This window comes from Flavobacterium sp. H122, from assembly GCF_004959765.1.
GTDB lineage: Bacteria > Bacteroidota > Bacteroidia > Flavobacteriales > Flavobacteriaceae > Flavobacterium.
In genome coordinates this window covers 112,565-213,767 of the sequence record NZ_SJZD01000007.1, presented here as the reverse complement: position 1 = coordinate 213,767, position 101,203 = coordinate 112,565, and the positions used below count along the sequence as shown (strand labels likewise).

The window sequence follows — 101,203 nt, the reverse complement described above, 5'->3', positions numbered from 1 at the left end:
GTAATCATAGCCATGTAAACCGGTTGCGGTTCTGTCCATAGAAACAGATCCTGAATTGGCAGGGCTTGGAGTATCATTCGTTTGAACTAAGTTAGCATTGTTTCTAATGTTGAATGTTGCACCGCTTTCTACATTTACCCAATCAGTTACAATTAAATTGTTGTTTGCTTGTAATTCAAGATTTCCGGTAGGTGCTTTTATTTTAACATTTTTAGCTACAGCATTAGGGGTGTTAATTATTTTTGAAGAGAATCCAGAAGGAATAATTACACACGTGTTTGTATTTGGTACTCCTGCAGGTAACCAATTTGATGCAGTATTCCAGTCATTTGAAGTTGTTCCTTTCCAGACTTTTGAATTGTTTGTAACGTTGATGGTAGCACTCGTTGTACAGTTGTTAGCTAGATTTGCATTAGCTGTAAATGAATAACTCCCAGTTTCTAATTGAGTTAATGTTGGTTTTATCCAAACAGTTGACCCTGATAAGGTGCTTCCAGCTGTATAAGGTATGGTGCATGCGGCATTAGTGTAGGCGTCTACTGGAGATCCTGTCCATGTGAAATTTGGGGTTAAAGGTTTAGGTCCATAAAGTCTTATATCGTCTAAAGCCCATCCATTACCACCAGTTGATTCATAACTAAATCTAATTTTTAAAGTAGTTATGTTTAAACTAGATACAGGTAGTGAGATAGATTCTGTTTTGAATTGTCCAGCTTCCCCTTGGTCTGATTGAAAGTGAAAAAGATTTATCCATGAAGTGCCATTGTCTATGGAGTATTGTACATATCCGTGATCACCAGGCGATGCATAATAAGAGAAATAATGTCTAAATGTTAAAGTAAGACTTGTAAAGCTTGTTGAGTTTAATGTATTTGATATTAATCTTGTTACAACATTTTCAGAAGGCATGTTGCAAGTAGTGTAAGCGAATTTATTGCCTGACTCTCTTGAGTTAATTGCTGGTCTCCATAATGCTGTACCTGTAGGGATAAATGTACTTGTCTGAGTAGTCCATTCATGGCCAGTTGAAGTAGTACTAGAAGTTGTTAATACTGCTGATCCTTCAAAATTTTCATTAACTAAATCCACTTCTTCATTACTTCCGGTTGCATCAAGAGCAATAATACTATCTTCTCCACATACAGTGGGAGAAGCAGTTGTAAAAGAAAGGTTTGCTACAGGTTTTATTGTTGCTACGACTTTTTTTCTGAAATAAGACTCACAACTTCCGTTCCAAGCCGCTACCCAATAAGTTGTTGTTGCGGATAGTGAAGATGTTGTCCAGGTTGATGAAGCAGAGGTGCCTTCAAGTGTGCCTCCAGTTTCTGCTGAATACCATCTCCATTCTGTTGTGCCAACTGTAGCTATTGCTGATAATGAAACTGTACCAGAACCACATCTTGAACCGTCTGTTACACTTGTTATTTTTGCTGAACAGTCAGACACAATTGTTATTTTATAATCTTCAGTTTCTCCGTTGCTTAAGTTTCCGCATGGGGTAATCGAACCCAAGCCAGAATAATAGCATCTTATTCTTATTCTGTAATCTCCAGCAGTAGTACCACTAGGGACAACAAAACCAAAACTTGTTGACGCGCCTAAATATGATCCAGTATCATAAACTCTTTCTGTTGTGTCGTCAAAGCTTCCATCTTTATTCCAATCTACCCATGCTTTTAAAGATGTAGAAGCAGATAAAGTATATTTAGCAGTAATACCACCTCCTGGTATTTGAGTTGTTGTAGCTAAACTAGTATAATCTGTGTAGCCTGAATTGGTATATCCAGTTCCAGTATTGGACATGTTAGTTATATTTCCAACGGTTTGAAATCCATTAATGTAATAGGTCGCAGCACTAGAAGTTGCTGTAGTGCAATAAAAAGGAGTGTTGCTTTCTTCAATTTTAATATCATCGAGATACATGGAAGTTGCGGCAGGATTACCTCCACACCCTGAACTTGACATTACAAATCCAATATATTTATTTTCTGTTGTAGTCGCTTGAAATGTCGCTGTAAATTGATTATATGTAGTTGAGGTTACATTGCTACCTGCGCTTAATAAAATGTCACTACCTGTTGCTCCATTTAATGCCGCATAAGTATTAGTTGTAGCTTTTGTAATTTTCAAAGTCCCGGTGCATCCAGCTACTTTTGCCCAAACTGTTATTCTGTAATATTTACCATTTGTAAAGTTTACTATTGGTGTTGCAGTTGAACCACTATAAGGTTTGTTATTTCCTGAAGCTGCCAAAATACCATTAGACCAACTGCCATTGTAGGCATTGTTGTTTTGTCTGCCATTTGAAACGCCTGAGTTTATTGAATAAATCCAAGTTGCATCAGCACTTTCAAAACCATAATTGAGTAATGTTGTCTGTCCAAACGATAAATTTGTCCATAATAATGCAATAACTATGGGTGTTGTTAATGCATAGATTTTCTTTAGATGCGAGTAAAATTCTTCCATAGGCTAATTTAATTAGTTGAGTTTTTGTTTTTTAAACGGGAGATAATTAGTAAATTTAAAAATCGTGACAAAAATATGCAAATAAAACGCCAACTAAATTTGCTTTCATCGATATTATTTTACTTTTAATCGATAAAATCGATAGTATGTTATTCTTCTAATCCCTATATCAGGTTAGGATTTTGTATGATTTTGATTTATAAATAGTTGTGATTTGTTGTAAATTTTATTAACAAATTAATTCTTACAAATTATTTGTAACTTATATTTTTTGAATTTTTTTTTTCACAATAAATTTTTGTTAAGCTTATTTTTGTGATGTGATAATTCCCAATCAAATAATTTTTGAATTTTTAAATAGAAATGTTTCTCTTTTTATAAAAAGGGAAGATTTGATACATCCGTATATTTCAGGAAACAAATACCGTAAATTAAAATACAATCTTCTTGATTTCGAAAGTGATGGTTATGATTCGCTGGTTACTTTTGGCGGTGCATTTTCAAACCATATTGCGGCAACGGCATTTGCCTGTAAAGAAAAAGGAATCAACGCGGTAGGTGTAATAAGAGGAGAGGAGCTTTGGAAAGAAATCACTAACAATCCTACACTTAAACTGGCTCAGGAATGCGGTATGAAATTTGAATTCGTTACCCGGGAACAATACCGCAATAAAGACTCAGATGAATTCAAAAACTATCTTCAGGAAAAATATGGTAATTGCTCTATTTTGCCTGAAGGAGGTACTAACGGTTTGGCGGTAAAAGGATGCGGAGAAATACTTACACCTGAAGATAGGGATTTTGATTATATATGCTGTGCTGTTGGGACAGGAGGAACGGTTTCCGGATTAATCAACAGCGCAAAGCCTCATCAAAAAGTGATTGGGTTTCCTGTATTAAAAGGTAATTTTTTGCAGGAAGAAATTCGTAAGTTTGCAAAAAATGATAATTGGAGCCTGGAATCGGATTATCATTTTGGCGGATATGCCAAAGTAACTGATGGGCTGATAGATTTTATCAATAACTTTTATCAGGAAACAAACATTCCGTTGGATCCGGTTTATACAGGAAAAATGGTCTATGGAGTGTTGGATCTGATTAATAAGAATTATTTTCCTGAAAATTCAAAAATACTGGTAATCCACACAGGTGGTTTGCAGGGAATAAGAGGAATGAATATGCTTTTGGAAAGCAAAGGCAAAAAAACGATTCAAATAGATGTATAGATTTTTTTACATAATTATAGTTGCTGCGGTATTGGCGTCCTGCAGTTCGGCAAAACCAAAAAAGCAGTCTGCAAAAAAGCCTGTTGCCGTAACTAAAAAGAAAATACACAAGCCGGAAGACAGGATTGTTATCGATGAAAACCTTAAAAAGCAGGAAGAGCTGGTTGCTACTTCAAAAGTAAAAGTAACTCCTGAAATTGTTAATGGCTACATCAGCCAATTCAAAGGAATAGCCATGAAAAACATGAAAGAGCACGGCGTTCCGGCAAGTATAACACTGGCACAGGGAATTCTGGAATCGGGCGCAGGAACAGGGGTGCTTTGTAAGGTAGCCAATAATCATTTTGGAATAAAATGCCATAAAGAATGGACAGGAGAGTACGTACGTCATGACGATGATGCCGCTCAGGAATGTTTCCGTAAATACGATGAGCCAGGTCAGTCCTATCGTGACCATTCACTGTTTTTAACAAGCCGTCCATGGTACGCACCACTTTTCAAGCTTCAACAAAACGATTATAAAGGCTGGGCCAGAGGTTTAAAAAAATCAGGATACGCAACCGATCCCAAATATCCTGAAAAACTCATTGGAATTATCGAGCGTTACCAGCTGCATCAATATGATGCACAGGTTCTGGGAACCGAATATAAAGCCATTGAGCCGGCCACAGCCACAAAAACAGAAACAAAAAACACGCCAGAACCTCCTAAACCTTTGGAAATGATTCATATCGTAGGACAAGGTGATACACTGTACTCCATATCAAAAAAGTACAATATATCTGTGGAGAATATAAAAGCAAAAAATAATATGGTAGATAATACCATTTCAATAGGACAAGTTTTAATAATTAATTAGTTTTTTTGAAGCCTTACATTCGGGCTTTTGTTTAAACGCAGTTTCCCGCTGTCCGCTTTATCTGTCATTGCGAGCCAATAAAATTGGTAAAGCAATCTTGAGATTGCCGCGCAAGGCTCGCAATGACAGGATACCGCTTCCATCGGGGCTAAATACAAACACCAGGAACAAAATGTTGTATCAAAGAAGTAGTCAGCTGTTTGCTGAAGCAGAACAAGTAATACCGGGAGGTGTTAACTCACCGGTTAGAGCATTCAAATATGTAGGGGGAACTCCTATTTTTGTAAAAGAAGCTAAAGGAGCTTATTTATACGATGAGGATGGAAACCGTTTAATAGATTACATCAATTCATGGGGGCCTATGATATTAGGTCATGCTTACGAGCCTGTGGTAAACGCTGTGATTGAAAAAGCAAAAAAAGGGACTTCTTTTGGGATGCCTACCGAGCTGGAAACGCATATTGCCCGTTTAGCAGTTTCTATGGTTCCCAATATCGATAAAATCCGTTTTGTAAATTCAGGGACAGAAGCTTGTATGAGTGCCATACGTTTAGCCCGCGGATTTACAGACAGGGATAAAATCATCAAATTTGCAGGTTGTTACCACGGGCATTCCGACTCCTTTTTAATTCAGGCAGGAAGCGGCGCTATTACTTTTGGTTCTCCTAATAGTCCGGGCGTTACTGAAGGAACTGCAAAAGATACTTTGTTGGCAAATTATAATGATATTGAAAATGTAAAAGCTTTATTGGAAGCTAATAAAAATGAAATCGCTGCCATTATTATTGAGCCTGTGGCTGGAAATATGGGTTGTATCCCGCCTAAAAAAGGTTTTTTAGAAGCATTACGCCAACTTTGTGATGAAAATGGTACATTATTGATATTTGATGAGGTAATGACCGGATTCAGACTGGCAAAAGGAGGAGCACAGGAATTGTTCAATATCAAAGCCGATATTGTTTGTTTTGGTAAAGTTATTGGCGGTGGATTACCTGTAGGCGCTTTTGCCGCTCGCAATGAAATCATGAATTATCTGGCACCTCTGGGACCGGTTTATCAGGCCGGAACTTTGTCAGGAAATCCTTTAGCAATGGCCGCTGGTTTGGCTATGCTTGAAGCACTAAATAATGATGCCGCTATTTTTACCCGGATTGATGAAAAAACAGCGTATCTGGAAAAAGGAATCCGCGAAGTTTTGATTAAAAACAATATCGAGTTTACAATCAACCGTGTGGGTTCAATGATATCGGTACATTTTGACAAGGACGAAGTGTATGATTTTAATACTTCTAAAAATGGAGATAATCAAAGATTCAAAGATTTCTTTCACGGATTAGTGAAAGAGGGGGTGTATATCGCACCGTCAGCTTACGAAACATGGTTCATAACCGATGCTTTGACTTACGAAGATTTGGATTTTACAATCAATGCAATAGATAAAGTCTCAAAAACAATATAAGTAATAAGTCCCGCTTGAAGCGGGACTTATTTATTTCTGCATTTTACCTTCAGTTTTATGTTGTCTGTGTTTTCTCATTTTATGCATTTTTTCCTGTCTTTTTTCCTGAAGTGCCTCCCATTTTTCAAACTGTTTTTCGTTTAAAATCTTTTTCATTCTGGCTTTGTGTTCTATTTGGGCTTCCAGCATTTGATTTCTCATTTTAAATTTTTCATCCGCTGATAATTCCTTTTTGGCTTCTTTATTGGATTTCATTTCAGCAGTTTTTGTTTCTCTTTTGGCATTTTGTTCAGCAATGAGTTTTGACATTTCTTTTTGCTGGTTTTCGTTTAAATCCAAATCCAGTGTCATTTTCTTCAATTGTAATTGGTTTCGTTGTTCCACCGTCATTTTTTCTCTTTGTATTTCTTTTTCTTGTGCTGTGCCTGAAAAAGTAATAGCTGTTGCTGCTATGGCAGTCAGAATTAAATTTCTCATGTTGTATTTATTAAAGGTTTACTAATTGGACTCTCTAAAATGAAAAAGGTTTAATGTGATTTTTTTTGTTTTTTATGATTCAAATCATACTTAATTGGTTAAAAATCAATGAAATTTGAATGTAACTTTTAAAAAATTATTGTTATGAAAAAAATATCATTGTTAATACTGGTTTCCGTATTGATTTTCTCTTGTGGTAAAAAAGAAAAAGCTGCTGATGATGCTTCCAAGCCAACAACTGAAGAAGGCTACGTTACAGAAGGAGCAGATGCAGAAGCAGTTTCTGCCTATGACCCTCACCGTGGTGAAGGAAAATTTGATAAAGTTGAATTAGGTGCATCTCTGGATCAGGCCATGGCATCACAGGGAGAAAAAGCGTCTGGGGTAAAATGTGCGTCTTGTCATAAGCTTACTGACGAGAAATTGGTTGGCCCTGGCTGGAAAGGAGTTACTGAAAGAAGAAAACCAGAATGGATTATGAATTTTATTACAAATCCTGACCCAATGATTGATAAAGATCCAGAAGTACAGGCACAGTTGGAAATATGTCTGGTACGTATGCCTAATCAAGGTTTGAATGATGACGAAGCAAGAAGTATTCTAGAGTACATGAGAAAAAATGATGGTGTTAAATAATACAGATACAGCATAGAAAAAAATAAATAAAACAAAGAAAAATGAAAAGTAGTTTTTTTAAAATTCTAGCCATTCTTGCAATGGGAAGTACTTTGTTTACTTCATGCAAACCAAAAGACTCCAGCAGTGCGGCAGGAGGTGATGCTGAAAAAGCATATGTGGCACCGGGGAAATATGATGAGTTCTATAACTTCGTATCAGGCGGATTCAGCGGTCAGCTGAGCGTTTATGGTTTGCCCAGCGGAAGATTGTTCAGGGTAATACCGGTTTTTTCTGTCGATCCGGAAAAAGGATGGGGATACAGTGAGGAAACCAAACCTATGTTGAACACATCACAGGGATTTGTGCCTTGGGATGATTTGCATCACACCGAAATGTCTCAAACTAACGGTGAAGTTGATGGACGTTGGGTTTTTGGAAATGCGAATAATACGCCACGTATTGCCCGTATCGATTTAAAAACCTTTAGAACGACTGAAATTATTGAGCTTCCTAATAGTGGAGGGAACCACTCATCCCCTTTTATCACTGAAAATACTGAATATGTTGTGGCGGGAACCCGTTTCAGTGTTCCGGCAGACTATTCAAACGGAGATGTTCCTATCAATTCCTATAAAGAAAATTTTAAAGGTCATATCAGTTTTGTAAAAGTCGGTAAAGAAGGACAAATGGATTTGGCATTCCAAATCGTAACTCCTGGGGTTAACTTTGACCTCTCGCATGCAGGAAAAGGCAAATCACACGGATGGTTTTTCTTCTCATGTTATAACACAGAACAGGCAAACACATTGTTGGAAGTTAATGCCTCTCAAAAGGATAAAGACTTTATCATGGCGGTTAACTGGAAAAAAGCCGAAGAGTACCTGAAAGCAGGTAAAGGTAAAAAACAGTCGGTTAAATATGCCCACAACACCTGGGATGAAAAAACACATTCGGCTACCTCTGTAATCAAAAATGAGGTGGTAGTGTTGGATGCGGCAGCTTTAAAAGATATCTGTTATATGATTCCGTGTCCTAAATCGCCGCACGGCTGTGATGTTGACCCGTCAGGAGAATATATTGTTGGTTCTGGAAAATTGGCGGCTTTAATCCCAGTCTTTAGTTTTGATAAAATGATCAGCGCTATCGATAAAAAACAATTTGAAGGAGAATACGGAGGAATCAATGTAATCAAATACGAAGCAGCACTGCACGGTGAAGTTCAAAAACCTGGATTGGGACCTCTGCATACTGAGTTTGACGGAAAAGGTAATGCTTATACTACTTTCTTCGTTTCGTCTGAAGTGGTAAAATGGGATATTAAATCCTTAAAAGTACTGGACAGAGTTCCTACTTACTATTCAGTTGGACACTTATGTATTCCAGGAGGAGACAGTAAAAAACCTTTCGGTAAATATTTGATTGCTTACAATAAAATTACCAAAGACAGGTATTTGCCTACAGGACCGGAATTGGCGCAATCTGCTCAAATATTTGACATCAGCGGTGATAAGATGAAAATGATTCTGGATTTTCCAACCATCGGGGAACCTCATTATGCTCAGGCGGCACCTGCCGATTTAATACGGAATAACGGACAGCTGAAATTCTTTAAGATTGAAGAAAACAAACATCCTTTTGCAGCAAAAGGTGAAAAAGAAGCTAAAGTGGTTCGTAAAGGAAATAGGGTAGATGTGTACATGACATCTGTTCGTTCGCATTTTGCACCGGATAATATTGAAGGAATTAAATTAGGTGATGAAGTATATTTCCATGTAACCAATTTAGAACAGGATTGGGACGTACCGCACGGATTTGCTATTAAAGGAGCTGATAATGGAGAATTGCTGATTATGCCCGGTGAGACTACCACTTTAAAATGGATTCCTAAAAAAATTGGAATGTATCCTATGTACTGTACTGATTTTTGTAGTGCCCTTCATCAGGAAATGCAAGGTTATGTGAGGGTATCTCCGGCAGGAAGCAATGTTCCTATTTCTTTTAGTGTTGGGACAAATCTCCCTAACCAAGCTACAGCCAAATAAAATTTTTCAAAGGGAACAATTTTAGTTGTTCCCTTTCTTTTCTGAGTTTACAATGAAAAGAAATACTATGTTGTTTTTTGGTTTGCAACACTAATTTATCAAAAAATAAATCCAATGAAAACAAAATCATTATCCTTACTGTCAAAAGGGTTGTTATTTGTCACGGCTATCCTTTTCGCAGCTTCTTTGCTGGTTCCTATGTGGCAGATAGAACTGGAAGCACCTCAATATCCTGAAGGATTGGTGCTAAAACTACATGCCAATAAAATTGGTGGTGATGTCGAAATTATAAACGGATTAAACCACTATATAGGAATGGCAACCTTGCATACAGAAAATTTTATTGAATTTAAAATACTGCCTTATGTCTTTATGGGATTTGCCCTGATATCCTTGGTTTTAATATTTGTTTCCAAGCCTAAAGCTGTTTTAGGATTTTTAGGAGTATATCTTTTGTTTATCGTATTAGCGGCCATTGATTTTTATAGATGGAATTATGAATACGGACATAATTTGGATCCTAATGCTGCAATAAAAGTGCCGGGTATGGCTTATCAGCCTCCATTAATAGGGTATAAGCAACTTCTTAATTTCGCAGCCTATTCCATTCCGGATATGGGAGGATGGATGTTGGCAGGAGCCTTTTTATTATTAGGTTTCATAGTGTTCAGAGAGTTTAAATCCGGAAATTCAAAAAACTGAACTAAGGTTTAAAATTGTTATAAATCATTTAATAGCAGGTATGAAAAAAGTTTTGCTTGTATTGGTAAGTGTTTTTTTATGGTCTTGCCATCCATCAGGTCCTAAGTCGTTAAAATTAAATACAGACAGCTGTGATTTTTGTAAAATGAGCATTTCCAGCGGAAAACACGGAGCTGAGGTTGTAACCCAAAAAGGAAGAGTTTACAAATTTGATGATATAGGTTGTATGATGCAGTATGTAAAAGAAAATAATGAAACCGAATTTAAAGAGTTCTACGTAGGTGATTTTTCAAAAACAAACGAGCTCATCCGGGCAGAGCAGTCTGTTTTCCTGCAGGGAGGCACTATTCAGAGTCCAATGAACAGTAAAATTATTGCTTTTTCAACCATGGAAGAAGCAAAAAAGCACAATAATTCTCTAAAAGCCAGAGTCGTTTCCTGGAATGATATAAAAAACTCTTATTAATGCGCCTGTTTTTAATACTATTTTTTTCTTTTTGTTTTCAAACTGTTTTTTGCAGGATAATCCATGTTGGAAAAAAGTATGAAGTAAAGTCTGTAAAAAAAGCGATTGCCCTTGCAAAAACAAATGATACGGTTTATGTACATCAGGGAATCTATAAAGAAGGAAATATCACAATTGATAAACCAATAGTTTTTTTAGGAATCGGTTATCCTGTTTTAGACGGACAAAAAAAATTTGAAGTTCTTTCTGTCAAAGCCGGCAATGTAATTGTTAAGGGATTTAAACTTATCAATTCGGGACATGCCGCACTTGAGGATCCTTGTGCCGTAAAAGTTTATAATCAGTCAAATGTGCAGATTATAAATAATAAAGTACTGGATAATTTTTTCGGAATTTATATTCAAAACGGAAATGACTGTATTGTGAAAGGAAATCTTATTGTTTCAAACGGAAAAGAGGAACAGCTCATAGGAAACGGAATTCACTGCTGGAAAAGTACGAACCTGAAAATTATAGGGAACAGGATTAAAGGTCATCGGGATGGAATTTATTTTGAGTTCGTGACCAATTCAGTTATCTGGAGAAATAGTTCCACATTTAATGTTCGTTATGGTTTGCATTTTATGTTTTCCAATGACGACTCCTATATCACTAATATTTTTGCCCACAACGGAGCGGGAGTAGCGGTTATGTTTACAAAAAATGTAAAAATGTTCAATAATTACTTTCAGGAAAATTGGGGCGATTCTGCTTACGGATTGCTGTTAAAAGAAATTTCAGACAGTTACATTTTTAATAATAAATTTTCAAAGAATACTTCTGGAATTTATATGGAAGGAACCACTAGGGTAAAGGTTGAAAAAAATGTTTTTGAAGCTAATGGCTGGGGAATGAAAATTCAGGCAAGCTGTATGGATAATGAAGTGACGGCCAATAATTTTGTCAAAAACACATTCGATATCAGTACCAACGGAAGCTTGGTTTTAAATACTTTTAATTCAAATTACTGGGATAAATACGAAGGTTATGACTTGAATAAAGACGGAATAGGTGATGTGCCGTACCATCCGTTGAGTCTTTTTGCGGTTTTAACCGAAAATACTCCATCAGCCATGCTTTTGTACCGAAGTTTTATGATAACACTTTTGGATAAATCAGAAAAAGTACTGCCTAGTATCACTCCTGATAATTTTGAAGACAAAACGCCCCGGATGAAGATAATGCCATTATGATAGAAATTAAACAGTTAAATAAAAAATTTGGAAAACAAGAGGTCTTAAAAGAAATCAACCTATCCTGTGATAAAGGCGAATGTATCGCATTAATTGGTCCAAACGGATGCGGTAAGACCACTTTGATAAAATCGGTTTTAGGAATGGTTATACCTGATAAAGGGGAGATTTTATTTGACGGTCAATCGGTTTCCGGGCAGTTTTTATATCGGGATAAAATTGGCTATATGCCTCAAATAGGTCGATATCCTGATTATATGACCATTGGACAGATCATCGAAATGATTAAAAAAGTAAGAAACCACAACGCTTCTCTGGATACCGATTTGATTGAACAATTTGGATTGGAGAAAATGTTTGACAAGCCTATGCGGACTTTGTCAGGAGGGACTACTCAAAAAGTAAGCGCGGTTTTGGCCTTCCTGTTCAATCCGGATGTGTTGATTTTGGATGAACCGACTGCAGGACTTGATCCTCTCGCATCGGAAATTTTAAAGCAAAAAATTATAAGAGAAAAACAAAAAGGCAAACTGATTTTAATTACCTCGCACTTATTAAGTGAATTGGATGATTTAATCACTGAAATAATTTTTATGCAGGAAGGAGAACTCATTTTTCATAAAAAAATTGAAGAGTTGAAACAGGAAACTAAGGAACATAAAATCTCTAAGGCAATAGCTAAAATTTTAAAAGCAAACAGTAATGAACAAACTAATTAAAATCATACTTTTTGATATTTTGAAGAATAAAATTGTAGTCAGCTACACTTTGATTTTAGCAGTTTTGTCGTGGAGTTCTTTTTTATTGGAGGACAACACCTCAAAAGGAATGTTAACGATACTGAATGTGATTTTATTCACTATTCCATTGGTAGCGGTTCTTTTTTCTACGATTTACATTTACAATAGTTTTGAGTTTATTGAACTCATGCTGAGTCAGCCCATTCAGCGGAAAAAAATATGGCAGAGTTTGTTTGCGGCCTTATCCATTTCGCTTGTGGTTGCATTTCTTATAGGAGCCGGTATTCCGTTGTTTGTCTATTCGTTTGACATGCTGGGACTCATGATGCTTGTGGTAGGATGTTTAGTGACGATTGTTTTTGTCGCTTTAGCCTTTCTGGCGTCTATTATGACCCGGGATAAGGCAAAAGGTATTGGAATTGCAATTATGATATGGCTGTATTTTGCACTGCTTTTTGATGGAATTGTACTCTTTTTATTATTCCAGTTGTCAGAATATCCTATTGAAAACATGATGGTTGGACTTTCTGCATTGAGTCCCATTGATTTGGCACGGATTCAAATTCTTCTGCACATGGATGCTTCGGCTATGATGGGGTATACAGGAGCTATTTTTAAGGATTTTTTCGGTACGACGGTAGGTTTGTGTGTTTCCTTTGCACTTTTGGCTTTATGGGGCATTTTGCCTTTTTTGATTTCTTTAAGAAAATTTAAAACAAAAGACTTGTGATGAAACGAAATACAGGTGTCCATTCTGTAAACAGAAAAGAAAAAAATAATTTGTGTTTGCTTTTTTAATTTAAAAATGAAAAACATGAAAACAGATATTAAAAACCGTAATGATATAATCAAACTGGTGGATGCTTTTTATAAAAAAGTAAAAACGGATGCGGTTATTGGATATTTTTTTACTGATGTAGCCCGTGTAAACTGGGAGGTTCATCTTGCCAAGATGTATGATTTCTGGGAAAATATAATGTTTTACAGTGGTGATTATAACGGAAATCCTATGGTGGCTCACAAAGAGCTTCATAAAAAAAGCCCTATGAATACCAAACATTTTCAACACTGGAACAAGCTTTTTACGGATACCGTTGATGAGTTGTTTGCCGGAGAAAAAGCTGATTTAATAAAAGAAAGGGCTTTCAATATCTCAGTTGCAATGATGCACAAATCATTAGAAGCATAAAAAAGCGTGATTAAAAAAAATAATCACGCTTTTTCCCTTTTATAGAAAAATGAAATTAACAACTATTATTTTGGTAATAAAACATCGTTTATAACATGTATTATACCGTTTGAAGTTTCTATCGATCCGTTTATTTCTGAGCCATTTACAAAAGTTTTATCCCCTTTTTTAGTAATTTTTACTTTACCGCCAAAAACCATGTCAAACTCTTGTCCGTCTTGCATGTATTCTGTTTTCAGCGAACCTACATAGGTGTGATAACCTAAAATGTTTTTTAGATCCTCTTTTTTATCGGGTTTCAGCAGACCTTCAACGGTACCGGCAGGTAATTTATCAAAGCCTGCGTTTGTTGGTGCAAAAACTGTAAATGGTCCCGCGTTGCTGAGGGCGTCAACTAAATCAGCTGCTTTTATAGCAGTTACCAACGTTGAATGGTCTTTGCTTCCAATCGCAGTCTGCACTATATTTGGAGATGAGGTTTCATCAATAACTCCAGACTGACCGGTAGATTCTGTAACCTTGTTTGAAGAGGAGTCGTTGGAAACATCTTCACTTTTTTTGCAGCTGGTTACTAATAGTAATCCAGATAATAAAGCAATAGGAAAAAATCGTTTCATAATAAACATTTTTAAAATATGATACTAATTTATTGCTTTGTAAATCAAAATTTTATGACTTAAATCACAAAAAAAAATTATTCTTCTTTGAATGAAAAAAAAGCGGTTATTCCTATTCCTGTTATCAGAATAATGGCCGCTCCAAAAAGCATTTTGTCAACATACGGAATTAATGTGTAGCTAAATGAAGCTATGCCCTGCACAGCAAGAATTAATTCGTTGACGATTACACCAACAGTAAAAAAAAGAATACCAAATTTAATCACTTTACTATTTCGGATTAATTGTGTAGAATAACCGTAGAACAAAATAGACAAACTAATTATTGCTAATAAAACCAAATGCAGATAAGCTATTACGATAGGTCTGAAACCAAAAGCAAGTTTACTGACAGTAGGGATAGTGGAACCTAACTGCAAAAGTAATTTTACGCTCATGGCGAAGCCTATAAAGAGTAAAATATATTTTAAGAAAAAAGGTATTTGAAGCAAATCGTTTCTTTTTTCCTGGGTGAAAAGAAAAACAAATTTAAACCAGGCATATGTTTGAATAACAGCCCCTGCAATAGTCAAACAATAGAGCCAGACAGGAAGTTCAAGCCACAAGGTTGATAAAAAATAGGTTGGAATACAGGCGAGGAAAAACATCTGGAATATTTTCATGTACTTCTGCTGATTTAACTTGAAATAATCATGAAAAAGACCTAGAATAATAAACGAAAACCAACCATTGTATTGAAAATGAAGGTAAAAATAGATAGAGGCCAGATATTCTTTTTCGTGTATGTTCTTTGAAGCCATCATATAGGCCAGATAAAAAGTTCCTAATGATGATAAAACATTAAAGACTAAACCTGCTTTAAACCAATTCTTGACTACGGTATTGAATTCTGAGATTTTCAGATTTTTCCAAAAAACATAGGCAAAAACATAAGCGATGAATATGGATAAAGTTGAAAGTAGTATTGAGATTGTGGAATATCCCTGTAAAGTAAAAAAAATCAACATGCCATAGGAACACAACAAATTTGAAATGATGATTCGCCGGTATGTTTTCTGGTACTTCAGTATATTGTTTTTATCTAAAAAATATAACATGAAACACATTAACGAGTGACTGATCCATCCGGCAAAAGCAAAATGTGAATGTGCGTGCTGCAGATTTTTTTGATTTAGATAAGGAAATTCAAATCCTATTTTATAGCGCATCAATAATCCAATTAATGCTACTATAAATAAATTTAAGAGTGAAAATTTAATCCAAAACTGTATAGATTTAGTCATCAATAATAAATTTTATGATCAATAATATCAATTATTTTTTCTTCCTTTAATTTGGTACAGGACCTGATAACCGTTTCTACCCGTAAACCTGTGAAATTGGCAATTTCCTGTCTGGTAAAAGGAATGATTAATTTTTCTCCGCATTTTTTTTTAGACTTTACAGAGTTTAAAAAAGACACAATACGATGTTCTGGTTTTTGATTGACAATGTCTTTTGTGGTATTCGATTTTGCTAAAATCCTCAGGCACATAAGTTTTAAAAACTCCTTTTGCAGATTAGGATATGCGTCAAGGATTTTTAAAAATTTATCTTTTGAAAGCTTAAGGATTGTACAATCCTGAATGCAGGATGCTGTTGAAGGATATTTACAGTCGGTAAATAACGGTGGTTCCCCAAAACTTTGTCCGGATGAAAAGTAACCTTGTGTGAATTCTTTGCCGTCCTCGTTGGCATTATACATCCTTACAGTGCCTTCGATTACCTGATGGTAAAAAAATGCACTTTCATTTTCAAAAAAAATCACTTCATTTTTTTTGTATTTCCTGGCCACAGCACCCCAAGTAAATAGTATGTCAATGTCTATCTGCATTTTTTAATTTTAGTTCTGTTAGTTTGTAGAACCTAATTTAATTAAAAAACAAATGTAGTTGAAGTGAAAAAATGCAGGTATGACTAAAATCATATTTTTTTGATATGAATAAGATATCTTTGTAATGTGAAAAAGATACTATTCATAATAGCATTACTGTTTTTTTTAAAACCACTGTTTCCTGTCTTGGAATATGCTTTGAATTATGAGTATATCACTAAAGTACTTTGTGAGAATAAGGATAAACCCCAAATGAAATGTAACGGTAAATGTCATTTGATGAAGGAAATGGCGAAAGCCTCTGAAAATGAAAAACCGTTGTCTCAGGAAAAAAAAAACAATGCATCAGGAGACAGAAATTCTGTTTATACAGCAATTGTCTTCTTTTGAAATAAAATTTCAGGAAGTATTTTTATTGAAAGATATTAATCTGAAATATTCAAATTTATATTACTACAACCAGATTGGTTCTGTCTTTCATCCTCCAACAGTTTAATTTTTGCTTCGACTTTTTTGATTCTGGTGCTGCCATCAGAAAAAATATCTTGTTGACATGAGTCAATAGGGTGGATGTACAATATTTAAACTTTATCGATGAAAAGAATATTCCTTGTCTTATTGACATTAGGACAAATGTCGTATGGACAAAATTCAATAAAAAGTGATTCACTGCCTGCCAGACATATAGAAGAAATAGTTGTGACCGCCAGTAGGATGGCTTCTTCAAAACACGAAGTTCCTGTAGCTGTTTCAAAACTTTCTCAAAAAACTATAGCAGAAACAAAAGCTGTTGCAGTATACGAAATAATTAATAAAGTACCGGGGGTGTTAATGGTAAACCTTGGTAACGAACAGCATTCAATGGCAATCCGTCAGCCTATGACAACAAATGCATATTACTTGTTTTTGGAAGATGGTCTGCCTATACGTCCAATGGGGGTTTTTAATCACAATGCGCTGCTGGAGATAAACCAGTTCAATTTACAGTCAATAGAAGTGGTAAAAGGTCCCGTTTCCTCTCTCTATGGTCCGGAAGCTGTGGGTGGAGCAGTGAACCTGCTTTCGTTAAAACCCAGTGCTGTTCCTCAGTTAAAATTGGGGACACAATTTGACCAGTTTGGTTATAGAAGATTTCAGACGGCCGGCAGTGCGGCAATAGGAAAGTTAGGTTTTCATGTTGCCGGGCTCTCAAGTCTGCAGAAGAATTCGTGGATGAATTTTTCTGATTATTCAAAAGACAACATCAATGGGCGGCTGGATTATGCGATTACTGCCAAAACCAGATTAATTGGAACTGTTTTTTACGGAAAATATTATTCTGATATGACCGGAACAGTAAATGAAAAGGATTTTTATGACAGGGCTTATAAAAGCAGTACCGATTTTACCTATAGAAAATCCGATGCTTTACGTGCTAAAATTACATTGGAAAAGGATTGGGGAGAAAAAAAGCAATCTTTCTTTACACTATTTACACGTGATAATAAATTGGGACAAAATCCATCCTATGCAATCAAGTGGGTTCAAGGTCAAACAACTGCAAAAGGAGAAATCAATTCAAATAATTTCAAAAGTTATGGTGCTTTACTGCAGCACAATCAATCCATATCTTTTTTGAATTCTTCTTTTGTAATAGGAAGTCTTTTGGATTATTCGCCGGTTGACTACAATGCTTATCAAATTGATTTGAAAGCAAATTTGAATCCTGACGGGCAAACAGTCAGCAGTTATGAAATTATCGCTGAAAGGCCGGATATAAAGCTTTCTGATTATGAGGCTGAAATTTTTAATAAAGCCGGTTTCTTTCAGCTGACGGTGAAACCAACAGAAAAAGTGGTGATAACCGCTGGAGGGCGTTATGATGCCATGAGTTTTGATTATGAGAATCATATTGACGGCGCCAGCGGAACTAAAAGGTTTGATCAGTTTACATTCAAATCAGGAATAAATTATAATTTTTTGTCGTGGGCAGGATATTATGGAAATTATTCCCAGGGATTTTCACCTCCCGGATTAACATCTGTTTTTAGGGCAAAATCTGGTACGGGAGGCACTACTGGTGTGCCTGCTGAATTTTATTATAATTTAAAAGCTGCCGAGTTCAACAATTATGAGATTGGTGGATGGTTTAGATTTTTTCAGAAGAAATTAAATATAGAATACTCTTTATACTATTTAGAAGGGAAAAACGAACTGTTAAGCATAAAACAACCTGACAATTCAACCGATTATCAATCGGCGGGAAAAACACGTCATAAAGGAGTTGAATTTGCCTTGTATTATTGTCCAAACGATCAATTGAGAATCAGAGTGGGAGGTACAACGGCGCAGCATACTTTTATTGATTTTAAAGTCTCTGACAAGCCTGCTGATCCTGTAAAAAATCTTAACGGATTTGAAATGCCGTCTGCTCCTAAATGGACAGCCAATTCCGAAATAAATTACTATCCTGTTTGGCTGTCTGATTTCAGGGCTTCTGTTGAATGGCAAATGGTTTCGAGCTGGTTTCAAAATCAGGTTAATACTGTGAAGTATAATGGATATAATGTATTTAATGCCCGTTTAGGTTACAAATGGAAAGATTTTGAATGGTTTGTAAACGCAATCAATTTGACAAATAAATTGTATGCGTATAATGTGACCAGAGGCAACGCAGCTAATGCGGTGCCAAGTTACACCGCGGCCGCTCCAAGAACTTTTGTATTTGGGATGCAGTATAATTTATCACTCAAATAATTTAGACTACTTAGTATGCAGAACAATAATAAAAAGAAAAATTTTCAGGGAAAACTAAAGAGAAAGCTAAAGCAGAAAGTATATAAATGGCATAAAATCTTCGCCATAATCATTGTAATTCCATTGCTGTTATGGTGCTTGTCCGGGATAATGCATCCGTTGATGGCGCATTTTTTTAAACCGAAAATTGCTAATGAAATTTTAACCCGGCAGCCTTTTGATTCCGGAAAAATAAAGATAGGAATTAAAGAAGCGTTACTGAAAAACAATATTGCTGAGATAAAGAATTTTAGGTTGGTTGCTTTTAACGGGAATCAGTTTTATCAAATTAAAACTTTAAACGACAGCATAATCTATCTGGATACCCGAAATGCAGACTTTTTGTCTAATGGTGATAAATTGTATGGGGAATGGCTGGCCAGATATTTTCTGGATGATAAGAAGAGTGCGGTTAAAAAGCAGGAATTAATTACCCGGTTTGATTCTCAGTATAAATATGTAAACAGGTATATCCCGGTGCATAAAGTAAGTTTTGAAAGAGAGGATGAGATACAGGTTTATGTGGAAACAACAACAGATAAACTGGCAACTTTTAATCCTAAATCAAGGCAATTGTATATTTGGTTTTTTAACACATTTCATAACTGGTCTTTTCTGGATGTAATAGCTAATGAAGGGATAAAGATTTATGTAATGCTGCTTTTGCTTTCTGTTATTGTATTTTCTGCTGTTTCGGGATTAATTATTTATGGCTTCTTTTGGAAACAGTTTAAAAAAGTTAAAACAGACGATTCACATTCAAAATGGAGAAAATACCATCGTCAGACAGGATTGGCGTTAGCTTTTTTTACGGTTATGTTTGCTTTCAGCGGTGCGTTCCATGCTTTTCAAAAGCTTGATAAAATTGCTTTTGAAAAAATGGTTTATGAGCCAAAATACACTTCTAAAAGTATAGGTTCAGAAAAAGTCGAACAATTAATTAAAAAAGATAGTTTTAAAAATGTAAGTCTGATAAAATATAGAGATACGGCTTTTTACCGGGTTCAATTGCTGAATGGTAAAAATGATTCCATTGTTTATATTAATGCTGTTTCTTCAAAACTGAATAATTCTCTTGATAATGAATACGCTAAATTTTTAGCGCAATATTTCAATGGTAAGATGCAAGAGGAAAAAAATTCATGCTGTGAAATGGAAGGTGCTTCTGAAGAATCAGTAGATGAAACAATAAAAGAAACTGCAATCATTACTGATTTTAAAAATCGGGAGTATGGTTTTGTAAATAAAAGATTGCCAGTTGTAAAAGTAGCTTTTGAATCAGATCAGAATAAAACACTTTTTATTGAAACTGCTACTTCACGACTTGCTGCTTTTGTAACAGACAGCCATAGGGTAGAAGGATATTCGTTTTCCGTTTTTCATAAATTTTTGTTTATGGAATGGGCTGGAAAAGATATCAGGGATTTAACTATGGTAATAGCAGCTCTTGGGGTTGTGTTGGTTGGAATATTAGGATTGGCATTGCTTTTTAAAAAGAAATAAGCCGACTCTGTTAAAATAAAAAAGGAACTCAATTGCGTTCCTTTTTTATTCTATTTTGTCTCGCTCGCTGAGCCTGTTCGCGTTCGCTGAACCTCTCGAAGCTTTAACTTAAAACAACTGTTTTATTATCTCCATCAACAACAACTTTAGTTAAGCCATGTTTAGATAAGCCTTTCATAGCAGCATCCCATTTCTTTCCACTTAAAGCAGATTTTTCTTTAAGTTGTGCCAAAGGTTGGTTGTCTTCTGCTTTTAACAATTCAATGATCAGTTTTTCTTCTTCAGTTAATTCAGGCCCTTTTTTCTCCGGACGCATTTGAGGGAAGAATAATACTTCTTGAATTGAAGGGTTGTTGGTTAAGAACATAATTAATCTGTCCATACCAATTCCCAAACCTGATGTAGGAGGCATTCCGTATTCTAAAGCACGTAAGAAATCTTCATCAATAATTCCATTTGCTTCGTCATCACCTTTAGCAGCTAATGCCATTTGTGCTTCAAAACGCTCTCTTTGGTCAATAGGGTCGTTTAATTCAGAATATGCATTGGCAATTTCTTTACCGCAGACCATTAATTCAAAACGTTCAGTTAAATCTGGATTGTCACGGTGTGATTTACATAACGGAGACATTTCTTTAGGATAATCAGTGATGAAAGTTGGCTGAATGAAGTTTCCTTCACATTTTTCTCCAAAAATTTCATCAATCAATTTCCCTTTACCCATGGTTTCGTTTACATCGATACCCATTCCTTTGGCTGCTTCGAACAATTCAGCTTCAGTTTTTCCAGTAATGTCAAAACCTGTAAATTGTTTGATAGCGTCAGTCATTGTAACACGAGCATACGGCGCTTTAAAGTTTACTTTGTGTTCTCCAAAAGTAGCTTCGGTAGTACCGTTTACTTGTGTAGCACAGTATTCTAATAAATTCTCTGTAAACTCCATCATCCAGTTGTAGTCTTTGTATGCTACATAAATTTCCATTGCGGTAAATTCAGGGTTGTGAGTTCTATCCATTCCTTCGTTACGGAAGTTTTTAGAAAATTCGTAAACTCCGTCAAAACCACCTACGATTAATCTTTTCAGATATAATTCGTTAGCAATTCTCATATATAAAGGAATGTCTAAACTGTTGTGGTGTGTGATGAACGGACGGGCTGCAGCTCCACCAGGAATTGATTGTAAAACCGGAGTTTCCACTTCCATGTAACCTGCTTCGTTAAAAAAAGTACGCATGGCAGTGAACAACTTTGTTCTTTTCATGAAAACGTCTTTAACCTGAGGATTAACCACTAAGTCTACGTAACGCATACGGTAACGTAACTCTGGATCCACAAAAGCATCAAATACTTTTCCTTCTTCATCGGTTTTTGGTAATGGTAACGGACGTAATGTTTTACTTAAAAAAGTAAAGTTTGATACACGCACACATTGTGCTCCTACCTTTGTGGTAAATAATTCGCCTTCAACACCAATAAAGTCTCCAAGGTCAGTTAGTTTTTTGAAAACTCTGTTGTATAAAGTTTTGTCCTCATCAGGGCAAATTACATCTCTGTTTAAATACAGCTGAATTCTTCCTTCACTATCCTGCAATTCGGCAAAACAAGCAGATCCTTGGTCTCTGTTACTCATTAAACGACCGGCTACAACCACCTTCTTACCTTCTTCAAAGTTCTCCTTCACCTGTTTCGATGTATGGTCAACAGGATATAAGTTGGCAGGATAAGGGTTGATCCCCAATTCACGTAGAGCATTCAGTTTGTCTCTTCTAATGATTTCTTGTTCCGAAAGTTGCATAGCAATTATTTTTTAAGCGTGCAAAGATAAGTATAAGTTGCAAAGTTTCAAAGCAGTGGGGTTTCAAAGTAAAATTCTTTGTTTAAAGCGAGTCGTTTAAGTATTTCTGTAAACCATTTTCCTGCCATTCACTGTATCTTTTTTTTCAAAAAAGGATGCCGTTTCTGTCAGGGCTAGTTAGTAAACTATTTGTATCTTTGGCAAAACTAAAAACATAATGAAAAAACTATTATCATTATTCGCTTTATTGACTGTTTTAACCAGTTGTACTTTTACTGAAGAGATAACAATTAATCCTGATGGAACCGGAAAATATAATCTGGACATGGATGGTTCAAGTATTATGGCTATGATGCCAAAGGATTCTTTGAAGAAAGAAAAGAATATTGATTCGGTTTTTTCGTTCAAGGGAATGTTTGATGCAAAAAAAGACAGTATTGCTAAATTGTCCAAAGAAGAGCAAGCCAAAATAAAGAATCTGGAAAAATTCAAGATGCGGATGAAGATGAATTTTGATACAAAAGAGTTTTTGTTTGCTATGAATACCGATTTCAAATCGGTTGCCGAGTTGCAGGAAGTTATGGCAAGTATGTCGGAATTTCAAAAAATGAATAAAGGACAGGTACAAAATAATCCTATGGGAGACATGGGAGGATTTGGTTCAAACACGGCTAAAATATATTATTCGTATGATGGGAAAAAGTTTGCCCGCAAGGCAATTGTTGATAAAGAAGCTTTGAAAAAATTGGAGAATGATTCAGCTGCGGCTTCTTATAAAATGATCTATGAATCGTCTAAATACATAATAAAGTATCATTTCCCTAAACCAGTTAAAAAAGTGTCAAATGCTTCGGCTATGTTTTCGGAAGATAGAAAGACGGTTACTATCGAATATCCTTTCAATGAATATATGAAAGAACCTGAAAAGTTGAATTTTGATGTTGTTTTTCAATAATAATTAAAAACCCGCAACCCGAATTGTCTCATTCGTTGTTATTTTTTAGTTGGTATTCGACTAATCTCATTCTTCGATTCGAGTGGAGCTCTTTTAAACTAGTGACTTCGAGAGCCTCAGTCAACTAATTTAAAAAGCGGGAACGGAAGGCGGAAAAGTTGCCCAAAATAAAATGAATAAAAAAGTTATACTTCAGGACTTAGGTCAAAAAGATTATAAAGAAACTTGGGATTATCAGGAAGAACTTTTTGCGGAAATAGTCTCTCAAAAAGTGCAGAAAAGAGAAAATCCTACTATCGAGACAGATAATTATTTTTTATTTGTTGAACATCCGCATGTTTACACTCTTGGAAAAAGTGGTGATATGTCTAATTTGCTTTTATCTGAAAAACAGTTGGAAGCAAAAGGAGCAACTTTCTATAAAATTAATAGAGGGGGAGATATTACGTATCACGGACCAGGTCAGATTGTTGGGTATCCAATTTTGGATTTGGAAAATTTCTTTACGGATATACATAAGTATCTGCGCTTGCTGGAAGAGGCTATTATTCTGACTTTGGCTGAATACGGAATCGAATCGGAAAGAAGTGAAGGTGAAACCGGTGTTTGGCTGGGAGTAGGTACGCCATTTGCCCGAAAGATATGTGCTATGGGAGTCCGCGCCTCACGCTGGGTAACCATGCATGGATTTGCCTTAAATGTAAATGCTGATTTGGGGTATTTTGATAATATTATTCCGTGTGGTATAAAAGGCAAAGCAGTAACATCACTTCATGTTGAACTTGGAAGATCTGTAGATGAAGCTGAGGTTAAATCGAAAATTTTGAAACACTTTGAAACGCTTTTTGAAGCGGAAATGAATTAGAATTCAAAATCAAGTTCTAATTGTTCCGGTAATAAACGGAAAGATTTTCTGTGGTATTTAGTAATGCCATATTTGGCAATTGCTTCGCGGTGTTCTTTAGTAGGGTATCCTTTATTTTTCTTCCAATTGTACATGGGGAATTCTTCGTGAATTTTGTCCATATATTCGTCACGGTATGTTTTTGCTAAAACGGAGGCTGCTGCTATACTGAGATATTTTCCGTCACCTTTAATGATACTTTGGTTGGGAATAGATTTTAGATGAATAATTTCTTCTTCTGAAAAATTGTAGCCAGATACAGTTTTTATGCCAAGTTTGCTGAATATTGGCCGGTTGCCATCAACAATAATGAATTCGGGTTTAGTGCTTAATTTAAGAATACTTTCCTGCATGGCTTTCATAGATGCATTGAGAATGTTGATTTCGTCAATTTCCTCATTAAATATATGAGTAAAGGCAAATGTTAATGCTTTTTCTTCAATAAGTGGTTTTAATTTTACTCTTGTTTTTTCGCTAAGTTGTTTAGAGTCATTCAAAGATTCTAGAATAAGGTCTTTCGGAAGGATTATTGCAGCGGCAGTAACGGGACCTGCAAGACACCCGCGACCGGCTTCGTCAGTGCCGCATTCTATTTTAAAACCGGAAAAATTTTCGTGTAGCATCCTGCAAATATAAATAATGATTTTATGAATTATAAAATTGATTTTAAGTTAGATCTTAAGTCTTTAACAATTAATACGTTTGCTTTTCTATGTTAATATTTGGTTAATTAATAAATAATTAAGAAGTTTGCGTTTAACTAACTCAAATAAGATTAAAATGAGATCAAAGTTCAAATGGATTTTTACGCTTTTACTGGCGTTAACAGTACAGTTTTCTTTTGCTCAGGAGAAAACTATTACTGGTGTGGTTTCGGATGCTAACGGTCCGTTGCCGGGTGTGAATGTTGTGGTGAAAGGTTCACAGCGTGGTGTTTCAACAGGATTTGACGGTTCTTACTCGATTAAAGCTAAAGAAGGAGAGACTTTAGTTTATTCATTTATGGGTATGAGAGATGTGTTGAAAGTTGTTGGAGCATCCAATGTAATTAATACGATTTTACAGGATGATGCAAAGCAAATCGGTGAAGTTGTAATTGTAGGTTATAGTGCAACAAAAAAGAAAGATTTTGTTGGATCTATTAAGGAAGTTAAGTCAGAACAACTTGCTAAAAAGAATGTTTCAAGCGTTACCCAGGCTTTAGCCGGTGAGGTTGCAGGTGTTAGAATTATAAATACTTCTGGACAACCAGGTACAGTAGGAACGGTTCGTATTAGAGGTTTTGGTTCTGTTAATGGTAATAGAGACCCTTTGTATGTTGTTGATGGTGTTCCATACAATGGTAGAATAGAATCTATCAACCCAAGTGATATAGCAACTACCTCAGTTTTAAAAGATGCTACAGCTACTGCTATTTATGGTGCTAGAGGTGCGAATGGTGTAATTTTGATTACTACTAAGAATGCTAAAAAAGGAGATTCTTTTATTGAAGTGGAATCAAGAACAGGGGTTAACTTTAGTTTGTTACCAAGATATGAGACTATCAAATCACCTGAAGAGTATATTGCTCTAGGTTGGGAAGGATTGTATAACCAAGGTGTTATTACAGGAAATGCTAATCCAACTAATTACGCTAATACAAATCTTTTTTCAGGTTCGGGAGTTTCTCCATCATATAATATGTGGAATGTTGCTTCAGGGGCTGATTTAATTGATCCTGTTACTCGTCAAGTTAGAGCAGGAGTAACTAGACGATATAATCCTGAAAATTGGGAAGATTATGCTTTCCAAAATTCAATAAGAACTGAGGCGAATGTTAGTTTAGGTGGAGCTTCAGAAAAAGCAAGATATTTTTCATCATTTGGATATTTGAATGATAAAGGATACTCTATTAATTCAGATTTTGAAAGAATTACAGGACGTTTAAGTTTATCACAAGATGTTAAAGAATGGTTGAGAGCTTCGACAAATATTGGTTATACAATGTCAACAACGAATCAAGGTGGACAATCAGCAGACTCAGGAAGTGTATTCTGGTTTGTGGATAATATACCTTCTATCTATCCTTTGTTTGAGAGAGATGCTAACGGTAATATTATCAACAATATTTATGGTAAACCAGCTTATGATTATGGTGAGACTGGTGGTAGAGGATTTGGAGCGTTAACAAATGCAATTGCTGATGCACATTATACATTAGAAAGAGCAAAACGTCAAGAAATTTCAACAAATTCTGCTTTTGATATAAAATTTTCAAATGATTTGACTTTTGAAGCTAAAATAGGTACGCAATATTACGAACGTAAGTTTGATAATTTACAAAACAAGTATTATGGACCAAGTGCGGGGACAAACGGGTCATTATACAAAACTGATATTCAAATGTTCTCTTATAATTTCTTGAAATTGTTGAGATACAAAAAGACTTTTGGAGTTAACGAATTGGAAGTTTTAGCAGCTCACGAAAATAACTCATGGGAGTATAAATATTTGGATGCTAGTAAAAATCAAATAGCATTGCCAATTCCAGAATTTGAACAGGCAGCTGTAAATATTGGAGCAAATTCTTATACAGATAATGTAAAATTGGAAAGTTTTTTCTCACAGGTAAATTATAACTTTGACAAGAGGTATTATTTAACTGGAACAATAAGAAGAGATGGATCTTCGAGATTTGTTAAAGATAAATGGGGTAATTTCTGGGCTTTAGGTGCTGCATGGAATGTTACCAATGAGGCTTTTATGAAGGATCAAAAGTTATTTGATAATTTAAAATTTAAAGTGAGTTACGGTCTTACTGGTGAGCAAGATGGTGTAGGGTTATACCCAGGTTATACAAGATTTAATACTGAAACTAGTGCTTTTGATACTCCAGCTTTCTTGTTTTCAACATTAGGTAATCCTAATTTAACGTGGGAAACATCAAAAATGTTGCAATCAGGTTTAGAGTTTGGAATTAAAAATAGAATTGAAGGTAGTATTGATGTGTATCGTAAATTAACTGATGATTTGTTATTCGAGAGAAGAACTCCAATTTCTGAAGGATATGCAACAGTTACTGTAAATGATGGTCAATTAGAAAACAAAGGTATAGAGTTTGATGTAACAGGTCATATTTTTAAAGGTAAAGATGGTTATTTGGATTTATCTATAAATGGTGAGATTTTTGATAATAAATTATTGAGAATGCCTATTGATCCTGCAACTGGTGAACAAAAAACTATTGATGTTCAAGGGAATTTTGGTAGAGCAGTAGGACACTCTATTTATGATTTTTATTTAAGAGAATGGGCTGGTGTAGATGCCGCTACTGGTAATCCTATGTGGGTACAACATTATGATGATTTAAATGATAATGGTGTTGTGGATGCTGGTGAGAACATTCTTTCATTGACAGATTATTTAGTTACTAATCCTGGTCGTAAAGGATTTATACAAGAAAGAAATGTTACAAGTTATGCTTTAGCAACCCAAAAATTTAATGGGAAATCGGCTATTCCAGACGTAAGAGGTGCGGTTAATTTATCAGGAGGATACAAAGGATTTGATTTAAGTATTCAATTATTGTATAGTTTTGGTGGTTATTCTTATGATGGTGCTTATGCAAACTTAATGAATAATGGGCAAGTTGGAGATAACAACTGGCATGTTGACATGAGAGACAGATGGCAGCAAGCTGGGGATGTTACTAACGTTCCTGCATTATCAAACAACCAAGTGGCAAATGTAGCTTCTGCTTCAACGAGATTCTTGACAAAATCAGATTATATTAATTTAAATAATGCTAGATTAGGATATACTGTTCCTAAAAAGATTACTGAACAATTAAAATTGGCTTCATTGAGTATTTTTATTTCTGGAGATAATTTATATCTGTCAACGAAAAGAAAAGGATTTAATCCAACTGTTTCTGAAACAGGAGCATCAAGTCAGTATACTTATTCTCCTTTGTCAACAATTTCAGGTGGTGTTAGATTGAAATTTTAAATTTTAAAATATTATGAAAAAGAAAATATTAATAGGTTTCCTTTCTAGTTTGGCTTTAGTAAGTTGTACTGAGGATTATTTAGATGTAAAGCCTACAGCTTTTGTAACTCCAGAGCAAGTAGATCAGGTTGCAGAATATGATCCTACTATACTTAATGGTTATATTAATGGTGTTTATTCAACAATGTACACCGATGGGATGGGAGGTACTACAGGACATGACGATTTTGGTCAAAAAGGTATAGATATTTATACAGATATGTTGTGTGGTGATATGGCTTTGTCAAGATCTGGTTACGGCTGGTATAGAAATTTAACTAGATTGACTGCTACGGTAGATTTTACGCGTAATGAAAATTATGTTCCATATCGTTTTTATTATAAAGTTATATACGGAGCTAATAATGTAATTAAATCTCAAGGAGGTAATGATGCTGTGCCTACTGAAGATGAAGCTAGATTTGTTTTAGGACAGGCTAAGGCGTTGAGAGCCTATGCTCATTTTTATTTACAGCAATTATATGCAACTGAATACATTGCGTCTGAAAAATCAGTTCCTATTAAAATAGATTTAACAAATTTTGCAACACCTAGGAGTACTTCGCAAGAGGTTATGAATCAGGTGGTTAAAGATTTAGAAGAAGCTATAGTATTGTTAGATGGTTATGTTAGACCTCAAGGAGATAAAACATCTGTGAATCAAAACGTTGCAAAAGTTCTAGCTGCTTACGCTTATGCTTATATAGGTGATGCTACAAGTTTAGCTAAGGCAAGGGATTATGCTAAAGATGTTGCGGATAATTCAGGAGCTTCATTGATGTCTTCAGGCGAAGTAGTTGGAGGTTTTAATTCAGTTACTTCTAATAGTTGGTTATGGGGAGTTGATATTAAAAAGGATATGGGCTTTGATTTGATCTCTTGGTGGGGTCAAATGGATTATTATACTTATAGTTACCAATGGGCTGGTGATCGTAAAGCTATGGACAGTGGATTGTTTGCTAAGATTTTGCCTAATGATATCAGGAGAACTCAATTTAGATCAAACGTAGCATCTACTGCTTCAACATATTTAATTCCATGGAATAAATTTTACCATCCTGCAAAAGAAATTGGTGGGCAAAGAAATATTGAAACGGATGTCGTATTGTCGAGAGTAGAAGAAATGTATTTGTTATATGCAGAATGTGCTGCTAAAACAGGTCAAGAAGCTAATGCTATTGCTTATTTGAAAACATTGTTAAGCAATAGATTTGTTAATGCTGCTGATTATGCTTATGTAGATGCGTTGACAGGTCAAGCATTGTTAAATGAGATTTACCTACAAACTAGAATTGAATTATGGGGTGAAGGAAAATCGTATTTAGCTATGAAACGTAACAAGGCTACTACAAAAAGAGGTACAAATCACTTATCTTTCCAAGGAGTAGATATTCCTTACAACGATGGAAGATTAACATTTGATATTCCTCAAGCTGAAGTTTTAAATAATCCAAATTTATAATTTCTCTAAACCCCGCTTTTAAGCGGGGTTTTTTATTTCTAATCCTTTTCTCTATTTTTGTACTTCATATATTAAACATGAAGTATTTTTTTTACTGCTTACTAATTCTTAGTTTTTCAGCTTTCGGTCAAAATGATTTGAAAGGTGAGTCAAATGATACCATACGTAAATCACTGCGCGAAGCACCCAAAGAAAACCCCAAGGCACCTCATAATTGGTATAAGATTTACGGTTTGAAAAAAGATACCGTTTATGTAGACACTTCACTGACTATAAAAAGTGATTATAAATTCAATTATCTGCGTAAGGATAATTTTGGATTATTGCCTTTTGCTAATGACGGACATACCTATAATACACTTGATTATGGATTGGTGAACAAAAGTGCTCTTCCTGGTTTTGGATTCAAAGCAAAAAACTTTAATTATCTTGAAGCAAATGATATTATGTATTATTCGGTGCCAACTCCCTTGACCGAATTATATTTTAAAACCGTTTTGGAACAAGGACAAAGTGTTGACGCTTTTGTAACTCTTAATACGTCTAAAAATCTTAACTTTTCAATTGCTTACAAAGGATTGCGTTCTTTGGGTAAATACCAAAATTCATTAGCAAGTAATGGTAATTTCAGATTTACATCAAGTTATCATACAACAAGTAAGCGATACGGATTAAATGCACATTTTACAGGTCAGGATTTCAGCAATCAGGAAAATGGAGGGCTCTTAAATAAGGAAGATTTTGAATCTGAGGATTCTCAATTTAACGACCGGTCACGCTTGGAAGTAATTCTGAAAGACGCCAAAAATAAATTAGTCGGGAAGCGGTACTTTATAAATCATTATTTTCGTCTGAATAAAAATGATGTCTCAAATAATGTTTATTTGGAACACCAAATGAATTATGAAACCAAAAAGTATTCTTTTGAAAAGACTACAGGTTTTGATGAAGATACTGAAGTGAAATATTTTGGTGATGCTTTTGTGTCTGAAAAATATTCCGATTTAACTAAATCAAACTCTTTCTATAATAAGATTAGTGCTGCTTTTTCAAATTCTACCATAGGGAAATTTAATATTTTTGCCGAAGACGTCCGTTATAATTATTTTTATAACCGTATCGTAATTAATAATAATCAAGTAGCAATACCAAGTTCTAATAATTTTTCAGTGCAGGCACTTGGAGGAACTTATTTTTATTTGAAAAACAAAATACGAGGGGAAGCAACATTTGCAAAGGGATTGTCTAAAAATGAATTTTCTACATTAGATATTTTTGCTGAATATAGTCTAAATGAGAAAAATAAATTTTCTGCACAGTATAGTAACATCAATAAGTTGCCCGATTTGAATTATACTTTATATCAGAGTGATTTTGTTTTCTACAATTGGTATAATAATTTTAAAAATGAAAAAATAAACAGTTTAAAGTTTAAACTGCAATCACAATGGGGAAGTGCTGAAGCGCAATTTTCTGTATACAATGACTATTTGTATTTCAGTAATGATGATGCTACTAATGCAACTTTAATTACGACACCTAAGCAATATTCCGGTACGATCAATTATATGTCGGTTAAAGCCGAAAAAGAATTCAAATTCAGAAAATGGTCTTTGGATAATACTGTTTTATTTCAACAGGTAACTCAAGATGAAGCTATTTTGAATATGCCAAAATTGATAACTCGTAATACATTATGTTTTTCAGATCATCTTTTTAAAAAAGCGTTGTTTTTGCAAACAGGTATTACTTTTCAATATTTTACAGAGTACAATGCTAATGGGTACAATCCTTTGATTTCCGAATTTTATTCGCAAAATTCAGAAAAAATTGGAGGCTTCCCTATGTTTGATTTCTTTGTAAACGGACGTGTGCGTCAAACCCGAATCTTCCTTAAAGCAGAGCATTTCAATTCAAGCTTTACCGGGAATAAATTTTATTCGGCGCCTAATCATCCGTACAAGGATTTTGTGATTCGTTTTGGTTTGGTTTGGAATTTCTTCCAGTAACTATTTGCCGATTTGTCATGTGTTTTAGGTAATTTCTTGAAGACTCAGGCTCTCGGAGTCTCTCTAAAAGAGAACTGTTTTTATCCTTAAAGCAAAAACCTACCTGTATAATAATAATCCATTCTAAATTTTTAACTTTGCATAGTTTTTTAAACTATAATTCTTAACCTTAAAAGAATAAATAAAATGCAATACGCAAAAAATATATTAGAAACCATAGGGAATACACCTTTGGTTAAACTAAATAAAGTAACCGCTGAAATTGATGCTTTGGTTTTGGCAAAAGTGGAAACTTTCAATCCAGGGAATTCTGTGAAAGACCGTATGGCGGTAAAAATGATTGAAGATGCAGAAAAAGACGGCCGTTTAAAACCAGGAGGAACAATTATCGAAGGAACATCGGGGAATACAGGTATGGGATTGGCGTTAGGTGCCATTGTTAAAGGTTATAAACTTATCTGTGTAATCTCTGATAAGCAATCAAAAGAAAAATGCGACATATTACGTGCTGTAGGTGCAAAAGTTGTGGTTTGCCCAACCGATGTTGAGCCAAGTGATCCACGCTCATATTATTCTGTATCTAAACGCTTAGCCGAAGAAACACCTAATGCCTGGTATGTTAATCAGTATGATAATCCAAGTAACGCTATTGCACATTATGAGCAAACGGGTCCTGAAATTTGGGAACAAACAGAAGGTAAGATTACGCATTTTGTGGTAGGAGTTGGTACTGGAGGTACAATTTCAGGTGTGGCAAAATATTTAAAAGAGAAAAATCCAAACATCAAAATTTGGGGTATCGATACGTATGGTTCGGTTTTCAAAAAATACCACGAAACAGGTATTTTTGACGAAAACGAAATCTATACTTATATCACAGAAGGTATTGGAGAAGATATTTTACCTAAAAACGTTGATTTCTCTTTAATTGATGGTTTTACAAAAGTAACCGATAAAGATGCCGCTGTTTATACACGTAAAATTGCATTGGAAGAAGGTATTTTTGTTGGTAATTCTGCTGGAGCTGCTGTTAAGGGATTATTACAATTAAAAGAGCATTTCAAACCGGAAGATGTAGTAGTGGTTTTATTTCACGATTCAGGAAGCCGTTATGTAGGTAAGATGTTTAATGATGATTGGATGCGTGAACGTGGCTTTTTAGAAGATGATATCACTAAAGCTGAAGATTTAATTAAAGAACACATCGATAAGCCTTTAATCACAGTTCGTACTGAAGAATTGGTGTCTCACGCTATTGAACGTATGCGTAAGTATAAAATTTCTCAAATACCAGTAGTAGATGTGAATGGTTTTGTGGGTTCTGTTGATGAAACCGATTTATTCCAGAGTTATATTTCTGATAAGAATACTGCAGATAAACCTATTCGAGAAGTAATGGGTAATCCTTTTCCAGTGGTTCAAAAAGGAACTTCTGTTGAAGAAGTTTCTAAGTTGATTACTAAAGACAATCAAGCAGTTTTAGTTGATCTTGAAAATGGTAAATATCATATTATAACTAAACACGATATTATCAATTCAATAAAATAATAATTCAAAAAAGAAGAGCTGTTAAAAACAGCTCTTCTTTTTTTATTGTTCTCCTAATAGTACCCCGGAAAGATTCCAATAGCTAAAGCTTGAGCCTTCAGGTTTGCCTTGTGGTATTTTAATCTGTAAAATATGTTTCCCAATAGTAAGATTGCCAAGATCTATGGTCATAGGGTTTGTAATGGTTCCGGGACACCAGTTGGATCTGCTGTAATCTGATGATGACAATCCATTGTTGAAATTACCCGAAGCAGGATTATATAAGCGATAAGAACCACAATCTTCACGCCATGGAGTAAAACTGAAAATATTTTTACCATCTAAGAATATAGAGTTTAATTTTGGTACAAATTCATCACCGTTTTCCCATCCACCATGGCCAGTTGAAATATATTTTAATTTAGCATTCTTGACTTCTTTCGTGATGTCAAATTCAATAATTAAACCTTTTTCATTGTCAAACATAGAACTGTATTCCTGTCCTGCCATCTCCAATATATTTGTGGTGTAGAATAACGGTGACACAAAATTTAAATTTGATTTATCTGTGTCCTCTTCATCATGTACAGTCATGTTTAATGATATTTTATGACCGCCTTTGTCATAATTTCCTATAAATACTCCTATCCACACTTCATGATTGCTTAATATTGAATTGAAGTCTGAAATATCCTGACGATAATTTACCTTGTCATGCCATGTTTTATCCTTTAATTCAATATGATTGTATTGCTTAATGCCAAATGGAGTAAAGAAGCGCATTAACTCTACAGGAGTTCTAAAGTTGTCTTTGCTTACGGCTCCATGATAAATTTTTCCATTACCATTGTCATAACTAGCCAATGTTTTAACTCCGTTTTTAAATCCTTTTATAAAAGTGTTTTCTTCATTCTCTGTTGGAATCATAAAAACAGTTCCTGTTCTGTCGTAAGCATCTCCATTAGATTGTTCCTGAAGATTAATAAAGACTTTTGATGAACTTTTTATAGCAGGTAAAGTTACTTTTTTAAGAATGACAGTCCCGTTAGCAAATTTTAAAATGCTATCATTTGATTTGTTTGTGTCTGAAAAGCTTATGGTTTCATTTTCAAAAACAGGTATGGTTTTGAAACGACTTTTCCAAAGTAAGTCGCGATAGGTTAAAATATCTGTTTTTTTAACTGAAGAAATATCAATTCCTGAAATTGCATCTGGTGTTGTTTTTTTTAGTTTTTCAATTTTTACTGCACTTATGGTAAAGGTATTGTTTCTGTTTAATTCAAGAACCAAGCCCAAATTTTGCCCTAAAGTAGTAGGAGCGCCTTTTATTTTTAAGTCATTTGTATACCAAAGTTCAATTTGGTTGGAATTAATTACAGTTTTTGCTTTTTTACATTTATACCCCAAAATATCTTTGATTTCATCGATTAATTCAAATTTTTGATTTGCAAGTGAAATGCTGTCTGTGGTTTTTGTGAAATTTGTTTTCTTGAGTTCAGCAAACTGAATAATAGTATTATTGCTTCTTTTTATTATAGTTTGCTCATTTGGGAATGTTGCTGTTTTTGTAATAATGTTTTTAGAGGTAATTAATGTTTCGTTTTCGTTAGCGAAGATCCAAATGGGGTTTTGATTATCAATTTCTTTTCCATTTGATTTTTTTGAATAAGTAATCTTTAAACAATCTGAAGTAGGAAATTTGTTTTGGGATGAAGAAATCGAAGTGTACAGAATCAGGAAAAAATAAATAAGCTTTTTCATTTTTAGTTGTGAGTTTTGAACAAATATAAACTTTCTTTATATTAGCAGTATTGTTATAAGCCTTAATTATTTGAACCAATATGTGTATACGCCATGAAAGAAGATTTTTTGCACTATGTGTGGCAAAACAAGAAATTTGATTTTGCTCATTTAAAAACTACTCAAGGAGAATCTCTCCAAATAATCCATTCGGGTAATTATATTCAACAAACAGGTCCTGATTTTTTTAATGCCCAACTCATAATTGAAAATCAAAAATGGGCTGGAAATATTGAAATTCATATTAAGTCTTCTGATTGGTATTTACATCATCATGAAATCGATCAAAATTATGATAATGTTATTTTACATGTTGTTTGGGAAAACGATATTTCGGTTTTGAGAAAGAACAATGTTGAAATTCCGGTTTTGGAATTGAAACATTGTGTATCCCGTGACTTGGTGCATCAGTATCAAAAGCTAAAGACGAAGAAAAACTGGATCAATTGTGAAAATGATATTGCTGGAATACAGCAATTTGTTTTTAAGAATTGGCAGGAGCGTTTGTTTTTTGAACGATTGGAAAGAAAGTCGTATCCAGTTCTTGAATTGTTGCAGGAAAATAATAATGACTGGGAAGTAGTTTTATTCTGTTTTTTAGCAAAGAACTTTGGATTGAATGTAAACGGAGAAATATTTTTTCAATTAGCTAAAGAACTTCCTTTTTCAGTAGTTAGAAAAGAAAGTTTTGATGTGACTTATTTGGAAGCATTGTTTTTTGGTCATGCTAATTTGTTGCCACAAAATGCACAAGATAGTTATTCAAAAGATTTAATTGATTTATACGATTATTTGTCTGTTAAGTATAAGTTGGAAAAGAAGTTTTTGTCTTCCCCTGAATTTTTCAGATTACGTCCGGATAATTTTCCAACTATCAGATTGGCTCAACTGGCCATGTTGTATCATAAGCATCGTAATTTGTTTTCAAAAGTGTTCGAAGCAAAAACAATCGAAGAATTTTATAAACTATTTGATATAAGTGTTTCTGATTATTGGCAGTCACATTATAATTTTGAGAAAAAATCAACACCTAAAGAAAAGGGATTGTCTAAATCATTCATTGATTTACTTCTTATAAATACAATTTTGCCAATAAAAATGGCTTATTCTAAATTTTTGGGAACTGAAATCGATGAAAGGATGATTTATTTACTCGAACAATTAAAACCTGAAAAAAATGCTGTAATAGATAAGTTTAAAGAGATAGGTGTTCGCGTAGAAAATAGTTTCGAATCACAGTCGTTGCTCCAACTCAAAAATGAATATTGTTCTAAAAACAAATGTTTACAGTGTGCGGTTGGAATCACACTGTTGAAGAATTAGAAAAATAATTGTAGTTTTACATAAACCAATAGTATAATGTCTTTCGTTTTAAAACTTAAATACTTCTTTGAAAAACAAGGTTTTCATATAGCTTCCCGATTGGCTGACAGGCTGGGAATGCGGGCTAATAGTATTCGTCTTTTTTTTATCTACATTTCATTTGTTACGGCTGGTCTTTGGTTTGGTGTTTATCTTACTTTAGGTTTTTTAATTAAATTAAAAGATTTGGTTCGTGCTAAAAGAACTTCGGTTTTTGATTTATAATCATGGATTTTAAAGAATATTTTAAATATACCCGTGATCAACGGATTGCTCTTTTGTTGTTGATAGCTTTGATGGTTGTAGTTCAACTGATATATAGTTTTGCTGATTTTACATCAACAGCAAAACCTTCAAAAGAGGAAAATGAATGGTTGGCTTTGCAGTCAGAAATTGATTCGCTTAAAAGTATTATGCCTAAAAGTGGATATAAAATGTACCCTTTCAATCCCAATTTCATAACTGATTTCAGAGGGTATAAGCTAGGGATGAGTGTTGCTGAAATAGATAGGTTACTTGAGTATCGTAAAACTGGTAAGTTTGTGAATTCTGTTGAGGAATTTCAAAAGATAACTAAAGTTTCAAATGAATTGCTTGAAAAAATAGCACCCTATTTTAAATTTCCTGATTGGGTTAAAAATAAAAAGAATAATTATGAAACTTATTTCAAGTCAGGTTATAAGCCTTACGAAAAAGAGGTTAAGAAAATAATTGTCCAGGATATTAATTCGGCCACAAAAGAAGATTTTATGAAAATTTTCGGAATAGGTGATGCTATTTCGGAACGGATTGTAAAACAACGTGAAATTTTTGGTGGTTTTATAAGTATGGAACAACTACAGGATGTGTGGGGACTTTCGCCTGAAGTGCTTTATGAATTGAATAAAAATTTTAAAATTGGTACAACTCCTGTGGTATCTAAAATTGAAATCAATAATGCATCAACCAAAGAATTAATGAAATTGCCTTATTTCAGATATGCCCTGGCCAGAGAAATTGTGACCTACCGCAGTATGAACGGAGCAATCAAGAGTATTGAAGATTTAATAAAAATTAAGGGATTTCCTGTTGAAAAAGTAAAAATTATTGCCCTATATTTGGACTTTAAATAATACAACAACTAAGAATAGAAATTACCCTATGAATTCAATTTATTTTACCGAAGATCATCAATTATTTAGAGATAGTTTTCGTGATTTTTTACATAAAGAAGTAGTGCCTCACATTGAAAAGTGGGAAAAAACAGGACAGATAGAAAACTTTATTTGGAAAAAGTTCGGCGATATGGGCTTTTTTGGATTAAACTATCCGGAAGCTTACGGAGGATCAAATTTAGATTTATTTTATACGGTTATATTTCTGGAAGAACTGCAAAAAGTTAAATCATCTGGTTTTGCTGCGGCTATGTGGGCTCATGCTTATTTGGCTATGACGCACTTAAATGCAGAAGGCGATGAGCGTATCAAGCAGGAATATTTAGCGCCAAGTATAGCAGGTGAAAAAATAGGAGCTTTGTGTATTACGGAGCCTTTTGGAGGAAGTGATGTAGCAGGAATGCGTACAGTGGCTGAAAAGAAAGGAAATAAATATGTTATCAACGGTTCTAAAACATTCATCACTAATGGAGTTTATGCTGATTATTATGTTGTAGCAGCAAAAACAAATCCGGAACTTGGTAATAAAGGCATTACTATGTTTTTGGTAGATGCTAAGTTAAACGGGGTGTCGGCTACGAAATTGGATAAATTAGGTTGGAGAGCTTCTGATACTGCTGAAATTGCATTTGATAATGTAGAAATTCCTGAAGAGAATCTGATGGGTGAAGAAGGTAAAGGTTTTGCTTATATTATGCAGCATTTTGCTTTAGAGCGCTTGATTATGGCAATTAATGCGCATGCAAGAGCCGAATATGCGATTGACTATACGTTGGAATATATGTCACAGCGTGAAGCTTTCGGCAGTCCGATTAATAAATTCCAGGCTTTGCGTCATACTATGGTGGAACATGCTACTGAAGTTGAACACTGTAAATTATTTAATTATGCTGCTGTTGCCAGATTAAATGCCGGTGAATACGTTGTGAAAGAAGCTACCATGGCTAAATTAAAATCTACAAAAGTTGCTGATCAGGTTATTTATGACTGTCTGCAAATGCTGGGCGGTTACGGCTATATGGAAGAATATCCATTGGCGCGTTTGTTCCGTGACAGCCGTTTAGGGCCGATTGGAGGAGGTACATCCGAGATTTTAAAAGAGATTTTGGCAAAAATGATAATTGACAATAAGGATTATCAGCCTGCAGTTAAGAAGTAAGAGTGTTTTTTATAAAATAATTGAAAGCCAGATGTGTAACGTCTGGCTTTTTTATTGTTCAATTACTAATGTGTCTGAGTTGACTCCTAAATCTATCAAATTCCTTGAAACTGATTTAACAAAATCAACAGGGCCGCATAAATAAAAATTCTGACTAAAATCAGCAATGTTTTCAATTAGGAAATTTCGGTCGATTCTACGTCCAACGAAACCTATTACATTTTCACGGGTATATACATTGGTAAAATTGTCTTTAAGCATGTCACCTAATTCTTTTCCCATAATTACATCTTCAGAGGTTTTGTTGGTGTAAATCAAAAGATTGTCTTCCAGTTTTTTCTTCTTGTGTAAATCTCTGAAAATTGAAATAAATGGTGTTACGCCTGATCCTGCGGCAATAAAAACACCTTCTCCTTTATATCGTATAGCGCCAAATACATCATGCAGAATTAATTCTCCGCCGGCATTTATGCTTCCCAGTTTGTTGGTTACGCCGTCATGATCTCTGTAAATTTTAATCATAAATTCAAGATAATTATCTTCGGGAGTGTTGGTGAAGGTGAAAGGCCTGATTTTGTCTTTCCAGCTTTCTAAGTTTATGGAAACATCAGTTGCCTGGCCGGGTACAAAATTGAATCCTTTTGGTTTTTCAACTCTAAAGCATTTTACATCGTGGGTAACAAAAAAAGCATCGAGAATTTTTACAACAGTGGAAGTCATGGTTTGTTTAAATTACTGATTCTTAAAGTTAGTTAATTTTTTTTAGATTTTTATACTTCATATTCCAAAATAAATTCATACGTTTGCACCCGAAATTGAGAGGAGGTGTCAAGATTATGTTAATTATACCAATTAAAGACGGAGAAAATATCGACAGAGCGCTTAAGCGTTACAAACGTAAATTCGATAAAACTGGAGTTGTAAGACAACTAAGAAGTCGTCAAGCTTTTATTAAGCCATCTGTAACAAGAAGAGCTGAAATTCAAAAAGCTGCTTACGTTCAAGGATTAAGAGATAGCATCGAAAGTTAGTAGTTAATTTTCGGATAATATAAATCGTTAGTTATAGAAGTTTTATACTTTTATGCTAACGATTTTTTGTTTTTTATTCTGAAATAATTTTACAGACTTTATTTATGTCAGACAATCTTCAGAAATTTCAGGACTATTTATTAAAAGAGAAAAATTATTCTCTTCATACGGCTTTGGCTTATGGTAAGGATTTGGTTTTTTTTCAATCCTATCTGGTTGATAATTATGAAAGTATTGCTTTAGAAGGAGTGGCTTATACTTTAATCCGGAGCTGGATTGTTTTTATGATTGATTCCGGTATTTCAAATGCTTCGGTGAACAGAAAAATGTCTTCGTTGAAGGCTTTTTATAAATTCTTATTGAAAACAAAGCAAATTGAAGTTTCTCCTTTGGCGAAGCATAAAGCGTTAAAAACTCCAAAAAAAGTTCAGGTGCCTTTTTCTGAGGAAGAGTTGAATTCGGTATTGAATCAAATTGAATACAAGGAAGGTTTTGAAGGTGCCCGTGATAAATTGATTATTGATTTGTTTTATACAACCGGAATACGTCGTTCGGAACTTATTGGTTTGCAGTTGTCTAATGTGGATTTGTCAGGTGGTTTGTTTAAGGTTTTAGGAAAACGCAATAAGGAACGCATTATACCGATGTTGGATGTGATTTCTTTACAAATTAAAAGTTATTTAACACTCCGGAGCAGGCTGGAGAGTATTGTTGATGAAAATAATTTATTTCTGCTTTCAAGCGGAAATAAAATCAATGAATCGTTTGTGTATCGTTTAATAAATTCTTACTTTAGTAATGTATCCGAGAAAGTAAAAAGAAGCCCGCACATGCTCCGGCACACATTTGCGACTCATATGCTTAATCGAGGTGCAGACCTTAATTCTATAAAAGAGCTCTTAGGACATTCTAGTTTGGCATCGACTCAGGCGTATACGCATTCCAGCTTGGCTGAATTGAAGAATGTGTACAAAAATGCCCATCCTAGAAACCGGAAGTGATTCTTTTAGTTGTTTAACCTTAAAATTTATAACTATGAAGGTAAATGTTCATGCGGTTAATTTTAACATTGACAGAAAACTGATTGATTTTGCAGACGAAAAGATTAATAAACTGGAAAAATACTACGATAAGATTGTTTCGGCAGATGTTTTTATGAGAGTTGAGCAAACAAGTGAAAAAGAGAATAAAACGGTTGAGGCAAAGATAATTGTTCCGGGAGATGAATTCGTGGTAAAAAAGACCTGTAAGACGTTTGAAGAAGGTGTTGATTTGTCGGTTGATGCAATGGAAAGATTGTTGGTGAAGCGAAAAGAAAAGCAAAGAGCGCATGCCTAGAAAAATTTTTATTAAAAAAAGTTTTGATTAATAAAAATATTACATACATTTGCAGTCCGTTAGAAATAGCGGACTTTTTTAATGATTGCCGGTGTAGCTCAGCTGGCTAGAGCAGCTGATTTGTAATCAGCAGGTCGTGGGTTCGCGTCCCTCCATCGGCTCTTTGAAATACTGTGTTTTGCAAAGCTTTGAAAATGAGATTTTTGAGCTTTGTTTTTGGAAAAAATAGGCGGGGAGATACTCAAGCGGCCAACGAGGACGGACTGTAAATCCGTTGGGAAACCTTCGCAGGTTCGAATCCTGCTCTCCCCACAATAAAGAATTTAGAATTCTGGATTTAGAAAATAAAATTCTAATTTCTAAATTCTAACTTCTGAACTCACGAAAGCCGGTGTAGCTCAGGGGTAGAGTGCTTCCTTGGTAAGGAAGAGGTCACGGGTTCAATTCCCGTCATTGGCTCAAAGATTTTTTTGAACACTAATTATTATAACTAAGATTAAAAATTAAGTAAAATGGCAAAAGAAAGTTTTAATCGTTCGAAACCGCACTTAAATATCGGTACTATCGGACACGTAGACCACGGAAAGACTACTTTAACTGCTGCAATCACTAAAGTATTATCTGATGCAGGTTACTGTCAAGCTAAGTCATTCGATCAAATTGATAATGCTCCAGAAGAGAAAGAAAGAGGTATTACTATCAACACTTCTCACGTAGAGTATGAAACTGCTAACCGTCACTATGCTCACGTTGACTGTCCAGGTCACGCGGATTACGTTAAGAACATGGTTACTGGTGCTGCTCAGATGGACGGTGCTATCTTAGTAGTAGCTGCTACAGATGGTCCAATGCCACAAACTCGTGAGCACATCTTATTAGGTCGCCAGGTAGGTATTCCTCGTATCGTTGTTTTCATGAACAAAGTGGATATGGTTGATGATGCTGAATTATTAGAGTTAGTAGAGATGGAAATCAGAGATTTATTATCTTTCTATGAATATGATGGAGATAATGGTCCTGTTGTTCAAGGTTCTGCTTTAGGTGGATTAAACAATGATCCAAACTGGGTTCCTAAAATCATCGAATTAATGGAAGCTGTTGATAACTGGATTGAAGAGCCGGTTCGTGACAACGAAAAACCATTCTTGATGCCAGTTGAGGACGTATTCACAATTACAGGTCGTGGTACAGTTGCTACAGGTCGTATCGAAACAGGTGTTGCTAACACTGGAGATCCAGTTGAAATCATCGGTATGGGTGCTGACAAGTTAACTTCTACAATCACTGGAGTTGAGATGTTCCGTAAGATCTTAGATAGAGGTGAAGCTGGAGATAACGTTGGTTTATTATTAAGAGGTGTTGATAAAGAATCTATCCGTCGTGGTATGGTTATTTGTAAGCCAGGATCTGTTAAGCCACACGCTAAATTCAAAGCTGAGGTTTATATCTTGAAAAAAGAAGAAGGTGGTCGTCACACACCATTCCATAACAACTACCGTCCACAGTTTTATGTACGTACAACTGACGTAACAGGTACTATTTCTTTACCTGCAGGAGTTGAGATGGTTATGCCTGGTGATAACTTAACTATCGATGTTACTTTATTATCCCCAATTGCATTAAGCGTAGGTTTACGTTTCGCTATCCGTGAAGGTGGTAGAACAGTTGGTGCAGGTCAGGTAACTGAAATTGTAGAATAATTTACAATTATATATAATAGCAGTGTCGTTTAACGACGGCACTGTTTTTAACAAACGGGCGTAGTACAAGGGCTAGTATAGTGGTCTCCAAAACCATTGATGGGGGTTCGAATCCCTCCGCCCGTGCAAATAGAAAATAAAATGAGCAAAGTTACTAATTACATATCTGAAGCTTTTGAAGAGTTTAAGTCAAATGTGACTTGGCCAACTTGGGAAGAGGTACAAAAATTAACAATTGTTGTAGCTGTCTTCTCAGTTATTTTTGCTTTAGCTACTTGGGGTGTAGATGAGATTTTCACTAAAACAATAGAAGGTTTCTTTAATTTATTAAAAGGATAATTGGGTTGTTATGGCGGAAACTAATGTGAAAAAGTGGTATGTTGTCAGAGCTGTAAGTGGTCAGGAAAACAAAGTTAAATCTTACATTGAGCAAGAGATTAACAGAGTTGGTATGGCTGATTACATCTCTCAAGTATTAGTTCCAACTGAAAAAGTGGTTTCAGTGCGTGATGGGAAAAAAATCAGCAAAGAGCGAGTTTATTTTCCTGGTTACGTAATGATTGAAGCAAATTTGACAGGTGAAATTCCTCACATCATTAAATCAATTACCGGTGTAATTGGTTTTTTAGGTGAAGTTAAGGGGGGTGATCCTGTGCCTTTAAGACAGGCTGAAGTAAACAGAATGTTAGGTAAAGTGGATGAATTGGCTACTACAGTAGATCACGGAGCTATACCTTACACTTTGGGTGAAACGGTAAAAGTAACTGACGGTCCTTTCAATGGCTTTAATGGTACAATTGAAAAGATCAATGAAGAAAAGCGTAAGCTTGAGGTAATGGTGAAGATTTTCGGAAGAAAAACTCCATTGGAATTGAGTTTTATGCAGGTAGAAAAAGTATAAATTTTATTCTGAATAATTCACATCAATCGCTTCCAATTGATCGATGTGCTAAATTTTTTAAACAATGGCTAAAGAAGTTAGTAAAGTAGTTAAACTACAAGTTAAGGGAGGTGCTGCGAACCCATCGCCACCGGTTGGACCTGCTTTGGGAGCTGCTGGGGTTAACATCATGGAGTTCTGTAAGCAGTTCAATGCTAGAACACAAGATAAACCAGGCAAAGTATTACCAGTTCAAATTACTGTGTACAAAGACAAATCGTTTGATTTTGTTGTAAAAACTCCTCCTGCTGCTATCCAATTATTAGAAGCTGCAAAAATTAAGTCTGGATCAGGACAGCCTAACCGTAAAAAAGTTGCTAATGTAACTTGGGATCAGATTAGAGCTATCGCTGAAGAAAAAATGCCTGACTTAAATGCGTTCACAATTGAGAAAGCAATGAGCATGGTAGCTGGAACAGCTAGATCTATGGGTATAACTGTAACTGGAGATTCTCCTTTAAACTAAGAGAAAATGGCAAAATTAACGAAAAAGCAAAAAGTTGCTGCTTCTAAAATTGAGAAGAATAAATTATATTCTTTAAAAGATGCTTCTGCATTAATCAAAGAAGTTGCTGCTGCAAAATTTGATGAATCTGTTGATATCGCTGTTAAATTAGGAGTTGACCCTCGTAAAGCGAATCAAATGGTAAGAGGTGTGGTTTCTTTACCACACGGAACAGGTAAAGACGTGAGAGTATTAGCATTAGTTACTCCGGATAAAGAGGCTGAAGCTAAAGCTGCTGGTGCTGATCACGTAGGTCTTGATGACTATTTACAAAAAATTAAAGACGGTTGGACAGATGTTGATGTAATCATCACTATGCCTGCAGTTATGGGTAAATTAGGTCCGTTAGGTCGTATTTTAGGACCTCGTGGTTTAATGCCAAATCCTAAAACTGGTACAGTTACTATGGAAGTAGGTAAAGCTGTAGAAGAGGTTAAATCTGGTAAAATCGACTTCAAAGTTGATAAAACAGGTATCGTTCACGCTGGAATTGGAAGAATCTCTTTTGATGCTGACAAAATCCAGGAGAATGCTCACGAAATTATTCAAACATTAATTAAATTAAAACCAACTGCTGCAAAAGGTACTTATATTAAGTCTATCCACTTATCAAGTACAATGAGTCCGGCTATTGCTTTAGATCCTAAAGCAGTATAATTGGTAGTTAAAAGTTTTTGATATGACAAGAGAAGAAAAATCAATCGCTATTGGAGATTTAACTGCACAATTAGCTGGAACTAATATCGTTTACTTAGCAGATATTTCTGGTTTAAATGCAGAAACTACTTCAAATTTAAGAAGAGCTTGTTTTAAAGCTGGTATCAAATTAGAAGTTGTTAAAAATACTTTACTTGCTAAAGCAATGGAAGCTTCTGATAAAGAATTTGGTGAATTACCAACTACTTTAAAAGGAAACACTTCAATCTTAATTGCTGATATTGCAAATGCACCTGCAAAAGTTATTAAAGAATTCCGTAAAAAAGGTGAAAAACCAGTTTTTAAAGGAGCTTTCATTAACGACGAGATTTATATCGGTGATAACCTATTAGATTCGTTAGCTGCTCTTAAATCTAAAGAAGAAGTTATTGGAGATATCATTGGATTACTTCAATCACCAGCTAAACGTATTATTTCTGCTTTATTGAACAACGCAGAATCTAAAGGTGAAGCTGCTGAATAATTAGCGCACTATTTAAATTATATAAATTACAAATCATTTTAAAAGATAGAAAAAATGGCAGATTTGAAACAATTCGCAGAACAATTAGTAAATTTAACAGTTAAAGAAGTTAATGATTTAGCTGCAATATTAAAAGATGAGTATGGTATTGAGCCGGCTGCTGCTGCTGTAGTAGTTGCTGCAGGTGGTGGAGATGCTGCTGCTGAAGAGCAAACTGAATTCACTGTAGTATTGAAAGATGCTGGTGCTTCTAAATTAGGAGTTGTTAAAGCGGTTAAAGAATTAACTGGTTTAGGTCTTAAAGAAGCTAAAGATTTAGTTGATGCTGCTCCTACAAACGTAAAAGAAGCAATTTCTAAAGATGAGGCTGAAGGTCTTAAGAAAGCTTTAGAAGAGGCTGGAGCTGTTGTTGAGGTTAAATAATCCAACATAGTTTAGAATACAGGTTTAGGCCTTTGAGTACTTTACTCAAGGCCTAAACCATTTTTCGTATAATAAATTTATTTCTTTTTTTGGGAAATAATTAACATACTAAAACACTTTAAACCAACACGAAGAAAGGGAGAAAAGTCTCAATACACTTATTTTCAAAAGATGTGCTGGTTATAATAAAAAAAGTATTGATTATTATAAATTAATGTGTTTAACACAAAAATTACTTTTTTTTAATCAAAATTTTGTCCATGATGATAATAAATCAGACTGAAAGATTGAATTTTGCCTCTACAAAAAATATCCCTAATTATCCGGATTTTCTGGATATCCAGGTAAAATCGTTCAAGGATTTCTTCCAACTTGAAACGAAATCAGACGAAAGAGGCAACGAGGGGTTATACAATACCTTCATGGAAAACTTCCCAATCACAGACACACGTAACCAATTCGTGCTTGAGTTCTTAGATTATTTTGTTGACCCGCCTCGTTATACAATTGAAGAATGTATAGATAGAGGGCTTACATATAGCGTGCCTTTAAAAGCAAGACTAAAACTATACTGTACTGACCCTGAGCATGAAGATTTCGAAACTATTGTACAGGATGTTTACTTAGGTACAATCCCTTACATGACGCCTAGCGGAACTTTCGTAATTAATGGAGCGGAGCGTGTTGTTGTTTCTCAGTTACACCGTTCACCTGGTGTATTCTTTGGACAATCATTCCACGCAAATGGAACAAAATTATACTCTGCCAGAGTAATTCCTTTTAAAGGATCTTGGATTGAATTCGCTACTGATATCAACAGCGTAATGTACGCATATATTGATAGAAAGAAAAAATTACCTGTAACAACTCTTTTCCGTGCAATTGGATTTGAGCGTGATAAAGATATCTTGGAAATCTTCGATTTAGCTGAAGAAATCAAAGTGTCTAAATCAGGTTTAAAGAAATATATCGGTCGTCGTTTAGCTGCACGTGTATTGAATACATGGCATGAGGACTTCGTAGATGAGGATACTGGTGAGGTTGTTTCTATCGAACGTAACGAAATCATCTTGGATCGTGATACGCTTTTAGATAAAGATAATGTTGAAGAAATCGTTGATGCAAATGTTAAATCTATCTTATTACATAAAGAAGATTTAAATACTGCTGATTATTCAATCATCCACAATACATTACAAAAAGACCCTACAAACTCTGAAAAAGAAGCTGTAGAACACATATACAGACAATTACGTAATGCAGAACCACCAGATGAGGAAACTGCACGCGGAATTATCGATAAATTATTCTTCTCTGATCAACGTTACAACTTAGGTGATGTAGGTCGTTACAGAATGAACAAAAAATTAGGTCTTGATATTCCTATGGATAAGCAGGTGCTTACTAAAGAGGATATTATTACTATCGTAAAATATTTAATTGAGTTGATTAACTCTAAAGCTGAGATCGATGATATCGACCACTTATCTAACCGTCGTGTACGTACAGTAGGTGAACAATTATCTGCTCAGTTTGGTGTTGGTTTGGCTCGTATGGCTCGTACTATTCGTGAGCGTATGAACGTTCGTGATAATGAGGTGTTTACACCTATCGATTTGATTAACGCTAAGACTTTGTCTTCAGTAATCAACTCATTCTTTGGTACGAACCAGTTATCTCAGTTTATGGACCAAACAAATCCATTGGCAGAGATTACACACAAACGTCGTTTATCAGCTTTAGGACCTGGAGGTTTATCCAGAGAGAGAGCAGGTTTCGAGGTTCGTGACGTTCACTATACACACTATGGTCGTTTATGTCCTATTGAAACTCCAGAGGGACCAAACATTGGTCTTATCTCTTCATTAGGGGTATATGCTAAAGTAAACGGAATGGGATTCATTGAAACTCCTTACCGTAAAGTAGAAAATGGTAAAGTTGACTTAGTTTCTGAGCCTATCTATTTAAGTGCTGAAGAAGAAGAAGGTAAAATGATTGCTCAGGCAAACATTGAGATGGATAACAACGGTACAATTACAGCTGATAAAGTAATTGCTCGTGAGGAAGGTGACTTCCCGGTAGTTGACCCAACAGCGGTTCACTATACTGACGTTGCTCCTAACCAGATTGCTTCTATTTCTGCTTCATTAATTCCGTTCTTAGAGCACGATGACGCGAACCGTGCGTTGATGGGATCAAACATGATGCGTCAGGCAGTTCCATTATTACGCCCTGATTCTCCTATTGTAGGTACAGGTTTAGAGCGTCAGGTGGCTTCTGACTCAAGAGTGTTGATCAATGCTGAAGGAAACGGTGTTGTTGAGTATGTTGATGCTGATAAAATCACTATCAAATACGAAAGAACAGATGCAGAAAGAGCAGTAAGTTTTGATACAGATGATAAAACATATCAATTAATCAAGTTCCGTAAAACGAATCAAAGTACAACAATCAACTTAAAACCTATCGTAAGAAAAGGTGATAAAGTAAAATTAGGTCAGGTACTTTGTGAAGGTTATGCAACACAAAATGGTGAGTTAGCTCTTGGTAGAAACTTACAGGTTGCGTTCATGCCTTGGAAAGGTTACAACTTTGAGGATGCGATTGTAATTTCTGAAAAAGTAGTTCGTGATGATATCTTTACATCAATCCATATTGATGATTATTCATTAGAAGTTCGTGATACTAAATTAGGTAACGAAGAATTAACGAATGATATTCCAAACGTATCTGAAGAAGCTACTAAAGATTTGGATGAAAACGGTATGATTAGAATTGGAGCAGAGGTTAAGCCTGGTGACATTCTAATCGGAAAAATTACACCAAAAGGAGAATCTGATCCTACTCCAGAAGAAAAACTATTAAGAGCTATCTTCGGTGATAAAGCAGGTGATGTGAAAGATGCTTCATTAAAAGCTTCTCCTTCTTTACACGGTGTTGTTTTAGATAAAAAATTATTCGCAAGAGCGGTAAAAGATAAGCGTAAGCGTTCGCAGGAAAAAGACGAGTTATCTGCTCTTGAAATGGATTTCGAAACTAAATTTGTTGAATTAAAAGACAGATTAATCGAGAAATTGTTTGTAATCGTTGATGGTAAAACATCTCAAGGTGTAATGAACGATTTAGGTGAAGAAGTATTACCTAAAGGTAAAAAGTACACTAAGAAAATGTTACAGGCAGTGGAAGATTTTGCTCACTTGACTAAAGGTCAATGGGTTGCTGATGATGAAACAAATGCAATGGTAAATGACTTAATTCACAATTATAAAATTAAGTTGAATGACCTTCAAGGTGCTTTACGTCGTGAGAAATTCACAATTACTGTGGGTGACGAGTTACCGTCAGGTATCTTGAAATTAGCTAAAGTTTATATCGCTAAGAAACGTAAACTGAAAGTGGGTGATAAGATGGCAGGACGTCACGGTAACAAAGGTATCGTTGCACGTATTGTTCGTCAGGAAGACATGCCATTCTTAGAGGATGGAACACCGGTAGATATCGTATTGAATCCACTTGGGGTACCTTCACGTATGAACATTGGTCAGATTTATGAAACAGTTCTTGGATGGGCAGGTAAAAAATTAGGAAGAAAGTATGCAACACCAATCTTTGATGGTGCATCTTTAGATCAAATCAATGCCTTGACAGACGAAGCAGGAGTTCCAAGATTCGGACATACATATTTATATGATGGAGGAACTGGAGAGCGTTTCCACCAACCGGCTACTGTAGGTGTTATCTATATGTTGAAATTAGGTCACATGGTTGATGATAAAATGCACGCTCGTTCTATTGGTCCTTACTCATTAATCACGCAACAGCCTTTAGGAGGTAAAGCTCAGTTTGGTGGTCAGCGTTTTGGAGAGATGGAGGTTTGGGCACTTGAAGCATACGGTGCATCAAGTACATTACGTGAAATCCTGACTGTTAAGTCGGATGACGTAATTGGTAGAGCTAAAACTTACGAAGCAATCGTTAAGGGTGAAACAATGCCGGAACCAGGATTACCAGAATCATTCAATGTATTAATGCACGAATTAAAAGGTCTTGGTTTAGACATCAGATTAGAAGAATAAATCAGTAGTTAGTTTCAGCCATAGGGAGACTGTGGCTGGAACAAACACTAAAACTGAAAACTTTTAAAAAATCGACTATGACAACAAATAGAAATAAAGATAAAAATACCATCAAACGATTTAACCAAATTTCAATTGGTTTAGCTTCTCCTGAGTCAATCTTGGCAGAATCCCGTGGTGAGGTATTAAAACCGGAAACTATCAACTATAGAACGCACAAACCTGAGCGTGACGGTTTATTCTGTGAGCGTATCTTTGGTCCTGTAAAAGACTATGAGTGTGCTTGTGGTAAATATAAAAGAATCCGTTACAAAGGAATCGTTTGTGACCGTTGTGGGGTTGAAGTTACTGAGAAAAAAGTACGTCGTGACCGTGTAGGACACATCAACTTAGTTGTGCCTATTGCTCATATTTGGTATTTCCGTTCGTTACCTAACAAAATTGGTTACATTTTAGGATTACCGTCTAAGAAATTAGACATGATTATTTACTATGAGCGTTATGTAGTAATCCAAGCTGGTATTGCTAAAAACGCTGAAGGTGAATCATTACAAAAAATGGATTTCTTAACAGAAGAAGAATACTTGAATATTTCTGATTCTCTTCCAATGGAAAACCAATATTTAGATGATAATGATCCTAATAAATTCATCGCTAAAATGGGTGCTGAATGTATTATGGATTTATTGTCACGTGTTGAATTGGATACATTATCGTACCAATTACGTCATGCTGCCAACAATGAAACATCTAAGCAAAGAAAAACTGAAGCTTTAAAACGTCTTCAGGTAGTTGAGTCTTTCCGTGAAGCTAACAACAACAGAGAGAACTTACCTGAGTGGATGATCTTAAAAGTAATTCCGGTTATTCCACCAGAATTACGTCCGTTAGTGCCACTTGATGGTGGTCGTTTCGCAACTTCAGATTTGAATGACTTATACCGTCGTGTAATTATCCGTAACAACCGTTTAAAACGATTAATGGAAATAAAAGCGCCGGAAGTTATCTTACGTAACGAAAAGCGTATGCTTCAGGAAGCGGTAGATTCATTATTTGATAACACAAGAAAAGCTTCTGCTGTTAAAACAGAATCAAACAGACCATTAAAATCATTATCGGACTCATTAAAAGGTAAGCAAGGACGTTTCCGTCAAAACTTATTAGGTAAACGTGTTGACTATTCAGCTCGTTCGGTAATTGTTGTTGGACCTGAATTGAAAATGTATGAGTGTGGTTTGCCAAAAGATATGGCTGCTGAGCTTTACAAACCATTCGTTATCCGTAAATTGATCGAAAGAGGTATTGTAAAAACAGTTAAGTCGGCTAAAAAAATCATCGATAAAAAAGAGCCTGTAGTATGGGATATCCTGGAAAATGTAATCAAAGGACATCCGGTATTACTTAACCGTGCTCCAACTCTTCACAGATTGGGTATTCAGGCATTCCAGCCTAAGTTAATTGAAGGAAAAGCAATCCAGTTACACCCGTTAACGTGTACGGCATTCAACGCCGACTTTGACGGTGACCAGATGGCGGTTCACTTACCATTAGGACCGGAAGCTATTTTAGAAGCTCAATTATTAATGTTAGGTTCTCACAATATCTTGAACCCTGCTAATGGTGCGCCTATCACGGTTCCATCTCAGGACATGGTTCTTGGATTGTACTATATGACAAAAGAGCGTTTAACTACACCTGAGTTAACAATTAAAGGTGAAGGCTTGACTTTCTATTCGGCAGAAGAGGTGCATATTGCATTAAACGAAGGCCGTTTGGAGTTAAATGCACGTGTTAAAATTAGAGCGAAAGACTTCAATGAAAATGGAGAATTAGTATATAAAATTATCCAGACAACTGCTGGACGTGTATTATTCAACGAGGTAGTACCTGAAGCAGCTGGTTATATCAATGAGGTATTAACTAAAAAATCACTTCGTGATATCATTGGAAAAATCCTTGCAGTAACTGATGTTCCTACAACGGCTGGTTTCCTTGATAATATGAAGGATATGGGATATAGATTCGCATTTAAAGGAGGATTATCATTCTCTTTAGGTGATATTAAAATTCCAGATCAAAAACAATCATTAATTGCTGAGGCCAGAGAGCAGGTAGAGGTTATCTCTATGAACTATAACATGGGTCTTATCACAAATAATGAGCGTTACAATCAGGTTATTGATATTTGGACTTCAGCTAATGCTCAATTAACGGAATTGGCAATGAAAAATATCCGTGAGGACCAACAAGGTTTCAACTCGGTATATATGATGCTTGATTCAGGAGCCCGTGGTTCAAAAGAGCAGATTCGTCAGTTAACTGGTATGCGTGGTTTGATGGCTAAGCCGAAAAAATCAACTGCTGGTGGTGGTGAAATTATTGAAAACCCGATCTTATCGAACTTTAAAGAAGGTCTTTCGATCTTAGAATACTTCATCTCCACGCACGGTGCTCGTAAGGGTCTTGCGGATACGGCGTTAAAAACGGCGGATGCGGGTTACTTAACCCGTCGTTTACATGACGTTGCTCAGGATGTAATCGTGAACCAAGTAGATTGTGGTACATTAAGAGGTGTTGAAGTTTCTGCTTTAAAGAAAAATGAGGAAATCGTTGAAACTTTAGGAGAAAGAATTTTAGGACGTGTTGCATTACAAGATGTAATTAATCCTTTAACTTCAGACGTAATTGTTGCTGCCGGTGAGCAAATCACTGAAGCAATCGTTAAAGAAATTGAAGCTTCTCCACTTGAAAAAGTTGAAGTACGTTCGCCGCTTACTTGTGAGGCAGAAAAAGGTATCTGTGCTAAATGTTACGGACGTAACCTTGCAACAGGTAAGATGACTCAAAAAGGTGAAGCGGTAGGTGTAATTGCAGCACAGTCAATTGGTGAGCCAGGTACACAGTTAACACTTCGTACGTTCCACGTTGGAGGGGTTGCTGGAGGTATTTCTGAAGAATCCAGTATCATTGCTAAATTCCCTGGACGTTTGGAAATCGAAGATTTAAAAACGGTTAAAGGTGAAGATGCTGAAGGTAATGAAGTAGATATCGTAATTTCCCGTTCAACTGAATTAAAATTAGTTGATGAGAAAACAGGAATCTTATTAAGTACGCACAATATCCCTTACGGTTCAAGTATTTTTGTTGCTGATGGCCAGTCTATCGGAAAAGGAGAAACTATCTGTAAATGGGACCCGTATAATGGTGTAATTATTTCAGAATTCACTGGTAAGGTTGGTTACGAAGATTTAGAACAAGGACAATCGTTCTTAGTTGAAATCGATGAGCAAACAGGTTTCCAGGAAAAAGTAATTTCTGAAGCTAGAAATAAAAAGTTAATTCCTACTTTACATATTTATGGTAAAGACGGTGAATTGATCAGAACATACAACTTACCGGTAGGTGCACACTTAATGGTAGAAGATGGAGAGAAAATTAAAGCAGGTAAAATTTTAGTAAAAATCCCTCGTCGTTCTTCTAAAGCAGGCGATATCACGGGAGGTTTACCAAGAATTACCGAGTTGCTTGAAGCTCGTAATCCTTCAAACCCAGCGGTAGTTTCTGAAATTGATGGTGTTGTGTCATTTGGAAAGATTAAGAGAGGTAACCGCGAAATTATTATCGAATCTAAATTTGGTGAAATCAAGAAATACTTGGTTAAATTATCAAACCAAATCTTAGTTCAGGAGAATGACTTCGTAAGAGCGGGAGTGCCATTGTCTGATGGAGCTATTACTCCGGAAGATATCTTAAGAATTCAAGGTCCGGCTGCTGTTCAACAGTACTTGGTGAATGAAATTCAAGAGGTGTACCGTTTACAAGGGGTAAAAATCAACGATAAACACTTTGAGGTGGTTATCCGTCAGATGATGCGTAAAGTTCAGGTACAGGATCCGGGAGATACGCTGTTCCTTGAAGAGCAATTAATTCACACAAAAGATTTCATTTCTGAAAACGATAAGTTATACGGAATGAAAGTGGTAGAAGACGCAGGCGACTCTGTTAATTTAAAACCAGGTCAAATCGTTACTCCACGTGATTTAAGAGATGAGAACTCGTTATTAAAACGTGAAGATAAAAACTTAGTAGTGGCTCGTGATGTAATCACTGCTACAGCGACTCCAATACTTCAGGGTATTACAAGAGCATCGTTACAAACTAAGTCATTCATCTCGGCTGCATCGTTCCAGGAAACTACTAAAGTGTTAAACGAAGCTGCTGTTGCAGGTAAGATTGATAACCTGGAAGGTCTTAAAGAAAATGTAATTGTTGGTCACAGAATTCCTGCCGGTACAGGTATGAGAGACTATGATAACACAATTGTAGGTTCTAAAGAAGAGTATGACGAATTAATGATTACTAAAGAAGAATATAATTATTAATAATTAATTTTTCTGACTATATTTATAAATCCTAACAGTGTTATGCTGTTAGGATTTTTTAATAAATAAAATTACTACCTGCTACGATTACTATTAAGATGTAGCTTAAATTTTAAAACTATGAGCAATCAAAACCCACAACAGGAAGGACAAATCAATATTGAATTAGATGAAGCTGTTGCAGAAGGAATCTATTCTAATCTGGCTATTATAAATCACTCTAATACAGAGTTTGTTGTAGATTTTATCAATATCATGCCGGGAGTTCCTAAGGCAAAAGTGAAATCAAGAATTATTTTAACACCGCAGCACGCGAAACGGTTAGTACAGGCTTTGGCTGATAATATTCACCGTTTTGAAAGTGCCCACGGAGAAATTAAAGAAAGTGAGCAGCCACAAATTCCTTTGAATTTCGGTCCAACAGGACAGGCGTAAATAACAAAAGCGACCACTTGGTCGCTTTTTGATTTATAGGCTGGAGCCTGTGCTGAGCATCGTCGAAGCATCGAAGCTTACTCAAACTCTGATGTAAAGAACAACTTTACACTCGGGTATTTGCTTTGTGTCATCTGAATTGAAAAGTCAGAATCCGCTAAGAAAACCAATTGGCCATATTTATCTTTTGCTAAAAATTTTTGTTTGATACGTTTAAATTCTGCAAATTCTTCATTTTTAGGATCTTCTGGTTTTACCCAACACGCTTTATAGGCAGGGAAATTTTCATACGTACATTTTGCGCCGTATTCGTGCTCTAAACGATATTGAATTACTTCGTACTGAAGTGCTCCAACTGTACCAATAACTTTTCTGTTGTTCATTTCCAGTGTAAACAACTGAGCCACACCTTCATCCATTAATTGATCCACACCTTTTTCCAATTGCTTGGCTTTAAGAGGGTCAGCATTATTGATGTATCTGAAATGTTCCGGAGAGAAACTCGGAATTCCTTTGAAGCTCATTTGTTCGCCTTCTGTTAAGGTATCTCCAATTTTAAAGTTTCCTGTATCATGTAATCCAACAATATCACCAGGGTAGGAAATGTCAACGATTTCTTTTTTCTCTGCGAAAAAGGCATTCGGACTCGAGAATTTCAAATTCTTTCCTTGCCGTACATGTAAATACGGTTTGTTTCTTTCGAAAGTTCCCGATACAATTTTAACGAAAGCCAAACGGTCCCTGTGTTTCGGATCCATGTTGGCGTGAATTTTAAAGACAAACCCGGAAAATTTATTTTCATCCGGTTTTACTTCCCTTGTATCAGAATCTTTCGGTCTTGGTGTTGGTGCAATTTCTACGAAACAATCCAATAACTCACGTACTCCAAAGTTATTCAATGCAGAACCAAAGAAAACGGGTTGTAAATTACCTGCTAAATATGCTTCTCTGTCAAACGGAGGGTACACTTCGCTGATTAACTCTAATTCTTCTCTAAGTTTAGCCGCCGGTTTTTCGCCAATAATTTTTTCAAGCTGCGGATTGTTTACGTCTTCAAAAGCAATGGTTTCTTCAATGTTTTTACGACTGTCTCCTTCAAAAATATTGATGTTTTTCTCCCAGATGTTGTAAATCCCTTGAAAATCATAACCCATACCAATAGGAAAACTCAATGGAGTTACATGCAATCCTAATTTTTTCTCCACTTCATCCATCAAATCGAAGGCGTCTTTACCCTCACGGTCTAATTTGTTGATGAAAACAATCATAGGAATATTACGCATACGGCAAACTTCCACTAATTTTTCAGTTTGTTCCTCAACACCTTTAGCTACGTCAACAACTACAATAACACTATCAACAGCTGTCAATGTTCTAAAAGTATCTTCAGCAAAATCCTTGTGACCTGGTGTGTCAAGAATGTTGATTTTTTTGTCTTTATAATTGAATGCCAATACCGAAGTAGCAACAGAAATTCCCCTCTGACGCTCAATTTCCATAAAGTCGGAAGTAGCACCTTTTTTAATTTTATTGCTTTTTACAGCTCCGGCTTCCTGAATTGCACCACCAAATAATAATAACTTCTCAGTCAAAGTTGTTTTACCGGCATCGGGGTGCGATATGATACCGAAAGTTCTTCGGCGTTGTATTTCTTTAATAAAACTCATAATATGTTATAATGGAGTGCAAAAATACTATTTTTCGTTAATAAATTTTTGTTAATACATTATGTATTACTTGTATAATGTACTTGAATTCTTATTTTTGCTATTCTATTATAAAAACCAAAGGAAGAAATGAATCTGAAACATTTTTTTGTTGCCTCTTTTTTAACCGTGTCTGCCGTTTTTCAGGCTCAAAATGCAAATAAAGAAGTTCTTTTTACTATAGATGACAAACCGTATTATACTGATGAGTTTGCCCGTGTGTATAATAAGAACATTGACTTGGTTAAAGATGAATCCCAAAAAGATTTAAATTCCTATTTGGATTTGTTTGTGGCGTATAAATTAAAGATTAACAAAGCAAATAAGTTGGGTCTGCAAAATGGGACTCAGTATCTTAGTGAGTTAAAAACGTACCGTTCGCAATTAGCTAAAAATTATACTTCGGATACCAAAGTGACAAAAGCTTTAATTGATGAAGCTTATGAGAGACTGCAAAAGGAAGTGAAAGCGTCACATATACTTATTCTTTGCGATGAAAATGCTTCTCCTGAAGATACGTTGAAAGCATACAATCAAATATCCGATATCAGAAAAAAGGTATTAGCGGGACAAAAATTTGAAGATATGGCACAGCAGTATTCCCAAGATCCTTCCGCAAAGGAAAACAAAGGCAGCTTAGGCTATTTTTCTGCTTTTAGAATGGTATATCCGTTTGAAACTGCAGCTTTTAAAACAAAAGTAGGAGATATTTCACTGCCTGTCCGTACTAAATTTGGATATCATTTGGTAAAAGTCCTTGATGTCAGAGAAAACCGCGGTGAAGTTACCGTGGCTCATATCATGATTATGAAGCCTCAGTCAAATACTGAAGCAGACATAATAAAAGCAAAAAATGCAATTAATGACATTTATACAAAACTAAAACAGGGAGAAAATTTTGCTGTATTGGCTACGCAATTTTCCGAAGATAAAAATTCAGGCCCAAGAGGCGGGGTTCTGCCGCGTTTTGCATCAGGACAGTTAAGTTCGGAAATTTTTGAAAATAAAGCATTTGCTCTTGTAAATCCCGAAGACTATACTGACCCTTTCGAAAGTCAGTTTGGCTGGCATATTGTAAAGCTTGTTGAAAAACACCCGGTTAAGAAAAAAGAGGAAATGGAGCGCGAACTGGATGCTAAAATCAGAAAAGATGACCGCTCAAAAATCATTGTAAATACTTTGAACGCTAAATTGCGTCAAAAATATCCTGTAAAGCGAAATGAAAAATTGTATGCGGAAATAAAGAAAACGGTTACCGATGGCTATTACAACGGTGAATGGAAAATGCCTGAAAGCAAAAAAGATTTTGATGGCGAACTTTTCAAATTCGAGATAAAATCTGTTTCCGGAACTGCTTTTTTAAACGAATTGAATGCACAGCAAAAATCAAAAATTAAGATTAAGCCTATAGGGAAATTAGTTGACCACGTTTATACTAATTTTGTTGATAACCAACTTAATGTTTACTATAATGATAATTTGGAAAGAGAGTTTTCTGAGTTTGCCAACATAGTAGAGGAATACAGAGACGGATTGTTGCTTTTCGATTTAATGGAAAAAGAAATATGGAACAAGGCAAAACAGGATACTGTTGGTTTGAAAAAATATTATGAAACTAATAAATTGAAATATCAATGGAAAAACAGAGTTGATGTTTTAGTGGTTTCCTCGACTAAAGAAGAATATGTTAAAAAAGCTGAGAAATTATTAAAATCTGATATAACTGCCGATGCTTTAAAAGAAAAGTTAAACACTAAGGAATCGGTTAATATTATGACCAAGCAAGAGGTGGTTGAAGAAGGAACTGATAACAATATAGCATTTAAAAAAGGTCTCTCTAAAGTTTATAAAGACAAAGACTATTTTTATGTCAACAAAGTGATCAGGGTTTTGCCTGCAGGACAAAAAACTCTTGAAGAAACCAAAGGTAAAGTGATTAATGACTATCAGCAGTATTTAGAAGACAATTGGGTGTCTGAATTGAAAAAAGAATTTAAAGTAAATGTAAATAGAGATGTTTTTGAAAGATTAAAAGCATCGATGAAGTAATAAAGCCAATAAAAAATGAGATTGATTCAAAGAGTAAGCATATGCTTAACATTAGTGTTTGCTGTATTTTCTGCAGCGGCACAAAAAACAAAGGTTGATGGGGTTGTAGGAGTTGTGGGAGACTATATAATTCTGGATTCAGACATTGATAAAAGTTTTATCGAATTGAGAAGTCAGGGAGCTGATGTGAAAGAGATTACACGTTGTCAGATGCTGGGGAAACTGCTTGAAGATAAGTTGTATGCGCATCAGGCAATTCAGGACAGTATTGTGGTTACTGATGCCGAAGTAAATTCAAAACTTGACGAACAGGTAGGGTATATGGTAGAGCAATTGGGTTCTATGGATAAAGTGGTGCAGTATTTCAAAAAAACAAATGAGCAGGATTTGAAAAGTGAGCTTTTTGAAATCATTAAAGCCAATAAATTAACTGCAGAAATGCAGAAAAAGATTGTTGATGAAGTTACAATTACACCGGAAGAAGTTCGTGATTTTTACAAAAAAATCCCTAAAGAGGAATTGCCTGTTTTTGGAGCGGAAATGGAAATTGCCCAAATTGTAATTAAACCGGAAGTGTCCAAAGAAGCAAAACAAGCGGTTATTGACCAATTGAAGGCATTCAGGAAAGATATTTTGGAAAACGGAGCAAGTTTCTTTACAAAAGCAGTTTTGTATTCAGAGGATCCCGGATCTAAAAATTCCGGAGGATATTATAAAATGAACAGAAAAACACAGTTTGTGAAAGAATTTAAAGACGTGGCTTTTAGTTTGCAGGAAGGTGAAATTTCCGAGCCTTTTGAAACAGAATTTGGTTTTCATATCATTCAGGTGGATAAAATCAAAGGACAGGATGTTGAACTGCGCCATATAGTAATTGCTCCAAAAGCTTCGACAGATGCGGTGAAAGCAGCAAAAGAAAAAGCTGAAAAAATCAGAAACCGTATTTTAAATAAAGAATTAACTTTTGCTGAGGCAGCCCGTCAGTTTTCTGATGAAAAAGAAACAAAAAACGATGGAGGTGTACTGACGAACCCTAAAACACAGGATACACGTTTCGAGTTGACAAAAATGGATCCATCAATGTATGGTGTGGTAGCTAATTTAAAGGATGGTGAAATTTCATACCCTATAGCAGATGAGGATAGAACCAATGCTAAATTTTTCAAAATAATGACAGTTGCCAACCGTTTTGAAGAACATACGGCAGATTATGCAAAAGATTATCTGCGTTTAAAAGAGCTGGCTCTGAAAGAAAAGCAGTTAAAGGAAATTGCAAAATGGAGTGTGGAAAAAATTAAAGAAACACATATTAAAATCAATGGCGAGTACAGAGATTGTGCTTTTACAAACAATTGGTTGAAGAAATAATTTTTTAATATTTCGAATAAAAGAGTTAGTTTTATCAAAGTATAAACTAACTCTTTTTTGTTTAATAAAAATAAATCTAAAACTTTTTAGTAAAGAAGATTCGTGTAATCTAAAATCTAAAATCTAAAATCTATATTTTATGTCAGACGTTGCGGCTATAGAAAAATTGGTTCAAAAACAAAACGAATTAAAAAAGGAAATAGCAAAAGTGATTGTTGGTCAGGAAGATGTCGTAAACCAAATCATTTTAAGTATTTTTTCCGGAGGACACGCTTTGCTTGTCGGGGTTCCCGGTTTGGCTAAAACTTTAATGGTGAATACTATTTCACAGGCTTTAGGTTTGGATTTTAAACGGATTCAGTTTACGCCTGATTTGATGCCTTCGGATATTCTGGGGAGTGAAATTCTTGATGAAAACCGCAATTTCAAATTCATTAAAGGACCAATCTTTTCAAATATTATTCTGGCTGATGAGATCAACAGGACACCGCCTAAAACCCAGGCAGCTTTGTTGGAGGCGATGCAGGAAAAATCGGTTACTATTGCCGGGCATCATTATAAGCTGGATTTGCCTTTCTTTGTATTGGCTACCCAGAATCCTATAGAGCAGGAAGGAACATATCCGCTTCCGGAAGCGCAGCTGGACCGTTTTATGTTTGCAATCAAGCTTGATTATCCTTCTTTTACAGAGGAAGTTCAGGTGGTAAAAAGTACCACAGCCGATTTTAGTTTCAACATAAATCCGCTTTTTACGGCTCAGGAAATTATCGATTTTCAGCATCTAATCAGAAGAATACCTGTGACTGATAATGTTATCGAATATGCGGTTACTTTAGTTTCGAAAACCCGACCGGAAAACCCTTTGGCTACTGATTTTGTTAAAAATTATATCGATTGGGGAGCTGGACCTCGTGCTTCACAAAATCTAATTTTGGCAGCAAAAACGCATGCGGCTCTAAATGGAAAATTTAGTCCAGATATCGAAGATGTTCAGGCGGTGGCTATAGGAATTTTACGCCATCGTATCATTAAAAATTATAAGGCTGATGCCGAAGGAATTTCGGAGGAAACCATTATCAAGAAGTTGTTTTAATATGAAGAAAGTTTATCTGCTTTTTTTACTTGTCTTTTTTTCTAAAAATTTGGCGCAATCACAATGGCAACCTCTGTCTTCAGCTTATCTGAATACAAACAAACAGCGTTTTGATGATGTCTTTTTTCTTAATGATAATCTGGGCTGGGCTCTTAACGGTGCAGGTGCTTCGGTTTACAAGACTACTGACGGTGGTGTTTCGTGGACTTTGCAGTTGAATGAGGCTATGATAGGTGTTATGCTGGGGATTCCTACGCCAAACTATTATTTTAGAAATATTGAATTCCTGAACGAAAATATCGGATTTGTCGGAACTTTAACAGAGAGTAAGTTTTTTAAAACAACTGATGGAGGCACGTCATGGTCTGAAGTGACTACTATCGGAACAGCGACTAAAGCAGTGTGCGGTCTGGATTGTGTGGGGACTTCTACTGTTTATGGCTGCGGTTCCTATATGAATTTTCCACCTTTTATTATAAAGTCAACTGATTCCGGTGCTACATGGCAGTATATTGATATGTCAGCTTATGCTACAGGATTGGTTGAAATCATGTTTTTGGATGAAAATATTGGATTCGTATCAGGTAGAAAAGGCTCCGGTGGAATTATCCTTAAAACTACCGATGGCGGCGCAACCTGGAATGAAATTTTCAACAGCGGTCTGGCAGGCGAGTATGTATGGAAAATGCAAACGCTCACAGGGAATCCTAATGTTATGTTTGGTTCTATACAGTCAGTTTCGCCGAATTTAGGAAAGTTGATAAAATCTACCGACGGTGGTGTGACCTGGGTTAGTAAAAACGCACCGGAAACCTCTATTCAGGCAGTTGGTTTTGTTGACGAAAATCATGGCTGGATGGGAGGGCATAACACAGGTTTTTATGAAACTTTTGATGCCGGGACTACCTGGACAAACATAAATCTGGGAAGTAATCTCAATAGAATATTCATTATCAGAGATGATTTTGCTTATGCATCCGGGGCAACAATATATAAATTTGCTCCTTCTTTGGGAAATAATCAATTTGAGGAACAGTCTAGAGTTCCTTTGCTGGCGAAAGTCTATCCCAACCCTGTTAAAAATAAACTCAGTCTTGAAGTTGACTTCAAGGATGCAGATCATTTGATTATAGAATTGTATGATGCCCTTGGCAGGAGAATGTGCGAGTTGAAACAGCTGGACGTTGATTATGCCTTGAAAAAAACTTTTGTTTTTGATTTTCCATATCCCTCCGGGACTTATTTTATCGATCTGCATTCCAATTCGGGCAGACAATCTGTAAAAGTGATAAAATAACAAGTGGGATACCCTTTTTTGTGGTAATTCAGTTTATTGTTTTCCAATAATCTTTGATATTCTTGATTGTAGAAAACGCTTAATTGTTTTGCTATTAAGAAATTAAGTATTGAATTAAATATTACATTCTATGACTTTTACAATATTTAAAAAGCTTAATGTCTTAATGGTTCAATTACGGATGTTGTTCAAAGTCTGGCATGATAAAGCACATTAAATCTTAAAAAATGGATAAGACGGATCGCTGTTTTTTTATTGGGTTGGGATGCTTGTCTTCATTGTAAATATTTCAATTTTAAATACCGAATTTTTATAATTTGATAATAAATTTTTTAATTTTTAAGAATTATTAAATTTATGATGTTTTTTTGTGTTTTTGTTGAAAAATTTATACTAAAATAGAATGTTTATAAATAATATTCCTTCGAAATTAATGAAATGCTAAATATTTTTTAATTTGATTCGGTTTGATTAAATTTGTGCGACTTATTAAAAAACAATTACATAATTTATTCAAATAGTATTGAAGATGAATATTTACAGCGATTATATCAAAGAAATTGAAGAGCGTAAAGGTCAAGGACTTCACCCTAAACCAATTGATGGGGCTGAATTGTTAAGTGAGATTATCGCTCAAATTAAAGATGTTGCTAATGCAAATCGTGAAGATTCTTTAAAATTCTTCATTTATAATACATTACCTGGAACAACGCCTGCGGCGGGTGTGAAAGCGGCATTCTTAAAAGAAATTATTTTAGGTGAAGCTACAGTAGCTGAAATCAGGCCAGCTTTTGCTTTCGAATTATTATCACACATGAAAGGTGGGCCGTCAATCATTGCATTGTTGGACTTGGCTTTAGGAAACGACGAAGCGATTGCAAAACAAGCGGCTGAGGTATTAAAAACGCAAGTGTACTTGTACGATGCCGATATGGATCGTTTGAAAGCAGCATATGAAGGTGGCAACACTGTGGCAAAAGAAATCTTAGAAAGCTATGCAAAAGCAGAATTCTTTACCAAATTGCCTGAAGTTGCTGAAGAAATCAAAGTAGTAACTTTCATCGCTGGTGAAGGTGATATTTCAACCGACTTATTATCTCCGGGTAACCAAGCACACTCGCGCTCGGATCGTGAATTACACGGATTGTGTATGATCACACCTCAAGCACAACAAGAAATCAAAGCATTGCAAGCACAACATCCTGATGCAAGTGTAATGTTAATTGCCGAAAAAGGTACAATGGGTGTAGGTTCTTCTCGTATGTCAGGGGTGAACAACGTAGCATTGTGGACAGGAAAACAGGCAAGTCCTTATGTTCCTTTCGTAAACATCGCGCCAATTGTGGGTGGTACAAACGGTATTTCACCAATTTTCTTAACGACGGTTGATGTAACTGGTGGTATTGGAATTGACCTTAAAAACTGGGTAAAGAAAACAGATGCTAACGGAGAAGTAGTTCGTGATGAAAACGGGGAACCGGTTTTAGAGCAAAAATACTCTGTAGCAACGGGTACGGTTTTGACTATCAATACAAAATCAAAAAAATTATACAATGGTGATCAGGAGTTAATCGATATCTCAAGATCATTCACGCCACAAAAAATGGAGTTTATCAAAGCAGGTGGTTCTTATGCTATCGTTTTTGGTAAAAAACTACAAACGTTTGCGGCTAAAACATTAGGAATCGATGCACCTTTAGTTTATGCGCCATCCAAAGAAATTCACAACGAAGGTCAAGGTTTAACGGCTGTAGAGAAAATCTTCAACCGTAATGCGGTAGGTACGATTTCTAAAAAAGTATTACACGCAGGTTCTGACGTTCGTGTAACGGTAAACATTGTAGGTTCTCAGGATACTACAGGTTTAATGACGGCACAGGAATTAGAGTCTATGGCAGCGACTACGATTTCTCCAATCGTGGATGGAGCTTACCAATCAGGATGTCACACGGCTTCGGTTTGGGATAAAAAAGCACAAACAAACATCCCGAAATTAATGCAGTTCATGAACGATTTCGGATTGATCACAGCACGTGACCCTAAAGGGGTGTATCACTCAATGACAGACGTTATTCATAAAGTATTGAACGATATTACAGTAGATGATAGAGCGATCATTATTGGTGGTGACTCACATACGCGTATGTCAAAAGGTGTGGCGTTCGGTGCCGACTCAGGTACGGTGGCACTTGCATTGGCTACTGGTGAAGCTTCAATGCCAATTCCAGAATCGGTTAAAGTAACTTTCAAAGGTGAAATGAAATCGTATATGGATTTCCGTGATGTAGTACACGCAACGCAAGCGCAAATGTTACACCAGTTTGGTGGTGAAAACGTGTTCCAGGGAAGAATCATCGAAGTGCATATTGGTACATTAACAGCAGATCAAGCGTTTACATTCACGGATTGGACAGCTGAAATGAAAGCAAAAGCATCAATCTGTATTTCAGAAGATGAAACCTTAATCGAATCATTGGAAATTGCAAAAGGCAGAATCCAAATCATGATCGATAAAGGCATGGACAATACTAAAAAAGTATTACAAGGATTAATTGACAAAGCAAACAAACGTATTGCTGAAATCCGTTCAGGTGAAGAGCCAGCGTTACGTCCGGATGCGAACGCAAAATACTATGCTGAGGTGGTTGTAGATCTTGATGTAATTGCGGAACCAATGATTGCTGATCCGGATGTAAACAATGCCGATGTTTCTAAACGTTATACGCACGATACCATCCGTCCGTTGTCTTTCTACGGAGGAACTAAAAAAGTAGATTTAGGATTTATCGGTTCGTGTATGGTGCACAAAGGTGATATGAAAATCTTGGCACAAATGCTTAAAAATGTGGAAGCACAAAAAGGAGAAGTGAAATTCAACGCTCCATTGGTGGTGGCTCCTCCAACGTACAACATCGTTGATGAGTTGAAAGCAGAAGGTGACTGGGAAGTATTACAGAAATACTCAGGTTTCGAGTTTGACGATAACGCACCAAAAGGCGCAGCACGTACCGAATACGAAAACATGTTGTACTTAGAGCGTCCGGGTTGTAACCTTTGTATGGGTAACCAGGAAAAAGCAGCTAAAGGAGATACGGTTATGGCAACATCAACCCGTTTATTCCAAGGTCGTGTGGTAGAAGATTCTGCGGAGAAAAAAGGAGAATCATTACTTTCTTCTACACCGGTAGTAGTGTTGTCAACTATTTTGGGTAGAACACCTTCAATTGAAGAGTATACTGAAGCGGTAGAAGGTATCAACTTGACTAAGTTTGCGCCTTCACATAAATTATTAGTGAAATAATAGTTTAGTATAGAAATAAGAAAAACCCGAGTGAAAGCTCGGGTTTTTTGTTGGGTTCTTGTAAGATTTTGGGTATATTTATGATTGTTAAAAATATTGTTAAGTTTATATTGTGTTTAGTCGAATATTATTGAATTAATAAAATTTAACAAATTGAAAATAATAAAAAATGAATATTGATATATTAACTCATTTTGAAGAATCGGCAGGTGTAAATGGAATAACTATTTTCTCTTTAAAAGAAGCAGAAAGAGATGCTTTTTTTGATAAATTACCACAACCTTTTAGGTGTTTATACTTAACAGATGAAGAATTAGATTGGCGGACTAATGAATTTGGAACATCTAGAGCTGAAGAAATAGTCGACAAAATCCCAGACAATCCAACTATCCAATCTGGGGAATTTTCGGAAATTCTATGCTATTATATTATACCTGAGAAATATTTACCTTCCTCACATTTAAGACCACCTAAATGGAAATGGAAAGAGAGCAAAAATAATCCCGCACATTTTACTGATGTTATTCTTTTTTGTCAGAATGATCTTGATAACCCCAGTACTGATGATAGTCTAATATCAATTGAATCAAAAGCAAGAGCTACCAGACCTACAAGTACAGAAAGTTCTCTACAAAAAGCAATTGATGATGCTCATAAAGATTATGTAAGTCGTTTAGGGGAAAGTTTGTTTCATTTAAAAACACGTTATAAAGACGATAGAAACGCAGAAGCTGTAAATAGATTAAATCGTTTCATGGATGTAGCTAATTATCCCACTTTCCTAAAACACTTTAAAGCAATTGCGACGGTTGATGGTTCATTTGCTGATACTCATTTAAATAATGTTACTGAAATTCCTGATGATATCAGGGATACTTTTGAAGTGATACTTATAAGAATTGAAGACTTAAAAGGAGCTTACGAACATACTTACACTCAAATATTAGCGACATGATTTATCAGGAACTTAAAAGGTGGATTGCTCAATCTGAATCATGGCAAGCATTTATAGATTATAATATTGCTAATGAAGAACAGGCAAATTATACTTTCTATAATCGACCTCAAGATTTTTACATCTCGCTTTTAACCAAGCTGCAGGATATTCTTGAACAATTTGAGGAAGAGGAATCAGATGATGTGAAAAAAGGAATACTTTCTATAGCTAAGGGCTTAGAAATATATTCATTAAGAGGGAAAAGAGAAAGTTTTTCTGGTGTAAGCTACAGCCGGAATATGTTATATGTCGCTTCATTGTATTATTTAGCAGATTTTCCTGCAACTTCATTTTTATTACTTAAACAATTTCCACAGGAAGAGTTCCAAACCAATATTGAAAAATTTATTTATTATTTCCTATCAAGGAATTACACAAGAAAACAGGGTTACGAAAATCCTTATTTCGGATATATAATAGAATATTTACGGGAGGGAAACAATGAATCAATCGATACACTTCGAGGTATTTTTGAGAACATACTCTCACCAGATAATCAAATAGAAAGTCATTTATTTGTATTGACTTACATAGCAAAGTCTATCTTAAAAAAATTTTCAACCAATAATCTATGGCATGACTTAACAAAATATGGAGCGGAGATTGATTGGAAAACTTATGTCAGATTTAATATAGGAAAAAATCCTCAGATTTGGAGTTTTTTTCCTTCTCAGCAAACAGCTATAAGAAGTGGTTTATTAACATTTGATAAGGCATTTAGCTTACAGACACCTACTAGCTCAGGAAAAACATCTATCGCTGAATTAGTAATTTTTAATGAGTTATCAAGAGACCCAGAAAGCAAAATACTTTATTTAGCTCCATTTAGAGCTCTCGCATCCGAGTTAAAGAATAATTTAGGAAGGAATCTCACTTCTAGGCTAGGAATAAAAGTTAAGACTATTTATGGTGGTAATATCGTCACGGATTCTGACCGATTAAGTATAGAACAATCCAATGTTTTAATATCAACACCCGAAAAGTTTATGGCAATAGAATTGGGATTGTCTGGAATACTTGATGATTTTCAAACCGTAATTTGTGATGAGGGACATTTAATAGATAATACAACAAGAGGGATTAGTTATGAATTATTACTTTCAAGATTAAAAAATACTGAGGTGGTTGAAAGAAGATTTGTTTTTCTATCTGCAATTATACCTAACATAGAGATAATAAACTCTTGGCTTGGCGGGTCCGATGATGACATCGCGCGATCAAATTATAGACCGACTGAGATAGAATTGGCATTTCTAAATCAGGTTAGTGCAAGTCATTTTAATTTAGAAGTGAATCCTAATGATGAATTACCAACTAAATATATCCTTAATCGTTTTTTATCTTCTAATGATTTTAGTACACCAGATGGTGCTTATAATGTAAATACATTTAAATCTAAAACGGTAGCAGCTGCACTTAAGTCATTAAACTCAGGCGCAGTTGCCATATTTTCTCCAACAAAAGACTATAATCAAGGTGTTGCTGGTATAGCATTAGAAGTATTAAATCAACTATCTACTTCTCTTCCTAAACCTATACAGTTTTGTGATAACGAGGAAATTGCAAAAATTGAAGATTATCTTAATTATATTTTTAGCAATAATTATTTGTTAACTAGGTGCGCTAAAAATGGTTTCTTATTTCATCATGGTGATTTACCACAATTTATAAGAGAGGTAATAGAAAATTCGATAAGAAACGAAAAAGTTAAACTTCTTATTTGCACCAGCACTTTAGCAGAAGGTGTTAATCTTCCGATAAAAACACTTGTAATCAATACTGCCAGAAGATTCGATGGAAATAAGGGATATTTAATGCCTTTGGAAAAAAGGGATTTAAAGAATTTAATTGGAAGGGCAGGTCGAGCCGGAAAAGAAACAAAAGGAACTATAATTGTTGTAAATCCGAATGATCAATCTATACTATCCGATGTGATTGCTGATAGAAACTTGGAAGATGTTAAAGGTTTTTTATACCATGTTGTTGAGGTAATTGAAGCCTTTATAACAAAAAACGCTACCACTTTAAGTAATGAACTTTTAGATAAATTAAAAGAAGCAGATTATATAGACAATTCTATAATACAGTTATTAGCGGAAGATGTACCAGTAGAAAATCTTGAACAGGATATCAATACATTAATTGAAAATACACTGACTTTTTATCAAAGTAATGATGCTTTAAAAACAAGATTAAGAGAACTCTTTGCTTTAAGAGCAGAAAGAGTACGCCCTATTCTTGAAAATGGAACTCTTGATTTAATAAGATACACTGGTATTTCTCTAAGATCTTTTAATAGAATCGAAGAATTAGTTGACTATAGACTAGATTTTCTATCTGATGTAGAGAATCCATTGGATAGTCGGTGGATAGATTTTCTATTCAATATTCTTTATGAAATTGAAGATTTCAGTAATAGTATTCCGTTGAATATATCACGAGAGAAATTTATTGAAGCAATAGCTATATGGATAAAAGGTGGATGGTATCATGATGTCGCACTAGGTTTAAATTCAAATGTTGATAATGCTTTAGTTTTTATAAGATTCTTAGAATATGGATTGCAAAATTCTGCTAGTTCAATAGTAAAATATATTGATTCCAAACGCACAGAGAGCAATAAGGAGACCTCTAATATAATACTGAATTGGACTAACTATTTAGTATATGGGGTAAATAACAGGCTTGAATTGGATTTGACAGAAATTAATATTCCAGACAGAATACTAACTCAAAAAGTGTCTGAGTGGTTTGTTGAGAATAGAATAGAATATGATGGACTAGATGATTTAAGAAGCTTAATTGAAAAATATCAATTTGAAATATTTGAATATTTAGAAGATAAAGTTCCAATTATTTCAATTGATTTGTTTGGAAAATTTGTTAGACGATAAAATGAGTAGTTCTCTTTAGACTGATTGCTTCGCATGTTTTTTTAATTACAAGGTTATTTTTTGTAACTTGTAGGGTTAAAACAAATAACAAACAAACAATAAATAAGTAGTATTATGGCATTTGATATTGAAATGATTGAAAAAGTGTACGCTACTATGGCTTCGCGTGTCGATAAAGCACGGGAGTTGGTTGGCCGTCCGCTTACCTTATCAGAAAAGATTTTATACTCCCATCTTTGGGAAGGAACACCTACACAATCTTTTTCAAGAGGCAAGGATTATGTGGATTTTGCACCGGATAGAGTGGCGTGCCAGGACGCAACTGCACAAATGGCACTATTGCAGTTTATGCATGCGGGAAAAAGTAAAGCAGCCGTTCCTACCACCGTGCACTGTGACCACTTGATTCAGGCGAAAAGCGGTGCTGCCGCTGATTTAGCTGTGGCGAATACACAATCAAAAGAAGTATTTGATTTCCTGTCTTCGGTGTCTAACAAATACGGTATCGGGTTCTGGAAACCAGGCTCGGGAATTATCCACCAAATCGTATTGGAAAATTATGCCTTCCCCGGCGGAATGATGATTGGTACCGATTCGCATACCGTTAACGCGGGCGGATTAGGAATGTTAGCCATTGGGGTTGGTGGTGCCGATGCGGTAGATGTAATGTCGGGCATGTCGTGGGAATTGAAATTCCCTAAATTAATAGGTGTGAAGCTAACCGGAAAATTAAACGGTTGGACAGCGCCAAAAGACGTTATCTTAAAAGTAGCTGATATTCTGACTGTAAAAGGAGGAACAGGCGCTATTGTAGAATATTTCGGGGAAGGAGCCGAGTCGATGTCGTGTACCGGAAAAGGAACGATTTGTAATATGGGTGCCGAAATTGGTGCAACGACGTCAACCTTTGGTTACGATGATTCCATGCGAAGATATTTAGCAGCAACGGGTCGTCAGGATGTGGTAGACGCTGCCGATAAAGTAGCGTCGTACTTAACCGCCGATGCGGAGGTATATGCTAATCCGGCACAGTATTTCGACCAATTAATTGAAATCAACTTATCAGAATTGGAACCACACATCAATGGTCCGTTCACGCCAGACAGAGGAACGCCGGTTTCTAAAATGAAAGCAGAAGCCGAAGCGAACGGTTGGCCTATCAAAGTAGAGTGGGGATTAATCGGTTCGTGTACCAACTCGTCGTATGAGGATATGTCGAGAGCCGCTTCTATTGTAGAGCAGGCGGTGGCTCACGGTATCACGCCAAAAGCTGAATTTGGTATCAATCCGGGTTCGGAGCAAATCCGTTATACCATCGAAAGAGACGGAATTATTGCGACTTTCGAAAAAATGGGTACCAAAGTGTTTACCAATGCCTGCGGACCGTGTATTGGTCAGTGGGATAGAGCAGGAGCCGACAAACAAGAGAAAAATACAATTATTCACTCTTTCAACCGAAATTTTTCTAAAAGAGCAGACGGGAACCCAAATACACATGCTTTTGTAACCTCGCCGGAAATGGTGGCGGCTATTGCAATTTCGGGACGTTTGGATTTCAATCCATTGACAGATACGTTATTGAGCGATAGCGGTCAGGAAGTAAAATTGAATCCACCTAAAGGAGATGAATTGCCAACAAAAGGTTTCGAAGTGGAAGATCCTGGTTTTCAACCGCCAGCAGCCGATGGTTCTTCAGTAGAAGTGTTGGTTTCGCCTACGTCGGATCGTTTGCAGCTTTTAGCGCCATTTGAAGCGTGGGATGGTAAAAACATCACGGGAGCGAAGTTGTTAATCAAAGCGTTTGGAAAATGTACCACCGACCATATTTCGATGGCGGGACCGTGGCTGCGTTACCGTGGACATTTGGACAATATTTCCAACAATATGTTGATTGGTGCTGAAAATGCTTTTAATGGTAAAGCCAACTCGGTTAAAAATCAATTGACAGGAACTTACGATGAGGTGCCGAAAGTCCAAAGAGCGTACAAAGCAGCTGGTATCCCTTCAATCGTGGTGGGTGATCATAACTACGGCGAAGGTTCTTCGCGTGAGCATGCAGCTATGGAGCCTCGTTTCTTAGGTGTAAAGGCGGTATTGGTAAAATCATTTGCACGTATACATGAAACTAATCTAAAAAAGCAAGGTATGTTAGGTTTGACATTTGCTAACGAAGCAGATTATGATAAAATTCAGGAAGACGATACCATCAATTTCTTGGATTTAACTGAATTTGCTCCAGGTAAACCATTAACATTGGAGTTTGTTCATGCAGATGGATCAAAAGATGTTATTATGGCTAATCATACCTATAACGAAAGCCAGATTGGCTGGTTTGTTGCAGGTTCAGCGTTAAATCTGATTGCAGCTGGAAAAGCGTAATTTAATATTTTAGTATATATAAAGCTCCTGTATCTGCAGGAGCTTTTTTAGTTATTTGTTTTTTTTTTTTAGGTGTGTGGCTTTTGTTGTTTTTTGCCACGAATGCACGAATGTTTTTATAATAGGCTAATCGGGAAATACGATTTTAAAAGATAAATAATTCGTGTATTCGTGGCAAATTTTAATAACCATTACTTTTTATTTTTATATTTCTTAACGTCAAAATCAACCGAATATAAATCTTCAATCAGAAGCGTTCCGCTTTTAGACTGACGTGCAAAGTATAGTTTTTTTTCTTTTTGGTGTATAAACGGACAGAATTCAGCCAACTCTGAATTGATTGGTTTTCCTAAATTTACCGGTTCACTCCATTTGCCTTTGTTGTTAAAACTGATGTACAAGTCGATTTCACCATGACCTTTTGGATTGGTCGAGAAATAAATCATATAATCTTCATTAGGCGAAATAAAAGGATTCGATTCTCTTTCTTCGGTATTGATTGGACTGCCTAAGTTCTCAGGTTTTTGATATTCGCCTTTCACCAATCGGGTAATCCAAATGTCTGAATTGCCTTTTTGGGTTTCATTATCTTTCATAAAATAGATGTTACCACTTTTGGTCATCGTAGCAAAAGATTCTGAAGCATCAGTATTAATTGTATTCCCTAAGTGATAGGGTTCGCTCCAGCCGTTTTTTACTTTTTTAACCGCCCAAATGTCAAACCCTTTTCGGTCGGGATGATTTTCTACACTTCTGGTGGATTGAAAAAGCACCGTTTTGCCATCAGGGCTAAAAACAGGATCAATGTCTTTCCAGCTTCCATTTGGATTCGAAAAAGACGCTACAACCGGTTTCATCCATTTGCCATTTCTTTTGTGAGATTCCATAATGATTAAGGTGTCTCTTTTCCCTTTGGATTTTACCCAAAGCGCCGTTTGAGAATCTGGAGAAATAGTCAGCCCGAAAACACCTCCGTCAGAAATGATTCCGGGTTCGAATTTTTGAGGTTCTGATTGCGCTTGTGTATAAGTGAAGAATAAAATGGTAAGTGCCGAGAATAATTTTTTCATAGTAATGACCGTTAGTTTTTTGATTGAATCAAATATATACAGATTGGAATGTAGGTTTTTCTTAATTAACAAATTGTTGTGTTTTTTCTGAATAAAATTTAAGTATATAATTGATATTTAATTGTTTGTGTGTTTTGTGATTTCTTGTTTTGCAAATAAAAATCTTACTTTTTAGCTGTCAATTTCTTAAAAAATGTTAAAACTTAACAAGCCAAACACTTAAAATTCCTATATTGCCGATTGTTAAAAATTTAGCAGTATTTCTTACTGTGTAAAAATTTAATATTTATGAAGCTCCAAAAACTTTTAGCCTTACTTCTTTTTGTAATTTCAAATGTGGTCTTTTCGCAGGAAAAGGTTAATCATACAGTATCAAAAGGAGAATCAGTTTACAGTATTGCTCAAAAATACAATGTAAAACCTTCTGAAATTTTAGCATTGAACCCAAAAGCTAAAAAGACGCTTCAGTTAAATATGGTTTTGCAGGTTCCATCGAGAAATAAAGTTGAAGAGAAAAAGCCAGAAACAGTTGATCATGAAGTTTTGGAAAAAGAAACTTTATACGGACTTTCGAAAAAATACAACACTTCTATTGAAAAAATAAAAGAAGCTAATCCCATTATCGAAACGGAAGGTTTGAAAATAGGGACTAAGCTTGCTATACCTGTTGGTGATGGTAAAACTGTTGCTTCAGTTGACTCAAAAGAGAAAAAAGTGTTGGTAAAAGAGCCAATTGTTCAAAAGGAAGAAATAAAAAAGGAACCTGTAACAGGTGACCATCTTGTGCATGAAGTGCAGACCAAAGAAACTAAATACGGTATTTCAAGAAAATACGGGCTTACTGTCAGTGAATTGGAAGCGCTTAATCCGGAAATAAAAAACGGATTGGCTGTTGGGGTTAAATTATCGGTTAAGAAAGGTGTAGCAAAAGAGATTACTGTTGCGGAAACAACTAAAGATACAAAAGCAGCTGATGCGGCCATTGAAAAAATTATTGAAAAATCTTCGGAAGCTAAGCAGGTAACAGAGAAAAAAACGGAGCAGAAGGAAACCGGAAAATCCGGAAGCCAATTCAAAATAATTGGTAAAGTTGAGTCTGATAAAAACGACGAAGTTGCAGAGGTTAAACCACAGATTGAGGAATCTGACGAAGTGGTGGATGAGGAAGCAGTTCAGGCTGAAGCACCTATTGCCGAAGTAGCGCCCTTATCTCCTGAAAATATGACAAAAGCTGAATTTTTGATTGCCAAAGCATCTGAAAATTTAGGAGCCAGATACCGTAGCGGTGCAACAGGAAACGGAGGTTTTGATTGTTCAGGCTTAATGTTCGCGACTTTTAAAAATATTGAAATGACATTACCGCGCTCATCCCGTGATATGGCAGCAAATGCAGGGATGAGAATCGCGAAGGAGCATGCGCAGAAAGGAGATTTAATCTTTTTTGCAACAAGGGGCAGAGGTGTAAGTCATGTAGGTATGATTACAGAAGTGACTGAAAACGATATTAAATTCATACACTCTTCAACCAGTTCAGGAGTTATCATATCATCCGTAAATGAACCTTATTATTCAAGACGTTTTGTGCAGATTAACAGGGTGTTGAAGGATAAAACAGAAGGGGTAAACTAAAATTATTTTAGGATTACATATTCAAAATTCAATTTTTCCGTTTCACCGTGGTAAGCTACTTCAATTTCACGGGTTTTTACGGCTCCCAGTCGTTCGATTGCTTTTTGTGAACGGATGTTTTCCGCTCCTATATGAAAATATACCTTATCCAGAAATTGAAAAGCGTAATCAAGCATTAGTTTTTTGACCTGCGGATTATAAGTTGAACCCCAGTAGTCTCTTCCGTAAAAAGTATATCCTATCAATATGCTTTTGTCTTCTTTGTTGAGGTCGTAAAAGCGTGTACTGCCTATGACTTTACCTGACTGATTGTCAATTGCTTTAAATGCTCCTCCGGATTGCATGGCGCCATCAAAAAAGTTCTGAAATACTTCTCTTTTGTATCGGTCTTTGTTAGGATGCTGTTCCCAGATTAACGGATCAGATGCGACTTGGTATAATTCTTCAAAATCAGAATCTTTCAAAGGTATTAGGCTTACCAAATCATTTTTTAAAACAGGCTGTAGGTTCATTTAAAATACTTCTGTTGTTTTTACCTGACAGTTTTTAGAAACCCATGTGCTGTCAAACTCAGAGATTTCACGTCTTTCGCCTTTATAAATGTAATATTCTTTTGGAGTGGAAGAATTGCCGGCACTTGGCATTTTGTTGACTATTTTTTCGTCAGGGCAATCTTTAATTAATTGTTTTTTCTCACTGCAGGTTGAGGCGGTTAATAGACTGAAAATTGATAAAATTGTTGATTTGAACATATAAAGAAAATAAAATATTCACAATAAAAAAGTCCGTTTCGGTTATTGAAACGGACTTTGGATAAATAATATAAAATTAGTTAGTTTCATCTTCGATAGAAGCTTCAGGGGCATTCTCTCTCACAGAGTCAATCCCGTTGTCTCTTCCTTGTTCGCTTTCGTACATCTGACTTGAACCAATGATTTGTCCGTTTCCGGCTTTTAAATTGAAATAGAATTTACCATTGCTTGCTGTTTTTTTGTCAAAGTTGGATTCGTCCTGTGAATTCTTTTTAACAGATTCGATTCCGTTGTCACATCCGCCTCTTGCAGCATAACCTTCGCTGGATAGGATTACCTGACCATTTCCGGCTTTTAAATTGAATTGGAACTCACCATTGGTTCTTTTAGAAATTACAAATTTTCCCATAGTTTTAATTGCGTTTTACTTAATTTGTAAGAAAGATAGTAAATTTTTTAAAACGGAAATAAAAAATCCGCCTCATTTTTGAAGCGGATTAATGAAATATGTATTAAATCTAACCGATTAATAATAAGTATAACGTCTTACTTTAGCGATATATTTAGCTAATCTTACAACTTGGTGGCTGTATCCGTACTCGTTATCGTACCATACATACATTACTACGTTTTTGCCATCAGCCGAAACGATTGTAGCATTACTGTCGAAAATTGACGGAGCAGATGATCCAACAATATCAGATGATACTAATTCGTTGTTTAATTCGTATTTGATCTGCTCTACAAGTTTGCCTTCAAGAGCATATTTTTTCATAATACCGTTTAATTCGTCACGTGAAGTTTCTTTTCCTACTTCCAGGTTTAAAACTACCAATGAACCGTTTGGAACCGGTACACGGATAGCATTTGAAGTTAATTTACCGGCTAAGCTTGGTAAAGCTTTGGCAACGGCACTTCCTGCACCTGTTTCTGTAATTACCATGTTTAAAGCTGCAGCTCTGCCGCGACGGTATTTTTTGTGCATGTTGTCAACCAGATTCTGGTCGTTTGTATAAGCGTGGATAGTTTCCAAATGACCTTTAACTACACCTAAAGTTTCCTCGATTGCAGCTAAAACTGGAGTGATGGCATTTGTTGTACATGATGCAGCCGACCAGATTTTAACTTCATCCGGGTTGTATTCTTCATGGTTTACACCGTGAACGATATTTGGAACACCTTTACCAGGAGCTGTTAATAAAACTTTATCAACACCTACCGAAGTTAAGTGACGGCTTAATGCTTCCTCAGTTGTGAAAGCTCCGGTATTATCAATAACTAAAGCGTTATTAATACCGTATTTTGTATAATCAATTTCTTCCGGAGTGTTTGCAGTAATAATGTGAACAGTAGTTCCGTTAACAATTAAAGCGTTGTTTTCAGGATCTGCCTGTACAGAACCTTCAAAATCACCATGTACTGAATCGTAGCGTAATAATGAAGCACGTTTTTCTAATAAAACTGCATCGCTTTTATCGCGCGTAACAATAGCACGTAAACGCAATTGTTGTCCTTTTCCTACTTTAGACATTAATTCTCTTGCCAATAAACGGCCAATACGTCCGAAACCATAAAGAACTACATCTTTTGGTTTGATTTCTTCAGTGTTTTTAGCGTCTTTTAGTTTGTCAATAACAAATGCAGTGGCATCGTTGTATTTGTCGTCTTCTAAATGGTATTCGTAAGTTAATTTACCAATATCCAAACGGGATGGTGGTAAATCCAAGGCCTGAATAGCTCTTAATATTTCAACAGAATCAAAAACATTGATTGGTTTTTGAACGAATTCACCCGCATAATCGTGTAAATTCATGATGTCGCTTACGTTACGGTCTAACAAATGGTTTCTGAATAAAACCATCTCAATTGATTTGTCGTACCATAAATCGCTTACGATTTTAATAAATTCAACAGCAGCTTTTCTTCTGTCAGCTTGAAAAGCCAGTTCTTTTTCATAAGTTGTATTGCTCATTTCTTTGAATAAAAAATTTGACGTTGCAAAAGTATCTATTTCAAACGTTTTCGTAAACTTTTTTGGCAAAAATTTCACATAAAAAAACCAGCCCTTAAAAGCTGGTTTTCAATTGGAATACTTTTGTAATGTTTATAGTAAGAAGCGTAATAATTCGCCTGAATTTGTAAGCATTTCTATTTGTGTTTTCTGATTGTCATTCTTCTTTGACAGTACTCTGGTTACAGTTTCTATATCGGTTGCCTTCACATTGTCAATTTTTAAAATGATACCTCCTTTTAACTGTTCAGCGTATTCAGTTAAATCTTCATTTGTTACTTCTTTGATTTTTACACCATAGCTTAATCGGAATCTTTTTTTGTCATTTGCGTCCAGATCTTCAAGCTCCAGTCCTTTTAAATCATAATTAACCAATTCTTTTTTGACTAATTTAACAGGTGTGCTCATCAACTTTCCATCACGTATAAAGCTGACTCTGACATCATCGTTTGGTCTTTTTGTGTTGATGTACGAAGTTAAATCGGCAAAAGTATTGATGTTTTTGTCGTCAAGCTTTTTGATGATATCTCCTGATTTTAACCCTGATTTTTCAGCTCCGGTTCCTTTTGATACTCTTGCGACCAATACTCCGGTGGTCTCAGATATTCCTCTGTCTTTTGCTACTGTAGCATTTAATTCGCCGGCCTCAATTCCTAAAACACCACGTTGCACATTGCCATATTCCATCAAATCCTCAACAATTTTGCGTGCTAAATTTGAAGGAACGGCAAATGAATAACCCGTGTAACTTCCTGTAGGCGATGAAATCATAGTGTTGATACCTATTAATTCTCCTCTTGTGTTTACTAAAGCTCCACCACTGTTTCCAGGGTTTACCGCTGCATCGGTTTGAATAAAAGACTGTATGCCCTGATTGCTCAAATCACGTGCTTTTGCAGAAACAATACCAGCTGTTACTGTGGAAGTTAGATTGTATGGGTTTCCTACCGCTAGCACCCATTCACCCACTTTTATTTGGTCTGAATTGCCAAAAGTAGCAGCTGGTAAATCTTCATTTGCATCAATTTTTAATAAAGCAATATCCATTTTGCTGTCGGTTCCTATAAGTTTTGCTTTATATGTTTTATTGTTGTTGAGTGTAACCTCTAACTCAGTTGCGTTTTGTATCACGTGGTTGTTGGTGACAATATAACCGTCTTTGCTGATTATAACCCCTGAACCTGTTCCCACCTGGGTTTGCTGCTGACCGCCTCTGTAGCCGTAAAAGAATTCCATTAAAGGATCAGAAGGCACATTGTAAACGGTTTTGTTTTTTACGTGAACTACAGTATGTACTGCTTTTTCCGCTGAAACGGTAAAATCTATATTTTCGGCACCAAAGCCTACTGTGCGGGCAATGTTGTCTGGTGCAATTGATAGTTTTGATTCGGCTGATGAATTCTCAATAAATAATTTATAGCCGCCTAAAGTGGTTGCTCCACTGATTAAAGAAATTAAAAATAAGCTTCCAAATTTTCTCATAAGTTCATCTTTTGGGTTTGTATTTATAAACGTAAAATTATAATTTTCTTATATCGGTTCTATAGCTTTAACGCTCGTTTAACAATCTTTAACTTTGCATTAATATTTGTAATTTTGAAATCTGTAATTAGAGTAAGACATTTGTATTGTTGTTTAAATGGCTTATTTCAATAAACTTTGCACAAATGAAAATTACTTTTTATAAATATCAAGGAACCGGAAATGATTTTGTAATCATTGATAACCGTAGTTTGTTTTTTCCCAAAAATGATACCAAACTAATCAATTTCCTTTGCGACAGAAGGTTTGGGATAGGTGCTGACGGTTTGATGCTGCTTGAAAGTGACAATTCGACAGATTTTAAAATGGTTTATTATAATTCTGACGGGAATGAAAGTTCGATGTGCGGTAACGGCGGACGTTGTTTGGTGGCTTTTGCAAAACAAATGGGAGTGATTAAGAGTGAGGCTGCTTTTATGGCTGTTGATGGTCTGCACCATGCTTCTATTGATAGTGATGACATTGTTTCATTACAAATGATAGATGTTGATAAAGTAAATACGAACTCTGATTATGTTTTTTTGAATACTGGTTCTCCGCACCATGTTCAATTGGTTGAAGATTTGAAAATTTTTGATGTTAAAAACGAAGGAGCAAAAATACGTTACGGAGAATTGTACGGTCAGGCAGGAAGCAATGTCAATTTTGTTGACCAAGTAGGTGAAAATGAATTTTCTATTCGTACCTATGAGCGTGGGGTTGAAGATGAAACTTTGTCGTGCGGTACCGGTGCAACAGCTGTGGCAATAGCGATGAAGGATTTAGGAAAAGCAGATTCGAATGAAATTGTTATAAATGTAGAAGGAGGACAGCTGAAAGTGTCTTTTGATAAAGAAGGGGATACCTATAGAAATGTTCATTTAATAGGACCTGCGCAATTTGTGTTTAAGGGAGAAATTGAAATCTAAGCCGGCCGATGATTACTTTAAAAGGAGAAAATATCTATTTGAGAGCCTTGGAACCAGAGGATCTGGAGTTTGTTTTTGCAATAGAAAATGATGAAACTATTTGGGAGGTAAGTAATACACAAACGCCTTATTCCCGTTTTCTGATCAAACAGTATTTAGAAAATGCACATCAGGATATTTATGAAGCCAAGCAGCTTAGACTTGCTGTTTGTACGAATGAGGATAAAAAAGCTGTCGGGTTGATTGATTTGTTTGATTTTGACCCTAAAAATCATCGGGCAGGAATTGGTATTGTAATCCAAAATGAAATTCATAAAAATAAAGGGATAGGCAAAGAAGCCTTAAGTCTTTTGATTGATTATGCTTTTAAACAATTGAATTTGCATCAGCTTTATGCTAATATTGGAGTAAATAATGAAATCAGTTTAAAGCTTTTTACTACTTTTGGGTTCCAAAAAATCGGAATTAAGAAAGATTGGGTTTATCTGCGGGGTAAATACGTTGATGAAGCCATTTTTCAATTGATTAATACACAACAATAAACATTATAACTTTGAAGAAGAAATTATTATTAGGAGTTGGAATCCTTGGACTTGCTTTAGCCACTTTTGTATATTTTAAAGCTTTTTCCGGCAATACTAAATTTGATGCAGCGGAAGAATATATTTTTATTCCTACCGGTTCTACTTATGAAGATGTGCTTAAAATACTTTCGACAGAAGTTAAGGATATAGATAATTTTAAATTTATTGCTGAAAAGCGTTCTTATAACGAAAATGTTTTTCCGGGCCGTTTTTTATTGAAGAAAGGAATGGGGAGTTTTCAAATTGTATCGGCACTTCGTCATAACATGCCTTTAAGTCTTTCTTTTAATAATCAGGAAATCCTTGAGAAATTTGTATCCAGAGTTTCATCTCAGATCGAAGCTGATAGTTTGAGTTTGATGAAATCATTTAAAGATCCGGAATTTTTAAGTCAAAACGGTTTTACTGAAGACAATGTTTTGGGGATGTTTATTCCTAATACTTATGAATTAAAGTGGAATACATCGGCAGATAAGTTCCGTGATAAGATGTTGGATGAATATAAGGATTTTTGGAATCAGGAACGTTTGGCAAAAGCGAAGGCTTTGAATTTAACACCGCAGCAGGTAATTGCTTTAGCGGCTATTGTTCACAAAGAGTCCGTTAAAGGAGATGAAAGACCCCGTGTGGCCGGTGTTTATTTGAACAGATTGAGAACTGAAATGCCTTTGCAGGCTGATCCGACAATTATTTATGCCATTAAGAAAAACACTAACGATTTTGATCAGGTTATCAAACGCGTTAAAGGAGATATGCTTTTTGTTAATTCTCCTTATAATACCTATAAAAACTTAGGATTGCCTCCAGGGCCAATAGCTATGCCTGATATTTCTGCAGTGGATGCTGTATTGAATTATGAAAAGCATAATTATATTTATTTTTGTGCCAGTGTGGAAAGAAGAGGTTATCATGATTTTGCAGAAACCTATGAAGAGCATCAGGTTAATGCAAAAAAATATACTGAATGGGTGAATAAGCTAGGTTTGTAAAGTATTTGATAAAGATATTTTTGAAATGCAGTCAGATTTCTTCTGATTGCATTTTTTATTGTTAATAACTTTTTTTAGTCGGAATTATTAGTGTTTTCGCAGTGTGAAGGGCTGTTAACAAAAAATTGTGTATTTTTTTACAAAAATTGCCGTATCTTTGCCTAGTGAAATTTTCTGACAATGATAGAGTTAGTTCAAAAAATACAACTGCTCTTAGTTAGAAAGAAAATTTTTTTTATGACAAAAAAACAAATATTCTATTTCGGATTATTTGCCTCAATCATCACCCTAAGTTCTGGTTTTAGACCATTCAAATCTGAGTTATTTCCTTGGTTTCACGTATTTGAAAAACATGGAATTTATACTGTACCTACAGAAGTGGAGGTGGGTCAAAAGTTTTTTGACGTGCCATTTACAGGAAAAACCTTTATAGGTTTTCAGCAAAGCTTAGCAGTCCGCGAATCACATGGTAAATACAATAAAGTGAATACTTTAGGGTATTTAGGTAAATACCAGTTTGGTTCACAGACGCTGGAAAGTTTAGGAATAAGCGACGAAGAGAAATTTTTACGCAGCAGAAAATTACAGGAAAAAGCATTTCTGGCCAATTTAGCACGTAATAAATGGGAACTGCGTCGTGAAATTGCCAGATATGCCGGAAGAACTATTCAAGGTATTCCTATTACCGAATCAGGTATCCTGGCAGCTGCGCATTTAGGCGGACCGGGATCTGTTAAGCGATTTTTAAGAACGAATGGGAATCGTAAGTTTAAAGACGGTTATGGGACTTCTATAACGGAGTACCTAAAAGAATTTGCCGGTTATGACACAAGTTGCGTCGAACCTAATAAGCAGGCAAAAGCCAGACACTATATTTATTAATAGTGTTTATGGATAATGAAAATGCAAGGTCGGTTATGTAAATCGACCTTTTGTTTTTTCCAGTCTTTTACAGTAAGTGTTTTAATGTATTCTGTTGGGAGTGTAATGTCGCAAGCTACACATAAATGAGTGTTGGGTTGTAAAATCTGAACCAAATCTTCCATAAGCTTGTTGTTTCTGTATGGAGTTTCGATAAATAACTGAGACTGGTTTTTATCAAATGATAATTTTTCGAAGTTTTTTAATGCCTGTTTCTTTTCTCCTTTGTCAATGGGTAAGTAACCGTTGAAAGCAAAACTTTGACCATTCATTCCTGAAGCCATCAATGCCAATAAAATAGAACTGGGTCCAACCAGTGGCACAACCTGGATGCCTTTTTCGTGAGCTAATTTTACAATTACTGCGCCTGGGTCTGCTACGCCAGGACATCCGGCTTCACTCATAAGACCCACGTTTTGTCCATTCAATAAAGGTTGAATGAATTCCTGGTGTTCATGATCTTCAGTGTGTTTGTTTAATACATCGATTATTAATTCGGGTTGTTTTTTTTCCGGATGTACAGATTTTATGAAACGACGAGCCGTTTTTTCGTTTTCTACTATGTAATGATTGATGAAATCAATCGTTCTTTTGATGGTTACAGGTAATACATCTTCAGGTGTTGATTCTCCTAAGGTAGTTGGAATTAAATATAATTTTCCTAAAAATGCGGCTGGTTTCATGGATGTAAAATTTATTGGTCCCAAAAATAATTAAAACTATGCACTTTAGTGCATTTTTCCTTTTAGGTTCTAAAAAAATAGCCACGAATTTCACGAATCTTCACAAATTAATTCGTGCTGATTTGTGAAATTTGTGGCAAATGAATTAATTGTTGTTGTTTTGGTGAGCTTTCAGCCTTAAAGGCTTTTTGTCTATTGTTGTATGTCAATATATGTTCCTTCGGCTAATTTGTTATTTAAAAACAAATTAATTATGGAGATGTCATAGATTTTGTTTTATTTGCAAAAGAAACAATTTTTACGCTATGAAAAAATACGATTGGAAAGAAATTTTTAGAAGCATTGGTATAGGTCTTTTAGTGCTTCTGTTTATCTATGCAATGGTTTTTAGAGGGTTTTAATTTTTTTGAAGCTTAGTTGCAATAGAGTTGCAAGCTTCATCAAGCATGTCGTAAACCTTTTCAAAACCGTCCTGGCCTCCATAGTAGGGGTCAGGGACGTCTACACGCTCTCCTGGGAATATTTCTTCTAAAATAAGCTGGACTTTGTTTTTGTGATTTTCGCTTTCGGCTTGAGATAAAACGTCTTTGTAATTTTGATTATCCATAACATAGATGTAGTCAAAATTTTCAAAATCAGTCTTTTTAAATTTTCTGGCTTTTTGATACGTTATATCAATTCCTCTGTTTCTTGCGGTTTGGATAGAGCGTTTGTCAGGTTGTTCGCCTGCATGCCAGCCTCCTGTTCCTGCTGAATCAACTGTGAATTTTTCTGATAGTTTAGAACGCAAAATACCTTCTGCTAATGGAGAGCGACAAATATTCCCCAAGCATACCATCAGAATTTTTTTAGCCATTATAAAGAAAGTTTTTTGTTGATGTCTTCAACAAATTTCTTGAATTGTTTGTCAGTGGTAACTAAATTGTCAACCGTTTTACAAGCGTGTAAAACCGTAGCGTGGTCACGGTCACCAATTTGCGAGCCAATATTTGCTAAAGAGGCCTTTGTGAACTTCTTGGCAAAGAACATTGCAAGCTGACGTGCCTGAACAACATGGCGTTTTCTGGTTTGTGACTGTAACGTAGCTACATCCAATTGGAAATAATCCGAAACCACTTTTTGAATATAATCAATTGAAATCTCACGCTTAACATTCTTAACAAATTTCTCAACAACTTGTTTGGCTAAATCAATCGTTACTTCTTTTTTGTTGAAAGAAGATTGTGCAATTAATGAAATAATAGCGCCTTCAAGTTCGCGTACATTTGATTTGATGTTGCGGGCTACATATTCAATAATTTCATCAGGCATTTCCACACCGTCACGGAACAAAATGTTTTTAAGGATAGAAACTCTTGTTTCGTAATCAGGTTGGTGTAATTCAGCTGATAATCCCCATTTGAAGCGAGATAACAAACGTTGTTCGATATCCTGCATGTCTACAGGGGCTTTATCAGAAGTCAGGATAACCTGTTTCCCATTTTGGTGTAAATGATTGAAGATGTGGAAAAATACATCTTGTGTTCCTGATTTTCCAGAAAGGAACTGCACATCATCAATGATTAATACATCGATTAATTGGTAGAAATGAATGAAATCATTTCGAGTATTTTTCTTAACAGAGTCTATATATTGCTGCGTGAAAATTTCAGCTGAAATGTATAAAACGGTTTTTTCAGGGAATTTTTCTTTGATTTCTACACCAATTGCATGTGCTAAGTGTGTTTTCCCTAATCCAACGCCTCCAAAGATTAATAATGGATTGAAAGAAGTACCTCCCGGTTTGTTTGCAACAGCCATACCGGCACTACGAGCTAAGCGATTTGAGTCTCCTTCAAGGAAATTGTCAAAACTATAACTTGCATTTAATTGTGATTCGATTTTTATGTTACGAATGCCTGGGATGATAAACGGGTTTTTTAACTCAGGGTTTTTTTGTTGTACAGGGACATCAATTTCTTGAGTTTTAACCGGAGTTCTATCGGCACTAGGGATTTGCTGTGTGAATGGAAGTTTGTTCCCGTAAGGGTTTTCCATTTTAATTTTATATAGTAACTTCGCGCTTTTACCAAGTTCTTTTTGTAATGCTACTTTTAATAACTTAACATAGTGTTCTTCCAGCCATTCGTAGAAGAATTTAGAAGGTACCTGAATATATAAAGCGCTGTCAGTAAGCTCCACTGCCTTAATAGGTTCAAACCATGTTTTGTAAGCTTGCTCCTGAATGTTGTCCTTTATAAAAGACAGACAATTAGCCCATACTGATTCCGCAGTTTTATTCATTGTATGCATTCTTATACTTGTTAGTTTTTAGTTTTTTTCTTGATTCAAATAAGTCAAGAAGTTGAGTGGATTGGGAAAGCAAATATCCTTGATAAAATCTTTAAAAAAAAATTTTTTTCATATTGATTTTATCAAAAAATTGTCTTATGACTGTTTGTTGGGGTTAACAAAGGGTGAAATTTTTTTTAAGAAAATGCGTATGAAAATTCATGAAATTCAAGTGCGGGTTCGCTATGCTGAAACCGATCAAATGGCTGTAGTGTACCACGGTAATTACGCTCAGTATTTTGAAATGGGACGTGTGGAGTGGTTGAGAAACCTGGGGGTTTCGTATAAATGGATGGAAGAAAACGGAATTATGCTTCCGTTGGTTTCTTTGTCTATGAATTATAAAAAACCGGCGCGTTATGATGATTTATTAACAATACGGACAATCTTTAAAAGTCAAAAATCAGTCAAAATTGAATTTGATTATGAAGTGTTCAATGAAACGGGTGAGTTATTAACAACCGGTAATTCAATTTTGGTGTTTGTAGATGCCAAAACCGGACGTCCAACTTTGCCTCCTGAGTATCTAAAAGAATTGATTGTCGAAGCTTAAAGTTCTTCAATTTCCACTTCAAATAAATTAGTGAAAATGTCGAAAATCATTTCGGCATTTTTTTTACGGGTTGAAATTTCGATCTGGCAGCTTTCTTCCATTTTCTGGGAAACAATGTTGAGGTTCTTTTCTTTGATAACACGCATGACTTTATTCATGTTTTTGTAATCGAAAGTAATGCTGAAATGTATATCTATTGTTTTTTCAATAATAGCCGATGCTTCCAAAGCTAGCTTTGCACCTTCGCGATAAGCGGAAATAAGTCCGCCAACGCCTAATTTTACTCCACCAAAATAACGGACTACTACCACTAAAACATTAGTGACATCAAACGATTGAATTTGTCCGTAAATAGGCATGCCGGCGCTGTTGTTGGGTTCTCCGTCATCGTTGGCGCGGTATTGGGTTTTTGTTGTGCCTAATTGCCAGGCATAACACCAATGGCGTGCAGAAAAATGTACTTTTTTTAAATGTTCAATATGGGATTTGATTTCTTCTTCTGAAGTAACAGGGAAAGCATATCCGTAAAACTTGCTGTTCTTTTCTTTAAACAATGTTTCGGGCGAAGCTTCTTCTATAGTTTTATATGTGTCGGTTGTACTCAATGGAATAATTTGAGTGCAAAAGTATTATATTTTTATTTTAAATGCTGTCTTAAAGTTTAGACAGTGCGGGGAATGGAATTTCTTTTTTTGAAAAAAGATCAGTGATATCTTCTGAACCAACTTGTAAATTCCAGACATGCATTCCTAAAGACGCAGCGATATCAGTATTGGTCTTTTTGTCGTCAATAAACAAAGTGCGTTTTGGGTTTAATTCATGTTTGTTGATAATGAAACTGAAAGCTTCTGGTTCCGGTTTGCGGTAACCTATCTCAAAAGAAAAATACACTTTTTCAAAGCATTGATAAAATTCACGGGCAAAAGTCATTCCTACCCGATGTTCAAATTTTGCGATATGAATCTCATCGGTATTGCTTAAAAGGAATAAACGGTATTTGTGTGATAATTTTTGAAGAAACTCTAATCGAGCCAAAGGGAAGTCAATCAAAACAGAATTCCAGGCAGCTCTGATATCATCTATCGAAGCATTGGGCATTAGTTTTTTCATTTCAATCATGAATTGAACTTCGGTGATTTTTCCTTTTTCAAATTGTTGATTTACTTTATCTATTTCTTCATTCCAGGATTGTAAGCCAAGCTTTTTTAACGCTTCTAAAGATGCATTTTTATCTAAATCCATTAATACATCGCCAAAATCGAAAATAATAGTATTAATCATAATTTGAAAAAATTAAAAGTTCATCATCTATTATAATTTCTCTTTTTACAAGTTTTCCACTTATCTCCGGAGCTTTCGTTCCATTTGGAAAAGAGTTTTTACCTCTGAAAATTCGGGCTTCATCCCATACATTTTCATTGATAAAACCTTGTAAAGTTTTGCTTCCACCTTCAATAATTACTGATTGAATATTGTTTTGATATAGTGTTTCAATTATTTGATTTACGGTATTTTTTGTAAAATCAATTGTTGATTCGTCTATCAAAATCGTAGAAGCCGAATTATCAAATATATGACTTTCTTTTGAAATTTTATGCTTTCTGTCTAAAACTACTCTTACAGGATTGTTTCCGGACCAATCCCTGACATTCAATTTTGGATTGTCATCAATCACAGTTTGGGTGCCTACAAGTATTGCTTGTTCTTCGGTTCGCCATTTATGAACCAATTGACGGGAGTATTGATTGGTAATCCATACAGGTTTATTTTCTTCCTTGGTTGAGGGTGAAATAAACCCGTCAATGGTTTCGGCCCATTTTAAAATAATATAGGGACGTTTTTTTTGATGAAAAGTAAAAAAGCGTTTGTTTAATAAATTGCATTCGTTTTCTAAAACGCCAACAATTACATTGCATCCTGCATTTTTAAGCTTTTCAATTCCTGCACCGCAAACTTTTGCAAATGGGTCAATGGTTCCTATGACTACATTCGGGATTTGATGTGCGATTATTAAGTCGGCACAAGGTGGAGTTTTTCCAAAATGGCTGCAAGGTTCCAAACTTACATATATGGTTGATTCTTTTAGAAGCGATTTGTCTTTGACCGAATTTACGGCATTGACTTCAGCATGTGGTTCGCCGGCTTTTCTATGCCAGCCTTCGCCAATGATTTTGTTATTGTGAACAACTACACTGCCTACCAAAGGATTGGGATAAGTGGTTCCTAAACCATTTTTAGCTAATTCGATGCAACGCGATATGTATTTTTGATGTATCTTCACATCACAAAAATAAGCTTTTAATTTTATGTTGATTAGAGAAATACAGGCACAGGATAATATTCAGGTAGCCAAAGTTGTCCGAACTGTTCTGGAAGAGTTAAATGTGCCAAAAGTTGGTACAGCTTATGCTGACCCTGAACTTGATACTATGTATGAAGCGTATCAAAAACCAAATTCAGCATATTTTGTTGTGGAAAATGAAGGCATAATCATAGGAGTGGCGGGGATTTCACCTTTGGCTAATGGTACTCCGGATGTTTGTGAGTTACAAAAGATGTATTTTCTTCCTGAGACAAGAGGTTTAGGGATAGGTTCACAAATGATGGAGGTGTGTTTAACAAAGGCAAAAGAATTAGGGTTCAAGCAATGTTATTTGGAAACCATGCCTTATATGGAAGCCGCGCAAAAATTGTATCGAAAAACCGGATTCGAATATTTAGATAAACCTATGGGGTGTACAGGGCATTCGGCATGTCCGGTTTGGATGATAAAAACGTTGTAAAAGGACAAATGCAAAATAGCAAACTCCAAATAACAAATAACTAGAAATTTCAAAATGCTGTTAAAAGAATACAAGACCCAGTTTACCAACGAACTGATTTCTATTTATGATGAAAAAGAAATAGAGAGTTTTTTTTATATTGTTTTAGAAGCTTTTCATCAAATGAAGCGTATCGATTTTGCAATGCAACCAGATTTCGAATTAGATGTTGTGCAGTTGCTGCAATGGGAAACGGTTTTGTCGCAATTAAAAGAGCAAAAACCTATTCAGTATATTCTTGGCGAGACGGAGTTTTTCGGGTTGCCTTTTTATGTTAATGAAAATACACTTATTCCAAGACCGGAAACGGAAGAATTGGTCGATTGGATTTTATCAAATAACCAAATTATCAAATCAACGAATCCTCTAAAGATATTGGATATTGGTACCGGAACAGGTTGTATTGCTATTTCATTGGCTGAAAATTTGCCTAATGCCGAAGTATATGCGCTAGATGTTTCTGAAAAAGCTTTAGAAGTTGCTAAGAGAAATGCCAGGACTAATAATGTTGATGTGCATTTTTTGCATCAAAGTATTTTGGAAATCGAAGATTTAGGTCAGCAATTTGATATTATTGTTTCTAATCCGCCATATGTACGAAATCTTGAAAAAGAAGAAATCAAGAAAAACGTATTAGATTACGAACCTCATTTAGCGTTGTTTGTTGAAGATGATGATGCTTTATTGTTTTACAGAAAAATAACGCAATTGGCTCAAAAAAATCTTTCAAATAGTGGAGCACTTTACTTTGAAATTAATCAGTATTTGGGCAAGGAAATGATAAGTCTTTTAGAAAATCATCACTTCTCGAATATTGAACTTAGAAAAGATATTTATGGTAATGATAGAATGATTAGAGGATGTTTCTAAATTATTTTTTAAAATTTAATACAGCTCTAATCTCATTCATTTTTTGATTTCTTTCAAAAGAAAAAGTCCCTTCCGATTTTTCCAAATAGTTGTAAATCATGAGGCAGTTGTTCAATGTGTTGACATATTCTTCAGAATCTTTTTCTGATTTTTTAAACAAAGAATAAAAAATGTTAGCTAAATCTTCCCAATGTGCTGGATTGATGTTTTTTTCAAATTGTAAAAAATGAATAAAATCATCAGGGTGTATTTCGTTAAAAGTAATGCTGTTTATATTAAGTGTTGTAAGTAATGTTGTGTTAACTTCTTCAGCTATTTGATTTGAAAATTCAACATCATTCAATTTTAAAATTTTAGAAAATAGTTTGTTGAGTAATAAACCAATTTTTTCAATTTGCTTTTCTATATGATCTCTTTGTTCCATTTGTGTAATTTTTATTCGTAACGTAACGCCTCAATAGGATCTAATTTGGATGCTTTTAAAGCCGGATAAGAACCAGAAACAATAGCCACAATAAAGCAAACAATAAATGCTGAAATAATTGCCAACCATGGAACGGCAAACTGGAATTCTATTAGTGTAGCAATTAGATAGCCTATTGAGATTCCTAAAACGACACCTAGTAAGCCTCCTAGTTGACCAATAACTAATGTTTCCATAAAAAACTGAATCGCTATAGTACTTCTTTTGGCTCCTAAGGCTTTTCTAGTCCCTATTTCTCGGGTACGTTCGGTTACAGAAACCAACATGATATTCATTAAGGCAATAGTGGAACCAAAAATGGTAATCACACCAATAACCCATGCAGAAATATCAAGGTATTTTGTAATGTCTAAAATTTTGTTGATCAAATCATCACTTCGGGACAATCCAAAATTTGCATCTTCCAACGGACTTAATTTTCTGACTTTTCGCATAGTGATGGTGGCGTTGTCCACAGCTTCATCAAGCAATTCTTTTTTGTCAACCATTACACTAACCGAATAGTTAATGTTGGGAGCTGTAAACATGGTTCTTGCAACTTGTATAGGAATCAATACTCTTAAATCCTGACTGTTACCAAAGGTTGAACCTTTCTCTTTTAAAACACCAATAACTTTAAACTTAGTGCCACGAATCGAAATGGTTTTGTCTATAGGGTTTATGTCGGCTAATAGTTTTTTTTCAAAATCAGAACCTAAAATGCAAACTGGATTGTTGTTTGAAATATCAAATCCGGTAAAATTTCTTCCTTTAACGACTTCTAACCCTGAATTTGTTGTGAAATTTTCGTCAACACCTAAAACGGAAACTTCGGGATCGGTCTTATCATTTTCATATTTTACTTCAGCAGTAGTAGTAGCAGTAAATGATACCGAAGTAAATGTCATTGGATAATTGTATTTGGCTTTGAATTCTTGTGTTTCAGGATAAGAAATGATAGGGTTTATTTTTTCTCTTTCTCCACCATGCCTTCTTGAAAGGTTGTCGTATTGGTTGATTGTAAAAGTATTGGCTCCCATTGAGGCAAAATCCTTGGAAATAGTATTCTCTAAAGCCGAAACTACGGTTAAAATACCTACTAGGGCAGTAATACCAATAGCGATTATTAACACAGTTAAAATTGTTCGTAATAATTGTGCTTTGATTGAGCCTAAAGCAATTTTTATGTTTTCTTTTACTAATCCTACCATGCTATATTTGTCATATAATGGGCTATTTTGTTACAATATAGATGTAAATTTTACATTTCGTTTAAAATGTAAGATATTTGCGTTTGATTTTTGGTATTGGAATTTTCATATTTAACAATCCAAAAATCTAATAATCTAACATACATAATTTAATATCCATATGAAACCTTCAATTCCAAAAGGGACTCGTGATTTTTCTCCTGCCGAAGTAGCAAAACGAAACTATATTTTCAATACGATTAGAAAGCATTTTGAACGTTTTGGATTTCAGCCTATTGAAACACCTACTTTTGAAAATTCAGAAACATTGATGGGGAAATATGGAGAAGAAGGCGACCGATTGATCTTTAAGATTTTAAACTCAGGAAATTATTTTTTTAACAAAAAGAAAATCGAATTGCCTAAATCAATCGAATCATTACAAGTGAATTCTGCAGAAACGATTTCGGTTGATGAATTGATTGAATTGAATCAGTTTACTAATAAGATTTCTGAAAAAGCACTTCGTTATGATTTAACTGTTCCTTTTGCCCGTTATGTGGTACAACATCAAAACGAAATAGAATTTCCGTTTAAGCGTTACCAAATTCAGCCGGTATGGCGTGCTGACCGACCTCAAAAAGGACGTTTCAGAGAGTTTTATCAATGTGATGCTGATGTGGTAGGTTCTACATCGCTGTGGCAAGAGGTGGAATTAGTGCAATTGTATGATGCTGTTTTTTCTGATTTGGGATTAAAAGGGGTAACGGTAAAAATCAATAACCGTAAAATTTTGTCTGGAATTGCTGAGGTTATTGGTGCTTCGGATAAATTAATTGATTTTACAGTTGCGTTAGATAAATTAGATAAAATAGGTGAAGATGGTGTCAAGAAAGAAATGCTTGAAAAAGGTATTTCTGATGAAGCTATTGAAAAAGTACAACCGTTATTTAACTTCACAGGAACAATAACTGAAAAATTAGAAAAGCTTTCTCAATTATTAGCTACTTCAACCGAAGGATTAAAAGGAGTAGAGGAATTACGATTTATTTGTGAAAATGTTTTGGAAATAGGTCTTCAGGATTCAAAGTTGGATTTGGATGTGACTTTGGCAAGAGGATTGAATTATTACACAGGAGCTATTTTTGAAGTTTCAGCTCCGGAAGGTGTTGCTATGGGATCCATAGGAGGAGGAGGTCGTTATGATGATTTAACCGGAATCTTTGGATTAAAGAATGTGAGTGGTGTGGGTATTTCATTTGGATTGGACAGAATTTATTTGGTTGTAGAAGAATTGGGATTATTCCCTGAAACAGTTACATCGACATCAAAAGCTATTTTCTTAAATTTTGGTGAAACTGAAGCCAAATATGCAATGAAAGCGATTGCGAAATTGCGTAACGAAGGAATAAAAGTTGAATTGTATCCTGATAACGCCAAAATAGGTAAGCAATTTCAATATGCTGATAAACGCGGTATTCCTTTTGCAATTATTGTGGGTGGGGAAGAAGTGATAAATAATGTCTACAATATTAAAAATCTAGCTTCCGGTGAGCAACAAACTGTTGGTTTTGAAGAATTAAAAGATAGATTAAAATAATAAAAGTCCTTCGAAAGAAGGATTTTTTATTTAGTATTATTTCTAGGATGAAAATTCTGCATCACTTGGTTTAGATGTTTTCTGTCAACATGCATGTAAATTTCTGTAGTAGTGATGGATTCATGGCCTAACATCAACTGTATTGAACGTAAATCGGCTCCGTTTTCTAATAAATGCGTGGCAAATGAATGTCTGAAGGTATGTGGACTAATGATTTTGTTGAGGTTGATTTTTTTGGCTAAATCCTTGATAATAGTAAAAACCATTGCTCTGGTGAGTTGTCTTCCTCTTCGGTTTAAAAACAAGGTGTCCTCGTGTCCTTTTTGGATAGGTAGTTGTATTCGGATAGTGGTTTTGTAAATCTCAATGTATTTTTGAGTTAAGTCGCTTATAGGAACAAAGCGCTGTTTGTTGCCTTTTCCTGTGATTTTTATAAAACCTTCTTCAAAAAACAAATCCGAAATTTTTAATGTAACCAATTCCGAAACGCGTAACCCACAGCCATAAAGTGTTTCGAGCATGGCTCTGTTTCGTTCTCCTTCTGCGGTTGATAAATCTATGGCAAAAATCAAACTGTCTATATCCTGAATGTTTAAAGTATCGGGTAGTTTTCTTCCCAAGCGCGGACTTTCAATTAACTCTAGTGGATTGTCCTGGCGGTAATCTTCAAAAATTAAATACCCAAAAAAGCTTTTGAGTCCTGAAATCAATCGGGCTTGACTCCTGGGGTTAATGTCTTTGGATACAAAATAAATGAATTCCTGTATGGTTTCTTCTTTTATGGCAACAGGACTGATTTCAATATTGTTTTCTAAAAGATAATTACAGAGTTTTTCTACATCCATTACATAGCTATCAATTGAATTTTTAGATAAGCCTCTTTCGATTTTTAAATAGGATTGATAGTTTTTGATGTAAGAAGTCCAATTCATGAAGGCAATTTAGTAAAAATGAAGCATAAAAAAATCCCGACGAATCGGGATTTAAACATAATAATTCAAAAAGAATTAGAATTTGTAGATTAAACCGAAGTTAATATTGCTGAAGTTTAAACCAATGTTGAATCCGCTATCAGCTTTTGCACCATCTACATCAGCTTTTGAAGATGAATAACCTAAGATACCAACTGAAGTCTCTAATGCAAAATTATCAGAGAAGAAATAGTTGAAACCTGGAGCTACATTCACTGACAAAGTGTTGATGTCTACTCCATTACCAAATGGGATTAATTGTCCCATGAATTTAGCGTACTCTGTGCTTGTAGTTGCATAGTTTACGTTTAATTCAGCAAACGGAGCGAATTTTGCAGTTTTTACATAATATCTACCAAAAGCTCCAAAAGAAGTTGTTTTGTTTTCAACTTTATCATTGCTGTCGTTAGCTTCGATTTTTGAATTACCAAATCCAAGACCTAAACCAATTGCTACATTGTCAGTAACAAAATAACCAAATTTAGGAGCAACAACAAATGAAGTTTCCTTAGCGTCCATAGATTTCATGTCAGTAGTTCCAAATGAAGCAGTTCCTGATAAAAACATACTACCTTTTTCAAAACCTTCTCCATTAGATTCTTGTGCATTAGCAAAACCAAATGCAAATACTGCAGCAGCAGTTAATAATAATTTTTTCATGTTAAAATTTGATTTTTAAAAATTCATGCGAATTTATATAATTTTAATATGAGGATTCCCGTTGGGTTTAAAAGTTTTTAACAATTTTTTATTTGTTAAAATTTTGGATTTATTTTTGTTTTTAAGATTTTTTTTGGGTTTTTATGGTGGTATATTGTTGTTTTTGGTTTTTTTTAGAAAAAAAAAGAGCCTCTGTTAAGAAGCTCTCGTTTTTTGTAAGTCGGTTGTATTAGAATTTATACCCTACAGATAATGCAAGTACGTTACTTTTAGAGTCAAAATCGTTCTCGTCTACAATGTTGCTCATACCGATTGAATATCTTAAAGAGCCAAAAAGGTTATCAGTAAAATTATAACCTGCACCAAGATTTAATGAAATTGCAGTAGATTTTGAATCATCTTTGAAATCAACTACAGTTTCACCGTCAAAAGTAGCTTCAGCTTTTGTTAAAAAGCCTATCTGAGGTCCAGCTTCAATACTAAGTTTTTCAGTTGCGTAAAATTTAGCCATTACGGGTAAATTTATATAGTGTAAATCCCAAATTAATTTTTCTGATTCACCGTCAACATCTTGTTTGCCTCCTTCAACAGAATATAGTAATTCAGGTTGAATAGCAAACTTGTCGTTTAATTTAATTTCAGCAAAGCCACCAACATGAAATGAAGGTCTCATTTTCATATCAGAATCAACAAAAGCATCTTCGATGTCACCTGAAAGATTTCCTAAGTTTAAACCAGCTTTAACCCCAAATTTAGTTTCCTGTGCATTAGCGAAGCCAAATGTAAATACAGCTGCTGCAGTTAATAATAGTTTTTTCATGTTACAATTTGATTTTTAAAAATTCATGCTAATTTATAGAATTTTAAGTTAGGCATTTGTGTTGGGCTGAAAAGTTTTTAACAATTTATATTTGTTAAAATTTTAAAATTGCAATAATTGTAGGTTTTTGATGTTTTTTATAAAAAAAGAGAGAGCTTCCGTTAAGAAGCTCTCTCTTTTGTAAGTTGATAATATTAGAATTTATATCCTACAGATAAAGAGAAAACATTGTTTTTAACATCTACATCATCTGCATCAACAACTTGTGATAAACCTAAGTTGTATCTTAAACCTGCTGAAATGTTGTCAGTAAAATTATATCCAAGACCTAAATTTACACCAAAATCAGTTGATTTTAACTCATCTTTGATGTCTATATCATCACCAGAATCTGGTTTAGCTTTTGCAGATACTAAGAATCCTACTTGAGGACCAGCTTCAACACTGAACTTTTCTGTAGCGTAGAATTTAGCCATTACAGGGATGTTGATATAATCAACATTGTAAGTTCCACCGTCAGCTTTTCCTCCTTGAGCAGAGTATAATAACTCAGGTTGTAAAGCAAATTTGTCGTTTAATTTGATTTCAGCGAAACCACCTACATGGAATCCAACTTTAGAATCTATACCGTCAGCATCATCTCCTGACCAGTCAGCTAAGTTTAAACCGGCTTTAACCCCGAATTTAGTTTCTTGTGCATTAGCAAAACTAAAAGCAAATACAGCTGCAACAGTTAATAATAATTTTTTCATAGTTAGTTTTAATTTTAAAATTATGATGTGAAGTTATTGAAAAAAAAAAAATCATGAATAATACGGTAAATAAAGTTATTAACAATTTTATTGGTGTTAATTTTCAGTGTGTTATGTTTTTTAATTTGTTTTTCTAACTAATTTTAGGGATGTTTTTCTAACCTAATTTAGTGATGTAGTTTAGTTTTGTTTTTTCTCAAAAATGCCGCGTTTTCTTTGAAAGAAATATTTTTGGCACTATTTTCGTTTAATAATGTAGAAAAATGATGTTATGAAAAAAGCAATTTTAATGATTATGTTTTTACTTTCGGTACAGTATGGAGTAAATGCACAAATAATGAAATTAGGTTTAAAAGCCGGAGTAAATTATGCCAATTTTAAGAGCAGTGAGCTCCAGACAGATGCCTTGACGAGTTACCACGCTGGTTTAGTGGTTAATTTGAAATTAGCAGAAAAATTCAGCATTCAGCCTGAGATTCTGTATTCCACGCAGGGAGCAAGCTATAAAAATGTGGTTGATGAGGTTAAAGCTGAATTAGGCTATATTTCTGTTCCTGTAATGGTTAAAGTAGGATTGGGTAAATCATTGTCTTTGGATCTTGGTCCTCAGTTTTCCTGGCTGGCTTCTAAAAACGTTGATGCCAATACTGATGTGGAGGAGCTCGATTTTGGTGCGGCAGGCGGTCTAAGCTTAAAACTGACTCAAAAGCTTTTTCTGCAGGGGAGATATGTCTTGGGTCTTTCGGAAATCGGTAAGAATGCCGATATTAAAAACTCTGTTGGTCAATTGTCAATAGGGTATATGTTCTGATTTATTTTTAAAACCTTCTATAAAACCATTTCATTTAGGAATGGTTTTTTTATTTTTACGAAAAATAGTTTATGAAAATTCTTATAATTAACGGACCCAATCTTAACTTGTTAGGTAAAAGAGAACCGGAAATTTATGGTAATCTGAATTTTGAAGATTTTTTTAAAAATCTTCAAACCAAGTATCCTGAAATTGATTTAGAATATTACCAAAGCAATATTGAAGGGGAGATTATCAGTAAACTGCAGGAAGCTGGTTTTGATTATAACGGAATTATTCTCAATGCAGGAGCCTACACACATACATCTATAGGTATTGGCGACTGTATAAAAGCTATTGTAACTCCTGTTGTTGAAGTTCATATTTCAAACACATTTTCAAGAGAAACTTTCAGACATCAGTCTTATATTTCACCCAATGCTAAAGGAATAATTATTGGTTTTGGTTTACAAAGCTATGATTTGGCAATTCAGTCTTTTTTATAAAAGCAACCATTTATTGTAAAATTCCGTCTTTATAGAAAAGCCAAAATGAAAAACTTCTTTTTCCTTGCATTTTTGTTGGTTTCAACCGCTTCAAATGCTCAAATTAAAGGTCTTGTGACCGATGAAAACAACAATCCGCTTCCTTTAGTTAGTGTTTTGGTGGATAAAACCTATAATGGGACAACAACTAATGAAAAGGGAGTTTATGAATTAAATGTAAAGAAAAACGGAAAGTATGCTATAGTTTTTCAGTTTTTGGGCTTTAAGACGAAAAGAGTTGATGTTACTGTTGAAAGCCTTCCGTATCATCTGGATGTGAAATTAGCTGAAGAGAAATATGTTTTAAAAGAAGTTGTAGTCAATAATCAGGAAGATCCTGCTGTTCAGATAATAAAGAATGCGATTACGGCTAAAAAACAGAATACTGTCCGAACAGCAGCGTATAAAGCTGATTTTTATTCGAAAGGATTAATGCGTATTAAAGATGCTCCAAAAAAAATACTCGGTCAGGAAATAGGTGATTTTGACGGAGCTCTGGATTCAACCCGAACGGGGATTTTGTATTTGTCCGAAACAGTTTCCAGACTTAGTTTTCAAAAACCGGATAAAATGAAAGAAACCATTCTGGCTTCTAAAGTTGCTGGTAAAAACAATGGTTTTAGTTTTAACAATGCCGCCAGTGTCGAATTTGATTTTTATGAAAATTATCTGCCATTTCAAATTAATGTAATTTCTCCAATAAGTGATAACGCATTTTCATATTATAAATTTAAAATTGACGGAACTTTTTATACAGAAGACAAGCAGCAGATAAATAAAATTAGAGTAATACCTCGCCGTGATACCGAACCTGTGGTTGAGGGCTATATCTATGTAGTGGAGGATTCGTGGGCTGTTTATGCAGTTGATGTAAATATAAAAGGTTACAGGATGCAAACGCCGGCACTTGATAATTTGATTTTAAAACAAAGTTTCAGTTACAATCAAAATGACAGAATCTGGGTGAAAAATACTCAGAGCCTGGATTTTACTGCCGGTATATTGGGAATAAATCTTTCCGGAAGATTTACCTACGTATACAGTAATTTTGAATTTGAACCTGCTTTTGATAAAAAAACATTTACCCGTGAAGTACTTGCCTTTGAGAAAGATTCCAATAAAAAAGATAATGATTTTTGGAATACCATCAGGCCGGTTCCGTTAACTTTCGAAGAAAGCAGTGATTATGTTAAAAAGGATAGTATTCAGACTTTAAGGCAGTCAAAAAAATATCTCGATTCTATCGATAGAAAGAGTAACAGATTTTCTCCTCTCAGTATGGTTTCGGGTTACAATTATAAAAATTCATACAAAGATTGGTCGTTGAATTACAAAGGCTTTCTGACCAGCCTTCGGTTCAATACAGTGCAGGGGTATGCTTTGAGTACCGGATTAAATTATTTGAAAAATAATAAAGAAAACAGAACCTATACTTCTGTCGGTCTTGTTCTGAATTACGGATTAGAAGAAGAAAAATTCAGAGTTAAGGGAGAATTTTCCAGAAAGTTTAATAATGTGACCAATGCATTACTGCGCTTTTCCGGAGGAAGAGATATTGTTCAGTTCAATTCGAATAATCCTATTTCCAGTTTTGTGAATTCGGTCAGCACCCTGTTTTTTAAAAATAATTTCATGAAGCTTTATGATAGGAGTTTTATTAATTTAGGCTACAGTCAGGAAGTGCTGAATGGCTTTTCGGTGAATACGAACTTTGAATATTCAGAAAGAAAACCGCTTTTTAACGGTACTGATTACACAATTGTTAAAAAGAGCAAGAGGTACACTTCAAATAATCCCTTGTTTCCGTATGATTATGAAAATCCTGTTATGGTTAAGCATAATCTGATAAAGGCAGGTATAACCGGTAAAATAAATTTTGCGCAGGAATACTGGTCCAGACCTGACGGCAAATTTAATTTGTCAGATAATAAATACCCTACAGTCTATCTTACTTACGAAAAAGGCTTGGCAGGAAATAAATCACAATATAACTTTGACTATGCAGCCATGAGAGTTTCCCATGATTTATTGCTGGGTAATAAAGGTAATCTGGGAATAAATATAACAGCTGGAAAGTTTTTTAATGCTGATGGTATCTCATTTGCAGATTATAAGCATTTTAACGGAAACCAAACCCATATAGGGCAGTCCGACAGGTATCTGAATGTGTTTAATCTGATGCCGTATTATAAATACAGTACCAATGATTCTTTTTTTGAAGCACATACAGAGTATGATGATAAAGGATTTATAATTAACAAAATACCACTTTTGAATTTGTTGAAGACCAACTTGATTTTGGGCTGGCACAATTTATCTGTCCCGGATAGGAAACCCTATTCGGAAATTTCTGTTGGTTTGGATAATCTGGGGTTTGGGAAATTTAAAGTTTTCAGATTCGACTATGTCCGTTCGTACCAAAATGGTTTTGCAGCAGATGGAATTGTTTTTGGATTAAAAATACTGAACGCTTTAGATTAATTTTTAAAGAAAATATCATAGCTCAGCCGTATCAGCGTTCCAATAACAACTATCAGGAAGAATACCCTGATAAAACCGTTTCCTTTTTTAATGGCTAATTTAGCGCCCAGCCATCCGCCTAAGCCGTTGCAGAAAGCCATAGGAATTGCAATCAGCCAAATGATTTTTCCTTTAAAAATGAATAGGGTAATTGAACCTATGTTTGATGCTAAATTCACTAATTTGGCATTCGCAGAAGCGTGCAGAAAATCCAGGCCAAGAATTGAGATAAAAGCTAAAATTAAAAAACTTCCGGTTCCCGGGCCTATGAAACCATCATAAAAGCCAATTAAAGAACTGATGATAATTCCAAGAAAAATTGATTTTTTTGCTGAATATTCTTTTGGGGTGTGATTTCCGAAATCTTTTTTTATAAATGTATAAACAGCAACAAGTACTAAAACCACAAAAAGCAAAGGCTTCATAAAATCGTTGCTTACAATTGTAACGAAATAGGACCCTGTAAAAGCAGTAATACAGGCAAAAAAGGCCATAATCAAAAGTAGTTTCCAATTCATGTCAACCTTTTTTAAGTATTGGATAGAAGCAACGCCGGTTCCTGTAAATCCCGGAATTTTCAAAGATCCTAATAATGAGGAAACAGCATGATTTGGGAGTAATAGTAAAGCAACCGGAGTTTGTATCAATCCACCACCACCGGCTATTGCATCAATAAATCCAGCTAAAAAGGAAGCAATGCAAAGTAAAAGTATGATGTAGGTTTCCATTTTTAAGTTCTCAGTCTCAGTTTTCAGTCACAATAAAACTGTTTACTGTGACTGAGTACTGAAAACTAAATTTACGCTCTCACAATATTGGCACCTAACGATCTTAAACGCTCATCGATACGCTCATAACCTCTGTCTATTTGTTCTATGTTTTGAATTGTACTGGTTCCTTTTGCTGTTAAAGCGGCAATCAGTAATGAAATACCCGCTCTGATATCTGGTGAACTCATTGTAGTGGCTTTTAATTGTGATTGGAAGTTATGTCCCATAACCACTGCTCTATGTGGGTCACAAAGCATGATTTTAGCTCCCATGTCAATTAATTTATCCACAAAGAATAAACGGCTTTCAAACATTTTTTGATGAATTAAAACGTCTCCTTTTGCCTGTGTAGCGACTACCAACACAATACTTAACAAGTCTGGAGTGAAGCCAGGCCAAGGTGAATCAGCAACAGTCAAAATAGAACCGTCAATGTCTGTTTTAATTTCGTAACCGTCTTTGTGTGCAGGGATGTAAATATCATCTCCTTTTTTCTCTAAGGTAATTCCTAATTTCCGGAATACATTAGGTATAACTCCAAGATTTTCCCAACTAACATCTTTAATGGTGATTTCACTTCTTGTCATAGCGGCAAGACCAATCCATGAGCCAATTTCAATCATATCCGGTAAAATACGGTGCTCACAGCCTCCAAGTTTTTCAACTCCTTCAATAGTTAAAAGGTTAGAGCCTATTCCGGTAATTTTAGCTCCCATTGAATTCAGCATTTTACAAAGTTGTTGTAAATAGGGTTCACATGCAGCATTGTATATAGTAGTTGTGCCTTCAGCTAAAACCGCAGCCATAACAATATTTGCAGTACCGGTAACCGAAGCTTCGTCAAGCAACATATATGTTCCCTGTAACCTTCCTTCTATTTCCACACCGTAAAAATGGTCTGCTCTTTCATATCTGAATTTTGCGCCAAGATTAATAAAGCCTTCAAAGTGAGTGTCTAAACGG

At 35.2% G+C, this 101,203-nt stretch carries 87 protein-coding genes and 4 tRNA genes (1 of these 91 only partly in view); 61 read left to right on the top strand and 30 right to left on the bottom strand.

All coding sequences use genetic code 11. From position 1 onward, the window contains the following. The coding region (locus tag EZM65_RS12115) for a GEVED domain-containing protein (protein WP_248574859.1) at positions 1–2,469 on the bottom strand (2,469 nt) is incomplete at its 3' end. 320 nt (positions 2,470–2,789) lie between these two features. On the opposite strand from EZM65_RS12115, the gene EZM65_RS12110 reads away from it, so the two are divergent. The 3 genes from EZM65_RS12110 to hemL all read left to right on the top strand — a co-directional run bounded on the left by EZM65_RS12110 (position 2,790) and on the right by hemL (position 6,013). After that, positions 2,790–3,695 carry a 1-aminocyclopropane-1-carboxylate deaminase/D-cysteine desulfhydrase gene (locus EZM65_RS12110; protein ID WP_371683005.1) on the top strand — a complete coding sequence of 302 codons (906 nt, stop codon included), beginning with the start codon at positions 2,790–2,792 and terminating at the stop codon, positions 3,693–3,695. Continuing rightward, positions 3,688–4,554 (top strand): glucosaminidase domain-containing protein, encoded by an 867-nt coding sequence (locus tag EZM65_RS12105; RefSeq protein ID WP_136668821.1) that lies wholly within the window; start codon positions 3,688–3,690, stop codon positions 4,552–4,554. The genes EZM65_RS12110 and EZM65_RS12105 overlap by 8 nt, the downstream gene beginning before the upstream one ends. A 172-nt stretch (positions 4,555–4,726) precedes the next feature. Further along, on the top strand, positions 4,727–6,013 hold the full coding sequence (gene hemL / locus EZM65_RS12100; protein ID WP_136668820.1) for a glutamate-1-semialdehyde 2,1-aminomutase: 1,287 nt from the start codon (positions 4,727–4,729) through the stop codon (positions 6,011–6,013). 30 nt (positions 6,014–6,043) lie between these two features. Here hemL and EZM65_RS12095 read toward each other — a convergent pair whose 3' ends face one another. Then, a complete protein-coding gene (locus EZM65_RS12095) occupies positions 6,044–6,490 on the bottom strand; it encodes a hypothetical protein (protein WP_136668819.1) in 447 nt (148 codons plus the stop codon). A gap of 144 nt (positions 6,491–6,634) precedes the next feature. On the opposite strand from EZM65_RS12095, the gene EZM65_RS12090 reads away from it, so the two are divergent. The 8 genes from EZM65_RS12090 (at position 6,635) to EZM65_RS12055 (ending at position 13,479) form a co-directional block, all read left to right on the top strand. Further along, entirely contained in the window at positions 6,635–7,126 is a 492-nt protein-coding gene (locus EZM65_RS12090) for a cytochrome c family protein (protein ID WP_136668818.1), read from the top strand. Positions 7,127–7,167: 41 nt separating this feature from the next. Beyond that, entirely contained in the window at positions 7,168–9,150 is a 1,983-nt protein-coding gene (gene nosZ, locus EZM65_RS12085; RefSeq protein ID WP_136668817.1) for a Sec-dependent nitrous-oxide reductase, read from the top strand. A gap of 114 nt (positions 9,151–9,264) precedes the next feature. Then, the gene (locus EZM65_RS12080) at positions 9,265–9,852 is read left to right on the top strand and encodes a hypothetical protein (protein WP_136668816.1); all 588 of its coding nucleotides are present in this window, start codon (positions 9,265–9,267) and stop codon (positions 9,850–9,852) included. Between the two features lie 40 nt (positions 9,853–9,892). Beyond that, positions 9,893–10,318 carry a nitrous oxide reductase accessory protein NosL gene (locus EZM65_RS12075; RefSeq protein ID WP_136668815.1) on the top strand — a complete coding sequence of 142 codons (426 nt, stop codon included), beginning with the start codon at positions 9,893–9,895 and terminating at the stop codon, positions 10,316–10,318. Beyond that, the gene (locus tag EZM65_RS12070; protein WP_136668814.1) at positions 10,318–11,550 is read left to right on the top strand and encodes a nitrous oxide reductase family maturation protein NosD; all 1,233 of its coding nucleotides are present in this window, start codon (positions 10,318–10,320) and stop codon (positions 11,548–11,550) included. The genes EZM65_RS12075 and EZM65_RS12070 overlap by 1 nt, the downstream gene beginning before the upstream one ends. Then, complete coding sequence (locus EZM65_RS12065) at positions 11,547–12,269, top strand: ABC transporter ATP-binding protein (protein WP_136668813.1); 723 nt, start codon at positions 11,547–11,549, stop codon at positions 12,267–12,269. Before EZM65_RS12070 ends, EZM65_RS12065 begins: the two co-directional genes overlap by 4 nt. Then, positions 12,253–13,020: an ABC transporter permease subunit gene (locus EZM65_RS12060; protein WP_136668812.1), complete on the top strand. Its 768-nt coding sequence runs from the start codon at positions 12,253–12,255 to the stop codon at positions 13,018–13,020. Before EZM65_RS12065 ends, EZM65_RS12060 begins: the two co-directional genes overlap by 17 nt. An 84-nt stretch (positions 13,021–13,104) precedes the next feature. Beyond that, positions 13,105–13,479 carry a group III truncated hemoglobin gene (locus EZM65_RS12055; protein ID WP_136668811.1) on the top strand — a complete coding sequence of 125 codons (375 nt, stop codon included), beginning with the start codon at positions 13,105–13,107 and terminating at the stop codon, positions 13,477–13,479. 65 nt (positions 13,480–13,544) lie between these two features. Here the strand turns inward: EZM65_RS12055 and EZM65_RS12050 are convergent, their stop codons facing one another. From EZM65_RS12050 to EZM65_RS12040, 3 genes are all read right to left on the bottom strand, one after another. After that, positions 13,545–14,096 (bottom strand): fasciclin domain-containing protein, encoded by a 552-nt coding sequence (locus EZM65_RS12050; protein WP_136668810.1) that lies wholly within the window; start codon positions 14,094–14,096, stop codon positions 13,545–13,547. A gap of 77 nt (positions 14,097–14,173) precedes the next feature. Further along, positions 14,174–15,379, bottom strand: coding sequence for a hypothetical protein (locus tag EZM65_RS12045; RefSeq protein WP_136668809.1), 1,206 nt, complete (start codon positions 15,377–15,379; stop codon positions 14,174–14,176). Next, a complete protein-coding gene (locus tag EZM65_RS12040; protein ID WP_136668808.1) occupies positions 15,379–15,969 on the bottom strand; it encodes a Crp/Fnr family transcriptional regulator in 591 nt (196 codons plus the stop codon). Before EZM65_RS12040 ends, EZM65_RS12045 begins: the two co-directional genes overlap by 1 nt. 126 nt (positions 15,970–16,095) lie before the next feature. On the opposite strand from EZM65_RS12040, the gene EZM65_RS12035 reads away from it, so the two are divergent. The 3 genes from EZM65_RS12035 to EZM65_RS12025 all read left to right on the top strand — a co-directional run bounded on the left by EZM65_RS12035 (position 16,096) and on the right by EZM65_RS12025 (position 20,247). After that, on the top strand, positions 16,096–16,359 hold the full coding sequence (locus EZM65_RS12035) for a hypothetical protein (RefSeq protein WP_136668807.1): 264 nt from the start codon (positions 16,096–16,098) through the stop codon (positions 16,357–16,359). Between the two features lie 204 nt (positions 16,360–16,563). Continuing rightward, a complete protein-coding gene (locus EZM65_RS12030; RefSeq protein WP_136668806.1) occupies positions 16,564–18,705 on the top strand; it encodes a TonB-dependent receptor in 2,142 nt (713 codons plus the stop codon). 15 nt (positions 18,706–18,720) lie between these two features. Continuing rightward, positions 18,721–20,247: a PepSY domain-containing protein gene (locus EZM65_RS12025; protein ID WP_136668805.1), complete on the top strand. Its 1,527-nt coding sequence runs from the start codon at positions 18,721–18,723 to the stop codon at positions 20,245–20,247. Between the two features lie 103 nt (positions 20,248–20,350). On the opposite strand, the gene lysS is transcribed toward EZM65_RS12025, so the two are convergent. Then, the gene (gene lysS, locus EZM65_RS12020) at positions 20,351–22,042 is read right to left on the bottom strand and encodes a lysine--tRNA ligase (protein WP_136668804.1); all 1,692 of its coding nucleotides are present in this window, start codon (positions 22,040–22,042) and stop codon (positions 20,351–20,353) included. Between the two features lie 217 nt (positions 22,043–22,259). Here lysS and EZM65_RS12015 point away from each other — a divergent pair, with 217 nt between their 5' ends. Next, a complete protein-coding gene (locus EZM65_RS12015; protein WP_136668803.1) occupies positions 22,260–22,997 on the top strand; it encodes a hypothetical protein in 738 nt (245 codons plus the stop codon). 172 nt (positions 22,998–23,169) lie between these two features. Next, a complete protein-coding gene (gene lipB / locus EZM65_RS12010; protein ID WP_136668802.1) occupies positions 23,170–23,862 on the top strand; it encodes a lipoyl(octanoyl) transferase LipB in 693 nt (230 codons plus the stop codon). Here lipB and EZM65_RS12005 read toward each other — a convergent pair. Continuing rightward, positions 23,859–24,524 (bottom strand): ribonuclease HII, encoded by a 666-nt coding sequence (locus EZM65_RS12005; protein ID WP_136668801.1) that lies wholly within the window; start codon positions 24,522–24,524, stop codon positions 23,859–23,861. The genes lipB and EZM65_RS12005 overlap by 4 nt on opposite strands. 157 nt (positions 24,525–24,681) lie before the next feature. Between EZM65_RS12005 and EZM65_RS12000 the strand changes: the two genes are divergently transcribed. The 4 genes from EZM65_RS12000 to EZM65_RS11985 all read left to right on the top strand — a co-directional run bounded on the left by EZM65_RS12000 (position 24,682) and on the right by EZM65_RS11985 (position 32,946). Beyond that, positions 24,682–27,888 (top strand): SusC/RagA family TonB-linked outer membrane protein, encoded by a 3,207-nt coding sequence (locus EZM65_RS12000; RefSeq protein WP_136668800.1) that lies wholly within the window; start codon positions 24,682–24,684, stop codon positions 27,886–27,888. A gap of 49 nt (positions 27,889–27,937) precedes the next feature. After that, complete coding sequence (locus tag EZM65_RS11995) at positions 27,938–29,389, top strand: RagB/SusD family nutrient uptake outer membrane protein (RefSeq protein WP_248574858.1); 1,452 nt, start codon at positions 27,938–27,940, stop codon at positions 29,387–29,389. A gap of 77 nt (positions 29,390–29,466) precedes the next feature. Continuing rightward, complete coding sequence (locus EZM65_RS11990; protein WP_136668798.1) at positions 29,467–31,398, top strand: putative porin; 1,932 nt, start codon at positions 29,467–29,469, stop codon at positions 31,396–31,398. Positions 31,399–31,584: 186 nt separating this feature from the next. Further along, complete coding sequence (locus tag EZM65_RS11985) at positions 31,585–32,946, top strand: pyridoxal-phosphate dependent enzyme (protein ID WP_136668797.1); 1,362 nt, start codon at positions 31,585–31,587, stop codon at positions 32,944–32,946. A gap of 42 nt (positions 32,947–32,988) precedes the next feature. Here EZM65_RS11985 and EZM65_RS11980 read toward each other — a convergent pair whose 3' ends face one another. After that, positions 32,989–34,686, bottom strand: a complete 1,698-nt coding sequence (locus tag EZM65_RS11980) for a PNGase F N-terminal domain-containing protein (protein ID WP_136668796.1) — start codon at positions 34,684–34,686, stop codon at positions 32,989–32,991. A gap of 93 nt (positions 34,687–34,779) precedes the next feature. On the opposite strand from EZM65_RS11980, the gene EZM65_RS11975 reads away from it, so the two are divergent. From EZM65_RS11975 to EZM65_RS11960, 4 genes are read left to right on the top strand one after another with little or no spacing between them, the layout of a single operon-like run. Continuing rightward, positions 34,780–36,048, top strand: a complete 1,269-nt coding sequence (locus EZM65_RS11975) for a DUF2851 family protein (protein ID WP_136668795.1) — start codon at positions 34,780–34,782, stop codon at positions 36,046–36,048. Between the two features lie 36 nt (positions 36,049–36,084). Further along, entirely contained in the window at positions 36,085–36,312 is a 228-nt protein-coding gene (locus EZM65_RS11970) for a PspC domain-containing protein (protein WP_136668794.1), read from the top strand. Positions 36,313–36,314: 2 nt separating this feature from the next. Then, the gene (locus tag EZM65_RS11965) at positions 36,315–37,199 is read left to right on the top strand and encodes a helix-hairpin-helix domain-containing protein (RefSeq protein WP_136668793.1); all 885 of its coding nucleotides are present in this window, start codon (positions 36,315–36,317) and stop codon (positions 37,197–37,199) included. A 28-nt stretch (positions 37,200–37,227) separates the two neighbouring features. Further along, positions 37,228–38,400, top strand: coding sequence for an acyl-CoA dehydrogenase family protein (locus tag EZM65_RS11960; protein ID WP_136668792.1), 1,173 nt, complete (start codon positions 37,228–37,230; stop codon positions 38,398–38,400). 51 nt (positions 38,401–38,451) lie between these two features. Here the strand turns inward: EZM65_RS11960 and EZM65_RS11955 are convergent, their stop codons facing one another. Further along, a complete protein-coding gene (locus tag EZM65_RS11955) occupies positions 38,452–39,120 on the bottom strand; it encodes an FAD-binding oxidoreductase (RefSeq protein WP_136668791.1) in 669 nt (222 codons plus the stop codon). Positions 39,121–39,236: 116 nt separating this feature from the next. Here EZM65_RS11955 and rpsU point away from each other — a divergent pair, with 116 nt between their 5' ends. The 17 genes from rpsU (at position 39,237) to EZM65_RS11870 (ending at position 54,410) form a co-directional block, all read left to right on the top strand. Further along, positions 39,237–39,431 (top strand): 30S ribosomal protein S21, encoded by a 195-nt coding sequence (gene rpsU / locus EZM65_RS11950; protein ID WP_136668790.1) that lies wholly within the window; start codon positions 39,237–39,239, stop codon positions 39,429–39,431. 104 nt (positions 39,432–39,535) lie between these two features. Then, positions 39,536–40,432 carry a tyrosine-type recombinase/integrase gene (locus EZM65_RS11945; protein WP_136668789.1) on the top strand — a complete coding sequence of 299 codons (897 nt, stop codon included), beginning with the start codon at positions 39,536–39,538 and terminating at the stop codon, positions 40,430–40,432. A 34-nt stretch (positions 40,433–40,466) separates the two neighbouring features. Beyond that, a complete protein-coding gene (gene hpf, locus EZM65_RS11940) occupies positions 40,467–40,769 on the top strand; it encodes a ribosome hibernation-promoting factor, HPF/YfiA family (RefSeq protein WP_136668788.1) in 303 nt (100 codons plus the stop codon). 87 nt (positions 40,770–40,856) lie between these two features. Further along, positions 40,857–40,930 (top strand) — tRNA-Thr (locus tag EZM65_RS11935). 70 nt (positions 40,931–41,000) lie between these two features. Next, positions 41,001–41,081: transfer RNA gene (locus tag EZM65_RS11930), tRNA-Tyr, on the top strand. Positions 41,082–41,156: 75 nt separating this feature from the next. Beyond that, positions 41,157–41,228 (top strand) — tRNA-Thr (locus EZM65_RS11925). A gap of 53 nt (positions 41,229–41,281) precedes the next feature. Further along, entirely contained in the window at positions 41,282–42,469 is a 1,188-nt protein-coding gene (tuf, locus tag EZM65_RS11920; RefSeq protein ID WP_136668787.1) for an elongation factor Tu, read from the top strand. Positions 42,470–42,523: 54 nt separating this feature from the next. Continuing rightward, positions 42,524–42,595: transfer RNA gene (locus EZM65_RS11915), tRNA-Trp, on the top strand. 15 nt (positions 42,596–42,610) lie between these two features. After that, positions 42,611–42,808: a preprotein translocase subunit SecE gene (gene secE, locus EZM65_RS11910; RefSeq protein ID WP_136668786.1), complete on the top strand. Its 198-nt coding sequence runs from the start codon at positions 42,611–42,613 to the stop codon at positions 42,806–42,808. Between the two features lie 10 nt (positions 42,809–42,818). Beyond that, positions 42,819–43,370, top strand: coding sequence for a transcription termination/antitermination protein NusG (gene nusG, locus EZM65_RS11905; protein ID WP_136668785.1), 552 nt, complete (start codon positions 42,819–42,821; stop codon positions 43,368–43,370). A 64-nt stretch (positions 43,371–43,434) separates the two neighbouring features. Continuing rightward, positions 43,435–43,875 (top strand): 50S ribosomal protein L11, encoded by a 441-nt coding sequence (gene rplK, locus EZM65_RS11900; RefSeq protein WP_136668784.1) that lies wholly within the window; start codon positions 43,435–43,437, stop codon positions 43,873–43,875. 6 nt (positions 43,876–43,881) lie between these two features. Continuing rightward, positions 43,882–44,571, top strand: coding sequence for a 50S ribosomal protein L1 (gene rplA / locus EZM65_RS11895; RefSeq protein ID WP_136668783.1), 690 nt, complete (start codon positions 43,882–43,884; stop codon positions 44,569–44,571). Positions 44,572–44,593: 22 nt separating this feature from the next. Then, entirely contained in the window at positions 44,594–45,094 is a 501-nt protein-coding gene (gene rplJ / locus EZM65_RS11890; RefSeq protein ID WP_136668782.1) for a 50S ribosomal protein L10, read from the top strand. 54 nt (positions 45,095–45,148) lie between these two features. Then, the gene (rplL, locus tag EZM65_RS11885; protein ID WP_136668781.1) at positions 45,149–45,517 is read left to right on the top strand and encodes a 50S ribosomal protein L7/L12; all 369 of its coding nucleotides are present in this window, start codon (positions 45,149–45,151) and stop codon (positions 45,515–45,517) included. A 263-nt stretch (positions 45,518–45,780) separates the two neighbouring features. After that, entirely contained in the window at positions 45,781–49,593 is a 3,813-nt protein-coding gene (rpoB, locus tag EZM65_RS11880; RefSeq protein WP_136668826.1) for a DNA-directed RNA polymerase subunit beta, read from the top strand. 77 nt (positions 49,594–49,670) lie between these two features. Beyond that, the gene (gene rpoC / locus EZM65_RS11875; RefSeq protein ID WP_136668780.1) at positions 49,671–53,975 is read left to right on the top strand and encodes a DNA-directed RNA polymerase subunit beta'; all 4,305 of its coding nucleotides are present in this window, start codon (positions 49,671–49,673) and stop codon (positions 53,973–53,975) included. A gap of 120 nt (positions 53,976–54,095) precedes the next feature. Beyond that, positions 54,096–54,410 (top strand): DUF3467 domain-containing protein, encoded by a 315-nt coding sequence (locus tag EZM65_RS11870; RefSeq protein WP_136668779.1) that lies wholly within the window; start codon positions 54,096–54,098, stop codon positions 54,408–54,410. Between the two features lie 77 nt (positions 54,411–54,487). Here the strand turns inward: EZM65_RS11870 and EZM65_RS11865 are convergent, their stop codons facing one another. Then, positions 54,488–56,077 carry a peptide chain release factor 3 gene (locus EZM65_RS11865; protein WP_136668778.1) on the bottom strand — a complete coding sequence of 530 codons (1,590 nt, stop codon included), beginning with the start codon at positions 56,075–56,077 and terminating at the stop codon, positions 54,488–54,490. 129 nt (positions 56,078–56,206) lie between these two features. Here EZM65_RS11865 and EZM65_RS11860 point away from each other — a divergent pair, with 129 nt between their 5' ends. The 8 genes from EZM65_RS11860 to EZM65_RS11825 all read left to right on the top strand — a co-directional run bounded on the left by EZM65_RS11860 (position 56,207) and on the right by EZM65_RS11825 (position 71,494). Then, positions 56,207–58,165: a peptidylprolyl isomerase gene (locus EZM65_RS11860; protein ID WP_136668777.1), complete on the top strand. Its 1,959-nt coding sequence runs from the start codon at positions 56,207–56,209 to the stop codon at positions 58,163–58,165. Positions 58,166–58,180: 15 nt separating this feature from the next. Further along, positions 58,181–59,533 carry a peptidylprolyl isomerase gene (locus tag EZM65_RS11855; RefSeq protein ID WP_136668776.1) on the top strand — a complete coding sequence of 451 codons (1,353 nt, stop codon included), beginning with the start codon at positions 58,181–58,183 and terminating at the stop codon, positions 59,531–59,533. A gap of 139 nt (positions 59,534–59,672) precedes the next feature. Beyond that, on the top strand, positions 59,673–60,626 hold the full coding sequence (locus EZM65_RS11850; protein ID WP_136668775.1) for a MoxR family ATPase: 954 nt from the start codon (positions 59,673–59,675) through the stop codon (positions 60,624–60,626). Between the two features lie 49 nt (positions 60,627–60,675). Further along, positions 60,676–61,923: a YCF48-related protein gene (locus EZM65_RS11845; RefSeq protein ID WP_169051708.1), complete on the top strand. Its 1,248-nt coding sequence runs from the start codon at positions 60,676–60,678 to the stop codon at positions 61,921–61,923. A gap of 529 nt (positions 61,924–62,452) precedes the next feature. Beyond that, a complete protein-coding gene (locus EZM65_RS11840; protein ID WP_136668773.1) occupies positions 62,453–65,224 on the top strand; it encodes a bifunctional aconitate hydratase 2/2-methylisocitrate dehydratase in 2,772 nt (923 codons plus the stop codon). Positions 65,225–65,393: 169 nt separating this feature from the next. Next, positions 65,394–66,179 (top strand): Hachiman antiphage defense system protein HamA, encoded by a 786-nt coding sequence (locus tag EZM65_RS11835; protein ID WP_136668772.1) that lies wholly within the window; start codon positions 65,394–65,396, stop codon positions 66,177–66,179. Next, a complete protein-coding gene (locus EZM65_RS11830; RefSeq protein ID WP_136668771.1) occupies positions 66,176–69,115 on the top strand; it encodes a DEAD/DEAH box helicase in 2,940 nt (979 codons plus the stop codon). The genes EZM65_RS11835 and EZM65_RS11830 overlap by 4 nt, the downstream gene beginning before the upstream one ends. 114 nt (positions 69,116–69,229) lie before the next feature. Further along, on the top strand, positions 69,230–71,494 hold the full coding sequence (locus EZM65_RS11825) for an aconitate hydratase (RefSeq protein ID WP_136668770.1): 2,265 nt from the start codon (positions 69,230–69,232) through the stop codon (positions 71,492–71,494). A gap of 191 nt (positions 71,495–71,685) precedes the next feature. On the opposite strand, the gene EZM65_RS11820 is transcribed toward EZM65_RS11825, so the two are convergent. After that, entirely contained in the window at positions 71,686–72,564 is an 879-nt protein-coding gene (locus EZM65_RS11820; RefSeq protein WP_136668769.1) for a PD40 domain-containing protein, read from the bottom strand. Between the two features lie 288 nt (positions 72,565–72,852). On the opposite strand from EZM65_RS11820, the gene EZM65_RS11815 reads away from it, so the two are divergent. Beyond that, entirely contained in the window at positions 72,853–74,193 is a 1,341-nt protein-coding gene (locus EZM65_RS11815) for a peptidoglycan endopeptidase (protein WP_136668768.1), read from the top strand. A 2-nt stretch (positions 74,194–74,195) separates the two neighbouring features. On the opposite strand, the gene EZM65_RS11810 is transcribed toward EZM65_RS11815, so the two are convergent. From EZM65_RS11810 to EZM65_RS11790, 5 genes are all read right to left on the bottom strand, one after another. Then, positions 74,196–74,705, bottom strand: coding sequence for a GNAT family N-acetyltransferase (locus tag EZM65_RS11810; protein WP_136668767.1), 510 nt, complete (start codon positions 74,703–74,705; stop codon positions 74,196–74,198). Then, the gene (locus EZM65_RS11805; protein ID WP_136668766.1) at positions 74,706–74,945 is read right to left on the bottom strand and encodes a hypothetical protein; all 240 of its coding nucleotides are present in this window, start codon (positions 74,943–74,945) and stop codon (positions 74,706–74,708) included. Positions 74,946–75,021: 76 nt separating this feature from the next. Then, the gene (locus tag EZM65_RS11800) at positions 75,022–75,354 is read right to left on the bottom strand and encodes a YegP family protein (protein ID WP_136668765.1); all 333 of its coding nucleotides are present in this window, start codon (positions 75,352–75,354) and stop codon (positions 75,022–75,024) included. A gap of 117 nt (positions 75,355–75,471) precedes the next feature. Further along, complete coding sequence (locus EZM65_RS11795; protein ID WP_136668764.1) at positions 75,472–76,917, bottom strand: glyceraldehyde-3-phosphate dehydrogenase; 1,446 nt, start codon at positions 76,915–76,917, stop codon at positions 75,472–75,474. Between the two features lie 132 nt (positions 76,918–77,049). Beyond that, positions 77,050–78,438: a S1C family serine protease gene (locus EZM65_RS11790; RefSeq protein WP_136668763.1), complete on the bottom strand. Its 1,389-nt coding sequence runs from the start codon at positions 78,436–78,438 to the stop codon at positions 77,050–77,052. A gap of 185 nt (positions 78,439–78,623) precedes the next feature. Between EZM65_RS11790 and dapF the strand changes: the two genes are divergently transcribed. The 4 genes from dapF to EZM65_RS11770 all read left to right on the top strand — a co-directional run bounded on the left by dapF (position 78,624) and on the right by EZM65_RS11770 (position 81,861). Beyond that, complete coding sequence (dapF, locus tag EZM65_RS11785) at positions 78,624–79,406, top strand: diaminopimelate epimerase (RefSeq protein ID WP_136668762.1); 783 nt, start codon at positions 78,624–78,626, stop codon at positions 79,404–79,406. A gap of 8 nt (positions 79,407–79,414) precedes the next feature. Beyond that, complete coding sequence (locus EZM65_RS11780; protein ID WP_136668761.1) at positions 79,415–79,948, top strand: GNAT family N-acetyltransferase; 534 nt, start codon at positions 79,415–79,417, stop codon at positions 79,946–79,948. Positions 79,949–79,959: 11 nt separating this feature from the next. Further along, on the top strand, positions 79,960–80,979 hold the full coding sequence (mltG, locus tag EZM65_RS11775) for an endolytic transglycosylase MltG (RefSeq protein ID WP_136668760.1): 1,020 nt from the start codon (positions 79,960–79,962) through the stop codon (positions 80,977–80,979). Between the two features lie 237 nt (positions 80,980–81,216). After that, entirely contained in the window at positions 81,217–81,861 is a 645-nt protein-coding gene (locus EZM65_RS11770) for a peptidoglycan-binding protein LysM (RefSeq protein WP_136668759.1), read from the top strand. Here EZM65_RS11770 and EZM65_RS11765 read toward each other — a convergent pair. The 3 genes from EZM65_RS11765 to dnaA form a co-directional block, all read right to left on the bottom strand. Beyond that, complete coding sequence (locus EZM65_RS11765) at positions 81,858–82,583, bottom strand: SAM-dependent methyltransferase (protein ID WP_136668758.1); 726 nt, start codon at positions 82,581–82,583, stop codon at positions 81,858–81,860. The two genes, EZM65_RS11770 and EZM65_RS11765, sit on opposite strands and share 4 nt — an antisense overlap. A gap of 397 nt (positions 82,584–82,980) precedes the next feature. Further along, positions 82,981–83,439: a low molecular weight protein-tyrosine-phosphatase gene (locus EZM65_RS11760; protein WP_136668757.1), complete on the bottom strand. Its 459-nt coding sequence runs from the start codon at positions 83,437–83,439 to the stop codon at positions 82,981–82,983. Further along, positions 83,439–84,866, bottom strand: coding sequence for a chromosomal replication initiator protein DnaA (dnaA, locus tag EZM65_RS11755; protein ID WP_169051710.1), 1,428 nt, complete (start codon positions 84,864–84,866; stop codon positions 83,439–83,441). Before dnaA ends, EZM65_RS11760 begins: the two co-directional genes overlap by 1 nt. Before the next feature lie 199 nt (positions 84,867–85,065). On the opposite strand from dnaA, the gene EZM65_RS11750 reads away from it, so the two are divergent. Next, positions 85,066–85,467, top strand: coding sequence for a thioesterase family protein (locus EZM65_RS11750; RefSeq protein WP_136668755.1), 402 nt, complete (start codon positions 85,066–85,068; stop codon positions 85,465–85,467). Here the strand turns inward: EZM65_RS11750 and EZM65_RS11745 are convergent. The 3 genes from EZM65_RS11745 to ribD are packed head-to-tail and all read right to left on the bottom strand — an operon-like array spanning position 85,464 to position 87,748. Then, positions 85,464–86,072, bottom strand: coding sequence for a YigZ family protein (locus EZM65_RS11745; RefSeq protein WP_136668754.1), 609 nt, complete (start codon positions 86,070–86,072; stop codon positions 85,464–85,466). The two genes, EZM65_RS11750 and EZM65_RS11745, sit on opposite strands and share 4 nt — an antisense overlap. 49 nt (positions 86,073–86,121) lie before the next feature. After that, entirely contained in the window at positions 86,122–86,748 is a 627-nt protein-coding gene (locus tag EZM65_RS11740; RefSeq protein ID WP_136668753.1) for an HAD family phosphatase, read from the bottom strand. Continuing rightward, the gene (ribD, locus tag EZM65_RS11735; protein ID WP_136668752.1) at positions 86,741–87,748 is read right to left on the bottom strand and encodes a bifunctional diaminohydroxyphosphoribosylaminopyrimidine deaminase/5-amino-6-(5-phosphoribosylamino)uracil reductase RibD; all 1,008 of its coding nucleotides are present in this window, start codon (positions 87,746–87,748) and stop codon (positions 86,741–86,743) included. Before ribD ends, EZM65_RS11740 begins: the two co-directional genes overlap by 8 nt. 25 nt (positions 87,749–87,773) lie before the next feature. Here ribD and EZM65_RS11730 point away from each other — a divergent pair, with 25 nt between their 5' ends. Continuing rightward, complete coding sequence (locus EZM65_RS11730) at positions 87,774–88,250, top strand: GNAT family N-acetyltransferase (RefSeq protein ID WP_136668751.1); 477 nt, start codon at positions 87,774–87,776, stop codon at positions 88,248–88,250. A 54-nt stretch (positions 88,251–88,304) separates the two neighbouring features. Continuing rightward, a complete protein-coding gene (gene prmC, locus EZM65_RS11725) occupies positions 88,305–89,159 on the top strand; it encodes a peptide chain release factor N(5)-glutamine methyltransferase (protein WP_136668750.1) in 855 nt (284 codons plus the stop codon). Between the two features lies 1 nt (position 89,160). On the opposite strand, the gene EZM65_RS11720 is transcribed toward prmC, so the two are convergent. Both EZM65_RS11720 and EZM65_RS11715 read right to left on the bottom strand, forming a co-directional pair. Next, on the bottom strand, positions 89,161–89,583 hold the full coding sequence (locus tag EZM65_RS11720; protein WP_136668749.1) for a hypothetical protein: 423 nt from the start codon (positions 89,581–89,583) through the stop codon (positions 89,161–89,163). An 11-nt stretch (positions 89,584–89,594) separates the two neighbouring features. Next, the gene (locus EZM65_RS11715; RefSeq protein ID WP_136668748.1) at positions 89,595–90,833 is read right to left on the bottom strand and encodes an ABC transporter permease; all 1,239 of its coding nucleotides are present in this window, start codon (positions 90,831–90,833) and stop codon (positions 89,595–89,597) included. A 154-nt stretch (positions 90,834–90,987) separates the two neighbouring features. Here EZM65_RS11715 and hisS point away from each other — a divergent pair, with 154 nt between their 5' ends. Beyond that, positions 90,988–92,412 carry a histidine--tRNA ligase gene (gene hisS / locus EZM65_RS11710; RefSeq protein WP_169051709.1) on the top strand — a complete coding sequence of 475 codons (1,425 nt, stop codon included), beginning with the start codon at positions 90,988–90,990 and terminating at the stop codon, positions 92,410–92,412. A gap of 26 nt (positions 92,413–92,438) precedes the next feature. Here the strand turns inward: hisS and xerD are convergent, their stop codons facing one another. The 4 genes from xerD to EZM65_RS11690 form a co-directional block, all read right to left on the bottom strand. Next, positions 92,439–93,344, bottom strand: coding sequence for a site-specific tyrosine recombinase XerD (xerD, locus tag EZM65_RS11705; RefSeq protein ID WP_136668746.1), 906 nt, complete (start codon positions 93,342–93,344; stop codon positions 92,439–92,441). 75 nt (positions 93,345–93,419) lie between these two features. Then, positions 93,420–94,043, bottom strand: coding sequence for an outer membrane protein (locus tag EZM65_RS11700; protein WP_136668745.1), 624 nt, complete (start codon positions 94,041–94,043; stop codon positions 93,420–93,422). A 229-nt stretch (positions 94,044–94,272) separates the two neighbouring features. Further along, positions 94,273–94,863: a porin family protein gene (locus EZM65_RS11695; protein ID WP_136668744.1), complete on the bottom strand. Its 591-nt coding sequence runs from the start codon at positions 94,861–94,863 to the stop codon at positions 94,273–94,275. A gap of 194 nt (positions 94,864–95,057) precedes the next feature. After that, positions 95,058–95,615, bottom strand: a complete 558-nt coding sequence (locus EZM65_RS11690; RefSeq protein WP_136668743.1) for a porin family protein — start codon at positions 95,613–95,615, stop codon at positions 95,058–95,060. A gap of 271 nt (positions 95,616–95,886) precedes the next feature. Between EZM65_RS11690 and EZM65_RS11685 the strand changes: the two genes are divergently transcribed. The 3 genes from EZM65_RS11685 (at position 95,887) to EZM65_RS11675 (ending at position 99,431) form a co-directional block, all read left to right on the top strand. Beyond that, entirely contained in the window at positions 95,887–96,426 is a 540-nt protein-coding gene (locus tag EZM65_RS11685) for a porin family protein (protein WP_136668742.1), read from the top strand. Between the two features lie 71 nt (positions 96,427–96,497). Continuing rightward, on the top strand, positions 96,498–96,911 hold the full coding sequence (aroQ, locus tag EZM65_RS11680) for a type II 3-dehydroquinate dehydratase (RefSeq protein ID WP_136668741.1): 414 nt from the start codon (positions 96,498–96,500) through the stop codon (positions 96,909–96,911). Positions 96,912–96,956: 45 nt separating this feature from the next. Beyond that, positions 96,957–99,431, top strand: coding sequence for a DUF5686 and carboxypeptidase regulatory-like domain-containing protein (locus EZM65_RS11675; RefSeq protein WP_136668740.1), 2,475 nt, complete (start codon positions 96,957–96,959; stop codon positions 99,429–99,431). Here EZM65_RS11675 and EZM65_RS11670 read toward each other — a convergent pair. Both EZM65_RS11670 and murA read right to left on the bottom strand, forming a co-directional pair. Next, a complete protein-coding gene (locus EZM65_RS11670; protein ID WP_136668739.1) occupies positions 99,428–100,198 on the bottom strand; it encodes a TSUP family transporter in 771 nt (256 codons plus the stop codon). The two genes, EZM65_RS11675 and EZM65_RS11670, sit on opposite strands and share 4 nt — an antisense overlap. A gap of 71 nt (positions 100,199–100,269) precedes the next feature. After that, positions 100,270–101,203 carry the 3' portion of a UDP-N-acetylglucosamine 1-carboxyvinyltransferase gene (murA, locus tag EZM65_RS11665; RefSeq protein ID WP_136668738.1) on the bottom strand. The gene runs 377 nt beyond the window's last position, so the window shows 934 of its 1,311 coding nt (coding positions 378–1,311); its start codon lies beyond the right edge, outside the window; it ends in the stop codon at positions 100,270–100,272.

Coding starts and splice junctions, on each gene's coding strand:
- EZM65_RS12105 (WP_136668821.1), top strand. CDS start 3,688: ATGTATAGATTTTTTTACATAATTATAGTTGCTGCGGTATTGGCGTCC.
- hemL (WP_136668820.1), top strand. CDS start 4,727: ATGTTGTATCAAAGAAGTAGTCAGCTGTTTGCTGAAGCAGAACAAGTA.
- EZM65_RS12095 (WP_136668819.1), bottom strand. CDS start 6,490: ATGAGAAATTTAATTCTGACTGCCATAGCAGCAACAGCTATTACTTTT.
- EZM65_RS12090 (WP_136668818.1), top strand. CDS start 6,635: ATGAAAAAAATATCATTGTTAATACTGGTTTCCGTATTGATTTTCTCT.
- nosZ (WP_136668817.1), top strand. CDS start 7,168: ATGAAAAGTAGTTTTTTTAAAATTCTAGCCATTCTTGCAATGGGAAGT.
- EZM65_RS12080 (WP_136668816.1), top strand. CDS start 9,265: ATGAAAACAAAATCATTATCCTTACTGTCAAAAGGGTTGTTATTTGTC.
- EZM65_RS12075 (WP_136668815.1), top strand. CDS start 9,893: ATGAAAAAAGTTTTGCTTGTATTGGTAAGTGTTTTTTTATGGTCTTGC.
- EZM65_RS12070 (WP_136668814.1), top strand. CDS start 10,318: ATGCGCCTGTTTTTAATACTATTTTTTTCTTTTTGTTTTCAAACTGTT.
- EZM65_RS12065 (WP_136668813.1), top strand. CDS start 11,547: ATGATAGAAATTAAACAGTTAAATAAAAAATTTGGAAAACAAGAGGTC.
- EZM65_RS12060 (WP_136668812.1), top strand. CDS start 12,253: ATGAACAAACTAATTAAAATCATACTTTTTGATATTTTGAAGAATAAA.
- EZM65_RS12055 (WP_136668811.1), top strand. CDS start 13,105: ATGAAAACAGATATTAAAAACCGTAATGATATAATCAAACTGGTGGAT.
- EZM65_RS12050 (WP_136668810.1), bottom strand. CDS start 14,096: ATGAAACGATTTTTTCCTATTGCTTTATTATCTGGATTACTATTAGTA.
- EZM65_RS12045 (WP_136668809.1), bottom strand. CDS start 15,379: ATGACTAAATCTATACAGTTTTGGATTAAATTTTCACTCTTAAATTTA.
- EZM65_RS12040 (WP_136668808.1), bottom strand. CDS start 15,969: ATGCAGATAGACATTGACATACTATTTACTTGGGGTGCTGTGGCCAGG.
- EZM65_RS12030 (WP_136668806.1), top strand. CDS start 16,564: ATGAAAAGAATATTCCTTGTCTTATTGACATTAGGACAAATGTCGTAT.
- EZM65_RS12025 (WP_136668805.1), top strand. CDS start 18,721: ATGCAGAACAATAATAAAAAGAAAAATTTTCAGGGAAAACTAAAGAGA.
- lysS (WP_136668804.1), bottom strand. CDS start 22,042: ATGCAACTTTCGGAACAAGAAATCATTAGAAGAGACAAACTGAATGCT.
- EZM65_RS12015 (WP_136668803.1), top strand. CDS start 22,260: ATGAAAAAACTATTATCATTATTCGCTTTATTGACTGTTTTAACCAGT.
- lipB (WP_136668802.1), top strand. CDS start 23,170: ATGAATAAAAAAGTTATACTTCAGGACTTAGGTCAAAAAGATTATAAA.
- EZM65_RS12005 (WP_136668801.1), bottom strand. CDS start 24,524: ATGCTACACGAAAATTTTTCCGGTTTTAAAATAGAATGCGGCACTGAC.
- EZM65_RS12000 (WP_136668800.1), top strand. CDS start 24,682: ATGAGATCAAAGTTCAAATGGATTTTTACGCTTTTACTGGCGTTAACA.
- EZM65_RS11990 (WP_136668798.1), top strand. CDS start 29,467: ATGAAGTATTTTTTTTACTGCTTACTAATTCTTAGTTTTTCAGCTTTC.
- EZM65_RS11985 (WP_136668797.1), top strand. CDS start 31,585: ATGCAATACGCAAAAAATATATTAGAAACCATAGGGAATACACCTTTG.
- EZM65_RS11980 (WP_136668796.1), bottom strand. CDS start 34,686: ATGAAAAAGCTTATTTATTTTTTCCTGATTCTGTACACTTCGATTTCT.
- EZM65_RS11975 (WP_136668795.1), top strand. CDS start 34,780: ATGAAAGAAGATTTTTTGCACTATGTGTGGCAAAACAAGAAATTTGAT.
- EZM65_RS11970 (WP_136668794.1), top strand. CDS start 36,085: ATGTCTTTCGTTTTAAAACTTAAATACTTCTTTGAAAAACAAGGTTTT.
- EZM65_RS11965 (WP_136668793.1), top strand. CDS start 36,315: ATGGATTTTAAAGAATATTTTAAATATACCCGTGATCAACGGATTGCT.
- EZM65_RS11960 (WP_136668792.1), top strand. CDS start 37,228: ATGAATTCAATTTATTTTACCGAAGATCATCAATTATTTAGAGATAGT.
- EZM65_RS11955 (WP_136668791.1), bottom strand. CDS start 39,120: ATGACTTCCACTGTTGTAAAAATTCTCGATGCTTTTTTTGTTACCCAC.
- rpsU (WP_136668790.1), top strand. CDS start 39,237: ATGTTAATTATACCAATTAAAGACGGAGAAAATATCGACAGAGCGCTT.
- EZM65_RS11945 (WP_136668789.1), top strand. CDS start 39,536: ATGTCAGACAATCTTCAGAAATTTCAGGACTATTTATTAAAAGAGAAA.
- hpf (WP_136668788.1), top strand. CDS start 40,467: ATGAAGGTAAATGTTCATGCGGTTAATTTTAACATTGACAGAAAACTG.
- tuf (WP_136668787.1), top strand. CDS start 41,282: ATGGCAAAAGAAAGTTTTAATCGTTCGAAACCGCACTTAAATATCGGT.
- secE (WP_136668786.1), top strand. CDS start 42,611: ATGAGCAAAGTTACTAATTACATATCTGAAGCTTTTGAAGAGTTTAAG.
- nusG (WP_136668785.1), top strand. CDS start 42,819: ATGGCGGAAACTAATGTGAAAAAGTGGTATGTTGTCAGAGCTGTAAGT.
- rplK (WP_136668784.1), top strand. CDS start 43,435: ATGGCTAAAGAAGTTAGTAAAGTAGTTAAACTACAAGTTAAGGGAGGT.
- rplA (WP_136668783.1), top strand. CDS start 43,882: ATGGCAAAATTAACGAAAAAGCAAAAAGTTGCTGCTTCTAAAATTGAG.
- rplJ (WP_136668782.1), top strand. CDS start 44,594: ATGACAAGAGAAGAAAAATCAATCGCTATTGGAGATTTAACTGCACAA.
- rplL (WP_136668781.1), top strand. CDS start 45,149: ATGGCAGATTTGAAACAATTCGCAGAACAATTAGTAAATTTAACAGTT.
- rpoB (WP_136668826.1), top strand. CDS start 45,781: ATGATAATAAATCAGACTGAAAGATTGAATTTTGCCTCTACAAAAAAT.
- rpoC (WP_136668780.1), top strand. CDS start 49,671: ATGACAACAAATAGAAATAAAGATAAAAATACCATCAAACGATTTAAC.
- EZM65_RS11870 (WP_136668779.1), top strand. CDS start 54,096: ATGAGCAATCAAAACCCACAACAGGAAGGACAAATCAATATTGAATTA.
- EZM65_RS11865 (WP_136668778.1), bottom strand. CDS start 56,077: ATGAGTTTTATTAAAGAAATACAACGCCGAAGAACTTTCGGTATCATA.
- EZM65_RS11860 (WP_136668777.1), top strand. CDS start 56,207: ATGAATCTGAAACATTTTTTTGTTGCCTCTTTTTTAACCGTGTCTGCC.
- EZM65_RS11855 (WP_136668776.1), top strand. CDS start 58,181: ATGAGATTGATTCAAAGAGTAAGCATATGCTTAACATTAGTGTTTGCT.
- EZM65_RS11850 (WP_136668775.1), top strand. CDS start 59,673: ATGTCAGACGTTGCGGCTATAGAAAAATTGGTTCAAAAACAAAACGAA.
- EZM65_RS11840 (WP_136668773.1), top strand. CDS start 62,453: ATGAATATTTACAGCGATTATATCAAAGAAATTGAAGAGCGTAAAGGT.
- EZM65_RS11835 (WP_136668772.1), top strand. CDS start 65,394: ATGAATATTGATATATTAACTCATTTTGAAGAATCGGCAGGTGTAAAT.
- EZM65_RS11830 (WP_136668771.1), top strand. CDS start 66,176: ATGATTTATCAGGAACTTAAAAGGTGGATTGCTCAATCTGAATCATGG.
- EZM65_RS11825 (WP_136668770.1), top strand. CDS start 69,230: ATGGCATTTGATATTGAAATGATTGAAAAAGTGTACGCTACTATGGCT.
- EZM65_RS11820 (WP_136668769.1), bottom strand. CDS start 72,564: ATGAAAAAATTATTCTCGGCACTTACCATTTTATTCTTCACTTATACA.
- EZM65_RS11815 (WP_136668768.1), top strand. CDS start 72,853: ATGAAGCTCCAAAAACTTTTAGCCTTACTTCTTTTTGTAATTTCAAAT.
- EZM65_RS11810 (WP_136668767.1), bottom strand. CDS start 74,705: ATGAACCTACAGCCTGTTTTAAAAAATGATTTGGTAAGCCTAATACCT.
- EZM65_RS11805 (WP_136668766.1), bottom strand. CDS start 74,945: ATGTTCAAATCAACAATTTTATCAATTTTCAGTCTATTAACCGCCTCA.
- EZM65_RS11800 (WP_136668765.1), bottom strand. CDS start 75,354: ATGGGAAAATTTGTAATTTCTAAAAGAACCAATGGTGAGTTCCAATTC.
- EZM65_RS11795 (WP_136668764.1), bottom strand. CDS start 76,917: ATGAGCAATACAACTTATGAAAAAGAACTGGCTTTTCAAGCTGACAGA.
- EZM65_RS11790 (WP_136668763.1), bottom strand. CDS start 78,438: ATGAGAAAATTTGGAAGCTTATTTTTAATTTCTTTAATCAGTGGAGCA.
- dapF (WP_136668762.1), top strand. CDS start 78,624: ATGAAAATTACTTTTTATAAATATCAAGGAACCGGAAATGATTTTGTA.
- EZM65_RS11780 (WP_136668761.1), top strand. CDS start 79,415: ATGATTACTTTAAAAGGAGAAAATATCTATTTGAGAGCCTTGGAACCA.
- EZM65_RS11770 (WP_136668759.1), top strand. CDS start 81,217: ATGACAAAAAAACAAATATTCTATTTCGGATTATTTGCCTCAATCATC.
- EZM65_RS11765 (WP_136668758.1), bottom strand. CDS start 82,583: ATGAAACCAGCCGCATTTTTAGGAAAATTATATTTAATTCCAACTACC.
- EZM65_RS11760 (WP_136668757.1), bottom strand. CDS start 83,439: ATGGCTAAAAAAATTCTGATGGTATGCTTGGGGAATATTTGTCGCTCT.
- dnaA (WP_169051710.1), bottom strand. CDS start 84,866: ATGAATAAAACTGCGGAATCAGTATGGGCTAATTGTCTGTCTTTTATA.
- EZM65_RS11750 (WP_136668755.1), top strand. CDS start 85,066: ATGAAAATTCATGAAATTCAAGTGCGGGTTCGCTATGCTGAAACCGAT.
- EZM65_RS11740 (WP_136668753.1), bottom strand. CDS start 86,748: ATGATTAATACTATTATTTTCGATTTTGGCGATGTATTAATGGATTTA.
- EZM65_RS11730 (WP_136668751.1), top strand. CDS start 87,774: ATGTTGATTAGAGAAATACAGGCACAGGATAATATTCAGGTAGCCAAA.
- prmC (WP_136668750.1), top strand. CDS start 88,305: ATGCTGTTAAAAGAATACAAGACCCAGTTTACCAACGAACTGATTTCT.
- EZM65_RS11720 (WP_136668749.1), bottom strand. CDS start 89,583: ATGGAACAAAGAGATCATATAGAAAAGCAAATTGAAAAAATTGGTTTA.
- EZM65_RS11715 (WP_136668748.1), bottom strand. CDS start 90,833: ATGGTAGGATTAGTAAAAGAAAACATAAAAATTGCTTTAGGCTCAATC.
- xerD (WP_136668746.1), bottom strand. CDS start 93,344: ATGAATTGGACTTCTTACATCAAAAACTATCAATCCTATTTAAAAATC.
- EZM65_RS11700 (WP_136668745.1), bottom strand. CDS start 94,043: ATGAAAAAATTATTATTAACTGCTGCTGCAGTATTTGCATTTGGTTTT.
- EZM65_RS11695 (WP_136668744.1), bottom strand. CDS start 94,863: ATGAAAAAACTATTATTAACTGCAGCAGCTGTATTTACATTTGGCTTC.
- EZM65_RS11690 (WP_136668743.1), bottom strand. CDS start 95,615: ATGAAAAAATTATTATTAACTGTTGCAGCTGTATTTGCTTTTAGTTTT.
- EZM65_RS11685 (WP_136668742.1), top strand. CDS start 95,887: ATGAAAAAAGCAATTTTAATGATTATGTTTTTACTTTCGGTACAGTAT.
- aroQ (WP_136668741.1), top strand. CDS start 96,498: ATGAAAATTCTTATAATTAACGGACCCAATCTTAACTTGTTAGGTAAA.
- EZM65_RS11675 (WP_136668740.1), top strand. CDS start 96,957: ATGAAAAACTTCTTTTTCCTTGCATTTTTGTTGGTTTCAACCGCTTCA.
- EZM65_RS11670 (WP_136668739.1), bottom strand. CDS start 100,198: ATGGAAACCTACATCATACTTTTACTTTGCATTGCTTCCTTTTTAGCT.